The organism is Diaminobutyricimonas aerilata (assembly GCF_002797715.1).
GTDB lineage: Bacteria > Actinomycetota > Actinomycetes > Actinomycetales > Microbacteriaceae > Diaminobutyricimonas > Diaminobutyricimonas aerilata.
Map to the genome: position 1 here is coordinate 1,297,577 of NZ_PGFF01000001.1, position 115,343 is coordinate 1,412,919.

Genomic DNA, 115,343 nt, shown 5'->3' on the forward strand with positions numbered 1-115,343 from the left:
GTATTCAAGCGAAGGCTTAGAAGGCGACATATGTCTTGCCCGCCCTCAGCTCGAGCGGGGTCTGGCCGGTCGCCCAGCGCATCGCCCTGACGAGTTGCGGGTGGTCGTAGTACCCGCCCACGGCGACGGCATCGGAGATCGATCCGCCCCGGATGAGCAACCGAGCCGCGCTCCGTGCGCGCTCGATACTCCCGAGTTTGCGACGTGAGAGCCCGACGGCTCCGCGGAACCGGATCTGCGCGGTCCGTTCCGACATGCCCCGCGGCCGCCCGCCGTGGCGGATGTCATCGATGAGCGGATCGAATACCAGCAGGCCGGCGTCGGCCAGCCGCCGGACGAAGACGTCCACATTCTGGACGGTCGGCATCTCCCACTCCACCTTGTCGAGCGCGATCCGGTTGCCCGGGAGAGTCGGCAGCAGCGCATCCTGCCGGTCGGCCAGGCGCATCGGCGGGAACCGCGGCCAGAAGGTGCCCATCCGCAGATCGACGCCGAAGAAGTCCCACCCCGCATCGCATCCCACCGGCGCGCTCGACTGCTCCGGTCCGCGCAGATGGACTGACGTCTCGCCCTCCGGGCTCCGGGCGAAGGCGATCATCGATGACGTCTTGACCGATGACGAGAACACCATCTCGGCCTCGCACGTCGACCACCACACTCGCTGCACCATCGGCTCGTCGACGACGGCCTCGTTGAAGATCAGCGACACGTCGCGGAGTTTAGGACGATTCGGGAGGAAGGGCGTCGATTCGCGGAACGACGATTGGTGCTCGGACGGCGTCGACCGAGTCACCACCGATTCCCGTGCTGACGACGAGTACGACATCCGACCGACCCGGCCTCTGCGCCCGACGGGCATCCTGGGATGATCCCGAGATCAGGCAGCGGACCCCGGCGACGACCGCCTCGTCGCCGAGTGGCTGGAATAGCTCGAGCACGGGGCAGACGGAGCAGCTGCAGTCCCGGGTCGTCGGGCTGCAGTTCCGCGTCCGTGAAACCCGCACGTTCGGCGACACAACGCGCGGCACGGTTCGCCGGGCGGGTACGTCCGACGCGGCGATGGGCGTTTCATCGGGGTGGTCGAAGGTCGAGGCGTTCATGTCCACAACCCGCTACGGGCGCCGCGGCGCCGCGACGACGACGAACACCGCGACCGCCAGCGCGACCACGGCCGCCGTCAGGTAGCCGCGCCCGAATCCGCCGTCGCCCGCGCCGAGGATGCTCGCCGCGGCGACGCTCGACACGAGCGCGGCCCCGATCGTGGCGCCGAACTCGTGGAACGTGCTGACGATCCCGGATGCGATGCCCGCCTCCTCGGGGGCGACCACACCCAGCGCGGTCGCCGAGGCCACCACGAACGCGACACCCGTCCCGGCGGCCGCAATCGAGACCCCGGCGACGACCACGGCGACGCCGCCGCCGAGGGCGGCGACCAGCATCCCCACCGCCGCGATCAGCATCCCTGCCGTTCCGAGGGCCCGAGCCCCGGCCTTCCCGAGCACGCGGCCCGCGACCTGGGCGCCGACCATCGTCGCGACCGCCACGGGCAGGAACAGCAGTCCGGTCACCAGCGCGCCGAGCCCTTCGTCCTCCTGCAGATAGAAGGTGCCGAGGAAGAGCATCATCACCATGAGCGCGGTCGCCGCCGCGATGAGGGCGGTGCCGGTCGCCACGGGGCGGCGTGCGAGCATCCGGACCTGCATCAGGGGCACGCGGGCGGTCAGTTGGCGCGCGGTGAAGGCGACGTAGAGCACGACCGCGCCGCTCGCGCACCAGAGCACCACGGCGTCCAGCCACCCGGCGTCGCCGGCACGGATCAGCGCGAAGGTCAGCAACCCGGTGCCGGCGGTGACGAGCACGGCGCCGAGCACGTCGATCCGCCCCGCCGCTGCTCCGCGGGGGATGCGGGGCAGAAGGCGCTGGAGTGCGACGACCAGCACGACGCCGACCGGGATGTTCATGAAGAACATCCACGGCCACCCCGGTCCGCCCGCGAGCAGGCCGCCGAGCAGGGCCCCCAACGCGGCGCCAGCGCCGCCGAGCGCCGACCAGATGCCGAGCGCGCGGTTGCGCTCGTCGCCGTCGAAGGTGGTCACGACGACCGAAAGAGCGGCGGGCGACAGGAACGCGGCGGACACGCCCTGCGCCACCCGCGCGGTGAGCAGCACCGTGCCGGAGTCGGCGAACCCAGCAGCCAGCGACGCGAGGACGAACGCGGTGAGGGCCGCAAGCACCACACGACGGGCGCCCATCAGGTCGACGATGCGGCCGCCGACGAGCAGCAGGCCTCCGAAGGCGAGCGTGTATCCGCTCACCACCCAGGTGAGCGCCTGGCGATCGAGACCCAGGTCGTCGCCGATGTGCGGAAGCGCAATGGCGACCACGGTCACGTCGACGATCAGCATCAGCTGGGCCACGCCGACCAGCCAAAGGATGCCCCAGCGATGGCGGAGCGGGTTGGGGGGCTGCGACACGTAGTGAGACATGGGACTACCTCTCGTCGGGGTTCGCTTCGACCATCGCCGCCGGCGAGCCGGGTTGCATCCGACGAAAGTGCTAGACGGCTGTGGTCTACGTCATCTGTCGGATGCGACCTCCGCACGACTCCGGGAGGCTGACGACATGACCGTTCCCGAGACCATTCGCTTCCCGCGGATCGCGTGGTGGCCGAGCCTCCTCGGCCTGGCCTCCGCCGTGGGGATCGCCCGCTACGGCGATGTCCCTTCGGTAGTCCTCGTCTGCGCCGCCATCTACCTCGTCGCGGCGGTCACCGGCCGTCCGGCGACGGCCTGGATCGGTTTCGCCGCGTCGATTCCCGCCATCGGCCTCGGGCTCGCCCTGGGCGCGCCGGCCGTGTCGCTCGCGCTCATCGGAGCCGTCTGCGTCGTGCTCGTCGGCGTCGGCATCGCACGCGGGACCTGGAGTCGCGCCGATGGCCGCCGCCAGCTGATCGGCGTCGTGGTCTTCGCGGCGCTCGCCGTCGGCGCGTGGCTGGCACCGCATCCCGTGCTGTTCGCCGTGGTCGCGGCGGCGGCGCTCGTCGGCCACGGGCTCTGGGACATCTGGCATCACCGCCGCGGGTCGACCGTCACTCCACGGTACGCCGAGTTCTGCGCGGCCCTAGATGTCGCCCTCGCCGCTCTGGTGCTGGCGAGCCTGTGGGATGGCAGGCCGCTATGACCCTCGGCAGCCCCCCGAAGCGCGATGCCGACTTCGCGCTCGAGGTCGAGGTCGAGCGCGCACCGGCTGAGGTCTTTGCGGCGATCCACGACGTGAGCGCGTGGTGGATCACCGCGGTCGGGGGCGCGAACGCTGAAGTGGGTGACGAGTTCTGGGTCGAGAAGTCGGGTGTGCACACCTGTCGGCTCCGGGTGGCTCAGCTCGTCGCGGATCGGCGTATCGTCTGGCGGGTGGTGCGCAGCACGAGGCCGTCTCTCGCCGACTCCGAGGAGTGGGTGGGCACCGACCTCACGTTCGAACTCTTCCCGGCCGCCGACGGCACGCGGCTGCGGTTCACGCACGTCGGGCTGTCGCCGCTGGATGAGGGCTACGACGTGAGCGCGCGCGAATGGGAGCGCCACCTCGGCGGACGTCTCGCGGACCTGCTCGCCCTGCGGGCAGGCACGTCCGAGGGGGAACGCTGACCGCGCGGCGACGCGGGCCGACCATGGTCGGCCGCGAGCGCGAACGGGATGTGCTGCGCGACGCGTGGGCGACGGCGCTCACCGGGGAGCCACGGCTCGTGGTCGTGACCGGTGAGGCCGGCATCGGCAAGTCGCGGCTGCTGCGGGAGTTCCGGCTGGAGCTGGAGGAGGCGGTGGTCGCCGTCGGGCAGTGCGTCGAATTCGGCGCGGTCGGTATCCCCTACGCCCCGCTCGCCGACGCGCTGCGCGACCTGGCGAGGCGCTTCGGCACGGACGCGGTCGCGGCTGCGGCCGGCGCGGGCGAGGCCGCGCTGCGGACCGTCCTGGAGGGAACCCCGTCGCAGCGGTCGTCGGTGGAGCGGATCGATGAGGCGTTCACGACGGCGCTCGAGGGTCTCAGCGCGACTGTGCCCGTGGCCGTTCTCATCGAGGACCTCCACTGGGCGGATCCGGCGACCCTCGACGTGCTGCGCTTCGCGTCGCGGGTCGCACGCTCCGGGCACCTCCTGGTGGTGATGTCGTACCGGGACGACGAGATCGAACGCGGCCATCCTCTGCGGCCGTTCCTCGCCGACCTCGAGCGGAATCCCCGAGCCGCCCGCGCGACCCTCGACCGCCTCACCCCGCGGGAGGTGCGCGCGCAGGCCCACGACCTCACCGGTGCGGTCCCGACGGCGGCCGACGCCCGGCGACTCTCCGAGCGCAGCCAGGGCATCCCGTTCTTCGTCGAGGAGCTTCTCGCTCTCGACGCCGTCGGGGCCGCCGTGCCGGACGCGCTCGCCGACCTGCTGCTCGTCCGCTACGACGCCCTGCCGCCGGAGGCGCGTGCAGCGTGCCGCGTCATCGCGGCCGGGGGCGAACGGATCGCGCTGCCATTGCTCGCCGCTGTCTCCGCGTCCGACGAGGAGCGGCTCGAGGCAGCCCTCTCGCCGGCGATCGACGCGGCGGTACTCGTCGCGGACGAGGCCGGCTACGACTTCCGCCATGCCCTGGTGCGGGAAGCTGTGGCCGCTCAGCAGCTTCCCGGCGAGCGGGTGCGAACGCACCGGCGGTTCGCCGAGGCGCTCGCAGCACTGCCGCCGGAGGCGGGCAAGCGGACTTCGCGGGCGGTCCGCATCGCGCATCACTGGTACGAGGCGCGCGAGCTCGAGCGTGCGTTCGCCGCCGCGCTCGAGGGCATGCGTCTCAGTGAGGACGCGTTCGCGTTCGCGGCAGCGGCGCAGCTCGGCGAGCGGGCGCTCGAGCTCTGGGACCGCGTGCCGCGGGCGAAGCAGATGGCGCAGCGCAGCCTCGCCCGGCTGATGGCGGAGACGGCGTCCGACTGGACGAGGTCGGGGGAGTTCCCACGCGCCATTGCGACGGCCGAGCGCGCGCTCGACGAGCTGGACGACGACGACCTCGTGCTGCGGGCCACGCTGATGCGCGACCGCGCAACCCTCCTGGACAGCACCCGTCGCGCCGAGGCGGTCTCCCAGCTGGAAGAGGCCCTCGACCTGCTCGAGTCCGGCACGGCATCCGCGCTGCGCGCCGAGATCCTCGTCGAACTGGCGGCGCTGTACATGGTCGCCGGGCGCGGACGGGAGTCGCTGGACGCCGCCGCGCGCGCCCGCGACGAAGCACCTCGCGAGGCGGGGCGCACGCGCTCATTTGCCGCCAACATGCGCGGCGCGGTCCTTCTGCACCAGGGCTTCGTCGACGATGCGCTCGCCGAGTACGACGTGGCTCTCGCTGAAGCGGGTGACGACGTGGACGCGCTGCTGCGTTACTACATCAACCTGTCGGACGGGCTGCTGATGCTCGGCCGGCACGAGGCCTCGATCGAGCTCGCCGAGCAGGGGCTCGCAATCGCGGCGGCCGCGGGGGTCGAGCGCACTTCCGGGGCCATCCTCGCGGTCAACACCGTCGATCCGCTCTTCGCGCTCGGGGAGTGGGACCGCGCCGACCTGCTCATCGACCGCTCGCTGGAATTGGACCCGCCCGGTTCGTTTCTCGCCTACCTGCGCCGGGCGAAGATCCGCTCGACGCTCTGGCGCGGCGACGTCGCCGGGGCGCATGCGCTGTGGCGGGACTGGTCGGCCTCCCTGGCCGCCGTCGCGCACTGGGAGGAGCAGGCCCGCGCCAGTCAGGCCCTCGACATCGCCGACCTGCTGCTTGCGGCGGGTGACGTCGACGAGGCGTGGGGGGTCGCGGCACAGCTGCTTGAGGAGCCGCGGCTCGGCTCGCCGCCGCAGGAGCTTCCCCTCGCGCCCACGATGGCCAGGCTGATCGCCCACCGGCGCCGCGAGCTCGGCGACGCCGCCGCGTTCGCCGAGGAGGAGCGCCGGCTGCACGAGGTGGTCGAGCGCGACGCGTGGGTCACCACCGGATTCTGGCGGCCGCTCGTCGCAGCCGAGCTCGGCGGGGACGACGGGGCCGGCTCGGACCCGCAGCTCTGGCAGAAGGCGGTCCGCGCGGCGGCTGCACCGGAGATCCCCGTGGTCGCGGAACTGCTCACCGGCCTTGGGCATGGCCGTTCCCTCGTGCTGGCCCGCGACCGGGTGGCGGCCGCCGCCACGCTCGAAGCGGTGCTGGAGCGCGCGTCGGAGCTCGGCGCCGGGTTGATCGTCACCTGGGCGGACGATCTGATCCAGACCGCGGGGCTGGGCGCACGCCGACGGGGGGACGGCCCCTCCCGGAGTCTCACGGCGCGCGAGGAGCAGGTGCTGGAGTTCGTCGCCGAGGGGCTCACCAACGCCCAAATCGCGGAGCGGCTGTTCGTCAGCCCGCGCACCGTGACCGTGCATGTGTCGGCCATCCTGCGCAAGCTCGGCGCCAGCACCCGCACCGAAGCCGTTCGCCTGGCCGGAGCGCGGCGGTGACCGGGGGCACCGCGCTGCGCGCCGCGCGCGGCTCGGACGTCGACGACATCGCCCGGATTTGGGAGGCCGGATGGCGCGACGCGCACGCGGACTGCGTGCCCGAGGCGCTGTCCGCGTTCCGGGAGGCGTCGATGTACCCGCCGCGGGTGCGGGCGCGCCTCGGCGGAACCTGGGTCGCGCTCCGGCACGGCGTCGTCGCGGGTTTCGTGGTCGTCCACGGCGACGAGCTCGAGCAGCTTTACGTTGCTGCGGCCGCGCGAGGGACAGGAATCGGAGTGGCCCTGTTGCGGCACGGTGCCGCGGTCATCGCCGCCGGCGGCTACGAGCGCGCGTGGCTGGCTGTCGCGACCGGGAACGTCGAGGCGCGGGGCTTCTACGAGTGTGCGGGGTGGGCCGATGCCGGTCCGATCTCCTATGCCGCGGAGGCGGGTGAGGCGTCGGTGGAGGTGCCGTGCCGACGGCTCGAGCTCGCGCTCGGCGACACCGTGCCGTACGTTCCCTGACGCGCGAAGCCTACGTCAGGTTGCTGTCGGCGGTACGGGGTCTCGACACCGCGGGCTCCGCCGCGCCTACCCGACCGGCGGCCCGCTTGCCACCGGATTTGGGGGTGATGGCTCAGCGTCCGCGTGACAGACTGCCGGAATGAACAGTTCCGCGGCGGAGTCGGGTGCGCCCGGCCCTGCACCGGCCCCCATCCGCGCGGATTCCGCGCCCGCGGCCGACCTGATGAGCGCGCAGGAGTTCGCGCAGCACGCCGACGCCGTGCTGCGCGCCGTCGGCACCGTCATCGACGGCAAGCCCGAAGCCGTACAGATCGCCCTGACGGTGCTGCTCGGAGAGGGGCACCTGCTCATCGAGGACGTGCCCGGCGTCGGCAAGACGATGCTCGCGCGGGCGCTCGCCCGCAGCATCGACGCGACCGTGTCGCGCATCCAGTTCACCCCGGACCTGCTGCCCTCCGACATCACCGGCGTCTCGGTCTTCAACCAGGGCTCGCGCGACTTCGAGTTCAAGCCCGGCCCGATCTTCGCCAACGTCGTCATCGGAGACGAGATCAACCGCGCGAGCCCCAAGACCCAGTCGGCGCTGCTCGAGAGCATGGCCGAGGGGCAGGTGAGCGTCGACGGCGTCACGTACCGGCTCGAGACCCCGTTCACGGTCGTCGCGACGCAGAACCCCATCGAGATGGAGGGCACGTACGCCCTCCCCGAGGCCCAGCGCGATCGGTTCATGGCGCGCATCTCGATGGGATACCCCGACCCGGCGAGCGAAGTCGCGATGCTGCGGCAGCGCGAGACGACGAGCCCGCTCGAGTCGCTGCGCCCCGTCATCGACCGCGCCGTGCTCTCCCGCATGATCCACACCGTGCGGCACGTCTACGCGAGCCGCGCGATCGAGCACTACGCGGTCGCGATCGCCCACGCCACCCGCCACGACCGCGAACTGCGCCTCGGTGCGAGCCCCCGCGCGACCCTGCACCTGGTGCGGGCGGCGAAGGCCCGCGCGGCGCTCGACGGTCGCGACTTCGTCGTTCCGGACGACATCGACGCGCTCGCCGTGCCCGTGCTCGCGCACCGGCTCGTGCCCAACGCCCGGGTCATCGGCGCCGCATCCGTCGCCGACACGATCGACCGCATCCTGCGCGAGACGCCCGTTCCCCTCGGCTCGGTGGGGTCGGCCTGATCCGTGGCACGTGAGCTCGAGGCCCGGCGACGCCGCCTGAGTGCCCGCGGCTGGGCGACGCTCGTGCTCGCCGCCGTGCTCTTCGTCGCGGCGTACTCCCTCGGCTACGAGGAGCTGCTGCTGCCCGCGGGCGTCGCACTCCTCCTCGTGGTGAGCGGCGTCGTGACCGCCCTCGTGCGTTCCCCGTGGCTCGAGGTGAAGCGCACCTTCACCCCGGCGAGCGTCGGGGCCGGCGACACCGTGCGCGTCACCGTGACCGTCTCCAACGTGGGCGCCTCTCCGACCGTCGCCGCCCAGTGGACGGACACCGCGCCGTGGGGCGGTTCACCGAGCGGTACGCTCCCCGGGCTCGCCTGGGGCGCCCGCCGCGACGCCCGGGTCGAGTACGAACTGCGGGCCCATCGCCGGGGGATCGTGTCGTTCGGCCCGCTGCTGCTCGATCTGCGCGACCCGTTCGGCATGGTCGACGTCGAGCACCACATCGGCGGTGTCGATCGTCTCGTCGTCACCCCGCAGGTGAGCCGGCTCCCCGCCGACGGCAGCGCGTTCGGCGAGGGCGAGGGCTCGGCGCAGTTCGTGCAGCGCCGCACGACCGGCAACGACGACGACCTCATGACCCGCGAGTACCGCACCGGCGACGCGCTGCGGCGCGTGCACTGGCGCGCCTCCGCCCGGCACGGCGAGCTCATGGTGCGGCAGGAGGAGCAGCGTTCCTTCCCCGACGCACGGCTGATCCTCGACACCCGGCGCGCGAGCTATCCGGATGCGGTGGGCGGCGAGAGCGACGGGTTCGAGTGGGCGGTGCGGATGGCGGCGTCGATGGGGGTTCACCTCGGCGACGCCGGCTACCGCCTCACCGTGCTCGAGACCGCCCCGGCGCAGCTCGTGCAGCCGGGGGCGACGAGCGAGCGGGCCGAACGCGACGGCATCTACCTCGAGTCGCTCGCCGGGGTACGGCTCATCGACGCGGCACCGGATGCCGCCGCGGTGGAGCGGGAGACCCCCGCGACCGGCGGTCCCCTCTTCGCCGTGTTCGCCGATCCCGAGAGCGACGTGCTGCGGTGGGCGAGCGGACTGCGCCGCCCGGGCGACCGCGCCGTGGTGTTCCTGCTCCCCGGGGCACGACCGGCGACCGTCGACGCGCTCGGCCGGGCCGGCTGGACCCTCGTGAGCGTGCGCCCGGACGACGACCCGTCGGTGGGTTGGGCGGATGCGGTGCGCGCGATCGAACCGGCGGACCTCCGTGGCTGATCGTCGTCACGCCGATCCGTCGCGTGCCCGGTGGGGACGCGCGGGACTGATCCTCGCCCTGCTCGCCGCCTCGGCCGCCTCGCTGCACGTGCTGCTCGAGGGTGCGAGCTGGTGGGTCGCGACCATCACCGTGATGTTCCTCGTGCTGCTGGCGGCCTCCGTCACCCGCACCTTCGCGCGGGGCCGAGCCTGGCCGACGGTCGCGGCCGCGCTCACCCTTCCGGCCACGCTCGCCCTGCTGTTCGCTCCCGGCACCGCCCTGCTCGGCATCGTTCCCCTCGGCGGCACGTGGACGGCGTGGGGCGACCTGCTCATCGCGGGCGAGATGTCGATCCTGCGTCAGGGGATCCCGGCGCAGCCGGTGCCCGGGATCGTCTTCATCCTCGCGCTCGCCGGCGGAGCGCTCGCCGTGCTCGCCGACCTGCTCGTGCAGACCCTGCGGGCGCCGGCGCTCGCCGCGATCCCCGCCCTCGTGCTCTTCGCCGTGCCGGTGGTCGTCGCCCCGAGCCGATCCGACGCCTTCTGGTTCCTCGTCGCCGCCGCCGTCTATCTCGTGCTCCTGCGGCCCCGGGGCGACGGCACCGGTCGGCGCACCGCGCTCGGCGCCGGCGCGGTCGTGCTCACCGGCGCGGTCGTCGTGCCGGTGCTGCTGCCCGACGTGACGAGCGCTCCCGACCCGGCGACCGGCAGCGGAGCGCAGATCGGGGTGAACCCCATCCTCGATCTCGGCGACGATCTGCGCCGCGGCACCGAGGTGCGCGCGTTCAGCTACGAGACCGACGCCGCGGAGGGCCTCTACTTCAAGCTGACGACCCTCGACGACTTCACCGGCGACCGCTGGGAGCCGATCGACGCGCGCGAGCGCCCCGAGAACACGCTCGACGACATCGGCGACCCGGCCGGGCTCACCCCCGCGGTCGCACGCGACCCGGTGTCGACGGCGGTCGACATCGGTCCGCTCATCGGGCGCTGGCTGCCCGCCCCCTACCCGCCGACGTCGATCGAGGGGCTGTCGGGTTCGTGGTTCTGGGAACCGGAGGCGCTCTCGGTGCGCACCGACACGGCGAACGTGCGCGGGCAGGACTACACCGTCGAGAGCCTGTCGGTGCGCCCGACGACCGAACAGCTCGAGCAGGCGCCCGACGCGGTGCAGCCGGGGATGCTCGACATGGTGGCCCTGCCGGAGGGGATGCCCGAGGTGATCGCGGCCACCGCCCGCGAGGCCACCGGCGCGGCCACGAACGACTACCAGCGCGCGCTCGCCCTGCAGAGCTACTTCCGTGGCGGCGAGTTCGAGTACTCGGAGGACGCGCCCGTCGAGGAGGGCTACGACGGTACCGGTGCCGAGGTGATCGCGACTTTCCTCGACGAGCGGGCCGGATACTGCGTGCACTTCGCCTCCGCGATGGCCGTCATGGCCCGCACCCTCGACATCCCGTCACGGGTCGCCGTCGGGTTCCAGCCCGGCCTGCCGGAGTTCGACGACGAGGGCGAACTCGAGGAATTCGTCGTGACCACCCACGACCTGCACGCCTGGCCGGAACTGTTCTTCGAGGGCGTGGGGTGGGTGCGTTTCGAGCCGACGCCGGGCCGGGGCGAGCTGCCCGAGTACGAGGCGGCGACCGCCGACGACCCGGCCACTCCCGACATCGACGAGTCGCAGCCGTCCGCGGCTCCGACCCCGAGCCCGTCGCTCTCGGCGCCGCAGCGGCCCGACGAGGCGCCCGTGACCGGAGTGGCCGACTCGGCCGTCGACCTGCGACCGCTCGGCATCGGTGCCGCGATCGCCGCCGGGGTGATCGCCCTGCTGCTCGTGCCGGCCATCCTGCGTCTCGTCGTGCGTCTGCGCCGTCGCCGCAGCGTGCGGGACGGTGCCCCGGATGCGGCGCTCGCCGCGTGGGCCGAGGTCACCGACACGGTGATCGACACGGGCGGTCAGGCCCCGTCGACGGAGACCCCGCGCGTCTTCGCGGCGCGCATCGGTGAGCGCTGGGTCGATCGGGGGTGGACGGATGACGAACCGTCCACGGGCGCGGCCGACCGCACGGCGGCCCGTGCCGCCCTCGACCGGCTCGTCGACGCGGTCGAGCGCGCGAGCTTCGCAGCCGGCGGCACCGCACGGGTGGACTTCGCCGACGTGGAGCGGGTGCGCCGGGGCCTGCGCAGCGCGCTCGATCGGCGAGGACGGCTCGCGGCGACCTTCGCCCCGCGGTCGTTGCTGAGACGATGGAACCCGTGAGCTGGAGTGTCGTCGTGCCCGTGAAGGGACCGCGCGGCGCGAAGACCCGGCTCGCCCTCGGCGAGCGGACGCGGGCCGAGCTCGCCGTGGCGTTCGCGCTCGACACCGTCGCCGCGGCGCTCGCCGCGCGTCATGTGGGACGGGTGCTCGTCATCACGGGCGCGGATATCGGCGAGGCCTTCCGTGCGCTCGGCGCCGAGGTGCTGATCGAGCAGGAGCGACGCGGGCTCACCGCCGCGATCGCCGACGGGCTGGCGCACGTGGGCGACGGCCCCCGCGCCGTGCTGCTCGGCGACGTGCCGGCGCTGAGAGCGGCGGAACTGGACGCCGCGCTCACCGCCGCCGGAGCGCATCCGCTCGCGTTCGTGCCGGACGCCGACGGCGTCGGCACGGTGCTCGCCACCGCGGCATCCGGTGTCCCGCACGACCCGCGCTTCGGTCCGGGATCGCGCGAGGCGCACCGTGCGGCGGGCTACGTCGAACTCGAACTCCCGGTGGACTGGGGGCTCCGCCGCGACGTCGACACGACCGGCGACCTCGACCGGGTGCTCACCCTCGGAATCGGCCCGCACACCCGGCGCGCGGTGGAGCACCGCGCGACGGCGTGAGCGCTCGCCGCACCGGTCAGTCGATCACGCCCGCCAACCGCACCGCGTCGCGCGCGAGGGCCGCGGAGGTGTCGCTGTCGCGCATCCACAACGGCGCCGCTTCCGTCCGCAGACCGAGAGCGCGCACGTCGTCGACGAGGGCGGCATCCTCCTCGGCGAGCAGCCAGCTGTCGAGCACGCCGCCGCGGGAGCGGGCGCCGTAGTGCCCGGCCACCGCGTCGGCCGCGGTCCTCACGCCGATCGCGGTGAGGCACGCGTCCGCCATCCCGCGCACCGCAGCGCCGCCGATGATCGGCGACACCCCGACCACGGGGGCGGCGGTGCCGCGCACGGCATCCCGGATGCCGGGCACCGCGAGCACCGTGCCGATCGACACGACGGGATTCGACGGGGCGACGAGCACGACGTCGGCGTCCCCGATCGCCTCGAGCACCCCCGGGGCGGGCACCGCCTGCTCGACGCCGCGCTGCTCGAAGCGCACGGCGGGAAGAGCCGCCCGGTGCCGCGTCCACCACTCCTGGAAGTGCATCACCCGATCGCCGCCCTCGGGGTCGCGCACGTGCACGTGCGTCTCCGCCTCGGCGTCGGTCGCGGGCAGCAGCCGCACCCCGAGCGGCCACCGCGCCGTGAGGCGCTCGACGGCCGTCGACAGCGGCAGGCCTTCACGCAGCCACGACGTGCGGGCGATGTGCGCCCCGAGGTCGAGATCGCCGAGCGTGAACCACGGCCAGCCGACACCCCATTCGCGGAGTTCCGCGCTCACCCGTTCCGTCTCGCCGACGCGACCCCACCCGCGCTGCTCGTCGTTCACTCCCGCGAGCGTGTACATGATCGAGTCGAGGTCCGGGGTAATGCGCAGTCCGGCGACCCACGCGTCGTCGCCCGTGTTCACTACGACGTCGATCGTCGAGTCCGGGCTCTCGCGACGGGCCCATTCGCGCACTCCCCGCACGAACCGGGCGCCGCCCACTCCGCCCGCGATCACGGTGATCCTCATGCGTCCTCCTGGTCGGTCGAGTGGGGCGCGAACGCCACGACGGGGGCCCCGGTGAGCGGGTTCTCGAGCACGGCGGCGCGCACGCCGTAGACGCGCTCCACGAGATCCGGGGTCAGCACCTCACGCGTCGGTCCCGCGGCGACGACGCGGCCGCCGGCGAGTACCACGAGCTGGGCGCAGTGCGCCGCCGCGAGCGTGAGGTCGTGCAGGGCCGCGAGCACGGCGACGCCGGAGGCGGCCAGCCGGTCGAGCAGGGCGAGGGTGCCCAGCTGACCTGCGATGTCGAGGTGGTTCGTCGGTTCGTCGAGCAGCAGCAGGGGGGTGCGCTGGGCGAGCGCCTTCGCGAGCAGCACCCGCTGCCGCTCCCCGCCGGAGAGCGAGGTCACGTCGCGCTCGGCGAACGACGCCATGCCCACCGCGTCGAGGCTCTCGGCGACGACACGCGCCGACTCCGCGTCGTCGGCTCCGAACACCGACTGGTGGGGGAGCCGACCGAGGGCGACGGTGTCGCGCACCGTGAGCGGCAGATCCGTCGACGCGTCCTGCTCCACGAGCGCGGCGAGCCGCGCGCGGTCCCGGCGTCGCAGCGCCAGCAGATCGTCGTCGCCGAATCGCACGGCACCGGCATCCGGTCGCTCGATCGCCGCGAGTGCCCGCAGCAGGGTCGACTTGCCCGCCCCGTTCGGGCCGATGAGTCCCGTGACCGCCCCGGCGGGCGCGACGACGTCGACGCCGTCCACGAGCAGGTGGCCGTCGGCACGCACGATGATGCGGGCTGCCTCGAGCGCGCTCATGCGGCGACCCGGCGCCGGGCGAGCAGGAGGGCGAACACGGGCCCGCCGATGAGCGCCGTCACGATGCCGACGGGGAGCTCCCGCGGATCGAAGACGGTGCGCGCGAGGGTGTCGGCCCAGATGAGGAACACGGCGCCGACGAGGGCCGACAGCGGCAGCAGTGCGCGGTGCCCCGGTCCGACGGCGAGGCGCACCGCGTGCGGCAGCACGAGCCCGACGAACCCGATCGACCCGCTCACCGACACGAGGGCACCGGTGAGCAGGGCCGTCGCACCGAGGAGCACCCAGCGCGTACGGTGCACGTCGACGCCGAGGGACGCGGCCGAGACGTCGCCGAACGCGAACGCGTCGAGGCGACGGCCGGCGAGGATGAGCGGCACCCCGACCGCGAGCACGGCGACCCCGGCGATGGCGGCGGCGGGCCAGCGCGCCCCGCTCAACGACCCGAGCAGCCAGCCGAGGATCTCGCGGTACGAGTCGCCGGTCGCCGTCCAGAAGATCACGAAGCTCGTGACCGCCCCGGCCAGCGCCGAGACGGCCACCCCGGCGAGCACCGTGCGAGAGGGCGAGAGCCGCCCCGACGTGTTCGCGAGGGCGAGCGTCGCCACGAGGGCCAGTGCCGCCCCCGCGAACGCGGCCACCGGGAGGAGCACCGTGATGCCCAGCAGCAGCACGGCGACGGCACCGAGCGACGCACCGGAGGACAGCCCGAGCAGGTACGGGTCGGCCAGCTGATTGCGGGTGAGCGCCTGCATCACCGCTCCGGCGATCGCGAGCCCGGCGCCGACCGCGGCGGCGGTCAGCACGCGCGGGAGCCGCAGCTCCCACACGATCGCGTCGCGCAACGAGGGCAGCTCGCCGCCGAGACCGAGGTGCCGGCCGACGCTCGACCACACCTCGTCGGGACGGATGTCGGCCGGTCCGATCGTGATCGCGAGCAGCACCGAGGCGACCAGGGCGACCGTGAGGAGCGCGCCGGCCAGGAGCGGGAGCGGGCGCCTCACCCGCGGACGTCGAGCGCCGCGAGCTGGTCGGCGAGGTCCGCGGCCGCCGTCACGGTACGCACGCCCGCCTCGCTCGCGGCGAAGTCGATGGTCAGATACCGCTTCTCGCGGACGGCGTCGAGCTGCGCGGTCGCGGGGTTCGATTCGAGGTTCGAGATCTTGCTCTCGGCGGTGTTCCAGTCGGCGTCGACGAGCACGATCACGTCGGGATCCGCCTCGACGACCGACTCCCAGCCGAGCGTCGTCCAGGTGTCGTCGACCGATGCGGCGACGTTCTCGAGCCCCACGGTGTCGAGCACGAGCTGCGGCGCACCGATCCCGGCCCCGACGTAGGGTGCGTCGGTGCCCGAGGAGTACCACAGGGCGGTGAGACCGGCCGTCGAGGGCTCGATCGCGTCGAGCAGCTCCTGCTGTTCCGCGACGAGGGCCTCGGCGGCGTCCTCGACGCGGAAGACCGACCCGATCTCGCGGATCTCGCCGAACACGTCGTCGAAGCTCAGCCGCTCCGGCTGGTATCCCGGTTCCTTGCAGGCGGCGGGGGCGACGTAGGTGTGAACCCCGAGCGACTCGAGTTCGTCCCGGTCCCCGGCGCCCTCGGCGGAGAGGTTCGACTCCCAGCCCGCGTAGACGAGGTCGGGGTTCAGCTCGAGCACGGCCTCGTTCGAGGGCACCTGCTCCGAGAGCACCGGCACGTCGGCCGCCGCATCCGCCCACTCCTCGGGCACCGGCCCGTCGGAGAAGGCGGAGCCGACGATGCGGTCGGCGAGCCCGAGGGCGAGCAGCATCTCGGTCGAGGTCGATTTGATCGTCACGACGCGTTCGGGTGCGGACTCGAAGGTCACCTCGGTGCCGCAGTTGTCGACGGTCACCGCGTCGGCGGAGTTCGAGGGCGGCACCTGCGCGGTGCTGCCGCTCGCGCAACCGGCGAGGAGCGCCGTCGCAGCGACCGTCGCGCCGACGGCGGAGACGAGGCGCAGGTGGGGGCGGGAGGAGGAGGGACGCACGGATACTCCGGGGAGACGACGACGGGCGGAAGGGGCGCTTCGAGGCGCTCGGGACGGCGCGGGCGACGACGGCCGCGACATCCGGATCCTTCTGCTCCACAGCTCGGAGTCAGCTCTCCGCACCATGACCGGCGCGGGGGTCCTGGCAACGAGTCTACGACCCGCGACGGCTATTTACCTCCCGGTCACAAAGGGAAATACTTGCGAAACAACCACCTCGAACAATGGGGTTCTCACCTGGAGGTTCGTCATATGACCGTTGTCCGCGCCGCCATCACCCAGACCACCTGGACGGGCGACAAGGAGTCCATGATCGCCAAACACGAGGGCTTCGCGCGCGACGCGGCGGCGCAGGGGGCGAAGATCATCTGCTTCCAGGAGCTGTTCTACGGCCCCTACTTCGGCATCACCGAGGATCCGAAGTATTACGACTACGCGGAGCCCGCCGACGGCCCGATCGTGCAGCGCTTCGCCGCGCTCGCAAAGGAGCTCGGCATGGTCATGATCCTCCCCATCTACGAGGAGGACATGCCGGGGGTGTACTACAACACGGCCGTCGTGGTGGATGCGGACGGCAGCATCCTCGGCAAGTACCGCAAGCACCACATCCCGAATCTCGAGAAGTTCTGGGAGAAGTTCTACTTCCGCCCGGGCAACCTCGGGTACCCCGTCTTCGACACCGCGGTCGGCAAGGTCGGCGTGTACATCTGCTACGACCGGCACTTCCCGGAGGGGTGGCGCGAGCTCGGGCTCAACGGCGCGCAGATCGTCTTCAACCCGAACGCGACGAAGCCGGGCCTGTCGAACCGGCTGTGGGAGATCGAGCAGGCCGCGGCGGCCGGCGCCAACGGCTACTTCGTCGCCGCCCCGAACCGGGTCGGCCGCGAGGACAACGAGTACGGCGAACTCGCCGTCACCTTCTACGGGTCGAGCCAGTTCCTCGACCCGCGCGGCAACTGGGTCGGCGAGATGGGCTCGAGCGACCACGAGGAAGTCGTGATCCGCGACCTCGACCTCGACCTCATCCGGCAGACCCGCAACGACTGGCAGTTCTTCCGCGACCGTCGGCCCGAGTCGTACACCTCGATCCCGAAGCCCTGACGACCAGCACGAGGAGCGGAACCATGACCACGACCCTCATCACCGGCGGCACCGTCGTCACCGCGACGGGACGATCCGAGGCCGACGTGCTCGTCGACGGCGAGACGATCGCCGCCGTGCTGGCACCCGGATCGGTGCTGCTCGGCAGCGACCTGCGCTCGAGCGTCGACACGGTCGTCGATGCGACCGGCAAGTACGTCATCCCCGGCGGGATCGACGCGCACACGCACATGGAGCTGCCCTTCGGCGGCACGAACGCGAGCGACACGTTCGAGACCGGCACCCGCGCCGCCGCCTGGGGTGGCACGACCACGATCATCGACTTCGCGGTGCAGCGCTACGGCGAGCGCGTGCAGGACGGTCTCGCCGCGTGGCACGAGAAGGCGGCGGGCAACTGCGCCATCGACTACGGGTTCCACCAGATCATCGGCGGTGTCGACGCGGACTCGCTGACCGCGATGGACTCGCTCGTCGACGAGGGCATCTCGAGCTTCAAGCTCTTCATGGCCTACCCGGGCGTGTTCTATTCGGATGACGCGCAGATCCTCCGCGCGATGCAGAAGGCCGCCGACACCGGGCTGCTCACGATGATGCACGCCGAGAACGGTCCGGCGATCGACGTGCTCGCCGAGCAGCTCGTCGCCCAGGGCAAGACCGACCCGTACTACCACGGCATCGCCCGCGCCTGGCAGATGGAGGAGGAGGCGACCCACCGCGCGATCATGCTCGCCCACCTCACCGGAGCACCGCTGTACGTCGTGCACGTGAGCGCGAAGCAGGCGGTCGCCCAGCTCGCCGCCGCGCGCGACGCGGGACAGAACGTGTTCGGCGAGACGTGTCCGCAGTACCTCTACCTCTCCCTCGAGGAGCAGCTCGGCGCACCCGGGTTCGAAGGCGCGAAGTGGGTGTGCTCCACGCCGCTGCGCTCCCGCGAGGAGGGACACCAGCACTCGATGTGGCAGGCGCTGCGCACCAACGACCTGCAGATGGTCTCCACCGACCACTGCCCGTTCTGCATGAAGGGGCAGAAGGACCTCGGAGTGGGGGACTTCCGCAAGATCCCGAACGGCATCGGCTCGGTCGAGCACCGCATGGACCTCATGTACCAGGGCGTCGTCACCGGCCAGATCACCCTCGAACGCTGGGTCGAGCTCACCTCGACGACACCGGCGCGGATGTTCGGACTGCACGGACGCAAAGGCGTCATCGCCCCCGGCGCCGACGCCGACATCGTCGTCTACGACCCCGCCGGCCACACCTCGATCGGGATCGACAAGACTCACCACATGAACATGGACCACTCCGCGTGGGAGGGCTTCGAGATCGACGGGCACGTCGACACGGTCATCAGCCGCGGCAAGGTCGTCGTCGACGACGGCGCGTACCTCGGCAGCAAGGGCGACGGTCGCTTCCTCAAGCGCGGCCTGTCGCAGTACCTGGTCTGACGCGCATGGAGTTCGGAGCCGTCCTTCAGACCAACCCACCGGCGTCGCGCACGATCGCACTCGCGAAGCTCGCCGAGCAGCACGGATTCAGTCACGTGTGGACGTTCGACTCGCACCTGCTGTGGCAGGAGCCGTACGTCATCTACTCGGCGATCCTCGCGGAGACCCGGCGCATCAAGGTCGGGCCGTTCGTGACCAACCCGGCCACCCGGGACTGGACCGTCACCGCCTCCGTCTTCGCGACGCTCAACGAGATGTACGGCAACCGCACGATCTGCGGCATCGGGCGCGGCGACTCCGCGGTACGGGTGACCAACGGCAAGCCGACGAGTCTCGCGGAGCTGCGCGAGTCGATCCACGTCATCCGCGAACTCGCCAACAGTCGAGCGGTGGAGTACAACGGGGCGACCCTGCGCTTCCCGTGGAGCGTCGGCAGCGAACTCGACGTGTGGGTCGCCGCGTACGGTCCGCTCGCGCTCAAGCTCACCGGCGAGGTGGGCGACGGATTCATCCTGCAGCTGGCCGACCTCGACATCGCCGAGTGGATGATCCGCACCGTGCGCGACGCGGCCGAGAACGCCGGACGCGACCCGATGTCGATCAAGTTCTGCGTCGCCGCCCCGATGTACATCGGCGAGGACCGGCAGCACATGCGCGACCAGTGCCGCTGGTTCGGCGGCATGGTCGGCAATCACGTCGCCGACATCGTGGGCAAATACGGGACCTCCGGAGCGGTGCCGAAAGCGCTCACCGACTACATCGCCGGGCGTGAGTCGTACGACTACAACGAGCACGGTCGGGCCGGGAACACGCACACCGCGTTCGTGCCCGACGAGATCGTCGACCGGTTCTGCGTGCTCGGCACCGCCGAGGAGCACATCGAGAAGCTCGAGGCGCTGCGCGCGCTCGGGGTCGACCAGTTCGCCGGCTACCTCCAGCACGACAATAAGGAGGAGACGCTGCGCGTCTACGGCGAGACCGTGATCCCCGCCTTGCGCGACACGGTGACGGCGAAGTCGTGACCCGGCTGAGGACCCTGCTCTACGGCGCGGCCGGCGTCGTGCTGCTCGGGGTGCTCTGGGAGACGTACAAGGCCCTCGCCCCCGCGGAGGGTGTCGTCATCGGCGGACTCACGGTGCTGCCGCGCACGAGCGACATCGCCATGCCGCACCTGTGGGACATCGCGACGCGACTGACCGAGCCGATCAACGGGGCACGGTTCGCCCTCAACCTCTGGGAGGCGGTGCTGTTCGCGGCCCTGTTCACCCTCGGTGTCGCCGGGGTCGGCTGGCTCGTCGGAGTCGTCGTCGGTCTCGCCATCGCCACCCTCATGCAGCGGTTCCGCACCGCCGAGTCGGCTCTGCTGCCGTGGGTCGTGCTCAGCCAGACCGTGCCGCTCATCGCCCTCGCCCCGCTCGTGCGCCGGTGGGGAGGGCAGCTCGAACTCGGCGCGATCGAATGGCAGGACTGGATGTCGGTCGCCGTCATCGCGTCGTACCTGGCCTTCTTCCCGGTGTCGATCGGCGCGTTGCGCGGCTTCTCGTCACCGGACGCCGCCCACCTCGACCTCATGCGCTCGTACGGCGTCGGCTGGTGGCGCACGTTCCTGCGGCTGCGGGTACCGGCGAGTGTGCCGTATCTGCTGCCGGCCCTGCGGCTCGCCGCGGCGAACGCCGTCGTCGGCACCGTCGTCGCCGAGGTGTCGATCGGTCTGCGCGGCGGAGTCGGCCGGATGATCGTCGAGTTCGCCGCCTCCGCGAGCTCGGACCCCGCGAAACAGTGGGCGCCCATCCTCGGTGCCGTACTCGTCGGCCTCGTCGCCGCGGGTGCTGTGGCGCTGCTGGGTCTCGCCCTCAAGCCCTACCGACGAGCAGAGGTGGATGCGTGAACGCCGTATCGGTGCGATCCGTGACGAAGACATTCGCGACGCGCGGGGGAGCGGTCACGGCGCTCGCCAACATCGACCTCGAGATCGCGGCGGGCGAGTTCGTGTCGCTCATCGGACCCAGCGGGTGCGGCAAGTCGACGCTCCTGCGGCTCATCGCGGACCTCGACGAGCCGAGCTCCGGCGAACTCGCCGTGTTCGGCAAGACCGCACGCCAGGCCCGCCTCGACCAGGACTACGGCATCGCCTTCCAGCAGGCGGGGCTGCTGCCCTGGCGCACCGTGCGCGCGAACATCGAACTGCCGCTCGAATTGCACGGCATGGGCCGCGCCGCCCGCCGGGCGCGCGCCGACGAACTCATCGACCTGGTGGGTCTCGGCGACTTCGCCGACCGTCACCCCGATCAGCTCTCCGGCGGGATGCAGCAACGCGTCGCGATCGCCCGCTCGCTCGCCGAGAGCCCGCGGCTGCTGCTCATGGACGAGCCGTTCGGGGCACTCGACGAGATGACGCGCGAGCGGATGCAGGCGGAGCTCGTGCGGCTCGCCGGCGAGACGGGCGCCGCCGTCGTGTTCGTCACGCACTCGATTCCCGAGGCGGTCTTCCTCTCCGACCGCGTCGTCGTCATGTCGCCGCGGCCCGGCCGCATCCGCGAGATCGTGGAGGTGCGCCTGGGCGGTGCCGAGCGCCGCACCGACGCGCTGCGGGAGGACGCGGCGTTCTTCGACCGGGTGAGCGCCGTGCGGGAGGCCCTGCACGGGGCGCCCGTCGCGGGCGTCCGGGGCGTGGAGACCCGCTGATGACGCGCGTGCGCACGATCGTGGCGCCCGTGCTGTTCGGCGTCGCCGCGCTCGCCGCGTGGCAGCTCGCCGTCGTCGCGCTCGGCATCCGCCCGTTCGTGCTGCCGAGTCCGTTCGCGATCGGGGAGCAGTTCGCCCGCAATGCGGGGGTGGTGACGGATGCGGCCGGCGTGACGGCGGGCAACGCCCTCGTCGGGCTCGTGCTCGGTGTCGCGGTCGCCGTCGTGTTCGCGATGCTCTCCGCCACGCTGCGGGTGGTCGACCAGGTGAGCGCCCCACTCGTGGTCGCCGCCTCGGTCGTGCCGATCGTCGCGCTCGCGCCCGTGCTGTACACGATGTTCGGGGCGAGCGTCGAGACGGCGCGGCAGCTCGTCGCCGCCCTCGCGGTGTTCATCCCCGTGTACGTCAACTCGCTGCGGGGGCTGCGCACGGTGCGACCCATCCACCGCGACCTCATGCGCGCCTACGCGGCGAGCGGATGGCAGGCGACCCGCACCGTCACCCTCCCGGGCGCGCTGCCGTTCTTCTTCACCGGCGTGCGCATCGCGTCGTCGCTCGCCGTCATCTCCGCCCTCATCGCCGAGTACTTCGGCGGCCCGGTCGGCGGACTCGGCAAGTCGATCACCTCCGCGGTCGCGTCGAGCAACTACCCCCTCGCCTGGGCCTTCGTGCTCGGCGCGATCCTCACCGGTCTCGTGTTCTACTGCGTGACCCTCGCCCTCGAGACGGTCGCGACGCGGCACCGCACCTCGGGGTGACTCGTGCGCCCCATCCGGGCGACGGCACCACCCAGAGCACCACGAAGGAGGACAGCACCATGCACCACAGCACACGCACCCGGATCGCCACCGGCGCGCTCGCCCTCACCGGCGCCCTCGTACTCTCGGCCTGCAGCGGCAACGTCGGCGCGGGAGGAGGCGGGGACGACTCCGGCGGGGACTCCGACCTCACCCCGGTCTCGCTTCAACTGCAGTGGGTCGCGCAGGCGCAGTTCGCCGGCTACTACGCCGCCGCCGAACAGGGCTTCTATGAAGACGAGGGCCTCGACGTGACGATCCTCGAGGCCGGCACCGACACCGTGCCGATCGATTCGCTCGCCGCAGGCGACGTGGATTACGCGATCTCCTGGGTGCCGAAGGTGCTCGGATCGATCGAGGGCGGGGCCGAGGTCACCGACGTCGCGCAGATCTTCGAACGCAGCGCCACGACGCAGATCTCCTTCAAGGACAAGAACATCACCTCGCCGGCGGATCTCGCGGGCAAGAAGGTGGGTAGCTGGGGCTTCGGCAACGAGTGGGAGCTCTTCGCCGGCATGCAGCAGGCCGGCGTCGACACGGCCGGCGGCATCGAGCTGGTGCAGCAGGCGTTCGATATGAACGGCTTCCTCGCCGGTGACATCGACGCGGCGCAGGCCATGACCTACAACGAGTACGCGCAGGTGCTCGAGACGGTCAACCCCGCCACGGGGGAGCTGTACCAGCCCGAGGACCTGAACGTCATCGACTGGAACGAGCAGGGCACGGCGATGCTGCAGGACGCGATCTGGGCCGACGCGGCACGGCTCGCCGACGACGAGGCGTACGCCGCGACGACCGTCAAGTTCATCAAGGCGTCGATCAAGGGCTGGCTGTTCGCCCGCGACAACCCGGAGGACGCGGCGCAGATCGTCGCCGACGCCGGCTCGACCCTGCCCGCGGGGCACCAGCTGTGGATGACCAACGAGGTCAACAAACTCATCTGGCCCTCCACGAGCGGCGGGATCGGCATGATCGACGAGGCCGCGTGGGAGCAGACCGTGTCGATCGCGCTCGAGACGAAGAACGAGACCGGGGCGACGATCATCACGCAGGAGCCGCCGGCGAACGCCCACACCAACGAGTACGTCGAGCAGGCGCTCGCCGAACTCGAGGAGGAGGGGGAGGATGTGACGGGAGACGGCTTCGAGCCGCTCACCGTGACGCTCAAGGAGGGCGGCGAGTAGTCCGCCCCGGGGGCGGGGTCGTTCGACCCCGCCCCATCCACCGCAGCACCAGAATCGGAGCACCATGACCGACCTCGATCCCGCCGACGGAGTGCGGGCCCTCGAACTCGACCGCGCGCACGTCTTCCACTCCTGGTCGGCCCAGGGCTCGCTCACCCCCTTCGTCATCGCCGGCGCCCAGGGCACCGAGGTGTGGGACTTCGACGGCACTCGGTATCTCGACTTCTCGAGCCAGCTCGTGAACACGAACATCGGCCATGGGCATCCCGCCGTCGTCGAGGCGATCCAGCGCCAGGCCGCCGTGCTCCCCACCGTCGCCCCGGCGCACGCGAACCTGACCCGGGGTGAGGCGGCCGCCCGCATCCTCGCCCTCGCCGGCAGCGACTTCGGGAAGGTGTTCTTCACCAACGGGGGAGCGGACGCCAACGAGAACGCCATCCGCCTCGCCCGCCTGACCACCGGACGCGACAAGGTGCTCTCCACCTACCGCAGCTACCACGGCAACACGGGGGCCGCGATCGTCTCGACCGGCGACTGGCGTCGCGTGCCGAACGAATACGCGCGCGGCCACGTGCACTTCTTCGGCCCGTTCGCATACCGCAGTGAGTTCTGGTCAGACTCGCCGGAGCAGGAGTCCGAGCGCGCCCTGCACCACCTCGAACGCGTCGTGCAGGCCGAAGGGCCCGCCTCCATCGCGGCCATCCTGCTCGAGACGGTGCCCGGCACCGCCGGCGTGCTCGTGCCGCCGCCGGGCTACCTCGCCGGGGTGCGTGCCATCGCCGACCGCTACGGCATCCTGCTCGTGCTCGACGAGGTCATGGCCGGATTCGGCCGCACCGGCGACTGGTTCGCCTGGAAGAACCGCGACCTCAATCCGGAGGGGATCGTGCCCGACCTGTTCACCTTCGCCAAGGGCGTGAACTCCGGGTACGTGCCCGCCGGCGGCGTGGTCATCTCCGAGTCGATCGCCCACGAGTTCGACGAGCGCGTCTTCCCGGGCGGACTCACCTATTCCGGTCATCCCCTCGCGATGGCGTCGATCGTCGCGACGATCGACGCGATGCGCGACGAGGGGATCATCGAGAACGCCGCGCGGATCGGTCGCGACCTGCTCGCTCCGGGTCTCGCCCGGCTCGCCGAGCGCCACCCGATCATCGGTGACGTACGCGGGCTCGGCGTGTTCTGGGCGCTCGACCTCGTCACCGACCGCGAGTCGCGAGAGCCCGTGTCACCCTCCGTGGTGGGGGCGCTCAAGGCGGGCCTGCTCGAGCGGGGACTGCTGCCGTTCACCGCCGACAACCGGCTGCACGTCGTGCCGCCGTGCACCGTGTCCGACGCCGAGGTGGAGCGCGCGCTCGAGATCTACGACGAGGCCTTCTCGGCGCTGTCCTGATCCCGGACTCGGCGTGTTGCGCTCACAGCGCACATCCGCGACACGCGGGCGACCGCGGCGTAGACTCTCCCCTCGTGCCTGCCCCCAAGTCCCCGTATTCCGTCAACGTGCGCGACCTCACGCGTCGCCCCGGCGACCACCGCGACTCGACGCTCGACTTCGCCGTTCCCGAACGGCTCGGCGAATCCGTCGTCTACGTCGACGCCGGCGCGCAGCTGCACATCGACCTGCGTCTGGAGAGCCTGCACGAGGGTGTTCTCGCCTCCGGAGACGTCGAGACGACGGCCTCCGGACAGTGCGTGCGCTGCCTCGACGACCTCACTCTGCCTGTCGAAGTCGAGTTCCAGGAGCTTTTCGCGTATTCTGTCGACGAAGCTTTCGACTACACGGTTCAAGACGACCACGTGGATCTTGAACCCGTAGTCCGGGATGCGGTGGTGCTGTCGCTGCCGTTCCAGCCGGTCTGTCGCCCGGACTGCCCGGGCCTCGACCCCGAAACGGGCGAGCGCCTGGCGGATCATCCGGAGTGGAAACCCCGCGAGGTCATCGACCCGCGCTGGGCCGCGCTCGAGAGCTTGCGCACCGCACCAGACGATGAAGGAACCGCGGGTTCCTCGAGAGAGAAGAGATAGCCATGGCCGTTCCCAAGCGGAAGCAGTCGCGCGCGAACACCCACGCCCGTCGCTCGCAGTGGAAGGCGTCGCTCCCGACGCTCGTCAAGACCGTCGAGAACGGCAAGGTCACCTACAGCCTTCCGCACCGCGCGAAGGTCGTCGAGGACTCGGCCGGCACGCCCCTGTACCTGGAGTACAAGGGCCGCAAGGTCGCGGACGTCTGATCCATTCGTGGCAGAGCCCGACGGCCTGCCCGCGCAGCTCGGGGTCGACATCGACCCCGAGCTGCTCACTCTTGCGCTGACGCACCGCTCGTACGCGTACGAGAACGGGGGCATCGCGCACAACGAGCGCCTCGAGTTCCTCGGCGACTCGATCCTGGGGCAGGCGGTCACCGTCATGCTGTTCCGCAGCTACCCCGACCTCGACGAGGGGGAGCTCGCCAAGCGCCGAGCGGCGCTCGTGAGCTCGGTCGCGCTCGCGGAGGTGGCCCGCACCATCGGACTCGGGCGCCACTTGCGCCTCGGTCGCGGTGAGGAGCTCACCGGAGGCCGTGACAAGTCGTCGATCCTCGCCGACACCGTCGAGGCGATCATCGGCGCCGTGTATCTCGACGCCGGGGCGGATATCGCCACCGACCTCGTGCTGCGGCTCATCGCCCCACTGCTCGAGGACTCGTCGCGCTTCGGCGCCGCCATGGACCCGAAGACGAGCCTGCAGGAACTCGCCGCCCGCCGTGGCCGGGGGCTGCCGAGCTACCGCGTGACCGACAGCGGCCCCGACCACTCCAAGCGGTTCCACGCGACGGTGCTCATCGGCGGCGAGGACATCGCCGCGGGGGAGGGCACGAGCAAGAAGCAGGCCGAGATGGCCGCCGCGCTCGAGGCCTGGACGATCCTGCAGTCGCGCGGCCGCTGACGCGCCCGAGGAGCACCGTGCCCGAACTGCCCGAGGTCGAGGTCGTCCGCGCCGGCCTGGCTCCCGCCGTCGACGGCGCCACCGTGACCGCCGTCGAGGTGTTCGACGAGCGCTCGCTGCGCCGTCACGTCGGGCCGGCCGAGGACTTCGTGCAGCGGATGACCGGCGCCCGGTTCCGAGCGCCGGAACGGCGGGGCAAATTCCTCTGGATCCCGATCGACGCCGCCGACGGTGCACCGGCCGAGGCGCTCATGGTGCACCTCGGCATGAGCGGGCAGGTCCTCCTGCGCGACCGCACGGCCGAGGACCGGCTGACCCGCATCCGCCTCGACCTCGAGCATCCGCGTCACGGCGCCCTGCGGCTCAACTTCGTCGACCAGCGCATCTTCGGCTCGATGGCCCTCGACGCGCTCGTGCCGACGGACGTGCCGGGGGAGCTGATCCCGACCCAGGCCGCGCACATCGCGCGTGATCCGCTCGACCCGCACTTCGATGACGGTCGGTTCCTCCGCGCGTTGCGCGCACGACGCACCGGCGTCAAGCGAGCGCTGCTCGACCAGACGCTCGTGAGCGGCATCGGCAACATCTACGCCGACGAGGCCCTCTGGGCGGCTCGCATCCACTACGACCAGCCGACGGCGACCTTGAGCCGTCCGCGCGCGGCGACGCTCCTGGCCGAGGTGCGACTCGTGCTCGGCCGCGCTCTCGCCGAGGGCGGGACGAGCTTCGACGCCCAGTACGTCAACGTCAACGGCGCCTCCGGCTACTTCTCCCACTCGCTCAACGCGTACGGACAGCACGGACGCCCGTGTCCACGCTGCGGACGCCCGATCGTGCGCGAGAGCTTCATGAACCGCGGGTCCCACTTCTGCGCCTACTGCCAGCGCGTACGCCGGGCGCGCGTGGACGGGTGAATCCCGCTCTTTACACGGTAGGACGGTGCGTCTAGGGTCGCCTCATCCCATCGACGCTGACGTCCGCCCCCGACGTCAGACGAGACGAAGGAGCGACGACGATGTCACGACGGTTTCCCCGCCTGTCCGGAGCGCTGATCGGCGCCCTCGCCCTCGCCGCGGGGCTGGTCACCGCCCCGAGTGCGCCCGCCGCTGCGGCGCCCACTGCGGCCGCCGCGACAGCCGCCCCGACGTTCACCAATCCGGTCACGGACTCGTTCTCCGACAGCTACGCGGATCCGGCCGTCATCCGCGGCCACGACGGCTGGTTCTACCTCTACGCCACGAGCGACCCGCTCGTCGAAGGCGGCCCGTTCGGCATCATGCACATCGCGCGCTCGCTCGACCTCGTCGAGTGGGAGTACCTCGGCACGGTCTTTGACGAGACGCAGACGCCCGCCTGGGCGGCGGAGGGCGCGCTGTTCTGGGCCCCGGACGTGCGGCGCATCGGCGATCGCTACGTCATGTACTTCACGGTCACCGACACGGCGGACAAGCCGGGAGGCGACCCCGCGATCGGCGTCGCGACCGCTCCGACCCCCGCCGGGCCGTGGACCGCGACGGACGCCCCGGTCGTGGACTCGCGACCCGCACCCGGTTCGACCCCGGAGGATCCGCGCTGGCTCGGCACGATCGACCCGGCGCTGCTCGCCACCGACGATGGTCGGCTGCTGCTCTACTTCGGCGGATTCTCCGGCGGCATCTCCGTCGTCGAGCTCGCCCCCGACGGACTCACCGCGGTGGGGGAGGAGACGCACGTCGCCGCGGCGGAACGGTACGAGGGCAGCTACGTCGTCGAGCGTGACGGCTGGTACTACCTCATGCTCTCGTCGGCCGGGTGCTGCGCGGGCCCGACGACCGGGTACAGCGTCTTCGTCGGCCGTTCCGAGAGCCCGACCGGCCCCTTCGTCGACGCGGCCGGCGTGCCGCTCGACACATCCCGCGCCGGCGGCACCCAGGTGCTCGTGCAGAACGGCAACCGCTGGGTCGGACCGGGCCACCACGCCGTCGTCACCGACCTCGCGGGGCAGGACTGGATGATCTACCACGCGATCGACCGGAACGAGCCGTGGCTCAACGAGCCCGGCGGCATCAACCGCCGCCCGACGCTCATCGACCGGCTGGACTGGATCGACGGCTGGCCCGTCGTCAACGCGGGAGCCGGACCGAGCGACGGACCCCAGCCCGGGCCCGTCACCGGCAGCGACCTCGGGATCCACAGCACGGATCCCGCGCACGGCAAGGCCTTCCGCGCCGTGGTGGGTCGCTGGCGGGCGGCGACCGACCGCACCGCGGACGGCGGCGACATCGCCCGCCTCGACCCCGGTCGATCGAGCCGGGCGCTCGTCGTCTCGACGACCCCGGTGCGCGGGGAGCAGCGACTCGAGCTCGACCTGCGCCTGCCGGAGGGCGACACCACCGCGTGCGTGCGCGCGACCGGCCTCGGGGGCGTGCACGTCTGCGTCGACGGCGAGGCCCGCGAACTCGTGCTCTCGAGCTGGGGGATCGGATCGCGGGAGGTCGTGCGTGCCCCCATCCCCGAGCGCGTCGACCTCACCTCGTGGGTCGCGCTGAGCATCGAGTGGCGCCGCGGCGGCACCCTCGCGCAGCTGAGCGAATCGCGACTCGGCGATCCCGTCGCCTCCGTGCGGGCCGCCGGCCGTGACGTGCGCGGGCTCCTCAGCATCGAGGCGGCCGACGGTGCCGCCGAGATCGACAATCTCAGTGTGAACGACGCCGCCGAGCTCGTCACGGAGCGCGTCCCCGACCCGGTCGCGGGCGAATCGACCTTCGTCGAGGAGTTCGACGGCGCGCTCGACGAAGACTGGCGGCAGGAACGCTGGCGTGACGACATCGTCGTGCGCGACGGAGCGCTGCACTGGCCGCTCGGCAACGACGACCTCGCCGCGCCGGAGGGTGCCGGACCCCTGCTGTTGCGCGACGTGCCCGCCGGAGACTGGATCGCGCAGACGCAGTTGACGCTCGATCTCGGCACCGACAGCATCCGCAACTTCCAGCAGGCCGGGCTCATCGTGCACGTCGGCGACGACGACTACCTGCGCCTCGGGTCGGTCGCGATCGGAACGCTCCGCACCATCGAGTTCCTCAAGGAGCAGAGCGGGGAGGATCGCGTCGACCGGGGCGGCCACCTCGGCGGGCCGCCGGCGGCGACCGTGTGGTTGCGGGTGCTGCGCACGACGAGCGCCACGGGGGAGCAGCTGTATCGCTCCGCGTCGTCGCTCGACGGCGAGTCGTGGCGGTGGGGCGCGACCTGGACCCTCCCCGCCGACGCGGACCCGTCGGTCGGCCTCTACGCCGGAGGCGGCGCCGAACCGCCGATCGAAGCGCGATTCGAGGACTTCCGATTCCTGTCGGTGGGATGACCCGAGAGCGAAGAATCGTCACCCGTCTTGTCCCCCGGACGGGGGACCCTTAGGGTGGGCGGGTGAGCATCGTTCCCCGCAGCATCCTGCGCCGCCTCCCGACGCGCTGGCGGTGGCGGATCGTCTCGCGTCTCGCGGGCGGCGCCGAAGCCGCGCGTTCCCTCGGGGTCACCGTCGGCCGCGGGTCGCGCATCATCTCGTGCAACGTGCGGTCGGAGTACGCGCTGCTCACGATCGGCGACGACGTGACGGTCAGCAGCGAGGTGCTCTTCATCACCCACGACGGCGCGGGTTGGCTCGCCCGCGACACCGAGGGTCGCCGCCGCTACCGCCTCGCCCCGATCACCGTGGGTGACCGGGTGTTCATCGGCGCCCGCGCCATCGTGATGCCGGGTGTCGCGATCGGCGACGACTGCATCGTCGCCGCCGGCGCCGTGGTCACGAAGTCCGTGCCCGCCGGGTCGATCGTCGGCGGCAATCCCGCGCGCGTCATTGGGCGCACCGCCGACTTCGTCGCGCGCGCTCTCGACGAGTGGCCGACGGAGCGCCGGGTCGATCCCCGCATGAAGCCGGAGCTCGCCTCGCAGCCGGCGCGGGAGGCCGTGCAGCGGGCATCCGCCTGAGTCCGCTCACGCGTCGACGAGGCGCACCTCGACGCCCGCGTCGCGCAGCGCCCGCACCTCGTCGGGATCGGCCGACCGGTCGGTGACGAGCAGGTCGATCTGATCGGTCGTCGCCACCTGGGCGAGCGCGAGCCGCCCGACCTTCGAGCCGTCCGCGACGACGATGACGCGCTGGGCGTGCGTCACCATGGCGTTGTTGGTGCGGGCCTCCGTCTCGTCGTGCGTCGTCACTCCGCCGCTCGCGGTGATGCCGTCGGTTCCGAGGATCGCGGTGCCGAGGTTGATCGCGTTGAAGGTGTTCTCGGCGAGCACGCCGACGAGCTCGAGGGACTGCGGGCGCAGGATGCCCCCGGTCATCACGACCTTCAGCTGCGGGTGGCTCGTCACGAGTTGCGCGATGGTCAGCGAGTTGGTGACGATCGTCAGCTCCTCGTGCTGGGCGAGCGCCCGGGCGACGTTCGCGGCGGTCGTGCCGCCGCTGAGGGCGACGGCGTAACGCTGCCGCGGGATGAGGTCGGCCACGGCGGCGCCGATCGCCCGCTTGGCCTCCTGGAAGCGCGTGTCGCGCAGACTGACCGGCAGTTCGCTGCGGGAGTCGATGAGCCGCGCGCCGCCGTGGGTGCGCAACAGGAGACGCTGCTCGGCAAGCTCCGCCAGGTCGCGTCGTGCCGTCGCGGCGGAGATGCCGAGCGTGTCGGCGAGGTCGGCGAGGGAGACCGATCCCCGCTCGGCGAGCAGGTCGAGGATGGCGATCATCCGGCGCGAGCGCTTGCCCGACGCGGCCGGGGAGCCCGGGTGAGCGGTCGGCGTCGTCATGGGTCCTCCTGCGTGGTGCATGCCGTCGGTCGCCGACTCGCGCAGCGAAAATGATCGATTCGACTAGTTGTCGCTCAGTGTATTGCGCGAAACGCGCAGTCTGTCCAGTATCGAGCCATGACCCGCATCCTGTTCATCGGAGCGGGCAGCGTCGTGTTCACACGCCAGCTGCTCACCGACCTGCTCCGTTTCGACGACCTGCCGACCCTCGACATCGTGCTGCACGACGTCGACCCCGAGCGGCTGCGCGTCGCCCGCGGCACCGCCGACCACGTCTCGTCCCGCCTGGGTCGCGCGGTGCGCGTCGAGGCGACCCTCGACCGCCGCGCCGCGCTCGCCGGCGCCGACTTCGTGATCAACATGGTGCAGGTCGGCGGCATCGACGCGACTCGGGTCGATCTCGAGCTGCCGGCGTCGTTCGGGCTGCGGCAGACGATCGGCGACACGACGGGGGTCGGCGGGGCGTTCCGCGCCCTGCGCACCTTCCCGGTGCTGTCGGCGATCGCGCGCGACATGCTCGAGCTCTGCCCCGACGCGTGGTTCCTCAACTACACGAATCCGATGGCGATGAACATCTGGTGGATGTCGGCCGTCGCGCCGCAGCTCAAGGCCGTCGGGCTCTGCCACAGCGTGTACTGGACGGTCAACGACCTGTGCGACCTCGTCGGGGCGCCGCTCGAACGCACCCGCTACCGGGCCGCCGGCGTCAACCACCAGTCCTGGCTCTACGAGTGGAGCCTCGACGGTGAGGACCTTTACCCGCGGCTGCGGGAACGGATCGCCGCGGATCCGGAACTCGAACGCCGCGTGCGGGTCGAGATGTTCCGCCGCATCGGGTTCTACCCGACCGAGACGAGCGAGCACAGCTCGGAGTACCTCTCCTGGTTCCTGCGCTCCGACGAGCAGATCGACCGGTTCCGGTTGCAGCCGCTCGAGTACCTCGGGATCAGCGAGCAGAACGTCGCGGAGTTCACCACCGCGCGGCAGGCCCTCGACTCCGGCGGCGACCTCGAACTGCACGAGGAGGGCGACGCGGCGGAGTACGCGCCGCAGATCATCCACTCGATGATCACCGGCACCGAGCGTGAGATCCACGCCAATGTCGTCAACCGGGGTCTCATCTCGAACCTCCCGGAGGGCGCCGTCGTCGAGGTGCCGGCGCGCGTCTCCGCGGACGGGATCGAGCCCGTGGCCGTCGGCGCGATCCCCGCCCAGGGCGCCGTGCACAACCGCACCTACCTCTCCGTCGCCGAACTGACGGTCGAGGCCGCCCGGACAGGCGATCGCGACCTCGTCAAGCAGGCCCTGCTCGTCGACCCCAACGCCTCGTCGACCCTCACCCCGGAGCGCCTCTGGGAGCTCGCCGACGCCCTGTTCGCGGCGCACGAGGGCGTGCTCCCCGAGAACCTCGGCGGTCGCGTCGAGCTGGTGCTGTCGTGAGCCTCGCGTCGACGGTCGAGCTCATCGCCGACGCGGTGACACGGGATCGCGCGGTCGCTGCGGTCAACGTCATCACCCTCGAGCACGCGGAGGCGATCGTGACCGGCGCGGAACGCGCGCAGCGCGGCGTCATCCTGCAGATCAGCCAGAACGCGGTGCGCTTCCACGGAGGGAACCCGCGTCCCCTCCTCGCCGCGTGCCGCGAGGTCGCGGCGGCCGCCGCCGTGCCGGTGTCGCTCCACCTCGACCACATCGACGACCCCGCGCTCATCGACACGGGCATCGACATCGCGCGCGAGCTCGGCCTCGGCTCGATCATGATCGACTTCGCGACGCTCGACTACAGCGGGAACGTCGCCGCGACCGCCGAGGCGGCCGCCCGCGCGCACGACGCCGGACTGTGGGTCGAAGCCGAGCTCGGCGAGATCGGCGGCAAAGACGGCGCGCACGCGCCGGGCGTGCGCACCGATCCCGAGGAGGCCGCGTCGTTCGTGGCCGCGACCGGCGTCGACGGACTCGCCGTCGCGGTCGGGTCATCGCACGCGATGCGCGACCGCTCCGCCTCGGTCGACCACGACCTCGTGCGCCGCATCGCGGCGATCGTGTCCGTGCCCCTCGTGCTCCACGGCTCGTCGGGCGTCTCGGATGCCGAGCTCGCCCGAGCGGTCGAGGCCGGCATCCGCAAGGTCAATGTGGGCACCGCGCTCAACATCGCGGGCACCGCGGCCACCCGCCGCCTGCTCGAGAGCCGGCCCGACCTCGTGGACCCGCGGCCCGTCGCGAGCGCCTCCCGCGACGCGATGGCCGAGGTCGTCGCGTCGGTGTGCGGGGTCGTCTCGTAACGACGTCCTCCCGCGCTCATCCGACCGCACCACCGGCTCCACCGCTCCACCGCTGCAGCAGACGAATCCGTTCGAAGGAGACACCGATGACCCGACACCCCCGCTCTCGCCGCCGACTCCGGCCGCTCACCGCCCTCGCGGTCGCCGCCACCGGGCTCCTCGGCCTCGCCGCCTGCACCGGCGGCCAGCAGGGCGCGACCGAACTCGACGAGGACGCCGACGTCACGATCGAGTTCTGGACGGGGCAGACCGACGAGGCGCACCAGCTGCTCGCCGATCTCGCCGCCGAGTTCGAGGAGGAGCATCCCAACGTGACGATCGACGTCTCCGAGGGCGCGTCGAGCACGGAGGAGCTGCTCCAGAAGCTCTCCGCCGGCTTCGCGAGCAGCAACTACCCCGACATGTCGTACTCCTTCGGCTCGTGGGCGAGCCAGCTCGAGTCCTCCAAGCGCACGCTCGACATCACCGAGCGCACGGAGGACCCGGACCTCGCCTGGGACGAGTTCAGCGAGGCGGCGCGGGCGACCGTGCGGCCCTCCGGCGAGAAGACGATCGGCTTCCCCGCCCTCGTCGACAACATCTCGCTCATCTACAACAAGACGGTCTTCGACGCCGCCGGGGTCGAGTACCCCACCGAGGACTGGGAGTGGGAGGACTTCCGGGAGGCCGCAGCGGCCCTCACCGACCCCACCACCGACACCTACGGCTACGCCTACTCCGTCTCGGGGTCCGAGGAGACCACCTGGCAGTTCTGGCCGCACCTCTGGCAGCGCGGTGGCGAGATCCTCAGCGAGGACGGTACGAAGGCGGCGTTCGCCTCGGACGCCGGCGTCGAGGCGCTCGAGTTCCTGCGCGGCATGGCGGTCGACGACGGCAGCGTCTACCTCGACCAGACCGACACCCGCTTCGCGCAGCTCTTCGCCGCCGACCGCATCGGCATGATGACGTCGGGGCCCTGGCAGCTGTACGACCTGAACACCGCGGGCACGCAGTACGGCGTCACCGTGCTGCCGGGCACGGACGGGGATCACCAGACCGTCTCCGGCCCCGACATCTGGGCGCTCTTCGACCACCAGGACGCCAACCGCGAGTACTGGGTCACCGAGTTCGCCGCGTGGCTCACCGCGGCTGAGCAGGACGAACGCTGGAACGTCGCCTACGGCAACCTGCCGCTGCGCACGAGCGAACTCGAGTCCGAGGCGTTCCAGGAGCAGGTCGCGGCGTTGCCGGGACTCGACATCATGGCCGCCAACGGCGAGAACGCGGTGAAGGCCCGGCCCACCGTGCCCGGCTACGTCGGACTGTCGGAGTCGATCGCCAACGCGATCGCCGAAGTGCTGCAGGGCCGGGGCGAACCGAAGGACGCCCTCGAGGAGGCGGCGGCCGAGGCCGACGAAGCCCTCGCCGATTGAGCGACCCGACGTGCCGAGGAAGGAGTCGACGACGATGAGCACCATGACGGTCCGCGGGCGGGGCGGTCGCGCCGACCGTCCCGCCGCGAGCGGCCGCCGACGCTCCCGCGTCGCGCGATGGCGTGAAGACCTCGGCGGATGGCTGTTCGTCGCCCCCGCGGCGGTCATCGTGCTCGGGCTGTCGATCTTCCCCGCGGGGTGGGCCTTCCTGCTCTCCCTCCAGGAGTGGGACGGCTTCAGCGAGCCGGAGTTCGTCGGCGGCGACAACTACGCCGAGCTCATCACCGACGCCGACTTCTTCTCCGCCGTGCAGCACACCGGCCTCTACACGGCCATGTTCGTGCCGATGTCGCTGTTCGCCGGGCTCTTCCTCGCCGTCGCGCTCAACCGCCGCATCCGGTTCATCGGGCTCTACCGCACCGCGATCTTCGTTCCGTTCGTGGCGTCGGCGGCGGCCACCGGCATCCTCTCGACCTACCTCTTCAGCCCGCAGTTCGGCCTCGTCAACAACGTGCTGCGTACGATCGGGCTGCCGGCTCAGGGGTGGCTCGAGGACGAGTCGCAGGCGATGTTCGTCATCGCCCTCATGTCGCTGTGGGGGCAGGCCGCGTTCACGACGGTGCTGTACCTCGCCGCCCTGCAGGACGTGCCCGGTGAGCTGCTCGAGGCCGCCCGCCTCGACGGGGCGAACCGCTGGCAGACGTTCTGGCGCGTCGTCTGGCCGCAGCTCGCCCCGGTGACCGTGTTCACTGCGATCTGGCAGACGATCGGGTCGATCCAGCTCTTCGACCTCGTCTACACGACGACCCGCGGTGGGCCCCTCGACGCCACGAAGACGATCGTCTACTACCTGTGGGAGCAGGCGTTCCGACGCCTCGAGTTCGGGTACGGATCCGCGGTCGCCTATGCGCTGTTCGGACTCACCCTGCTCATCACGATCGGCGTCGTCGTGTACTCGCGCCGCCGCGGAACGGAGGCGTTCTGATGGCCACGATCCTGTCGAACGCGGCGACGGCCGGCGCACGCGCCGCGGAGGCGCCCCGCCCGCGGCGGGGGAAGCGCCGCATGTCGGGATGGCACTTCGTGCTCGCTCCCGTCTCGCTGCTGTTCGCCATCCCCTTCGTACAGATGTTCCTCGCCTCGGTGTCGCCGGCGGCGGAGCTCATCGCCTATCCGCCGCCGTTGGTGCCGTCCCGCATCGACTTCGGCGGGTTCATCGCGCTGTTCACGACGACGGATGTGGTGCGCTGGCTGGCGAATTCGGTGATCGTGTCGCTGTCGGCGATCGTGTCGCACCTCGTGCTGTGCTCCCTCGCCGGGTACGGGTTCGCGCGACTGAAGTTCCGCGGTCGCACGACGGGCATCTTCCTCATCATCGCCACGATCATGATCCCCACCCAGCTGCTCATGATCCCGACGTACATCCTGTTCTCGCGCTGGGGGCTCGTCGACGGCCTGGGCGCCGCGATCGTGCCGTGGCTCGCGTCGGCGTTCGGGATCTTCCTGATGCGGCAGTTCTTCCTGTCGCTCCCGCCCGAGCTCGAGGAGGCGGGACGCATCGACGGAGGGAACCGCTGGCAGATCTTCTGGCACGTGATCCTGCCGCTCGCGAAGCCGGCACTGGCGACGCTCGCGATCTTCACCCTCTTGAGCTCGTGGAACGACCTCGTCTGGCCGCTCATCGCGATCAACAACGACGAGGCGTTCACCGTGCAGCTCGGGCTCGCGAACTTCCAGAGCACGCGGCGCACCCAGTGGGAGCTGCTCATGGCCGGCAACGTCGTCGCGACCCTGCCGCTCATCCTGTTCTTCCTGTTCGCCCAGAAGCAGTTCGTGGCGACCATGACGCTCACCGGGATGAAGGGATGACCGTGGGAGCAGTGACCCGGAACGGATCGAGAGGGGATCGGCGATGAGCGCACCGCACCCGGTGCTGGTCGTCGGCGACGCGAACGTCGACCTCGTGCTGCGCGGCGACGTCGTGCCGCGCTTCGGTCAGGCGGAGCAACTGCTCGACGCCGCGGACCTCGTGCTCGGCGGCAGTGCGGCGATCGTCGCCTGCGGGCTCGCCCGACTCGGGGTGCCGACCGCGCTCGCCGCCGTCGTCGGCGACGACGGGTTCGGGCGGTTCACCCTCGACGCGCTCACCGCCGCGGGAGTCGCGACCGACCGCATCCGCGTCGACCCGGTCGTGCCGACGGGCATCTCGGTGATCCTCTCCGGCGCGGACGACCGGGCGATCCTCACCCTGCCGGGCACCATCCCGACCCTGCGCCCCGCCGACGTCGCCCTCGGCGACGCGCGGTGGGTGCACGTCGCCTCGCCGTTCCTCATGCCGGGGTTCACCGAGTCGCTGCCCGACGTGCTGGCGGGACTGCGCGCCGCGGGCGCCGGGGTGAGCCTCGACACGAACTGGGACCCCACGGAACGCTGGAGCGGCGTCTCCGGCGCACTCGAGCACGTCGACGTGCTGCTGCCGAACCGCGCCGAGCTCGAGGCGATCTCGCGCGTGGCCGACCCGCTCGCCGCCGGCGTACGGCTCGTCGTGAAGGACGGCGCCGCGGGCGGCTGGTCGCTCGATCCCGCGGGGGAGCGCCACGCGGCACCCGGCCTCGAGATCGACGTCGTCGACACGACCGGCGCGGGCGACAGCTTCGATGCCGGCTACCTCGCCGCGATCGCGCACGGCGTGCACGATGAGCGCGAGCGGGTGCGCTGGGCGACGGTCGCCGGATCGCTCTCGACCCGGGCCGCCGGCGGAACCGGGGCGCAGGCCACCCTCGACGAGCTGCGGGCGCACCTGTGATCACGACGCTCCTGCTGAGTCCCGCGCTCGATGTCACCTACCTCGTCGACACGGTGGAGCTCGGCGCGATCCACCGGCCGCGCGAGGTGCTGCGCCTGCCGGGCGGCAAGGGACTCAACCTCGCGCGGGCGGCCGCGACACTCGGCGGCCGCGCGCGCGTCGTCGCGCCGCTCGGCGGCGGCATCGGCGACCTCGTCGCCCGGCTCGCCGCCGAGGCCGACGTGGAGATGATCGTCGTGCCGGCACCCGGGGAGACGCGCACGTGCGTGACGGTCGTCGGGGACGACGGAGTGCACACCGAGTTCTACGAACCCGCGACCGGCGTCGACGACGCCGCGCTCGAGGGCGTGCTCGCGGCGACGGCCGCCCTCGACGCCGGAGGCTGGACCGCCCTCTCGGGGAGCGTCCCGCCCGCGCTCGACCCCGCGCTGCTCGTCCGGCTGCTCGCGGACCGCGTCGCCGCGGGAGACCACGTCGCCGTCGACACGCACGGCTCCGCGCTCGCCGCCGTGCTCGAGGCCGTCCCGCCGGCGGTCGTCAAGATCAACCGCGCCGAGGCGAGCGGATACCTGGGCCGAGACGGGGACGCCCTCGCCCTCGCCGGCGCACTCCACGAGCGCACCGGTGGGCTCGCGGTGGTCACCGACGGGGTGCACGGCGCGGCCGCCGTCGACCGCACTCACGCGCGCCGCGCCGCGCCGTACCCGCACCCGGGCCGCTTCGCCGTCGGCAGTGGCGACAGCTTCCTCGCCGGGCTGCTCGTCGCACTGGAGGCGGGTGGCGACCTCGGCGACGCGCTCTCCCTCGCGAGCGCGGGTGCCGCCGCGAACACGGCACGACCGGGCGCCGCGTCGTTCACCGCCGACGATGTCGCGACGGCGCGTACGCTCGTGCGGGTGGAGACCGCCCCTCGACCCGCCTCCGCCGAGTGAGCCGACGCCGGGTGCCGCGCCGCATCGGCGCGGCCGCAGTGGTGCTGATCGGAGTCCTGATGGCCGGATGCACCTCCGCCGCCGATCCGCGGCCCACCCCGCCACCGGTCGACACCAGCGGCCCGCGGGCCGCGTTCGTCGACGCGCCGGCCGGCGCGTCCGTCGTCATCGACGGCGACGACTGGAGCCTGCCCCCGTGGGTGCGGCCCGCGGCGAACTCGGGATTCTTCTCGGAGGAGGCCTCCGAGGAGCACCGCGTGCTCGTGCGCTCGGTCGACCTCACCTGGCGCCAGCTGCAGCCGCGACGCGATGCCGCCATCGACCGCGCGGCGAGCGGCAGCGCTCAACAGCTCGAGTTCGCCTCGCTCCACGACCAACTCGCCGACCCGGGCGCCTTCTGGATGCGATTGTTCGCGAGCGGTGCGGACTGGGCGCCCGAGTGGATCGTCGACGAGTGCGGCGTGTCGACCTACGGACCGGACTACGACGGCATGGAGCACCTGCCCATCTGGGACGAGTGCGTGTGGGGGCACCTGCTCGACACCTACCGCCGCGTCTTCGTCGATGAGGGGCTCGCCGCGGATCCGCGGCTGCGCTTCGTCTACGTGCCCGGCGCCTTCACCTGGGCGGAGTTCGACTACGACATCGTCTCGGCCGCCGTCGAGACCGGTGACCTCGACGAGGAGGCGTACCTCGCCTGGTACTCCCACGCCTGGACCGACCTCGTCGAGCTCTTCGGCGACCAGGCGCACAAGCTCGTCTTCACGGGGGAGGACTACCCGTTCGGACCGTTCGGTGCCGCCGACGATCTGCTCGCCCGCGACGCCGTCGACGCCGGCATGGGCATCCGCACCGGCATCACGGAACTCGCGAACTTCCACCTCAGCGAAGCCCCCGCGTACGGCTCGGCGATCCAGCCCGACGGGCACCTCGTCGTGGACGAGTCGCTTCCCGTGCACAGCGGCCGGTTCGTCGTCGCGACCGAGAACGAGTGCTACACCGATTGCGGCTACGAGACCGACGAGCCGTACTACGCGGTGCGGCAGTCGAACCTCAAGGCGCTGCAATTGCGCACGAACTGGATCTATGTCGTGCCCGGGCCGTCGTACTTCGACGAGTACCCGGAGCACTGGGACTGGGTGCGGTTGTCGCAGGGGCAACGGCCGGAGACCTCGGCCGATGCCTGGGCCGCCTTCCGCGACGCGGAGGACACCTACTGGCGCGACGAGGCGGGCGAACGGTTCGCCGACCCGGCAGCCTGGGTCGATCGGCCGTGGGTACGCAACCTCGAACGGTGGCTCGTGCAGCGGGACGAACCGGGGTCGGTGGCCCACCGCACCGAGGTGGACGCGCACGTCGAGACGCTCGAGCCCGACAACGGCACCGCGTTCGAGGGGCTCTCCACGGCGGTCGCCGAGGGCGATACCGGCTTCGTGCTCGAGGTCGACGAGCGGTTCGCCGCGGCCGCAGGCGACCGACGTCTCGTGGCGAAGGTCACCTTCCTCGACACGGGCCGGGGCGGCTTCTCGCTCGACACCGCCTCCGGAGGCTCACCCGTCATCGAACGCGCGAACACGGGTGGGTGGCGCACCGCCACGGTCACCCTGCCGGGCCTCGGCGGAACCGCACGGTTCCGCATCGCGCTCGAGCAGGGCGCCGACGACCTCGTGATCCGTTTCGTCCGCCTCGTGCGGGCGGAGGGCTGAATCTCAGAGGTCCTTACGCCACGCGCCCTCGAACCCGATCGACACGAAGCCGACCGCCTCGTTGACGTCGAGCATCGGCCGGTTCTCCTCGGCGTTGAAGGTCAGCACCGAGGGGTGGCCGGGGCGCTCCTGCTCGAGGTGCAGCAGGTTCGCGATCTTCAGCACCATACCCAGACGGTGCCCGCGGTGCTCCCGCAGCACGAGCGTGTCGCCCTGCGTCACCGGCCGGTGCGGCTCCCGCGGCACATACAGCTGCGTGTAGCCGGCCAGGCGCCCGCTCGGCACGTGCTCGACCGCGGCGGTGAGCACCGTCGTCGGGCTCGCCTGCTCGCGCAACTCCTCCTCGTGCACGCGCTCGGCCGTCCACGGATCGGCGGGCTCTTCGAGGCCGGCGCTCGGCGCATCCGTCACCATCCGCGTGATGAGGTGCGCCATGTCGCCGAGCCGGTCGCCCGGGGTGGGGCCGGTCCAGCGCTCCACGCGGTAGTCGGTGCCGGCCCTGGCGGTCGCCGCGGCGAGGTGCGCCTCGAGGTCGGCTGCGGGCACCGGCAGCGCGAGCCGGCTGGCGCGGGCCACCTGCTCCAGCCGGTAGCCGCGGGCGAGCAGGAACCGCACCTCCGCGTTACCGGCGGGCACCGACCCGGAGCCGGTCGGCGGCACGAGCCGCTCGCCGGGTGCATCGGCGGACGGCGTGTAGACGATGAGCTTGCGGACGCCGCTTTCCGCCGCGACGCCCTCGACACGGTCCGCGAGCGCGGTTCCGATGCCGCGCCGACGGTACTCCGGCAGCACCTGCACGACCACCCACGCGGTGTCGGCGGCCTCGCCGAGGCGCGTCTCGAACATCGCCCGGGCGACGACCCGCCCGTCGACGCGCACACCGAAGAGCCGGTGCGGCTCGTGCTCGGACTGCCACCCCGGCAGCAGTTCCGCCGCCGTCCACGTTCCCTCGTCGGAGCCCCACACCTCCGCCTCGACGGCGTTGCGCACATCGACGGTCGCGATGAAATCGGCCGCGTCGGCATCCTCGATGCGGGCGGGGATGCGCAGTTCCTCGACGGTGAAGGCGGACATGCGGTGCGGCTCTCCTCGGAGGCGAATGGGATTCGGAAATCGGGCAGCCGACCAGGCTAGCGCCTCCGCGGTGCCGGGTCGAGGGTCGGGTACGCTCGACCCAGCATCCGGGCGGGACAGTCCGGCGAACCGCCGCACACATCGAGGGGAGGCCGCGTGTATCTGAAGAGCCTGACGCTCAAGGGCTTCAAGTCGTTCGCGCAGCCGACCACCTTCGCCTTCGAACCCGGCGTGACGTGCGTGGTCGGACCGAACGGCTCGGGCAAGTCCAACGTCGTGGATGCGCTCGCCTGGGTGATGGGGGAGCAGGGCGCGAAGACGCTCCGCGGCGGCAAGATGGAGGACGTCATCTTCGCCGGCACGGCGACGAAGGGGCCCCTCGGTCGCGCCGAGGTCGTGCTGACCATCGACAACTCCGACGGCGCCCTGCCGATCGACTACAGCGAGGTCACGATCTCGCGCACACTGTTCCGCAACGGCGGCAGCGAATACGCGATCAACGGCGAGACGTGCCGCCTGCTCGACGTGCAGGAGCTGCTGTCCGATTCGGGCCTCGGCCGCGAGATGCACGTCATCGTCGGACAGGGACAGCTCGACGCGGTGCTGCACGCCACGCCCGAGGAACGCCGCGGGTTCATCGAGGAGGCCGCGGGCATCCTCAAGCACCGTCGACGCAAGGAGAAGACCCTCCGCAAGCTCGAGGCGATGCAGACCAACCTCACCCGCCTCAACGACCTCGCCGGTGAGCTGCGCCGCCAGCTCAAGCCGCTCGGACAGCAGGCCGAGATCGCGCGCGAGGCGCAGTCGATCGCGGCGGTCGTCCGCGACGCCCGCGCGCGGCTGCTCGCCGACGAGGTCGTCGCGCTGCGCGCCGCGCTCGCCGACTTCGGGCGCAGCGAACACGAGCGCAAGAGCGAACGCATCGTGCTGCAGGAGCAACTCGACCAGGCGAAACTCCGGCAGGGTCGGCTCGAGCAGTCGATGACCGGCGACGCCGTCGACACGGCCCGGCGCGTCGCGTTCGGACTCGAGCAGGCGCAGGACCGCTTGCGGTCGCTGTTCTCCCTCGCCAACCAGAAGCTCACGATGCTCGCCCAGCAGGCCGAGGCCCCGGGCGCATCCGTCACCGTCACCGAGCAGATGGTGCAGGAGGCCCGCGACGAGGCCGCGCGGCTGCGTGACGACGTCGCGATCGCCGAGCAGGCCGTCGGGCGTGCCGCGGGAGCGACCGCCACCGCGAAGGCATCGCTCGATTCCCTCGACGAGGAGATCAGCGCGCAGAGCGCCCTCGTCTCGCAGCACGACCTCGAGGTCGCCCGACTCGTCAGCGCGGTCGAGGTCGCCCAGTCGCGGCTCGCCGCGACGCGGGGCGAACTGCTCCGGCAGCAGAACGCGCTCGAGCAGGCCGAGGCGCGGCGCGACTCCAACCGCGCGGCGCTCGACGAGCTCGAGGCCGAGGCGACCGAGGTCGAGCAGGGCGACGGCGCCCTCGACGCCGACTACGAGGCCGCCGAGAGCGAGGTCGCGGCTCTGCAGGCCGACATCGAGCGGATGCGCGACGAGCTGCACACCCATGAACGCGAGCGCGACGCCCTCGCCGCCCGTAACTCCGCGCTCTCGATGGCGGTGGACTCGAAGGACGGATCCACCGCGATCGCGTCGGTCACGGGTATCCGCGGCATCGTCGCCGATCACGTGCAGGTGCGCCCCGGGTACGAGGCCGCCATCGCGGCCGCCCTGGGTTCACTCGCCGAGGCCGCGCTCGCCGACTCCCGCGACGCCGCCTTCGACGCGGTGCGGCACGCCGCCGAGACCGACGCGGGCCGCGTCGAGGTCGTCATCGCCGACGCCCCGACGAACTCCGACCCCGTCAGGGCGGTCGACGGGGCCCTCCCCGCCGCCGGACTGGTCACCGCCCCCGACGGAGTGCTCGCCCTGCTCGCCCGTGTCGTCGTCGTCGACGATCTGGAGGCGGCCGCACGGGTCTGGCCGAAGCTCGACGACGGACTCACCCTCGTCACCCGCGAGGGCGACGTCGTCACCGCCGTCGTCGTACGCGGCGGCAGCGACGACGGACGCAGCCGGCTCGAACTCGTCGCCGAACGCGACGCCGCAGCGGAGCGGCTCGCCGAGGTCGCCACGACGATCGAGCGGGTGCGGTTCGACCTCGCGGAACTGCGGGGCGCACTCGACGCGGCCAAGCAGCGCGCCTCCGCCGCGCTCGCGGCCCTCCGGGCCTTCGACGCGGAGCTCTCCGCCCAGAGCGAGCGCCTCTCCCGCGCGCGGGTGCAGTTCGAGGCGGCGCAGGCCGAGTGGGAACGGATCGGCTCGGGTCTCTCCCGATCGACCGAGGCGGTCCGCGAGGCGGAATCCGCCGTGGCACGCGCCGAGGCCGCCCGCGACGAGCACGCCGCGACGCCCCGCCCGATGCTCGACGTCTCCGCACGGGACGGTCTCGTGGCCGAACTCGAGGCCGCACGTGCCTCGGAACTCGAGCAGCGCATCGCCCTCGAGACGATCCGCGAACGGGTGCGCGGCGAGGTCGCGCGCGCCGAACAGCTCGAACGGCGCCGCCAGGCCGAACGTCAGGCCGCCCAGGAACAGGCCCGGCTCACGGTGCTGCGTCAACGGCAGATCGCGAGCGCGACCCGGGTCGTCGAGGCGCTGCCTGCGGTGCTCGATGCGGTCGACCGCTCCGTCGCCGAGGCCCGCGTGCGGCTCGCGGCGGCCGAAGCCGAACGTGCCCAGCAGAACGAGGAGCTGTCGGAGTTGCGGCGCTCCGAGGCGGCCCTGCGCGAGCGTCTCACCGCCGTGAGCGACAGCGTGCACGGACTCGAGATGCAGATCTACGAGAAGAAGCTGCACCTGTCGAGCCTGCTCGAACGGGCCGGCAACGAACTCGGTCTCGTCGAAGACGTGCTCGTCGCCGAGTACGGTCCCGAGGTGCCGGTGCCCGACCCGGCGGGTCGCGCATCCGACGACCCCGACGCCGAGGTGCCGACCGTGCCGTTCGTGCGGGCGGAGCAGGAGGCGCGCCTCGCACGCGCCGAGCGCAAGCTGTCGCAGCTCGGCCGGGTCAACCCGCTCGCGCTCGAGGAGTTCGCCGCGCTCGAGCAGCGGCACAAGTTCCTCACCGAGCAGCTCACCGACCTGACGAACACCCGGCGCGACCTGCTCACGATCATCGAGGAACTCGACGGTCGGATGCGCGACATCTTCGCGGCGGCCTTCGATGACACGCGGGCCGCGTTCGACCGCGTCTTCCCGATCCTGTTCCCCGGCGGAACGGGGAGCCTGCACCTGACCGATCCCGATGACATGCTCACGACGGGCATCGAGGTGTCGGTGAAGCCGGCGGGAAAGAAGATCGAACGGTTGTCGCTGCTCTCCGGCGGGGAACGCTCGCTCGCCGCGGTCGCGCTGCTGATCGCGATCTTCAAGGCCCGGCCGAGCCCGTTCTACATCATGGACGAGGTGGAGGCGGCGCTCGACGACGCGAACCTCGGCCGGCTGCTGACGATCTTCGAAGACCTGCGCGAGTCGTCGCAGCTCATCGTGATCACGCACCAGAAGCGCACGATGGAGATCGCGGACGCGCTCTACGGGGTGTCGATGCGGCAGGACGGCGTGAGCGCCGTGGTGGGGCAGCGCGTCGCGACCCCGGCCGAGAAGGCCAGCTGAGGCGTCAGTCGGCGTCGGTCTCGGCGACCGCGACGAACGGCTCGCCGTTCACGGTGAGCACCTTCCACGCGTCACCGTCGAGCCGGAACGTCGACACGGCGCCGTTGCGGATGCCGTCGACGGGGCTCCCCGCGAGCGAGGCGAGGGTGTAGCGGATGATCGTCCCGTGGCAGACGATCACGACGTCCGCGTCCCCGTAGTCGTCCGCGATGCGGGCGAGGCCCGCCCGGCCGCGCTCGACGACCGACGGGATGGGTTCTGCGCCCGGGTATTCGCGGTCGGGCCAGCGGTCCATCGCCTCGGTCGCGTTGAACCCCTCGAGGGGCCCGTAATCGCGTTCGGTGAGTTCCTCGTACGCGGCGCCGAGCGGGACGCCCAGCCGGTCGGCGATGATCTGCGCCGTCTCGCGCGCCCGCGAGAGCGGAGAACTCACGACGGCGGCCCACTCGGTCCCGCGCACGACGTCGACCGCCTCGGCGGCCTGCTCACGTCCGCGTTCGTTCAGGGGGATGTCGCTCGAGCCCTGGAGTCGGTCTTCGCGGTTCCAGTCGGTCTGTCCGTGGCGGATGAAGGCGTAGGTCACGGGGATCCATTCTCCCGGGTCGTGGGCACCGGTCAGGACAACCGCTTGTCGGCGGCGCCGAGCACGCGCAACCAGTGGAAGCCGTACGCACCGAGCTCCACCTCGACGACCCCGGCGGCGTCGGGGTTGCGGGAACCCTCCGCGAGCAGATCCACGAGGCGTGTCGACTCGTCGACGTCGTCGAGGCGCAGACGGATGGTGCGCGGTTCCGCAGAGAAGTTGTGCACCGCGATCATGCGGCCCTCGGCTCCGTGCACGGAGTGGGCGAGTACCGCGGGATCGCCCGAGTCGAGCATCCGCAGTTCCCCCCAGCCGATCTCGGCCGAGGCGCGGTACCGCTCGATGAGCCGGCGGATGAAGTTGAGCATCGAGTCCGGATCGTGGCGCTGCTGCGACGCATTCACGTGCTCGGGCCCGAAACCGCCCTGGGTGACGTGCGGCGCGAGCCGGCGTCGGCGGGCGTTCGAGAAGCCGCCGTGCTCCGTCGGATTCCACTGCATCGCGTTGCGCACGGACGCGCGGCCTCCGGCGCTGAGCTCCTCGCCCATCCCGAGTTCCTCGCCGTAGTAGAGCACCGGCGTGCCGGGCAGGGAGAACAGCAGGCTGTAGACCAGGCGCAGGCGACGGGGGTCCCCGCCGAGCATGGGGGCGAGGCGGCGCACGATGCCGCGCCCGTAGACGCGCATGCGCTCCTCGGGGGCGAAGGCGTCGAACACCTCCTCGCGCTCCTCCTCGGAGAGCTTGTCGAGGGTCAGCTCGTCGTGGTTGCGCACGAAGTTCGCCCACTGGTTCTCCGGCGCGAGCGGCGGGCGGGCCGCGAGAGCCTCGGCGAGCGGGGTGGCGTCCTCCCGGGCGAGCGAGAGGAACATCCGCTGCATGCCGACGAAGTCGAACTGCATGCTCAACTGGTCGCCGTCGGGACCGCCGAAGTAGTCGAGCTGCTGCTCGTACGGCAGGTTCACCTCGCCGAGCAGGATCGCGTCGCCGCGTCGACGGGAGATGTACCGGGCGAGCTCGCGCAGGAACGAGTGCGGGCCGTCGACCTCGTCCGGGGCGACGAAGTAGGGCACCGCGTCGACCCGGAACCCGTCCAGCCCGAGCTCCAGCCAGAACCCGATGACCTTCGCGATCTCGTCGCGCACCTTCGGGTTGGCCATGTTGAGGTCGGGCTGGTGCTTGTAGAAGTTGTGCAGGTAGTACTGACCCGACTTCTCGTCGAGCTCCCACACGCCGTCCTGCTCGCCCGGGAAGACCGGTGCGGGCTGCTCCTTCGGCGGCTCGTCGCGCCACACGTAGAAGTCCCGGTACGGCGACTTGCGGCTCGACTTCGCGGCGAGGAACCACGGATGCCGGTCGCTCGTGTGGTTGACGACGAGATCGGCGATGACGCGCATGCCGCGGTCACGTGCCGTGCGGACCACCTCGACGAAGTCGCCGAGGTGCCCGTAGCGGCGGTCGATCGAGTAGAAGTCCGACACGTCGTAGCCGTCGTCCTGCTGCGGCGACGGGTGGAACGGCATGAGCCACAGGCACGTGACGCCGAGCTCCGCGAGGTAGTCGAGCCGGTGCGCGAGCCCCTCGAAGTCGCCGACGCCGTCGTCGTTCCAGTCCATGAACGTCTCGACGTCGAGGCAGTAGACGACGGCGGTCTTCCACCACAGGTCGCTCGTGTCGGTCAGTCTCACGCGTGCTCACCTCGCAGCAGCGGCAGGATGCGCGACCCGGCCGCGTCGATGAAGTCGGCGTTGTCCCGTCCGACGTTGTGCAGGTACACCTCGTCGGCGCCGAGGGCGACGTACTCGCGGATGCGGTCGGCGAGGGCGGCGGCGTCCGAGGCGATGATCACCGAGTCGGGCATCCGTTCGAGGGGTACGTCGCGCGCCGCCGCGTCGAAGTGCTCGGGGGTGTCGAGGTCCCAGCTGAGGGGAGGCGGGAAGACGTTCGTGCGCCACTGGTCGTGGGCGATCCGCAGCGCGGTGTCGTCGTCCGCGGCCCAGGACACGTGCAACTGCAGCACGATGGGTCCGCGTCCGCCCGCGTCGCGGTACGCGTCGACGACCTCGCGGGTCTTCTCGATCGGCTGATTGATGGTCGCGAGACCGTCGGCCCACGACGCGGCCCACGCGGCCGTCTGCGGGGTGACCGCGGGGCCGATGAGCGGAGGCGGCGTCTCGGGGCGGGTCCACAACCGGGCGCGGTCGACCGTCACGAGGCCGCGATGGGTGACCTCCTCCCCGGCGAAGAGCGCGCGCATGATGTCGACGCACTCGCGGAGCCGGGCGTTGCGTTCCGCCTTCGCGGGCCAGCGTTCGCCGGTGATGTGCTCGTTCATCGCCTCGCCGCTGCCGACAGCGACCCAGAAGCGGCCCGGGTACATCGACTCGAGCGTCGCCGCCGCCTGGGCGATGATCGCCGGGTGGTAGCGCTGTCCGGGGGCGTTCACGACACCGAACCGCCACGAGGTCGCCTGCAGGGCCGCACCGAGCCAGGCCCAGGCGAATCCGGACTCGCCCTGTCTCTCGCTCCAGGGGGCGAAGTGGTCGGAGCACATGCCGGCGTCGAAGCCGGCAGATTCGGCGCTGCGTACGTCGTCGAGCAGGCGCGCGGGCGGGATCTGCTCATGGGAGGCGTGGAATCCGTAGACCGTCATCGCAGAGAACCCTATTGCCGGTCGTCTAACCTGAGGGGATGGCCGAGCGTACCCCCTGGTCTCTCTCAGGAGCCCTTCGGGGCATGTTCACGAAACGTACGATCGACGAGACGACGTGGGAGGACCTCGAAGCCGCCCTCATCGGCGCGGACTTCGGTCCCGACGTGACCGATGCCGTCGTCGAGGATCTGCGGGCGAAGGTCGACCGCTACCGCACGACGGATCCGGCGGACCTCAAGCGGATGCTGCGCGAATCGCTCGAGGAGCGCTTCTCGAAGTACGATCCGACGCTGACCCTCTCGGCACGTCCCGCGGTCGTGCTCGTGGTCGGGGTGAACGGCGTAGGCAAGACGACGACGATCGGCAAGTTCGCCCGCTTCCTGCGCACCTTCGACCGCAGCGTCGTCGTCGGCGCGGCCGACACCTTCCGCGCCGCCGCCGTCGAGCAGCTCGCGACGTGGGCCGAGCGCGCCGGAGCCGCCGTCGTGCGCCCGCAGCACCAGGGCCAGGACCCGGCGTCGGTCGCGTACCAGACGGTCGAACGCGCGCAGCGCGAGGGCATCGAGATCGTGCTCATCGACACGGCCGGCCGGCTGCAGACGAAGGCGGGGCTCATGGACGAGCTCGGCAAGGTGCGCCGCGTGGTCGAGAAGCTCTCCCCGGTGGCCGAGGTGCTGCTCGTGCTCGACGCGACCACCGGGCAGAACGGGCTCGCGCAGGCGCAGGCGTTCATCGAGCACGCCGGGGTGACGGGCCTCGTGCTCACGAAGCTCGACGGCTCCGCTAAGGGCGGCTTCGTGCTCGCGGTGCAGGAGAAGACGGGCATCCCGATCAAGCTCGTCGGTCAGGGCGAGGGCATCAACGACCTCACGGGCTTCACCCCGCACGTGTTCGTGCAGAACCTGGTGGGATGACCGACCCCGCCGGCAGCCCCGGCCGCCGTCGCCTCGCGGCGCTCGCGGTCGTGTCGGCCGTGCTCGCCGCGACGGTGTTCACCGTGATCGTCACCTTCGACATCGGCGACGACCCGCTCCTCGCACGCTGGTTCTCCCCGCTGGGCATCGCCGCGACCGCCGCCGGGCTCGTCGCGGCGGCCCTCTCGGTGGGTGACCGGACGGCCCGCCCGGTCGCGGTCGTCGCGTTCGTGATCCTCGTGCCGTGCACCGTCGTCGCGGCGCTCGCCGTGGTCGCCCGCTTCAGCTGATCCTCGCGGCGGCAGCGAGCGCGGATCCGTCGTGCGACACGCCGCGGGCAGGGTCCGCCGCGCCGCTCGGGGTGGCGGATGTCCGCTCTCGCTGCCGTGAGGGGTGACCGGGCCGGAGCGTGGGCGCGGGCTCAGCCGCGGTTCGCTCCGGCGGTCGCGGCCCGGTGCTGCGCGGCGAGTTCCACGTAGTGCGTCGCGTTCGCGCGGACGCCCGCCACCTCCTCGTCGGTCAGCTCGCGTCGCACCTTGCCCGGCACGCCCGCGACGAGGCTCCGCGGCGGCACGACGGTGCCCTCCAGCACGACCGCGCCCGCGGCGACGAGCGAACCGGAGCCGATGACCGCGCCGTTGAGCACCGTGGCCCCCATGCCGATGAGGCAGTCGTCCTCGACGGTGCAGCCGTGCACGACGGCGCCGTGCCCGATGCTCACGCCGCTCCCGATCGTGAGCGGTCGCCCGGCGTCGACGTGCATGGCCACGTTGTCCTGCACGTTCGAGCCGTCGCCGAGGCGGATGCGGTCGGAATCGCCGCGGAGCACGGCGCCGTAGAACACGCTCGAATCGGCGCCGACGACGACGTCGCCGATGAGCGTCGCGGTGGGCGCCGCCCAGGCGGAGTCGGCGAGGGAGGGGGTGTGACCGGCGAACTCGACGATGAGACTCATGCCCTCAGCGTAGGCGCGGCGTCGCTGCCGTTAAACTGGCCGGATCATGGCTGCCTTTGGAACGCTCTCCGACCGGCTCACCGAGACCTTCCGCAATCTGCGGGGCAAGGGCCGGTTGACCCCGGCGGACGTCGACGGCACGGTGCGCGAGATCCGTCGCGCCCTGCTCGAGGCGGACGTCAACCTGGATGTGGTGAAGGACTTCACCGGCAAGGTGCGGGAGCGCGCGCTCGGCGACGAGGTGAACAAGGCGCTCAACCCCGCGCAGCAGGTCGTGCAGATCGTCAACGAGGAGCTCGTGCAGATCCTCGGCGGGCAGCAGCGCCGGCTCGAGTTCGCGAAGACCCCGCCGACGGTCATCATGCTCGCCGGTCTTCAGGGTGCCGGCAAGACGACGCTCGCGGGCAAGCTCGCCAAGTGGATGGTGGGCGAGGGCCACAGCCCGATGCTCGTCGCCGCCGACCTCCAGCGACCGAACGCGGTCACCCAGCTGCAGGTCGTGGGGGAGCAGGCCGGCGTCACGGTCTACGCCCCGCAGCCCGGCAACGGCGTGGGCGACCCGGTGCGCGTCGCGAAGGACGCGATGAAGGTCGCGCGCGACCGTCAGCACGACGTCGTCATCGTCGACACCGCCGGCCGCCTCGGCGTCGACGCCGAGCTCATGAAGCAGGCGTCGAACATCCGCAAGGCCGTCGACCCCGACGAGGTGCTCTTCGTGCTCGACGCGATGATCGGTCAAGACGCGGTCGGCACGGCGAAGGCCTTCCAGGAGGGCGTCGACTTCACCGGCGTCGTGCTCACCAAGCTCGACGGCGACGCGCGCGGCGGTGCCGCGCTCTCGGTCGCGAGCGTCACCGGCCGGCCGATCATCTTCGCCTCCACCGGCGAGGGACTCGACGACTTCGAACCGTTCCACCCCGACCGCATGGCGAGCCGCATCCTCGACCTCGGCGACATCCTCACCCTCATCGAGCAGGCGCAGAAGGCCTTCGACGAGGAGGAGGCGCTCAAGGTCGCCGAGAAGCTCGCGACCGAGACGTTCACGCTCGAGGATTTCCTCGCCCAGATGCAGCAGCTCAAGAACATGGGCTCCATCAAGGGCATGCTCGGCATGCTCCCGGGCGCGAAGGGGATGCGCGAGCAGCTCGACAACTTCGACGAGCGCGAGATCGTACGCACCGAGGCGATCATCCAGTCGATGACGCCGGCCGAACGCCGCAACCCGAAGCTGCTCAACGGCAGCCGTCGTCTGCGCATCGCGCGGGGTTCGGGAATGACGGTCACGGATGTGAACGCCCTCGTCACCCGCTTCGAGCAGGCCGCCAAGATGATGAAGACGGTCGCCCGCGGCGGCATGCCGCAGATCCCCGGCATGGGTCCGGTTCCCGGCGCGAAGTTCGCCGGCGGCAAGGGCAAGACCCAGAAGAAGAAGGCGGGCTCCCGCTCGGGCAACCCCGCCAAGCGCGCCGCCGAGAACGCCGCCCGCGCCCAGGGCGTCAAGCCCGCGACGAACTCGGGCGGCTCCGGGTTCGGTCTCGGCGGGGGCGCGTCGACCCCGCAGCAGCCCACCGAGGAAGAGCTCTCCGCGCTGCAGAAGTTCCTCGGCCGCTGAGGCGCGACGACGTCCGCGTGTTCCCCCTAATGCGGGAGCGCGTAGTACACCTGTGTCCTCCAAACCACTTACTGACAAGTAGGTAACGTTCCGGGTAGCCTTCACGCACGGCCGCGGCACGCGGTCGACCGCCTCTCGTTCAAAGGAGAACCGATGAGTACGCGCATGCCGGCACCGAGGCCGCGGGTAGACCTTCCGAGACGGATCGGCGCGGGGGTGATCGCCGGCGCGCTGCTCGCCGGGGCGATCAACCTCGGCACCGGCGACGTCGCCTACGCCGCGGAGCCCGACCTCGGCCCGAATGTGATCGTCTTCGACCCGTCCATGCCGGTCGAGGAGATCAACTCCACCCTCGCCGGCATCTCCGGCGAGGCGGAGTTCAGCCAGAACCGCCACGCCGTGTTCTTCAAGCCCGGCACCTACGGTGACGCCTCCGGCGAGGACGACCCGGCGACCGCGACCGGCATCGTGAACGCCGAGCTCGGCTACTACACCGCGATCTCCGGGCTCGGGGCCTCGCCCGAGGACGTCCGGATCAACGGAGCCCTGCACGTGGAGCCCGTGCGCGCCTGCGAAGCCAACCCGTGGGACTGCCCGCAGCCGGGCTCGCTGACACGCTTTTGGCGTTCGCTCAGCAACATGACGATCAACCCCATCCAGCGCCCGGTCGGTGTCGACGCGGACCGTCCGTTCCCGAGCGGCATCACCGACCCGCACACGATGCGCTACGCCGTGTCGCAGGCCGCCCCGCTGCGCCGCATGAACATCGAGGGGAACCTCACCCTGTTCGGCCGCGTCGGCGAGTACGCCTCGGGCGGCTACCTCGCGAACTCGAACGTCGACGGCACCCTCATCAGCGGCTCCCAGCAGCAGTGGTTCACGCGGGACTCCACCGTCGGCACGTGGGACGGCGGCGTGTGGAACACGGTCTTCTCCGGCGTGGAGGGCGCTCCCGCGACCGACTTCGGCCAGCCCGTCGGCAGCGGCACCGGGAACAAGACCACGCTCGAGACCACCCCGATCACGCGGGAGGCGCCGTACCTCTACATCGACGACGCCGGGCACTACCGCGTGTTCGTCCCCGCCGCACGCACGGAGACGCGCGGCCACGACTGGTCCACCGACGCCGACGCGGGCGACTCGCTCCCGCTCGAGGACTTCTTCATCGTGAAGGAGGGAGCAACCGCGGCGCAGATCAACGCGCAGCTCGCCGCCGGCAAGCACCTGCTCATCACGCCGGGCGTCTACCACCTGGATGCCGCTTTGCACGTCGATCGTGCGGAGACCGTCGTGCTCGGCCTCGGATACGCGTCGCTCGTGCCGACCGCGGGCGATGCGGCGATCGAGGTGGGCGACGTCCCCGGCGTCACCATCGCCGGCATCACCGTCGACGCCGGCGAGCAGCGCTCCGACGTGCTCGTGCAGGTGGGACCGCGCGGCGCGACCGCCGCGGACCCGGCCGACCCGACCACGCTCAGCGACGTGTTCATCCGCGTCGGTGGGGCGTGGGCGGGCACGGCCACGACCTCCATCGAGGTGAACAGTCCGCACACCCTGCTCGACCACATCTGGGCCTGGCGCGCGGACCACGGCGCCGGGGTGGCGTGGGACTCGAACGTCGGCGACCACGGCCTGGTGGTCAACGGTGACGACGTCACGGCGCTCGGGCTGTTCGTGGAGCACTACCAGAAGACCCAGGTGCAGTGGAACGGCGAGCGGGGCCGCACCGTGTTCTACCAGAGCGAGCTGCCCTACGACCCGCCGAGCCAGGCCGCCTGGATGGACGGCGACCGGCTCGGTTACGCCTCCTACCGCGTGGCCGACGACGTGCGGCACCACCTCGCCGAAGGGCTCGGCGTGTACGCGTACTTCGAACGCGGGATCGACATCCGGCTCGAGAGCGGCATCCAGGCTCCGCGTTCGCCCGACGTGCGCTTCCGGTCGATGACGAGCGTGTTCCTCAACGGCTCGGGTGGGATCGACCACATCATCAACGACGCCGGCGCCACCGCGGAGGCGCCGTCCGGCACCTCCAGGCAGCTGGTGAGCTACCCGCCGGCCGACACGGCCGCACCCACGGTGCGCATCGACGCGGACCCGGCCGCGCCGGGCGCGGACGGCGTGTACACGCGAGCGGTGACCCTCACCGTGAGCGGCACCGACGACTTCACCCCGCCGCCGACGCTCGAGGTCGCCGTCGACGGCGCCGCGTGGGCGCCCGTCGGTGAGCCCCTCGTGCTCGGCGACGGTGCCCACACCGTCGAGGCCCGAGCGACCGATTCGTCGGGCAACCGCTCGACCGTCGCGCGCTGGAGCGGCACGATCCGGATCGCTCCGGTGCACGACGTGCCGCTCGAGGTGAGCGCCCACACGCAGTGCCTCGACGGCAAGGCGTACATCGTCGCTTCGGCGGTGAACCGCTCCGGTCTCGCCGCCGACATCCGCCTCACGAGCGAGGAGGGCACGGTGAAGTTCACCCGGGTGGCACCGGATGACACGGTCACCTACATCTGGAAGGCGTCGAAGCGCGTGCCCGCCGGGTCTGCCACGATCGCGGGCTACACCTGGAAGGACGGGCAGGGGAAGTACTCCAGCTACCAGGTGGACTACCGCGCGACCGACTGCGGCAAGAAGTAGGAAGGAGGTCGCGGATACCGGGTCGGCCCGGTATCCGCGACGACCTGCTCAGCGCAGCAACGCCCGCCACCCCGGCGCGATGGTGCCGAGGTCGGGCAGGAACTGCAGGAAGCCGGGCAGGAGCATCCGGCCCTCATGATCGAACATCGCCTGGTTCTCCCACGCGTTACCGGAGGCGGGGTCCGCCGGATCCCAGCCGGCACCCGGCACCGCCGTCCACGCGGGTTCCCAGTACACGGCGCCGAGCCCGCGCCCGCCGGGCGCCGATCGCACGACATCCTGCACCGCTCGGAAGTTCGCCGCCTGCCCCTCGGGCGTCGCGGGGTAGCCCGGCGTCAGCTCGGACTCGAGGTCGATGACGTTCTCCCACGGGTCGACGGGATCGTCGGCGAGCGTCCACGGGTAGGCCGTCTCGACGACGAGCACGTCGCGGTCGTACCGGTCGGAGAGCACGGTCACCGCCTCCTGCAGGTCGGCGAAGCTGCCGTGCCAGTAGGAGTAGTACGACAGGCCGATGACGTCGAACGGGACGCCGCGCGCCGTGACCTCGTCGAACCACCACGTGAGCGAGCCGACGCCGTTGTTGATGTTGGTGAGGTGCAGGATCACCCGCGCCTCGGGGAACACCTCCGACGTCGCCGTCGAGCCGGCCGTGAGGAAGCCCGCGAGCGCGTCCCACTGCGGGGTGTCGACCCCGTCGCCGGGGACCACGTCCCAGGTCTGACCGTGCGGCCACAGCATGCCCGGGTTGATCTCGTTGCCGACCTGCACGAAGCGCACGTCGACCCGCGCCTCTTTGAGCGCGGTGAGCACGTCGAGCGTGTGCTGCCGCAGCTGCGCGGTCATGGTCGGCACGTCGGAGTGCGCCCACGCTGCGGGCACACCCTGCGCGCCCGGGTCGGTCCACCGATCCGAGTAGTGGAAGTCCACGAGCACGCCCATCCCCGCGGCGGTGATCCGCTTGCCCGTCGCGACCACGTCGTCGAGTGCGTTGTAGCCGTCGGCCGGATCGACCCACACCCGCAGACGCCCGAGGTCGGCACCGGCAGCGGCGAACGCCTGCACGGGGTCGACCCGGTGGCCGTTCGGAGCCGCGTAGGTCGCGCCGAAGTCCTCGTTCTTGCGCACGCCCGAGAGGTCCGCTCCGCGGATGAGCCGCTCGCTGCGGCCCGCGGTCACCTCGACGTCGTCCAAGCTCGCCCACGACCCGGCCGGGCCGTCCGTCTTCAGTCCGATGGTGCAGCCGCCGCGGAACGAACGGAAGCTCACCGAGAGCCGCACCCACGCGTCGTCGACCTCCGTCGACGGGACCGTGGTCACCGCCGGCACACCGCATCCGGTGGCGACGAGGCTGCTCGAGGCGAGCCCGCCGCCGGACTTCACGCTCGCGCTGAAGGTGTACCAGCCGTCGGCCGCGGGGCGGAATCGCTGCGTCGTCGTGACCGCACCCCCGTCATCCAGCCAGTGCGTCAGCCGCGTCGCGGAGTCCACCCCACCGGCCTCGGTGCGGGCGGCGCCGCCCACGCCGGTGCTCCTCCAGCCGGTGAGCCCCTCTTCGAATCCCGGGTTGGCGATCGGATGCGCGGGCGGGGCCGCGGTCGCGCTGAGCGACGGCACGGCCGCGAGCACGAGGGCGATCACCCCCGTCGAGATCGCTCTCTTGACGTGGTGCTGCATCATGTCCTCCTCGACATCTGCTCCCGGCGCGCGCTGGCGGATCAGCCGGTCGTCGTCCTCATCACCCTGACCAGGTGAGGCGGCACGGTGAGTGTGCCGCCGAGCTTCTCGCCGGTGAGCATCTCGACGGCTCCGGCCGGTGCCGTGAGGTGCGCGGGAGCGGCGGTGTGGTTGATCGCGAACGTGTAGGCCGCATCGTCGGCGTGACGCACGACGACCTCGACCTCATCGGGTGCGCCGAAGGGGACCCCCGTCTCGCCCAGCACGCGGACGAGCAGGGCGTCGAGGTCGCCGCCCTCCAGGTCGGTGGAGACGTACCAGGCGGTCCCGGCACCGAACGCGTGGCGGGTGAGGGCGGGCCCTCCCTCCGCGGGGCCGTCGAGGTACCGCGAGACGACCTCGGCGCCCTCGGTGCGGACGGCGTCGGTCCAGATGCGCCCGCGCTCGCCGGTGTCGAGCTGCACCGTCTCGTCGGAGCGCAGGGGCAGGAACTCCTCGACGACGAGTCCGAGCACGTCGCGCAGACCGCCCGGGTGCGGGCCCGCCGGCACGGCGTCGTGTTCGTCCACGACACCCGAGAAGTACGAGACGACGAGGGTACCGCCGGCCTCCACATAGGAGCGCAGGTTGCGTTGGGCGAGCTCGTCGACGAGATAGAGCGCCGGGGCGAGCACGACCCGGTAGCCGGAGAGATCGGCCGCCGGATGCGCGAAGTCGACGGTCACATCCCGGTGCCAGAGGGCGCTGTAGAAGGCCTCGATGCGGCGGCGGTGGTCGAGGTCGACGCTCGGCCGCCATTCGAGATCTTGGGCCCAGAAGGACTGCCAGTCCCACAGCACGGCGACCTCGGCTCGCGTGGTCGCCCCGCGCACACCGGCGAGGCGGGTGAGGTCGTCGCCGAGGGCGACGACCTCGCGCCAGATACGCGATCCGGTGCCGGCGTGCGGCAGCATCGCCGAGTGGAACTTCTCCGCCCCGGATCGCGACGCGCGGAACTGGAAGAACATGATCGCGTCGGCGCCGCGGGCGAGGTGGCTGATGCTGTTGCGCGCGAGCTCGCCCGCGCGCTTGGCGATGTTCCGCGGCTGCCAGTTGACGGCCGAGGTGGAATGCTCCATGAGCATCCAGGGGCGCCCGTCCGCGAGTGAGCGGGTGAGGTCGGCGTCCATCGCGAGCAGCACGTGGTTGTCGCGTCGTTCGGCGGTGAGGTAGTGGTCGTTCGCGACGACGTCGACCTCGCGCGACCAGGCCCAGAGGTCCATCGACGGGCAGCTCGTCGCCATGAAGTTGGTCGTGACGGGCAGGTGCGGCGTGTGCTGCCGGATGATGTCGCGCTCCATCACGAAGCACGCGAGCAGCGCGTCCGAGGTGAATCGGGCGAAATCGAGTCGCTGCGCCGGGTTGACGACCGAGGGGGCCAGTCGGGGTGCGTCGATCTCGTGCCACTCGGTGTAGCGCTGCCCCCAGAAGGTGGTTCCCCACGCCGAGTTGAGGGCGTCGAGGGTGTCGTAACGGCGGCGCAGCCACTCGCGGAAGGCGAGCACCGAGGCCTCGTCGTAGCTCTCGCTGACGGGGGCGCCGTACTCGTTGTGCACGTGCCACATGACGACGGCCGGGTGTTGCGCGTATCGGCGGGCGAGCTGCTCGGTGATGGCGGCCGCGGCGCGTCGGTAGTGCGGCGAGCTCGGGCTCGCCATCCCGCGGGATCCGTGCCCGAGCGCGATGCCGTCGCGCGTCACCACGCGCGCTTCCGGATACGTCGTGAAGAACCAGGCCGGGGGAGCGGCCGTCGGCGTGCCGAGGTCGACGTCGATGCCCGCACCGGCGAGCAGATCGAGGATGTCGTCGAGCTGGTCGAAACGGAACTCGCCTTCGCGCGGTTCGAGCAGCGCCCACGAGAAGATGTTGACGCTCACGAGGTCGATGCCGGCCTCGCGCATGAGCGCGATGTCGTCGACCCAGGTCTCCCGCGGCCACTGCTCCGGGTTGTAGTCGCCGCCGTAGCGCAGGCCGCGCGCGCCCGACCACGGGGTCCGACGCGGGCGCGCGTCGGGCTGGGTGTCGCTCGCATCGGCGCGGCGCTGCTGTTCGAGGGTCATGTCATCCCGTCTGACTGTGTACGGTCACAGTTGTAACACGGCCACACGTCGGCACGGTAGCCCGGTTGACATGCGCCAAATCGTATGAGCTACTGTTACCGGTCACAGCCGGTTGGCACATGAAGCGGCATCCCCGCCCGGCAAACCGGACCACAGCATTCGACAAGGAGGACGAAATGCGCGCATCCACTCGCCTCGCCGCCGCCGCGACGATCGCGGTCGCGGCGCTCACGGCCGGGGGGTGCTCGGCGGGAGGCTCGGGCGACCAGCCGGTCGAGCTCACCTACTGGGCCTGGGCTCCCAACCTGGACAAGGTGGTCGAGATCTGGAACGACCAGAACCCCGACATCCAGGTGACCGTCAACAAGCAGGACGGCGGCGACCCCGCCATCACCAAGCTCCTCACGGCGATCAAGGCCGGCAGCGGAGCACCCGACCTCATCCAGGCCGAGTACCAGAAGATCCCGACCCTCGTCTCGAGCGACGCCCTCGCCGACATCTCGGGCGAACTCGACGGCTCCGTCGCCGACGAGTTCTCCGACGGCACGTGGGACTCGGTCACGCTCGGCGGCGACGCCGTCTACGCGGTGCCGCAGGACTCCGGCCCGATGATGTTCTACTACCGCGCCGACATCTTCGAGGAACTCGGACTCGCGGTGCCGACGACGTGGGACGAGTACGCGGAGGCGGCCCGTGCCGTCACCGCCGCACGTCCGGGCAGCTTCCTCGGAACCTTCTCCGCGAACGACGCCGGCTGGTTCAGCGGACTCGCGCAGCAGGCGGGCGCCTCGTGGTGGGGCATCGACGGCGACGCGTGGAGCGTCGACATCGACGCCGAGCCCACGCAGAAGGTCGCCCAGTACTGGGGCGGACTCGTCGAGGAGGGCGTGATCGACAACAAGCCGATGTACACCCCCGAGTGGAACGCCGGATTGAACGACGGCACCCAGCTCGGCTGGATCAGCTCCGTCTGGGGACCGGGCGTGCTCGCGGGCAACGCGCCGGACACCGAGGGACTGTGGAAGGCCGCGCTGCTGCCGCAGTGGAACGCCGGGGACGAGGCCAACGGCAACTGGGGCGGATCGAGCACGGCCGTCACGACCCAGTCCGATCACACCGCCGAGGCTGTCGAGTTCGCCACGTGGCTCAACACCGACCCGGAGGCCGTCGCGGCGCTCGCCGACATCTCGGGCGTCTACCCGGCGGCGGTCGACGCCGCCGCGGACGCGCTGAGCGACCCTCCCGCCTTCATCGCCAACCAGCCGGAGTTCTACGAGCTCGCCGCTCAGGCGTCGGAGCAGGTGCAGAACTTCACCTACGGACCGAACGTCAACGTCGCCTTCAGCGCCTACAACGACGAGTTCGCCACGGCCGCCGAGGCCCGCACCGCCGCCGCGTTCACCGAAGCGGTGAGGCGGATGCAGAAGATCACCGTCGACGACCTCGAATCCGCCGGATTCACCGTCGAGTAGCCGACCACCCGCGGGGGCGGACGACCGTCCCCGCGGGTGCCGACGAGGACCCTCATGACCTCTCCACGCGGCGGCCGCACGGGCCGCATCCTCATCCCGTACGCGATGCTCGCCCCCGGCATCGTGCTGTTCGTGCTGTTCATGGCGGCACCCATCCTCTACACGCTCGTCTTGAGCTTCCAGAAGACGCAGGTGGAGGGTCTGGGCCTCGGCTCCGGGGCCCGCAAGACCGTCTTCGCCGGCCTCGAGAACTACGCCGCCGCGCTCGACCCCGAGTTCCTCGCGAGCGTCGGGCGGGTGCTGCTCTACGGCCTCATCCTCGTGCCCGCGATGCTGCTGCTCGCGCTGCTGTTCGCGTTGCTGCTCGACTCGAGGCGCAGCCGGGCCACGACCTTCTCGCGCGTGACGATCTTCCTGCCCTACGCCGTTCCCGCGGTCATCAGTTCGCTGCTCTGGGGCTTCCTGTACCTCCCGGCCGTGAGCCCCGCCTACTGGATCTTCGAGCGACTCGGCTGGGACGCCCCGCGCATCCTCTCCAACGACCTCGTCATCTTCGCGATCGCCAACATCGCGCTGTGGGGCGGAGTCGGGTTCAACATGATCGTGATGTACACCTCCCTGCGGGCGGTGCCCACCGAGATCTACGAGGCCGCGCGGCTCGACGGGGCGACCGAGACGCAGATCGCCCTGCGGATCAAGGTGCCGATCATCGCGCCCGCGGTCGTCATGACCGCGCTGTTCTCGATGGTCGCGACCCTGCAGGTCTTCGCCGAGCCGACGACCCTGCGCCCGCTGAGCAACTCGCTCTCGACCACGTGGACCCCGCTCATGAAGGTCTACCGCGACGCGTTCACCCGCGACGACCTCGGCTCCGCCGCGGCGAGCTCCGTCGTGATCGCCCTCGCCACGTTCCTGCTGTCGTTCCTGTTCCTGCGGATCGTGCAGCGCCGCGCCTTCGGTCAGGAGGACTGATGACCGCCGCCACCGCCGTCCGCACCCGCGCCGCCCGGCGCGCTTCGTCGCGCGCCGACCGCGACCGGCCGAGCATCGTCGCGACCGCCGTGCTCCTGCTCGGAGCCGTGTACTGCCTCATCCCCGTGCTGTGGGTGCTCACCGCGTCGACGAAGGACGGCGGGGAGCTGTTCTCGACGTTCACCTTCGCGCCGAGCACCCACCTCGGCGACAACATCGCCGAACTGACCGCCTATCGCGACGGGCTCTTCTGGCGCTGGATGCTCAACACCGCCCTCTACGCGGGCGTCGGGGCCGCGCTGTCGACCTACGTCTCGGCGTTGAGCGGGTACGTGCTGGCGAAGTTCTCGTTCCCGGGCAAGTCGGTCGTGTTCCGCGTGCTGCTCATGGGCGTACTGGTGCCGGGGGTCATCCTCGCGATCCCGCAGTACCTGCTGTTCGCGCAGTTCGGCCTGACCAACACCTACTGGTCGGTGCTGCTGCCGCAGATCATCAGCCCGTACGGCATCTACCTCGCGCGCATCTACGCCGCCGCATCCGTGCCGACCGACGTGGTCGAGGCGGCACGCACGGAGGGCGCCGGCGAGCTGTTCGCCTTCCATCGGGTGGCCCTGCCGATGATGGCGCCCGGCCTCGTGACGATCTTCCTGTTCCAGTTCGTCGCGATCTGGAACAACTTCATGCTCCCGTACATCATGCTCGGCGACGACAACCTGTTCCCGCTCACCGTCGGGCTGCACGGACTGCTCAACCAGGGCGCGACGGTGCCGGCGCTGTACACGCTCGTCATCACCGGGGCGCTCCTGTCGATCCTGCCGCTCATCGCCGTGTTCCTGCTGCTGCAGCGGTACTGGCGGGTCGACCTCGCGGCGGGAGCCGTGAAGGCGTGACCCGGCCGTAGGATTCGGGTCGTGAACAGCGCTCGGCCGCGACGGCCCACCATCCGCGACGTCGCCGAGGCCGCCGGGGTCTCGCGCGGCACGGTGTCGCGGGTGCTCCAGGGCGGTCACTGGGTGAGTCCGGAGGCCTCGCGCGCCGTCAACGCGGCGATCAAGAAGACCGGATACCGGGTCAACCCGCACGCGCGCAGTCTCGCGACCAAGCGCACCAACTCGGTCGGCTTCCTGCTCACGGAACGGCTCGAGCTGCTGTTCGAGGACCCGAACTTCGCGGAGCTCATGGGCGGCGTGGCCCGCGCGCTGGCCGAGATCGACGTCTCGCTCGTCGTGCTCATGGCCGGCACCGCCGCCGAGCAGCGCCGCGCGAGCGACTACATCCAGCAGGGGCACGTCGACGGGGTGCTGCTCGTCTCGTGGCACAACTCCGGCATGGACCTCGTCGGTCAGCTGCACACGGCGGGGGTGCCGCTCATCTCGTGCGGTGTGCCCCTCGGCTATGAGCGGAAGATCGGCTGGGTCGCCGCCGATGACCGCGAGGGTGGGCGGATCGCCACCGCGCATCTGGTCGCCCTGGGCCGTCGCCGGATCGCGACGATCACCGGCCCGCAGGACACCGCGGGCGCCCGGCAGCGGCTCGAGGGGTACCGGGAGGAACTCGGCGACACCGTCGACGAGGCGCTCATCGAGCGCGGGGACTACTCGGAGGCGAGCGGCGCGCGGGCGATGCGGGCCCTGCTCGACCGCGCCCCCGATCTCGACGCCGTCTTCGCCGCCAATGACCGGATGGCCGCCGGCGCTCTCACCGAGCTGCGCGCGGCCGGACGCCGGGTGCCGGAGCACGTCGCCGTCGTCGGCTTCGACGACGCCCCGGTCGCGCGGCGCACCGACCCCGAGCTCACGACGCTGCGCCAGCCGTTCGACCGGATCACCTCGGAGATGGTGCGCCTGCTCATGCAGGTGATCGACGGGGCTCCGCCGGCCACGATCACCCTGCCGACCGAACTCGTGGTGCGCGGATCCGCGTGACCGGGCCGGACGAATGAGCGCCGACGAACGAACGCCGCCGAACGTTGGCTGGCGATGCGGCGCGGTGATTCCTAGCGTGGGAGCGTGAAGAGACTCCTGCCGTCCGCCGCCCTCGTCCTCGCGCTCGCCGGGTGCGCCGCATCGCCCGGCGGCGCGGACGACTCGACCGAGCCCGGTGCCGTCGCGCCGTCGGGAGCGGCGGCGATCGACCTCGTCGGCATGTGGCAGGTCGCCGGCGTCGACGCGGCGACCTGGCTGCGCATCGACGAGACGGAGTTCCTGCTCGGCGCCGAGTGCGGCGTGATCGCGGGATCCTGGCGCGCCGCGCACGGCCTGCTGGTGCTCGGGAACTGGGGGTCGTTCGGCGAGGGCTGCGGCACGGAGCCGGTCGGATGGCTCGAGCGCGTCGCCGGCTTCGACTCGCGCGACGACGGCACGCGGGTGCTCACGGACGCGGCCGGAGCTGAGGTGGCGACCCTCACCCCGTCCGAGGCGCCGGAGCCGCCCGCCGACATCGACCCTTCGCTCGTCGCCGTGCCGCAGGTGACGGATGCGATGCGTGAGGCGCTCGCCGCGCCGGCGCCGCTCGCGGAGGACCGGACACCCGGACCCGGCGCTCCCGCGAGATGGGTCGCCGCGGACACCGCCGGCGCCGCCTTCGTCGAGTTCGCGGACGACGGCTCGTGGACGGGGTCCGACGGATGCAACGGCAACGGCGGCCGGTGGGTCGCGGACGACACGGGCACCCTGCTCGCGACCTCCGGTCCGTCGACGCTCATGGCGTGCGACGGGGCTCCCGTGCCGACGTGGATGGCGACGGCGACGACCGCGTGGCTCGACGGCGACGACCTCGTGCTGCTCGATCGACACGGTGACGAACTCGGCCGGCTGACGCGGGCCTGAGAGGCACGGCGGACGTGCGCGGGGGCGTGCCGCGCGGCGTTTAGGCTGCCGGGATGACCGAAAACCGTCCCGTCCGCATCGGCGTGCAGGTGCAGCCGCAGCACGCCGAGTACCCCGCCATCCGCGACACCGTCCGCACGCTCGAGGACCTCGGCGTCGACATCCTCTTCAACTGGGATCACTTCTTCCCGCTCAGCGGGGACCCGGAGGGTCTGCACTACGAGTCGTGGACCATGCTCGCCGCGTGGGCCGAGCAGACCGAGCGTGTCGAGTTCGGTGCGCTCGTGAACTGCAACAGCTACCGCAACGCCGACCTGCAGGCCGACATGGCCCGCACCATCGACCACATCTCGGGCGGACGGTTCATCTTCGGCACCGGCTCCGGCTGGTTCGAGCGCGACTACGACGAGTACGGCTACGAGTTCGGAACCCCGGGCACGCGCCTGAACGCCCTCGCCGACGCGATGCCCCGCATCGAGGAGCGCTGGGCGAAGCTCAACCCGGCGCCGCTGCGCGACATCCCTGTGCTCATCGGGGGCGCGGGCGAGAAGAAGACCCTGCGCATCGTCGCCCAGCACGCCGACATCTGGCACAGCTTCGGCGACCCGGAGACGCTCCAGCGCAAGACCGAGGTGCTGCGCGGGCACGCCGACGCCGTCGGCCGCGACCTGGCCGAGATCGAGTTCTCGAACGAGCTCGGCGGCCGCGACGAGCAGACCGCCGATCGGTTGCACGAACTCGGCGTCACCCTCTTCACGATCGGAATCTCGGGCCCGGACTACCCGCTCGACGACGTCAAGCGCTGGCTCGCGTGGCGCGACGCCAAGAACGCCTGACCCGCATCCCGCGGACGAGCGCTCCGGATCCTGCGGGTCCGGGGCGCTCCGTCGTTCCCGCCCCTAGAAGGCGCCGTCGCGGAGCTCCGCGACGAGCGCGTCGACGACCGGCACGAGTTCGCCGTCGTGACGGGCCGCGGTGCTGAGCTGCCGCTGGTAGCCCGAACCCGCATCCAGGATCGCCTCGATGTCGCGCAGTTCCGCATCGCAGCCGAGACGCCGGGCGATGGGCTCCACCTCGTCGACGAGCGCGAGGACGTCATCGACGAGCGGACGCTCCGTGCCGTCCGGGTCGACGATGGCCTCGCAGTCCAGGCCGTACCGCGCCGCCCGCCACTTGTTCTCCCGTGAGAACCACGGGGGCAGCACGACCGGCTCCTCGCCCGCGTCGAGCTTCTCGCCGAGACGCTCGACGGTGCACTGGATGAGCGCCGCGAGGGCCGCCACCTCCCGCGCGCTCGACGGCGCGTCGCAGATGCGCACCTCGACCGTGCCCCACTTCGGCGAGGGGCGCACGTCCCAGCGCAGCTCGCTGGGCTCGGCGATGATGCCCACCTTCGTGACGTCCTCGACGTACTGCTCGAAGTTCGCCCACGCGCCCAGGTGCGGGGGGAGCCCCGCCGTCGAGGCCTGCTGGAAGATCATCGCCCGGTTGGAGGCGTACCCGGTGTCCTCGCCGATGAAGAACGGGCTCGAGGCGCTCAGCGCCTGCAGGTGCGGGAAGTAGCGGATGAGGCCGTTGGTGATGTGCACCGCGCGCTCCGCGTCCTCCACGCCGACGTGCACGTGCAGCCCCCAGATGAGCAGGTGATCGGCCCACCACCGCATCCGGTCGGCGAGGATGCGGTACCGCTCGCTGCCGGGGGTGACCTGCTGGTCCTGCATCCGCGCGAACGGATGCGTGCCGGCGCTGATGAGGTCGACGCCGAGCGGATCCGCGGCCGCGCGCGCCGCGGCGAGCAGCTCGTGCAGGTCACCCATGGCGTCACCCACCCGGTGATGCGCGCCGCTCACGATCTCGACGGTGTTGGTGAGGAATTCGCTCGTGGCCTGCGGATAGGTGCCGGGGTCGCCGGCGATGCGGTCGAGGATGGCCGGTCCGGCCGGGGCGAGGGCCCGGGTGCCGCGGTCCACGCACGCGAGTTCCCACTCGATGCCGATGGTCGACCGTTCCGACGCCGCGAACTCGAGCCGCATGCGAACCTCCTCCGTCGACGGGTGCCGTGCTCGACATCCTGGCAGAGCCGGCTCTTCGTCGACCGAACGCCACTCCTCGGCCGGGAACTGCCAGCGTCAGCGGGAACGGCTCGCGCTGTCGGTGGCCGTGGCTAGCGTGGGGGAATGGCCGAACCCTCTTCACGACCCGGACTCTCGCCGGCGGTGCTCGTCGCGATCGTCGTCACCGTGCTGTCGTGGGCGAGTTCCTTCGTCGTGATCCGCGGCGTGGGGGAGCACTTCGGTGGCGGATCGCTCGCGCTCGGCCGTCTCGTCGTCGGAGCGGTACTGCTCGGCGTGGTCGTGCTGATCGGCCGGCGCTGGGTGGCGCCCACGGTGCGCGAGTGGCTGCTCATCGCCGGCTTCGGGGCGTTCTGGTTCGCGGTCTACAACTTCGCGCTCAACACGGCGGAGCAGACGATCGACGCCGGCACCACGTCGATGATCGTGAACATCGGGCCCATCCTCATCGCGGTCGGCGCCGGGGTCATCCTGCGCGAGGGCTTCCCGCGCTGGCTCGGCATCGGGGCCGCGATCGCCTTCGTCGGGGTCGTGCTCATCGGCATCGCCACGAGCAGCGGCTTCGGCGACGGGATCGGACTGATCTGGGCGCTCGTCGCCGCGGTGACCTACGCCGCGGGCGTCCTGCTGCAGAAGCCGGCCATCGCGCGTCTCCCCGCGGCCCAGGTGACCTTCCTGGGCGCCGCGATCGGCGCGGTGCTGTGCCTTCCGTTCTCCGGTGAGCTCGTGGCCGATCTCGCCGATGCTCCCCCCGGTGCGGTGTGGGGCATGGTGTACCTCGGTGTGGTGCCGACGGCGCTCGCCTTCAGCACGTGGGCGTACGCGCTCGGCCGCATGCCGGCCGGTCAGCTCGGTGTCACGACCTACATCGTCCCGCCGCTCGTGATCGTGATGGGACTGCTGTTCTTCGGCGAGATCCCCGCGCTGCTGGCCATCGTGGGCGGTGTCGTCTGCCTCGTCGGGGTGTCCGTGAGCCGTCGCCGGAGCGTCCCGCGGGAGCGCGACGACGTGGCGGTTCCCGCACGGGCCGAAAATCTGCCAGAATAGTCCGTCGGGTCCAGGCCGTTCGACCCTCTATCCAACGGCCCACGACCACCCCAGAGCTTTCCTGCCGAGTGTGCCCCCACGCTCACGGCGTGCAGTTCGCCCCACCTACACACCCCACAGGAGAAACGTGGCTGTCAAGATCCGTCTCAAGCGTCTCGGAAAGATCCGCGCGCCCTACTACCGTGTCGTCGTCGCCGACTCGCGCACCAAGCGCGATGGTCGAGTGATCGAGGAGATCGGCAAGTACCACCCCACCGAGGACCCCTCGATCATCGAGATCGACTCCGAGCGTGCCCAGTACTGGCTCAGTGTCGGCGCGCAGCCGACCGAGCAGGTCACCGCGCTGCTCAAGCTCACGGGCGACTGGGGCACCTTCAAGGGCGAGAAGGGCGCGAAGAACACGGTCCGCGTGGCCGAGGGCAAGACCGCCTTCGTCGCCGACGAGAAGAAGACCCCCGTGCTCAAGCCGAAGTCGGCTCCGGCCGACGCCGAGGCGTCCGCCGCGACCGGTGACGACGTCGCCGCCGCCGAGGCCACGGCCGACGCCGAGGTCGACACCGAGGTCGCCGAGCAGGCCGACAGCTCCTCCGCCACCACGGAGGAGACCCCCGCGCAGGCCGAGAACTCCTGATCATGCTCGCCGCCGCACTCGAGCACCTCGTCAAGGGGATCGTCGATCGCCCTGACGAGGTCCGGGTCGTCGCGAAGAGCTCCGCTCGCGGCGAGGTCCTCGAGGTTCATGTGAACCCCGAGGACCTCGGCCGGGTCATCGGGCGGTCCGGTCGCACGGCGAAGGCGCTGCGCACGCTCGTGACGGCGATCGCCGACGGCAAGCGCGTGCGCGTCGACGTCGTCGACACCGACGAATAGCGGTGGCCCGCTCCCACGCGCCGCGACCCGGCAAGACCCAGCTCCGCGTCGGTCGCCTGCTCAAGGCCCACGGCCTCAAAGGCGCGATCAAACTCGAGCTCTACACCGACGACCCGGAACGGCGTTTCGTACCGGGCGCGGTCTTCTCGCTCCAGGTGCCGACGTCATCGAAGTGGCACGGCAAGACGCTCGAACTCATCGAACTGCGCTGGTACAACACCCACCCGGTGGCGTTCTTCGTCGGGGTCGACGACCGCTCCGAAGCGGAGACGCTCGTCAAGGCCATCCTCTGGGTCGATCAGTCGACCGCGGAGCTGCCCGACGAGCCCGACGCCTGGTACGACCATCAGCTCGTCGGACTGCGCGCCCTGCGTGACGGCCACCAGGTCGGCACGGTCGCGCGCGTCGACCACCTGCCCGCGCAGGATCTGCTGGCGATCACGACCGCCGACGGCGAGGTGCTCGTCCCCTTCGTCTCCGCCTTCGTCCCGACCGTCGACATCGCGGCAGGCACGATCGTGCTCACCCCGCCGCCCGGTCTCTTCGAGGAGCTCCCGGACGACGATCCTGAGCCCGCCGGCACGCCGACGGAGGCAACCGAATCGGACGCCGACGACGCGTCGGCGGAGCCGGAGCAGCAGCCCGGGAGTTGAGTCTCACCGCGGGTGCCGCCCGCGGTGAGTCCGATTAAACGCACCCGATACGGCGGCGCAACAGCGCGAACACCCGCCACTCGTACGTTCTCACGTGAGAACCCATCGAGGAGGCCGCGTGTCGTACGTCAAACCGGATCAGCTGATCGAGTCCGCCGTCGAAGTGGGGGCGGCGAAGGCCACGCTCACCGTGACCCAGCTGCTGTGCCGCAGCACGCTCGCCGGCGCGATCCTCGCATGCGCCACGACGGTCGCCTACACGGCGAGCGCACAGACCGGGCTGCCGCTCGTCGGCGCCCTCGTCTTCCCGGTCGGCTTCGTCATGATCGTGCTGCTCGGCCTCGAACTCGTCACCGGGAGCTTCGCGCTCATCCCCCTCGCCGTGCTCGAGCGCCGGGCCACCGCGCCGGCCGCGCTGCGCAACTTCGCCTGGGCGATCGCCGGCCACCTGCTCGGCGCCGCGATCTACCTGCTGCTCTACGCCGCGGTCATCACCCGCATGGGCACCGACCACTCCGACCCGATGATCACCGCGATCGTCGCCGCGGCGGAGTCGAAGACCCTCGGCTACGAAGCCCTCGGCGGTGCGGGCATCGCCCTCGTCGTCATCAAGGCCGTGCTGTGCAACTGGATGGTCTCGATCGGCGCGCTCATGGCGCTCACCTCGACATCGACGAGCGGCAAGATCCTCGCGATGTGGCTGCCGGTGACCACCTTCTTCTCCCTCGGATTCGAGCACGCCGTCGTGAACATGTTCGTCATCCCCGCCGGCATGCTGCTCGGTGCCGACGTCTCGCTCGGGCAGTGGTGGCTCTGGAACCAGGCGCCCGTGCTGCTCGGCAACCTCGTCGGCGCCCTGCTGCTCACCGCCGGGCTGCTCTACTTCTCCCACCGGCGCGCGCCGTCCCGCGCCGGTGCGGTCGTCGCCGTGCCGCGCACCGCGGACACCGTCGACGCCGCCTGAGCGCCGTCAGACGTCGAGGCGGTAGCCGCGCTTGACGACGGTGGCGACCACGCCGGGGGTCCCGAGCGACTGACGCAGTCGACTGAGGGCCATCTCCATGGCGTGGTCGTCGCCGTTGCCCGGCAGGGCGGCCGTGAGCCGGGCGCGGGGCACGACGCCGCCCTCCGCGGCGACGAGCTCCCGCAGCAGGGCGAGCGGGGCGGGCGCGAGGGCGACGCGGTGGTCGCCGAGGCTCGCGAGCTGACCCCGCAGTCGCAGCTCGCCGTGCCGGGTGGGCACTCGGTGCACCCGCGTGCGCTCGAGGTGCTCGCAGACGAGCCGGATCAACGCGCCCATGCGGTGGCGCTCCGGTTGGATCGGGTCGACACCGACCGCGATGAGCGGCGCCGCGGTCACCGGGCCGACGGCGGCGGCGAGCACGTCGTGCCGGAGCGCCGCGACGACCTCGCCGAGCGCACCGAGTGCCTCCGCCGCCTGGAAGAGGGCCTCGACCCCGGGCGCGCTCGTGAAGGTCACGGCGTCGAGCTGGCGGGCGCAGATCGCCTCGACGAGCCGCCCGACGCGCTCGTCGTCGCCGTCGGGGTTCTCCCACCGGTACGGGGCGACCACGAGCACCCGTTCGTGCACCGCGCGCAACCGGTCGAGCTGCTCCTCGTTGGTGTACCCGTGCAGCTGAACCGCGACGGTGAGCCCGGTGCCGTATTCGGCGAGGGTCTTGTCGACGAGGGAGCGGGTGGTCTCGACCTCGCTCATCCCCGCGTCGTCGAGACCCGCGGCGCGCACACCTCCGCGCGCCTTGGGTCCGCGCACGAGGATGCGGCCGGCGGCGAGTGCGCCGGTGAGGGCGTCGCCGAGGCCGGCGGCATCCGCGACCTCGAACCAGCGGCGGATGCCGTACCCGGTCGTCGCGAGCAGCAGATCCGGGGCGGCGTCGATGATCGCCCGCGTCTCGGCGATCACGCTCGCGTCGTCGCGCGCGTTGGCCATGCGGATCGTCGGGGCATGGAGCACCTGGGCGCCACGTCGTTCGAACGCGTCGATGAGGTCTTCGCTGCGGCGGTCGGAGGTGACGCCGATGCGGAATCCGGCGAGCTGATCGGGTCGGAAGCCGGGCACCGGCTCGGCCGCGGTCACCGGGTCATCCTCGTGCGGTCAGTTCGGCCGATCGCGCGAGCAGCTCCTCGATCGATGCGTCGCGGTCGTGGGCGAGACGCACCACCTCGCCGATCACCAGCACGGCGGGGGAGGACACACCGACGCGGAAGCACTCCTCCATGATGCCCCCGAGTGTCGACACGGTCGTGCGCTGCCGATCCGTCCAGCCGCGTTCGACCGCGGCGACAGGGGTGTCGGGGTCGCACCCGGCACGCCGCAGCCCCGCGGTGAGGGAGGGCAGGGTGCCGACGCCCATGAGCACGACGATCGTGCCGCCCAGTCCCGCGAGGTGCTCGAGCTCGTGCTCCTCGAGCGGGGCGTGACCCGAGACGACGGTGAACAGACGGCTCGTGCCGCGATGCGTGAGCGGGATGCCCGCGGCGGCCGGCACGGACACGGCGCTCGTGACCCCGGGCACGACGCGGACGGGGATGCCCGCGGCATGGCACGCGAGCACCTCCTCGCTCCCGCGGCCGAAGACGTAGGGGTCGCCGCCCTTGAGGCGCACGACGTGTGCACCGCGGCGGGCGTGCTCGACGATGAGCTGCTCGATGCCCGACTGCCCGATGGGATGGTGTCCGGGTCGCTTACCGACGTCGATGTGCTCCGCCTGCGGCGCGAGCTCGGGCAGCACCCGGTACGGCGCCAGACGGTCGTAGAGCACGACATCGGCCTCTCCGAGCGCCCGCACCGCCGCGAGCGTGAGCAGGTCCGGATCGCCGGGTCCGCCGCCGACGAGGGTCACCCGCCCGACCGCGGCGGTCACCGGGTCCTCCCCACCGGGATCGACCCGCCGGCGATCATGACGCGGCGTTCCTCGTCCGTCGCGGGCCGGCGTTGCCCGCGTTCGGTCACCCGCACGAGGTCGGGGTCGGGCTCGCCCGGCGCGTTCACGAAGGAGCGGAACCGGCGGAGACGTTCGGGATCGGCGAGGGTGGCCGCCCACTCGTCCTCGTAGGTGTCGACGTGCCGGGCCATCGCCGCCTCGAGTTCGGGGGCGAGACCGAGCGAATCGTCGACGACGACCTCGCGCACGTGGTCGACACCCCCGTCGAGGTCCTCCATCCACCGCGCCGTGCGCTGCAGACGGTCCGCGGTGCGGATGTAGTACATGAGGTAGCGGTCGATGTAGCGGATGAGGGTTTCGTCGTCCAGGTCGCTCGCGAGCAGTTGCGCGTGCGTCGGCTGGAAGCCGCCGTTGCCGCCGACGTAGAGGTTCCAGCCGGTCTCGGTCGCGATCACCCCGACGTCCTTGCCGCGCGCCTCCGCGCACTCGCGCGCGCATCCGGAGACCCCGAACTTGAACTTGTGCGGTGCCCGCAGCCCCCGGTACCGCAGTTCGAGCCGCACCGCCATGCCGACCGAGTCCTGCACGCCGAAGCGGCACCACGTCGATCCGACGCAGCTCTTCACGTTGCGCAGCGCCTTGCCGTACGCCTGGCCGGACTCGAAGCCCGCGTCGACGAGCCGCTTCCAGATGTCCGGCAGCTGGTCCAGCCGGGCACCGAACATGTCGATGCGCTGCCCGCCGGTGATCTTCGTGTACAACCCGAAGTCCATCGCCACCGAGGCGATGACCGCGAGCTTCTCCGGGGTGATCTCGCCCCCGGGGATGCGCGGCACGACCGAGTAGCTGCCGTCGCGCTGCATGTTGGCCAGTGCGCGGTCGTTGGTGTCCTGGAGGGCGCCGCGGCCGGCGTCGAGGATGTACGACCCGTGCTGGCTCGCGAGGATCGACGCGACGGCGGGCTTGCACACATCGCACCCGGCGCCGGATCCGAAGCGCTCGACGACCGCCTCCCACGAGGTGAGACCGACGACGCGCACGCCGTCGAAGAGCTCCTGACGGCTCATCGCGAAGTGCTCGCACAGCGCGCGCGAGACGGTCAGCCCGGCCTTGGTGAGCTCGGATTCGAGCAGCTTCTTCATGAGCGGCACGCACGAGCCGCACTGGGTGCCGGCCCGGCTGCACGACTTGAGGGAGGCCAGGTCCGTGCAGGCCGGCCCGTGCTCGCCGCGCACGGCGCCGCGCACGGTCCCGGCGTCGACGTTGTTGCACGAGCACACGAGGGCGTCGTCGGGCAGTTCGAGGGATCCGCCCTCGATGCCCGCGACGGAGAGGAACGAGGCCGGCTCGCCGCCGAGTTCGCGGCCGAGCATGGGGCGCAGAGACGCGTACGGTCCGGCGTCGCCGACGAACACCCCGCCGAGCAGCACGCGTGCATCGCTCGAGAGCACGAGCTTCTGGTAGAGGCCGCGCGCGGGGTCGGCGTACACGACTTCGAGCGCGTCGTCCGAGCTGCCGAGGGTGTCGCCGAAGCTCGCCACGTCGATGCCCGCGAGCTTGAGTTTGGTGGCGTCGTCGATCGTGTCGAAGACGGCGTCCCCACCGCACAGGCGGTCGGCGACGACCTCGGCCATCGCGTTGGCCGGTGCGACGAGCCCGACGCAGCGACCCAGGGCGCACGCGACCTCGCCGATCGCCCAGATGTGCTCGTCCGAGGTGCGGCAGCCCGCGTCGACGACGACACCGCCGCGCGGTCCCGTCGCGAGCCCGGCCTCCCGCGCGAGCTCGTCGCGCGGGGTGATGCCGATCGCGAAGACGGCGAGGTCGGCCTCGAGGTGCGACCCGTCGGTCAGCGCGACCCGGGCGAGCGTGCCGCCCGGCGCGAGCAGCGCCGCAGGACGCACGCCGAGGCGCAGTCCGACCCCGCGCGCGCCGATGAGGCGGGCGAGGGCGACTCCGGCGCCTTCGTCGAGTTGCGCGGACATGAGCCAGGCACCGGAGTGCACCACGGTGACCTCCGCGCCGAGCGCGGCGAGTCCGCCCGCCGCTTCGAGTCCGAGCAGTCCGCCTCCGGCGACGACGACCCGCGCCGGTCGCCCTTCGGCGGCACGGATGCGCGCGGCGGCCGCGACGAGCGCGTCGACGTCGTCGATGGTCCGGTAGACGCGGGCATGCTTGCGGCCGGGGATCCCGGGCACCGGCGCGCTCGACCCGGTCGCGAGCACGAGGTCGTCGTACGGGGTGCGCGATCCGTCGTCGGCGACGACGACCCGCCGCTTCTTGTCGATCGACACGACGCGCCGGCCCGTGCGGAGCGTCACCCCGTCGCTCGTCCACTGGCTGCGCGGCTGCAGCGTGAGATCGGCCTCCCCCTGCAGTCGTCGGCTGAGGGCGACGCGGTCGTACGGCTCGTGCAGTTCCTCGCCGAAGACGGTGACGTGCACATCGTCGCGTCCGCGGGCGAGGAGGGCGTCCGTCAGCCGATGGGCGGCCGGCCCGCCGCCGACGACGACGACGTGACGGATGCGGGGGGCGTCGCTGGTGGTCATGACGGGAGCCTAGGAACCGGCCGTTTCGCCGCCGTTAACCCGATGTAACCTCCTGTGACCAACGCCCCACATCCTTCTCCGATGGCTGTGAGACGGGTTTCACGTGGGCGAAACAGGGCGACACGGTGCGGAAACATGGCGCGCCTACCGTCGGCATGACTGACGAAGGAGGAGCCATGTCGAGCACCGCGATCACCCTGCCCGCCCCATCCGCCCCGTCCGCGGTGTGGGAACGCGGCTGCCCCGTCGACGAGCTCGAGCCCGGATGGGGTGAGGCGCTGCTGGTGCGCATGAAGCAGATCGCGGTGTTCCTGCTCGGCACCGGGGAGGTGTACGCGGTCGCCCACCGGGATCCGGCGACGGGCTCGAACGTCATGGCGCGGGGCATCGTGGGGTCCAAGGGCGACCGACCGACCATCGCGTCGCCGCTGCACAAGCAGGTGTACGACCTCGGCACGGGGGAGTGCTTCACCGATCCGCGGCTCATGCTCGGCACCTACCGCACCCGCGTGGTCGGCGGCTTCCTCGAGGTGGAACTGCAGCCGTGACCCTCGTGGCCACGCCGACGCCGTCCCACGTGCCCGCGGCGCCGCAGGCCCGAGCGGACCTGCTCGCGATCTCCCACGGCACCTCGTCCGAGGCGGGGCAGGCCGCGATCGCCGCTCTCGTCGACGCCGTCGCGGAGCGCGCCCGCGGGGTGCGGGTTCGTCCGGGCTTCGTGGACGTGCAGCGCCCCGACGTGCCCGATGTGCTCGCCGAGGTCGATCAGGGGGCGACGGCGGTCATCGTGCCCCTGCTGCTCTCGGCCGGCTACCACGTGCACGTCGACCTCGCGCGGGCGGCACGGCGTTCTCCGGTGCCGACTCTCGTCGCGGCGGCGCTCGGTCCCGATCGCCGTCTCGTCGACGTGCTCGAACAGCGGCTCGCGCAGTCCGGTCGGGACGAGGGCGACGGTGTCGTGCTCGCGGCCGCCGGTTCCAGCGACGAGCGATCGGTGCGCGATTGCGAGCGGATGGCGGTGTCGCTGGCCGCGCGGCTCGGGTGCCGCGTCGACGTCGGCTTCGTGTCCGCGGCCGTACCGCCGCTCGCCGAGGCGATCGACGCCGCGCGCGCGGCGAGCCGGTCGGGACGTGTCGTGGTCGCCACCTACCTGCTCGCCCCCGGCTACTTCGCCGGTCTGGTCGAGGCCGGGGATGCCGACGTCGTCACGGCGCCGCTGCTCGACGGGGGTCCGCCGCCTCCCGCCCTCGTCGACCTCGTGATCGATCGCTTCGCGGCCGCGGCGGGCGGGCGCTGACGGGCCGATAGGGTCGACGACGTGCGCATCGACGTCATCACGATCTTCCCGGAGTTCTTCTCCGTGCTCGACGTCTCGCTGCTCGGCAAGGCACGACGCGGGGGCGTCATCGACGTCGGGGTGCACGACCTGCGCGACTTCACCCACGACCGCCACCGCACCGTCGACGACACCCCTTACGGCGGTGGCGCCGGCATGGTCATGCGCCCGGAGCCGTGGGGCGAGGCGCTCGACAGCGTGCTCGCCGACGACGACGACGCGACCCTCATCGTGCCCACCCCCGCCGGCACCCCGTTCACGCAAGCGATCGCGCGCGAGCTCGCGGCCGAGAAGCACCTCGTCTTCGCCTGTGGACGCTACGAGGGCATCGACCACCGCGTCGTCGACCACGCCTCCGGCCGCGTGCGGGTGCGCGAACTGAGCCTCGGCGACTACGTGCTCAACGGGGGAGAGGTCGCCGCGATGGCGGTCATCGAGGCGGTCGCCCGACTGGTGCCGGGTGTCATCGGGAACCCGGCGAGTCTCGACGAGGAGAGTCACGAAGACGGTCTGCTCGAATACCCGAGCTACACCAAGCCCGCCAGCTGGCGCGGGCTCGACGTGCCGCCCGTGCTGCTGAGCGGCAACCACGCGGCCATCGCGGCCTGGCGGCGCGAGCAGCAGCTCGAGCGCACACGACGGGTGCGGCCCGAGCTGCTCGGTCCCGAGGGCCCGGTCGACTGAGTCGGTCGCTCGACCGATCCGTAGCTCAGGCGCCGTCGCGCGCGGTGAGCACGAGGGGCCCGTCCGCCGTGATCGCCACCGTGTGCTCGACGTGCGCGGCACGCGACCCGTCGACGCTGCGCAGCGTCCATCCGTCGTCGTCGGTGTAGATCTCGTCGGTCGTGTGCATGAGCCACGGCTCGATCGCGAAGACGAGCCCCGGCTTGAGCGGATAGCCGCGCCGCGCGCGGCCGTCGTTGGGCACGTGCGGGTCGCCGTGCATCGTGCGTCCGACACCGTGGCCGCCGAAGTCGAGGTTCACGCCGAACCCGGCGGACCGCGCGACGTCGCCGATCGCCGAGGAGACGTCGCCCATCTTGCCGCCCGGCTGCGCCGCGGCGATGCCCGCGGCGAGGGCGAGCTCGCACACCTCGATGAGGCGCAGGTCCTCGTCACGCGGCGTGCCCACGACGAACGAGACGGCCGAGTCGGCGACCCAGCCGTCCACGTTCGCCGCGAAGTCGAGCGAGAGCAGGTCGCCGTCTTTCAACCGGTAGTCGTGCGGCAGTCCGTGCAGGGCCGCGTCGTTGACGGAGGTGCAGATGACCTTGCCGAACGGCGACCCGCCGAACGACGGGTGGTAGTCGATGTAGCAGCTCTCGGCCCCGGCCTGCCGGATCATGTCGTGCGCGAGCGCATCCAGTTCCAACAGGTTGACGCCGACATCCGAGGCCGCCCGCGTCGCCTCCAGCACGCTCGCGACGAAGCGGCCCGCGGCGCGCATCTCGTCGATCTCGGCGGGGGTGCGCAGCTCGATCATGTCCCTCCCAGGGCGGTCGTCTTGGCGGCCTGCTCGTGCACGATGCGGCGAGTGGCCTCGATGAAGCGGGGATCGCCGTCCTTGTTCACGAGGAAGGCGCGGTGCAGCAGCGCATCGGCGATGGCGACGAGCACCTCGAGCTCGAACACGAGATCGTCGCTGAACTCCAACCCGTACCGTTCGACGAGGATTCCCGCGAACGCCCGCGCGAGCACCCCGTTGTTGTCGAACTCGGGCTGCAGCACCCGCTCGTCGATGACGTCGCCGAACCGCACGGCGCGGAAACCGGGCTCGGTGTGGTTGAGCTCGATGTAGACGTCGATCGCGAGGTCGAATGCCGCCCGCCAGTCGTCGACGGCGTCGACGCGCTCGAACAGCCGCTCGGTGTAGCGCTGCAGGTTGCGGCCGGCGAGGGCACGCAGCAGCGACTGGATATTGGGGAAGTAGCGGTAGACGACGCCGACCGAGGATTCGGACTTCGCTGCGACGTCGCTCGTCGTGAGGCCGTCGATGCCGCTCTCGGCGATGAGTGCGGCGGCGGCGTCCAGGAGCAAGGTGATACGTTCGGCGCTGCGCTGTTGCACCGGCTCGGTGCGGATCTGCGCGGGGGAGTTCTGGTCGAACATGGCGCCCTCCGATCTGTCTGTGACCCGACGACGATACCCTGGCCCCATGTGGTACCGCCGTGCCCTTGCTGTGGCTCTCATCCCGGCCGCGTTCGTGCTGCCGACCGTGGTGCTGCTCGGCCGCGGACTGCTCTTCCGCGACTCCGGGTGGGATTTCGTCGTCTACCTCGTCGTGGCGCCGATCCTCGCGGTCGCCCTCGGCATCATCGCGGCCCTCGTCCGCTGGCGCGGGTCGGTGCGCCGCACCCGTGCCGTCTCGATGCTCGACGCCCTCGTGCTCAGCATCTGGTACGCCGCGATCGTGCTCCACGCCGCCATGCCCGACCCCGTGCTCGCGAACGTGTTCGCGGCGGTGGGCCTCGTGGCGGGCGTCGTCGCGTTCTGGACGTCGATCACCCAGCTCGTGACCGAGACCCGGCGCCGGATGCGCGAGGTGATCGACACCTTCGAGGCCCAGACCTACCAACGCGACGGGTACGACCCGCGGCGCGGTCCCGGCCCGGTCATCCGCCTCGACCCGCCGGAGCAGCGGCGGCCCGAATAGGCGGCGAACGTCGCGCTGTGGCAGAATAGGCGTTTGTGCCTCGGCACCGCTCTGCCACAGGGGAGTCGGTGATCGCCTGAGGCGCGTCCCGATCTGATCAATTCATCGCGGTCGACCTGTGGCGGTCGCAGAGAGCGAAGAGCCATGCACATCCTCGACTCCGTCGACGCAGCGTCACTGCGCACCGACGTCCCCGACTTCCGCGCCGGCGACACCGTGAAGGTGCACGTCAACATCGTCGAAGGAAACCGCTCGCGAATCCAGGTCTTCCAGGGTGTCGTCATCGGCCGTTCCGGCGAAGGCGTGCGCGAGACCTTCACCGTGCGCAAGGTCAGCTTCCAGGTCGGTGTCGAGCGCACCTTCCCGGTGCACTCGCCGGTCATCGACCACATCGAACTGGTCACCCGCGGCGACGTGCGCCGCGCGAAGCTGTACTACCTCCGCGCTCTCCGCGGCAAGAAGGCCAAGATCAAGGAGAAGCGCGACGCGTAAGTCCGCACCGCGATCGAACCGCTGAGCTCCCGCCCTACACTGGGTCGGGAGCTCAGGGGTTTAAGTGGACGAAACAGGCACGGCGCGGGCGAATCCGGCCGAATCGGTCGGGCAGGAAGCCCGCGACGCGCAGCGCGGCAGGTCGCGCGGATTCAAGGTCTTCCTCCGCGACATCCTGCTCATCTTCCTCGCCGCGCTGCTGATCTCGTTCCTCATCAAGACATTCCTCATCCGCTCCTTCTACATCCCGTCGGAGTCGATGGAGGACACGCTCATCCGCAACGACCGGATCATCGTCAACCAGCTCGTGCCCGAGGTCGTCGGGCTCGAGCACGGCGATGTCGTGGTCTTCCGGGATCCGGGCGGGTGGCTCACCGATGAGCCCGAGCCACAGCAGAACTGGTTCGTCACGGGCGTCGACTCGGTGCTCGCCTTCGTCGGACTCTCCGCCCCCGACAGCAACGACCACCTCATCAAGCGTGTCATCGGCCTGCCGGGCGACACCGTCGCGTGCTGCAACGAGTTCGGTCAGTTGACGGTCAACGGCGTGCCGCTCGACGAGCCGTACCTGCGCCTCGGTGAGCAGACCAAGGCGACCCCGAACGACTTCGAGGTGACGGTGCCCGAGGGGAAGCTCTGGGTGATGGGCGACAACCGCTACAACTCCGCCGACTCCGCCTTCCGCCACGCGAACAACGCCCCCGGGGAGGGGTTCGTGCCGATCGAGGACGTCGTCGGCCGGGCCGTGCTCGTGAGCTGGCCGATCGACCGGTGGGCGTGGCTCGACAACTACCCGCTCGTGTTCAAGGGAGTGGACGAGCAGTGACCGTCGCCGATCCCACGCTGCGTGTCGAGAAGAAGATCCTGCGCGAGGGCGCCCGCTACGTCATCGGCATGGACGAGGTCGGTCGCGGCGCGATCGCCGGTCCGCTCGCGATCGGCGTCTGCGTGTTCGACGCGTCGGTGAAGCGGATGCCGCGGGGCCTGCGCGACTCGAAGATGCTGAGCGAGAAGCGGCGCGAGGAGCTCGCCCCGCAGGCGCGGAAGTGGGCCCTGCACTCCGCGGTCGGAGTGGTCGGCAACGACGAGATCGACCGGCTCGGGCTCACCGCGTGCCTCGGCCTCGCCGCCGCACGGGCCATCCGGGCCCTCGCCGACGGCGGGGTGCCGCTGCAGGAGAGCGTCGTCATCCTCGACGGCTCCTGGGACTACCTCAACCCCGCCCTCGAGGAGCGCGTCAACGTGCACCTGCGGGTCAAGGCGGACCGGGACTGCGCGTCGGTGGCCGCCGCATCCGTCGTCGCCAAGGTGCACCGCGACCGTTTCATGATCGAGGCCCACGACGACGCCCCCGCCTACGGCTGGTCGGGCAACAAGGGCTATGCGAGCACCGCGCACTACGCCGCGATCGACACGCACGGGCCGCACGGACTGCACCGGGTCACCTGGTTGCGGCAGCCGTCGCTCTTCGACGAGCTGGGTGAGAGCATCGGCGAGCCGCTCGTGGTCTGAGTTCGAGTTCGTCCGCCGTCGGCTCCGCGAGTGCTTAGGATGGTCGAGCCATGGATGACGACGACTTCGACGACTACGACCGCGAGGTCGAACTCGCGCTCTACCGCGAGTACCGCGACATCGTCGGCCAGTTCAAATACGTGGTCGAGACCGAGCGGCGCTTCTACCTCGCCAACGAGGTCTCCCTCGTGCGGCAGGACACCGAGCACGACTTCTACTTCGAGCTCACCATGAACGACGTGTGGGTGTGGGACGTCTACCGGTCCGACCGCTTCGTCAAGAGCGTGCGCGTGCTCACCTTCAAGGACGTCAACGTCGAGGAGCTGTCGAGCCGCGAGCTCGAGCTGCCCAAGGAGCTCGCACTCGACGAGTGACCCGCCGCCGGTCCTCCCCAGGGGAGCCGACGTCGCCGCGGTGAACGGATGCCGCGCAGCGGCCTCCGCGCGGACGATGCGCCGTGCAGGCTCGACGCATGGCAGCGAAAGACGAGCTCGGGCGACGGGGTGAGGAGCTCGCGACGCGCTACCTCGCGGGCGCGGGACTGGAGATCCTCGACCGCAACTGGCGGTGTGCCCAGGGCGAGGTCGACATCGTCGCGCGCGACGGCGACGAGCTCGTCTTCGTCGAGGTCAAGACCCGCGCGGGACTCGCGTTCGGGCATCCGCTCGAGGCCATCACCGCGCTGAAACTCGCGCGGCTGCGCCGCCTCGCCGCGGCCTGGTGCGACGCGCACGGCGTGCGTGCACCGCGGCGACGCATCGACGCCGTCGGCGTCGTGGCGCCCGCGCGCGGCGAGGCCACGATCGACCACCTGCCGGGCGTCTACTGATGACCGTTGCCCGCACCCGCGCCGTCGCCCTGCTAGGCCTCGACGGTGCCGTCGTCGAGGTCGAGGCGGATCTGTCGAACACGCTCCCCGGCTTCGTGCTCATCGGGCTCCCCGACAGCTCCCTCTCCGAGGCGCAGCACCGTGTGCGGGCCGCGGCCGCTAACTCGGGGTGTCCGCTCGCGCCGCGCAAGCTCACCGTCAACCTCTCGCCGGCGTCGCTGCCGAAGCACGGCTCCGTGTTCGACCTCGCGATCGCGCTCGCGGCCCTCGCCGCCGCCGGGGACGTGCGGGCGGAATCCGTCGACCGGGTCGTGCATCTCGGGGAGCTGGGTCTCGACGGGCGCCTCCGACCCGTCGTCGGGGTGCTCCCCGCCGTCCTCGGAGCCGTGCGCGCGGGCCACTCGACGATCATGGTGCCCGCCGGAAACGTCGCCGAGGCGGAGCTCGTGCCCGGGGCCCGCGTCGTCGGAGTCGCCTCACTCCGCGACGCGGCCATCTGGCACGGGGGAGAGTTCGACCCCGAACCGGTCGACGCCATCCCCGCGCCCGCCCTCGCCGACGAGGCGCCCGACGAACTCGATCTGGCGGACGTCGTAGGCAACGACGACGCCGTCGAGGCGCTCGTGGCCGCCGCCGCGGGAGGACACCACGTCTTCCTGCTCGGCCCGCCGGGCGCCGGCAAGACCATGCTCGCCGCGCGGCTCCCGGGATTGCTGCCCGACCTGGACGCCGACGCGGCGCTCGAGGTGAGCTCCCTGCGCTCACTGAGCGGACTGCCTGTCGCCGCGCGGCTCTCCCGGCGACCCCCGTGGGAGAGCCCCCACCACACCGCGACCGCGGCCGCGCTCATCGGCGGCGGCAGCGGGTGGATCCGCCCGGGCGCCGCCGCCCGTGCCTCGCACGGGGTGCTCTTCCTCGACGAGGCGCCGGAGTTCCCCGCCGCGGTGCTCGACGCGTTGCGGCAGCCCCTCGAATCCGGTTCCATCACGATCCACCGGGCTCGGGCGGTCGCCCGCTTCCCCGGCCGGTTCCAGCTCGTGCTCGCGGCCAACCCGTGCCCGTGCGGGCAGTACGGCGCCCGCGACGCGGAATGCACGTGTCCGCCCGCCGCCCGGCGCCGGTACCTCGCCCGGATCTCCGGTCCCCTGCTCGACAGGATCGACATCCAGTTGCGGGTCAACCGCATCACCGCGGCCATGCTCCGGATGGGCGCCGAGACCCCCACCCGCACGACCGCACGGGCGCGGGAGGCGGTGCAGGCGGCCCGCGAACGCGCCCGCGAGCGCTGGGCCGGCACGCCGTGGCGGCTCAACGCCGACGTGCCCGGCGCCACGCTCCGCTCGCCCGAACGACGCCTGCCGCCCGCGACGACCGCCGGTCTCGACCGCGCGCTCGAGCGCGGCGGCATCACCATGCGCGGCTACGACCGGGTGCTGCGACTCGCCTGGACCCTCGCGGACCTCGACGACCGCATCCGACCCGACGCCGACCACCTCGGCCGGGCGCTCTATCTCAGAAAGGCCATGTCGACATGACGTTCTTCGGACTCACCGAGGCGACCGTCGCGCCGCTCGTGCGCGAACTCACGCGAGGCGACCTCGACCGCGACGAGACCCGGCAGCGGTTCGCCCGCGCCGCGTGGACGGGGATCAGCGAGCCCGGCGACCGGGTCGCCGGCGCGCTCGTCGCGGCACTCGGCGCGGCCGGCGCCCTCGAGGCCCTCATCGCCCGCGCGCAACCGGTCGAATTCGCCGCATCCGTCGCGGACGCCGGCGGCGAGCTCGGGAGTGAGGAGCTCGCGGAGGGGATGGCGCGCTGGGCCCCGCGCCTCGCGTCCGGCCTCGCGGTGATCGCGTTGCAGCAGGCGCGGCGCTTCGGTGTGCGACTCGTCGTGCCCGGCGACCCCGAGTGGCCGATTGGGGTCGACGATCTCGGCGCGCACGCCCCGATCGCCCTGTGGGTGCGGGGCGATCCCGCACTGCTCACGCAGGCGACCGGCGGCGTCGCCCTCGTCGGCGCGCGGGCCGCGACCGGGTACGGCGAGCATGTCACCATGGAGGCCTCGAGCGGACTGGTCGACCGCGGGTACGCGATCGTCTCCGGCGCGGCGTACGGCATCGACGGCATGGCCCACCGCGCGGCGCTCGCGAGCGACGGCGTCACGATCGCCGTGCTGGCCGGCGGGCTCGACCGGTTCTACCCGTCCGGGCACGAGGCCCTGCTGACCCGCATCGTGGAGCACGGTGCGGTCGTCTCCGAGGTGCCGTGCGGCACGCCGCCCACCAAATGGAGATTCCTGCAGCGCAACCGCGTCATCGCCGCGATGAGCGCCGCGACCGTCGTACTCGAGGCCGGCTGGCGCTCCGGGTCGCTCAACACGGCCGCCCACGCCTCGGCGCTCGGGCGACCGCTCGGCGCCGTGCCCGGCCCCGTCACCTCCTCCGCCTCCGCCGGGTGCCACCGGCTCGTGCGCGAATTCGGCGCCACCCTCGTGACGACACCGGACGAGATGGCCGAACTCGCGCCCCGCGACGACCGCGAGCACCGGCGAGGTGACGGTCTCGGGGAGCCCGTCGGCGCGGACGGTCGGCATCCCGCGGCACGCGGGCTCCCGCCCGACGCGATCCGCGTGCTCGACGCGCTCTCGACCCGCGCCCCGCGCGACAGTGGCGACGTGGCGGCGCGGGCGGGGCTGTCGCCGGCCGCCGCCCGCGCGACCCTCGGGATGCTCGAGCTCGACGGCGCGGTCACCGCGTCCGCCGCGGGGTGGGTCAAGCGGCGCACCCCGGCCGCCGCGCGGTGACGTCCGCCGAGCGATCAGGCGCGTCGACCGGTCGGCGTGGCGTTCAGCGGCGTGCCATGGAGCGGCGTCCCCTGCAGCGGCGTGACGTTCAGCGGTCTGCGCCTGCGCGGACGCGGTCGATGATCGCGTCGATCCGCGCGCGTACCTCCGAGCGGTCCGGCACGAGCGCGATGGGAGCATCGCCCTCCGTGACACCCCACGGCACGAGCACGTCGAACTCGAGGTCGCGGACGAGCGCGAGGCTGTCGAGGTAGTCCCGCCGCAGCCTTGGGTCGAGCACGACGGCCTTCCACTCGCCGTCCTCGATCCAGATGAAGTCGCCGGTGAACAGGAAGCGGTGCGTGCCGTCGTCCCACAGATACGAGGTGGTCCCGGCGGTGTGGCCCGGGGTGGGGATGACCTCGAGGTCGTCGTCGATCCTCGTCCGGCGGTCGAAGACCCCCGCCACCTCGAGCGATCGGCCCACCGCCGAACGGTCCTCGGCGTGCACCCACACGGCCACGTCGAGCGCCGGCGGCCCGTACATCGCCTCGTGCTCGTGATTGATGAGCAGCCGGGCGGGCGCGCCGAGGGCCCGGATCGCGGCGGCCGACTCGGTCACGCCAGGCGAGTTGTACACGACCACGTTCCCGTGGGGACGCTCGAGCAGGTACGAGCGCAGCAGCACATCGTGCTGGTACGGCAGTCGCGATGCAGGGGTCGCGAGCAACCCCGGGAACGGCTCGTGGAGCGGGGCGTGCACGGGGGACTCATCGGCGATCGTCATGTGCTCCTCCGAGCGTTCGGGATCGCCGAGGACGGGCGTCCTCCGCGTGCCGACTGACGTGCGGCATCCCGATCCGACCGTAGAACCTCACCTCGACTTGAGGTCAAGGGGGAGATCAAACTGCAAACCAATGGTTGCAGTCATTCTCGCGCCGTGCCATGGTGGATATGCAGCTAAGGGGTTGCAGTTTGGGGAGTCGCGATGTCCGTCCGTACCGAGAGCGCCAGGGCCCGTCTCGTCCTCGCCGTGCTGTTCACCGGCGCGTTCGTGATGGGGTGCGCGGAGATGCTCGTCGTGGGGCTGCTCGATCTGATCTCGGTGGATCTGCGGGTCTCCGTACCGGAGGCCGGGGCGCTCGTCACCGCGAACGCGCTCGGCCTCGCGATCGGCGGTCCGGTGCTCGCCTTCGTCACCACCCGGTTCGACCGGCGCACCGTACTGCTGGCGGCCACGATCGTGTTCGTCCTCGGCAACGCGCTCCCCGCGCTGGCGGCGGACTATCCGGTCTTCATCGCGGCGCGGGTCGTCGTCGGCGCGGCGCAGGGTCTCTTCATCGCCGCGGCCATGGTGACCGCGACCTCCGTCGTGCCGCCCGAGCGGGCGGGGCGCGCGATGTCCCTCGTGATCGGCGGATTCGCCACCGCGAGCGCCCTCGGAGTGCCCGTCGGCACCCTGCTCGGGCACGCGGTCGGCTGGCGCGGATCCTTCGTGGCCGTGGTCGCGGTGTCCGCCGTGCTGCTCGCGGTCGCGTTCGCCGTGCTGCCCTCGGTGCCGACCCCGCCGGGGAGTGCCGCGCTCGGGCAGGCTCGACACGCCTTCGCTCCGCGCGTCCTCGCCCTGCTCGCTCTGTGCTGCCTCATCTTCGTGGCGATCCAGTCCGTGCTCACCTACGTCGTGCCCTTCCTCGGCGAGGTGACCGGCGTCAGCGGTGCCGCGGTCACCGTGTTCCTGCTCGCCTACGGTGTCGCGACGACGACCGGCTCGCTCGGCGGAGGCCGGTTCGCCGACACGGATGCGCGGCGCACCCTCGTCGTCGGCACGATCGGGCTCACCGGATCCCTGCTCGCGTTGGCGGTCTTCGGTGCCGATCCCGTGGCCGCCGCGCTGGCGATCATCGGCATCGGGGTGTTCGGGATGGGCATGGCGCCCGCGATGCAGCACCGCGTGACCGCCCTCGCAGGGCCCGGCGCGCCGCTCGCCGCCTCCCTCCCCGCATCGGCGGTCAACGCGGGGATCGCGCTGGGCTCGTTCGCCGGCGGAGTCGCGATCGAGGCCGGGGGAGTGCCCGCGACCGCCGTCACCGGCATCGTCGCCGCCGCGATCGCGGTCGCTGTCGCATGGGCGACCGGGCGCTTGCGCCCCGCCCCGCTCGCATCCGCGCCGCAACCTGCCGCAACCCTCTAGTTGCTATCTCGAGTGGAAGGAACCATCATCATGACCATGACCAGCAACGAGCCGTCGATCGTCGACGAGCAGGCGTTCACCGTGCGCCGCACCATCCGGATCGCCGCTCCCGTCGAGAAGGTGTGGTCGGCGGTCACCGAACCGGAGCACATCTCCCGGTGGTTCGGGCGCGCCGAGTTCGACGGCACCGGCGTCGGGACGCGCGGCACCCTCACCTGGGACCGCGGCTCCGTACCGCTGCGCATCGAGGCGATGGAGGCACCGCGGATGGTGTCGTACCGCTGGAGCAACGACGATGCGCTCGGAGTCACCCCCGACGAGGTCGACGACGCCACCTCGACCGTCTTCACCTTCACCCTCGAGCCGGAGGCCGACGGCACGCGCCTGACGGTCGTCGAGACCGGGTTCGAGCGCACCTCCGACCCGGCCGCGAACCTCGAGAGTCACCGCGGCGGCTGGGACGGCGAACTCGACAAGCTCGTCGCCCTGATGGAGACCGGATCATGACCGTCGACACCCTCGTCCCCGTGTTCGCCGCCCTCGGCGACGAGACGCGCTGGAGCATCCTCGAGGCGCTCGGCGAGGGCGAGGCGTCCGCGTCCGCCCTCGCCGGCCGTCTGCCGGTCACCCGCCAGGCCATCGCGAAGCATCTCGCCGTGCTGCACGACGTCGGTCTCGTCGAACCGGTGCGCGTCGGTCGCGAGGTGCGCTACCGGGTTCTCGGATCGCAGCTGAACGCGACGGCACGTCGACTCGAGGTCATCGGCGCCGAATGGGATCGCCGGCTCACCGCGATCAAGGGCATCGCGGAGAGCCTCTGAGCTCCACCGGTCGACCGGGTCGACGGGGTGGCGCCGAGTGCCCGTCGATCCCCGGCGGGGTCGGAGGTCCGACCTATGCTGGGGCACATCGGGGGATCCGGGGAGGGCGACATGGCGACGAAGGCACGATGGGGACAACACCCGGCGGCGGACCTGGTCATCGCCCACATCAGCGACACGCACCTGCTGACCGGCGGCGTTCCGCTCAACGGATCCATCGACACGGTGGCGAACCTGCATCTCGCGATGGAGCGGCTCGCCGGCTCGGGGATCGACTTCGACGCCCTCGTCTTCACGGGCGACCTGACCGACCTGGGCGAACCGGGCGCCTACGACATCCTGCGAGACGCGGTCGAACCGGTCGCCGCGCGACTCGGGGCCGAGGTCATCTGGGTCATGGGCAACCACGACGAGCGGGCGCCGTTCGCGGCGGCCCTCTACGGCGAGTCCGTCGAGAATGCCGGCGAGAACGCCGCCCGGCCGCAGGACCGGGTCCACGACGTCCACGGACTGCGGATCATCGCGCTCGACTCCACCGTGCCGGGCTACCACCACGGCGAGCTGACCGACGCCCAGCTCGACTGGCTCCGCCGCGAACTCGCCGCACCGGCACCGCGCGGCACGCTCCTGGCCCTGCACCACCCGCCCGTCCCGAGCCCCATCGACTTCCACGACGCGCTCGAACTGCGCGATCAGCACAAGCTGGCCGAGGTGGTCGAAGGCACGGACGTGCGCGGCATCCTCGGCGGGCATCTGCACTACTCCACGCACAGCACGTTCGCCGGGGTGCCGGTCTCCGTGGCGGCCGCCACGTGTTACACGATGACGTTCCTGGAGCCGGACCGCCTGCTCTCGGGCGTCGACGGCGGGCAGTCGATCGACCTCGTGCACGTCTACGACGACCGCATCGTGCACACCGTCGCGCCGCTCGCGCGCTTCCCCGAGGTCGCGTCGCGCCCGGCGGACCTCATCGACCGCATCTCGAAGCTCGACCCGGAACTGCGGCTCGAGCTGCTGTCGAGCAAGGAGTCGACCTTCGACCGGCTGCTGCGCGCCCTCGACGACGCGGGGGCCTGAGTGTCGGGGGGCGGACTGGACGAGACCGTCGCGACCTACCTCGCCCACCTCGACGACGAGCGCGGCCTCAGCGAGCACACCGCACGCGCGTACGGCAACGACCTCGCCGATCTCGTCGCATTCGCCCGGACGCGCGGGGTCGACTCGCCCGGCGATCTCGATCTCGAGCTGCTGCGCGACTGGCTGTGGGAGACGGCGCAAGCCGGACGGGCCAAGGCGACCCTCGCCCGGCGGGCCACGGCCGCGCGATCGTTCACCGCGTGGAGTGCGCGCACCGGCCGCATCCCGCACGACGTCGGCGCGCGCCTGAAGTCGCCGACACCCGACCGGCACCTGCCCCGGGTGCTCACCCGGCACGACATGGACGGCCTGCTCGAGAGCCTCGCGGCCCGCGCCGCCGGCGACGATCCGGTCGCCCTGCGCGACCTCGCGATCGTCGAGCTGCTCTACGCCTCGGCCCTCCGTGTCAGCGAACTCGTCGGGGTCGACCTGCAGAACCTGGATCGCGGACGCCTCACCGTGCGCGTGCTCGGCAAGGGCTCGAAGGAACGTGTCGTGCCGTACGGCGTGCCCGCGGCGCGCGCCCTCGACGCCTACCTCGAGCGCGGCCGGCCCGTGCTGCTGGCCCGCGCTCGGGCCACCGCGGCCGCCGCGGCGCGCGAGACGGCGGCGCTGTTCCTCGGTGCCCGCGGCGCACGCGTCGGCAGTCGCACCGTCTACGGCGTCATCGCGGGACTGCTCGCCGACGTGCCCGGCTCGGGTCCGGCCGGTCCGCACGCACTGCGGCACACCGCGGCCACGCACCTCCTCGACGGGGGAGCGGACCTGCGGGTCGTGCAGGAGATGCTCGGCCACTCCGACCTCGGCACGACCCAGATCTACACGCACGTCTCGTCGGAACGGCTCGTCGCCGCCTACCGCACCGCGCACCCACGGGCCTGACCCGGCCGGAACCGCAGCGCCTCGAACCGCGGGCTCGATCATCGTGTTCACCCCCGACGCGTCGGGAGCAGCACGGCGCGCGGGATCCCGCCGAGGAACAGCATCGGTGACACGTACTCGCCGCCGACCCGCGCGCCGAGATGCACGCAGCCGCCGTCGCAGTGCCCTCCGGAGGCGACGATGCCGATCACGTCGCCCGCCGCCACCGGATCACCCCGCGCGAGCGGCGACTCGACCGCCTCGACGCTGCTGAGCACGTCGCCGGCGTGCCGGACCGAGACCACGGGACGGTCGACGACCACGCCGGCGAAGTGCACGACGCCGTCTGCGACCGCTCGCACCTCGTCGCCGGGGGATGCCGCCAGGTCGATGCCCCGGTGGCCGGCGGCGTACGGCGTCGGGGGAGCGAGATACGGCCGCACGAGCCGCGGCGCCACGGGCCACCGCCACGCCGTGGCACCCGGCGGGGGACCGACGTCGTCCGCCGGGTCCGTCGTGCCGGGAGCACCCGCGCCGCCCGTCGCGACCGCGGTGGCCGACCCATGCCACCGCTGCACCGCATCCGCCACCGCGGACGCAGGGTCGAAGGCGCCCGCCCCGAGCACCAGCACGGTTGCGGCCACCACCATCGCGGCTGACGCCCGCCGCCGAGCCGGGGGACCCTGCCCGAGTCTCCGCTCCCACGTTCGGATCCGCATGCCGTGAGCCTCGTCGCGTCCCGTCACCCGCGGGGGCCGGGCCCCGGGATCAGCGCAATGGCGCGGGTGGGGCGCCGGTGGGGAGGAGCGGCGGGTGCGGCGGCGTCAGCGACGCGCGAACCGGGCGAGGTGGACCCCCGGTTCGACCTCCACGTCGCCGAGGTGGCGGAACCCGAGCGAGTCGTAGAGGGCACGCGCGGGCGCGTTGTCGCGCCCGGTCATCACGGTCACGGGCCCGTCGCCCGCCCGCTCGAGCACCGCTGAGACGAGGGCCCGCCCCACCCCGCGCCGGAAGAAGGCGGGGTCCACGACGAGGCGGTCGATGTCCCACCCGTCGTCCCCGACCGACCACGCGACGGCACCCGCCACCTCACCGGGTACGTCACCCGCCATCGCACCGGCCGCGGCGCCGACAGCGGGCTCGACGGCCACGAGCCAGGAGAGGGGCGCCGACTGCAGCGCCCGCACGTCCTCGTGCAGCGCGGGGATCGCGTTCGAACCGATGAGCTCCGCCTCCACCCGGTACGCCGCATGCTGAACCGCCAGCAGGCGCTCCGCGAGCGCGTCGTCATTCCGGGGCACGGCGGGTCGAACGAGCATGCCGCCATCGTGGCAGAACGGGGCCGTCGGCCGGGGCCCGTCCGCGGTCGGGTACGCCGCGACACCCGCGCCACACCCCTCCGGCGGACGGGCCGTCGGTGATACACTCGTTCCCGCATCCCGTGTGAGCGGGGTGACTACGCGTGCCCATCGCACGGCCTCCACATCCTTCGGTCCCACCAGCAGGTGGGCGGATGCGCGCCCGGGCACCAGGGATCGCGCCGAACCCGGCGCGGCAGTCAACTGAGAACACAGGCGGGCCATGCCCGCCGGAAGAAGGAGAACGGCCATGGCCGTCGTCACCATCCGCGAGCTGCTCGACAGCGGCGTGCATTTCGGACACCAGACCCGTCGCTGGAACCCGAAGATGCGCCGCTTCATCCTGACCGAGCGCAGCGGCAGCCACATCATCGACCTGCAGCAGTCGCTGGCCTACATCGACCGCGCCTACGAGTTCGTGCGCGAGACGGTCGCCCACGGCGGCACCGTGCTCTTCGTCGGCACGAAGAAGCAGGCCCAGCAGGCCATCGCCGAGCAGGCGACCCGCGTCGGCCAGCCGTTCGTGAACCAGCGCTGGCTCGGCGGTCTGCTCACCAACTTCTCCACCGTCTCCAAGCGCCTCGCGCGCATGAAGGAGCTCGAGGAGATCGACTTCGACGACACCACCAAGGGCTTCACCAAGAAGGAGCTCCTCATCAAGCGCCGCGAGCTCGACAAGCTCCACAAGACGCTCGGTGGTATCCGCAACCTCACCAAGACCCCGAGCGCGCTCTGGATCGTCGACCCCAAGCGCGAGCACCTCGCCGTCGACGAGGCCACGAAGCTGGGCATCCCGATCATCGGGATCCTCGACACGAACGCCGACCCGGATGAGCTGCAGTACGCGATCCCGGGCAACGACGACGCGATCCGCTCCGTCACGCTGCTGACGCGCATCATCGCCGACGCCGCCGCCGAGGGCCTCATCCAGCGTCACCAGAAGCCCGAGGCCGAGGGCAACGTCTCCGCCGTCGAGCCCCTCGCCGAGTGGGAGCGCGAGCTCCTCGAGCAGGGTGCCCCCGCGACCGAGGCTCCCGCCGCCGAGACCGAGGCCCCCGCGGCCGAGGTGCCGGCCGGTCAGACCGAGGGCGTGGGCGCGACCGTCGAGGAGAACGACGCCGACGCGGCCGTCGCCGAGACCGAGCCGACCACGGACGCCGAGCCGGAGCACGCACCGGAGACGCAGGCCGAGGTCGAGGAGAAGATCGAGGCCGCCGCGAGCGACGACGAGAAGACCCCCGTCGCCACCGACGACACCAAGTAAGGACAACGGAATATGGCCAACTTCAGCCTGGCAGACGTCAAGGCGCTCCGTGAGCGTCTCGGCACCGGAATGGTCGACACCAAGAACGCCCTGGTCGAGGCCGACGGCGACATCGAGAAGGCCGTCGAGATCCTCCGTCTCAAGGGAGCCAAGGGCAACGCCAAGCGTGCCGACCGCTCCACGAGCGAGGGCCTCGTCGCCGCCAAGGAGGGCTCGGGCAGCACCACGCTCATCGAGCTCGCCTGCGAGACCGACTTCGTCGCGAAGAACGACAAGTTCGTGAGCCTCGGCGACAAGGTGCTCGACGCGGTCGTCGCCGCGGGCGCCACGACCGTCGAGGAGGCGCTCGCCGCCTCCGTCGACGGCCAGACCGTCGCCCAGCTCATCGAGGACCAGGCCGCCACCATCGGCGAGAAGATCGAACTGCGTCGCGTCGCGGTCGTGACCGGCGAGAAGTTCGCCGTGTACCTGCACCGCACGAGCAAGGACCTGCCCCCGCAGGTCGGCGTCGTCGTCGCCTACACGGGTGACGACGCCGACACCGCGCGCGGCATCGCGCAGCACATCTCGTTCGCCGACCCGCAGTACCTGTCGCGCGAAGACGTGCCCACCGAGGCCGTCGAGAACGAGCGTCGCATCGTCGAGGAGATCAGCCGCGGCGAGGGCAAGCCCGAGGCCGCCCTCCCGAAGATCGTCGAGGGTCGCCTCGGCGCCTTCTTCAAGCAGGTCGCCCTCCTCGAGCAGGAGTACGCTCGCGACAACAAGCTGTCGATCAACAAGGTGCTCTCCGACGCCGGCCTGACCGTGACGGGCTTCGCCCGCTTCAAGGTCGGCGCGTAAGACCGCGGATGACGGGGTTCGGGACCACTGGTTCCGGGCCCCGTTTTCCATGCCCGCACCACACCGGATAATGAACACGACCGAACGGGAGACGCGATGACCGAGAACCGCAGACGACGGGTGCTGCTCAAGCTGTCGGGTGAGGCGTTCGGCGCCGGCCAGCTGGGTGTGAACCCGGATGTCGTCGCCGGCATCGCGCGTGAGATCGCCGCGGCCAGCCAGGAGGTCGAGATCGCGATCGTCGTCGGCGGGGGCAACTTCTTCCGCGGCGCCGAGCTCAGCCAGCGCGGCATGGACCGCGGGCGCGCGGACTACATGGGCATGCTCGGCACGGTCATGAACTCGCTCGCCCTGCAGGACTTCCTCGAGCAGGCGGGCGCCGCGACGCGCGTGCAGTCGGCCATCGCCATGACCCAGGTCGCGGAGCCCTACATCCCGCGCCGGGCGGAACGCCACCTCGAGAAGGGCCGCGTCGTCATCTTCGGCGCCGGTGCGGGCCTGCCGTACTTCTCGACCGACACGGTCGCCGCCCAGCGCGCCCTCGAGATCGGTGCCGACGAGGTGCTGCTCGCGAAGAACGGCGTCGACGGCGTGTACTCGGCCGATCCGCGCCTCGACCCGGACGCGCAGAAACTCGACGAGGTCACCTACCAGGAGGCGCTCGTGCAGGGCCTCAAGGTGGTCGACTCGACCGCATTCAGCCTCTGCATGGACAACGGCATGCCGATGGTCGTCTTCGGCATGGAACCCGCCGGCAACGTCGAGAAGGCGATCCGGGGCGACCGCATCGGCACCCTCGTCAAGGCCTGACCGCAGCCCGGCTAAGCTCGATCCGACACGAAGGAGTCACGCGTGATTAGCGATGTACTGGCCGAGGCCAAGGACAAGATGAACAAGGCCGTGGATGTCGCGAAGGACGACTTCTCGACCGTGCGCACGGGCCGCGCGAACCCCCAGCTGTTCCAGCGCATCCTCGTCGACTACTACGGCACGCCCACGCCGCTCGCGCAGCTCGCGAGCCTGCAGAACCCGGAAGCGCGCACCCTCGTGGTCACCCCCTACGACAAGACGGCGCTCAAGGAGATCGAGCGCGCGATCGTCAACTTCCCGAACCTCGGCGCGAGCCCGACCAACGACGGCAACATCATCCGCGTGACGATGCCGGAGCTCACCGAGGACCGCCGCAAGGAGTACGTGAAGATCGTGCGCGGCAAGGCCGAGGACTCCAAGGTGTCGGTGCGCAACATCCGCCGCAAGGCGATGGCCGATCTCGACGCGCTGAAGAGCGAGGTGGGCGACGATGAGGTGGCTCGCGCCGAGAAGGAGCTCGAGTCCATCACCAAGACCCACATCGACGCGATCGACGACGCGCTCAAGCGCAAAGAGACCGAGCTGCTCGAGGTCTGATGACCCTTCCGCCGGATGACGCGCCTCGCGCTCGGGGCAGGCGCGGCCGGTCCCGAGCCGAGTTCGAGGCGCGCGCGCAGGCCACCGTGGCCGAGTTCGAGGCGCAGGTGCGCGCACGCAAGGCGCAGCTCGACGCGATCGAGGAGCGGATCGAGGCCCGCACGGGCCGGAACCTCCCGCTCGCGATCCTGATCGGGCTCGTGCTCGGTTTCGCGCTGCTGTTCAGCCTCATCGTCGAGAAGGCGTTCTACATGCCCTTCGCGGCGGCTCTCGTCGCCTTCACGTCGTTCGAGCTCGCGAGCGCGCTCCGCTTCGCCGGCCGGGACGTGCCGCGGTTGCCGACGGTGCTCGCGGGCGTCGCCGTCGTGCCCGCGGCGTTCTACGGACACGCAGAGGGTCACTGGCTCGCGAGCCTCGGCGGCATGGCGTTCGTCACCCTCTGGCGCGTGGCGGAACTCGCCCGGCCGAGCCACCGTGCGAGCGCCCGCGAGCTGTGGGCAGACATCGCGAGCGGTGTGTTCATCCAGGCCTACGTGACCTTCCTCGGCACCATCACCGTGCTGCTGACCGCCGAAGAGGGCGGCCAGTGGTGGACGCTCGCATTCCTCATCGTGGTGATCGGGTCCGACACGGCCGCATACGCGAGCGGGCTGCTGTGGGGCCGTCATCCGCTCGCCCCCCGCATCAGCCCCAAGAAGACCTGGGAGGGGTTCCTCGGGTCGATCGCGGTGGCCGTGGTCATCGGCATCTTCCTCGCCGAGTTCATGATCCGGGTGCCGTGGTGGGCGGGGATCGTCTTCGGTCTCGTGCTCGTCGTGACCGCCACCCTCGGCGATCTGGTCGAGTCGCTCATCAAGCGGGACCTCGGCATCAAGGACATCTCGACCTGGCTGCCCGGGCACGGCGGATTCCTCGACCGCGTCGACTCGGTGCTGCCCTCGGCGGCCGCGGCGTACGCGCTCTACCTCGTCTTCGGCACGTGATCGCCGGGCACGGAGCGGCCCTCGCGGTGGGCGGCGGCGTCTCATCGGGCAGAATGGCCTCGTGAGTACGACGTTCCCGCGCACCCGTCAGCTCGGCTACGACGTCGAGCAGGTCGAGGAGTTCCTCGAGGACGCACGCCGCGCCTACACCGCCCCCGCCGGCAGCGAGGTCACGCTCACGGCCGAGAGCATCCGCCACACCGCCTTCACGATGCGCAAGGGCGGCTACTCGCCGAGCCACGTCGACGCGGCGCTCGAGCGGCTCGAGGACGCGTTCGCGGCGCGTGAGCGCGAACGGGTGCTGCAGGAGGCGGGCGACCAGCAGTGGTTCACGCAGGCACGTGCCACCGCGCAGACGATCCTCGACCGACTCGACCGGCCCGCGCGGCACCGCTTCCGCCGGGTCAGCGTCTTCACCACCGGCTACCACCCGGCGGACGTCGACCGCTTCACCGACCGGCTCGTGCAGTACTTCCAGCACGGCAAACCGGTGAGCGTGGACGAGGTCCGCACGATCGCATTCCGCCCCCGGAAAGGCGGATACCACGAGACCCAGGTCGATCTGCTGCTCGACCGCGTGACCGAGGTCATGCTCGCCGTCCGCTGAACGCGCGGCCGCATCGACTCGGCTTTCGCCGCAGCGACCGTTACACTGACGTTATATGGGTAGGCACGCGACCGTTCTGGCGCCCGACTCCCGCGATCTGCGGAGCCGGGGCGCGTCCGACCGACGGCACTCCCGGGCGGCGTGGTCGCTGCCCGTCTTCGCCTTCGGAGCCAGTCTCGCCTTCGTGCTCGTGAGCATCGTCGAGCCGTACTCCGGCGCGTACGCGAGCACCGAGACCACGATGGCCCCGGTCGTCGACCACGAGCCGCAGACCGTCACGGTCGCCGCCGGCGCCGCGCTCACGGTGGCGCGCGACGGTTTCACGGCCACCACTCCCGAGGAGCTCGCCGCGAAGAAGGCCGCCGAGGCTGCAGCCAAGGCGGCCGCGGAGGCGGCGAAGGCCGCCCCGGGCAAGGGCGGCGGCTCCGCTCCGCCCGCCGGCACCCCCGACCCCGGTACCGCCCAGGCGATCGCGCACGAGATGGTCCTCGCCCGCGGCTGGGGCGAGGACGAGTACTCGTGCCTCGTCGCGCTGTGGAAGAAGGAATCCGGCTGGAACGTGTACGCCCAGAACCGTTCGAGCGGTGCGTACGGCATCCCGCAGGCCCTTCCCGGCAGCAAGATGGCCTCCGCGGGCGCCGACTGGCAGACCAACCCGGCCACCCAGATCACGTGGGGCCTCGGCTACATCCAGGGACGCTACGGCACCCCCTGCGGCGCCTGGAGTCACTCTCAGGCTCGCGGTTGGTACTGAGCCGACGCGGCTGACTCGACGCGGCTAGCACCCCGGCATGGAGATCGGCTTCGTCGCCGTCCTGGGACTGCTGGCGATCGTCGCCGTGTCGGCGTTCGCGCCCAAGGTCGGGGTCGCCGCCCCGCTCATCCTGACCGTCGTCGGCATCGCCTTCGGCCTGCTGCCCGGAGTGCCCGACGTCGAGGTGCCGCCCGAGTGGATCCTCGCCGGGGTGTTGCCGCCCCTGCTGTACTCCTCGGCGATCACCTTGCCCGTCGTCGACTTCCGGCGTGACTTCGGCACCATCTCGGCCCTGTCGGTCGTGCTCGTCGTCGTGAGCGCGGTTCTCACCGGGCTCGTGCTCGCGGCGCTGCTGCCCGGAGTCGGGCTCGCCTCGGCCATCGCGCTCGGCGCCGTCATCAGCCCCACCGACGTCGTCGCTGCGACCTCGATCGGCAAGCGACTGGGGCTGCCCTCCCGCCTCACGACGATCCTCGAGGGGGAGGGCCTCGTCAACGACGCGACGGCGCTCGTGCTGCTGCGCTCGGCGGTCGCCGTCGGAGCCCTCTCGACCGACGTCGAGATGGACGCGCTCGACGTCGTGGGCGACTTCGGCTACGCGGTCGCGGTGGCCGTCGCGATCGGGTTCGTCGTCGGCTTCGCGACCGTGTGGGTGCGGCGCCGGCTCGCCGACCCGGTGCTCGACACCGCGATCTCGTTCGCGGTGCCGTTCCTCGCCTATCTCCCGGCCGAGCACCTCGACGCCTCCGGTGTGCTCGCCGTCGTCGTCGCGGGCCTCTACACGGGCCACAACGGGGCCAGGCACTTCTCGGCGCAGGCCCGCATCGCGCAACGGCTCAACTGGCGCACTGTGCAATTCGTGCTCGAGAACGCCGTGTTCCTCGTGATGGGCGTGCAGATCACCTCGATCGTGTCCGAGGTCGTCGAGTCGCGGGCCTCGGTCGTGCTCGCAGTCGTCATCGGGCTCGTGCTGTCGCTCGTGCTCGCGGTCGTGCGCTTCCTCTTCGTCGCCCCGCTGCTGCTCGCGGTGCGGCGCTCGATGCGGCGCGCGGAACGCGGACATCGGCGCTTCGAGCGCGTGCTCGAATACTGGCGATCGCTGCGGATGCTCGATCCCCGCCAGGAGCGCCGGCGCGAGCGGGCGGAGACGGCGTTCGAACGCCGAGGGAACGACCTCGCCCAATTGCGCACGGAGGGGCTCGGCTGGCGCGGCGGTCTCGTGCTCGGATGGTCGGGCATGCGCGGGGTGGTCACGCTCGCGGCCGCGCAATCGCTGCCCGTCGACACGCCCGACCGTGCCCAGCTCGTGCTCATCGCCTTCACGGTCGCCATCACGACCCTGCTCGTGCAGGGGTCGACGCTGCCGTGGGTGATCCGGCGTAGCGGAGTGCGGGGGAGCGATGAGACCGCGGACAACCGCGAGCTCGCGACCCTGCTCGACGAGATCAACGAGGCGGGGCTGACGACCCTCGACGACGAGGATCCCGACGACGAGGTCGTGCAGCGCGTGCGCCACGACACGCTGCTCGGCGCCCAGTCGGCGTGGGAACGGGCGCGCGTCGATGACGGCGACGTCGAGGCGCCGCACTCGCGCTACCGCGCTCTGCGTCGCGACGTGCTCGCTGCGGAGCGCGAGGCGCTCCTCGACGCGCGCTCTCGTCGCGCCTATCCCTCCCGCATCCTCCGGCGGGCGCAGGCGCTGCTGGATCTCGAGGAGACACGCCTCGCCCAGGCCGACGGCTCGGCGGATCATTAGGCTGGGGGCATGCCCCGCTCGAACCGTCCTCGCGGTCGACGGCGGGAGCCCGACGACGACGGCCTCGACCTCGCCCGCGCGCTCACGGGGCGCCTGCACACGGTCACCAAACGCGACGGCGTCTGGAACGTGCAGCCGGTCGGACCGGCGTCGGCGGTGAAGATCTACGTCTGCCCGGGATGCGGCGGCGACGTGCCGCCCGCGACCGCCCACGTCGTGACCTGGCGGGCCGATGGGCTGTTCGGCGAAGCCGACGACCTCGCCGCCCGCCGGCACTGGCACATCCACTGTTGGAGGATCCGCCCATGACCGAGATCCGTGGTGGCATCGAGCTGCCCGCCCGTCGCGAGGACATCGTGCTGCGCACCGACGACGGGCTCACCCTCGTCGGGGAGCTCGCCCTCCCGCAGACCGCGGAACCGGTGGCGACCCTCGTGTGCCTGCATCCCTTGCCCACCGCCGGCGGATTCATGGACTCCCACATCATCCGAAAGGCCGCCGCGCGACTCCCGGCCCTCGCGGACCTCGCCGTGCTGCGCTTCAACTTCCGGGGCGTCACCTCGCCACGGGGCACCTCCGAGGGCGAGTTCGGGCACGGCATCGCCGAGCGGGCGGACCTCGCCGCCGCGATGCGGTTCGTCACCGATCGCGGGCTCCCGCACCCCTGGCTGCTCGGGTGGTCGTTCGGCACGGAGGTCGCCCTCAAGTGGGGCGGCGACCACGACGTCGACGGCATCATCCTGCTGTCGCCGCCGCTGCACCGGGCCACCGACGAGGAGGTCGCCGCGTGGGCGGCCCGCGACGCGCGCGTCGTGCTCGTGATCCCCGAGCTCGACGACTACCTGCGTCCGGCCGAGGCGGAACAGCGGTTCGCGGGCATCCCGCAACGCGAGTTCGTCGCGGTCGAGGGCGGCAAGCACCTGTGGGTGGGGGAGGCCCAGACCTCCCGCGTGCTCACCGAGATCGTGGCGCGCGTCAACCCGGGCGTGCTGCCGCTGCCCACCGAGTGGGCCGACGGAGCGGCCGACACGACGGGTGCCGCCTAGAGCGCGTTCTGCCTCGGCACGACGACCTGCTCGACGATGAGCAGCACGGCCGCGGCGACCGGGATCGCGACGAGCGCGCCCAGGATGCCGAGCAGCGTGCCGCCGGCGAGCGCCGCGATGACGACGACCACGCCGGGCACGCGCACCGCGCGCTTCATGATGTTGGGGCTCAGCACGTACGCCTCGACCTGCATGTACACGACGTAGTAGATCGCCATCGTGATGACGGTCGCGAGCGACTCGGGGTTCACGATGAGCTGCACGAGCACGATGAGGATCGAGCCGGAGATCGTGCCGACGAGCGGGATGAGCGATCCGAGGAACGCGATGAAGGCGAACAGGGCGGGATACTCCGCGCCGATGATCGACAGGAAGATGAAGCTCAAGACGCCGTTGCAGAGCGCGAGCGCGACCTGGCCCATGACGTAGCGGCCGACGGCTTGGCTGATCTGCTCGGCGAGGTCGATGAAGCGCACCCGCTTGGAGGCCGGCACCATCTTGTACAGCCCGCGCTTGAGCGTGTTGAGCGACGAGACGAAGTAGAGCATCAGGATCACGACGATGACGACGCCGAACGCGCCGGTCGCGATGCCCGCCGCGGTCGCGAGCACGCCGCCGAAGATCCCGGTGATGTTGTCGGCGTTCTGAGCCCACTTGACGACCTCGTCGCGGGCGCCTTCGATGTCGGCCCACGGGAAGGTCTGCTCGGCCCAGGTGAGCGCCGTGCCGTCGGAGAAGACCCGGATGAGTTCGGGCACCTGTGAGATGAGCCGGTTCACCTGCTCGGTGATGACGGGCACGATCGCGAAGACGAGCCCCGTGACGAGGCCCACCACGCCGATGAGCACGAGCACGACGGCGACCCAGCGGGGGAGACCGCGCTTCTCGAACCAGGTGACCACCGGATCGAGACCGAGCGCGAGGAACAGGGCGGCGCCCACGTAGGTGAGGATCGTCGCGAGGTTGACGAGCGCCCCGCCGATCGCCAGGGCGACCAGGACTCCCAGTCCCGCGACGAGACCGAGGCGGAACGGATTCTGGATCTTCACGCGCGCCCCCTCGACGTCACCGGTCGGCCGTCATTCTCTCCGCTTGCGACAATACCCCGCGCAGACCCTCGAGATATCCCGCGACGGAATCGCGCTCGATCCGCAGCTTCGCGAGGCGCTCCTCCGCGTCGGCGACGAGCTGGGCGGTGCGTTCCTCGGCGTCGGCGATCATGGCCGCCGCGCGCGCCTCCGCGTTCTCGAGCACCTCGCGGGCGGTCGCGTCGGCCTCCTCGCGCGAGTCCTGCAGGATCGTGCGGGCGCGCTCCTCGAGGGCGTCCGCCTCCTCGCGCAGGGCCGTCGCGCGCGCGGTCACGTCGGTGAGCTGCGCTTGCGCGTCGTCGAGGAACTTCTGGGTCTGCGCGACGGTCTCGCGGTGCCGGGTCAGCGCCTCCTGCTCGGCCTCGTCGCGACGCGACGCGAGCTCCACGTCGAGGTCGACGCGGGCCTGTTCGGCCTCCCGCTCGAGCCGCGCCCGCAGTTCGTCCGTCTCGTGGGCGAGCGCCGCCCGCGCGGTCTCCGCCTCGGCGGCCAGGCGTGCGCGCTGGGCGGCGGTGTCGCGCTCCAGATCCGCGCGTGCCTTCGCCGAGTCGCGGTCGAAGCTCGCGCGCACCTCCGCCATCTCGGCCTCCTGCGAGGCGCGCGTGGAGGCGAGCTCCTCCTCGAGCTCCTCGCGGCGCCGGGCGACGAGCGCGTCGGTGTCGGCGCGCAACCGGTCGGTGTCCTTCGTCGCATCCGCCCGCAGCTTGCGGACCGCCTGCTCCGTCGCGGTGCGCAGGTGCTCCGTCTCGGCGCGGACGTCGTCGCGCACCCGGGCGGTCTCCGCTTCGACCTCCGCGGTCCGCGATTCGAGTTCGGCGATCGTGGCGGCGCGGAGCGCCGCGCTCTCGTCCGCCGCGGACGCGACCATGGCGTCGGCCTCCGCCTGTGCGGTCGAACGCAGACCCTCGGCCTCGGCACGCGCCGAGGCGAGGAGTCCCTCGGCCTGAGCGGTCGCCGCCTCGCGGATGCCCTCGACCTCGGTCACGGCGGCAGTCCGGATGCCGGCGGCCTCGGCACGGGCCGCCTCGATGATGCTCGAGCTCTCGAGCTGAGCCGCCTCGCGCAGCTCCTCGACTTCGGCGCGCGTGCTCGCGCGGAGGGTCTCGACCTCGACCCGGGTGGTCTCGCGCAGCGACTCCGTCTCGGTGCGGGTCGACTCGCGCAGGGTGTCGGTCTCGAGCCGGGTGGTCGCCCGCAGGGCGTCCGTCTCGCGCTCGGTGGACTCGCGGAGCGCGGTGGTCTCGCGTTCGGTCGTCTCGCGGAGCGCGGTGGTCTCGCGTTCGGTGGCCTCGCGCAGCGCATCCGTGTCGCGGCGCGCCGTCTCACGCAGCTCCTCCGCCTCGGCGCGCGCGTCGGCGAGCAGGTTCTCCGCCTCCGTCCGGGCCGCCAGTCGCAGCGCGGTCGTCTCGGCCTCGGCGGTCGACCTCAGCGCGTCGACCTCCGCCTGCGCCGTCGCGAGCAGCGCATCGACCTCGGCGCGGGCGCCGTCGCGCAACGCCGCCGTCTCCGCCTGCGCGGTCGCCCGGAGGGCGTCCACCTCCGCGTGCGCGGTGTCGCGCAGCGCAGCCACCTCGGCGTGCGTCGTCGTGGTGAGGGCCTCGGCCTCGGCGCGAGCGGCGTCGCGCACCGCCGTGGCCTCCTCGTGGGCGCTGCGTCGCAGGGTCTCGGATTCCTCGGCGGCCGCCGCGCGCAGTCGCTCGGACTCCGCCGTGGCAGCGGACCGCAACTCGGCGCTCTCGCGAGCCGCAGCGACGCGGAGCGCCTCGGCCTCCGCGCCGGCCGCCGCGCGCAGGGCCGCCGACTCCTCGGCCGCGGTGCGGCGCACCGCCTCCGACTCCTCGTCGGCGGACGTGCGCAGGTGTTCCGCTTCCGTCGCCGCCGAGGCGCGCAGCGCCTCGGTCTCGGCCACGGCGTCGGCGCGGGCCCGCTCCGCCTCGGACCGGGCGTCCGCGAGCACCGCCCGTGCCTCCGCGGTCGCGTCGGCGCGCACCTGCTCCGCCTCGCGCTCCGCTTCGGTGCGCAGCCGGCTGGACTCTTCGAGCGCCTCCGCCTTCACCCGCGCGGCGTACTCGTCCGCCCCGGTGCGCGTCGCGATGACGTGGGTCTCGAGCGCGACGGTGCGGGACTCGACCTCGTGGGCGAGGTCGCTGCGCGCCTGGTCGATGTGGCGCTCGAGCTCGGCTCGCCGGAGGGCGTCCTCGTTCTCGAAGTCCGCGCGCCCCTTCTCGACGTCGCGCGTGAGTCGGGCGGCCTCTTCGCGTGCGATCGCCGCCTCGCGATCGGCGACGACGCGGATCTCGGCCGCTTCGCGCTCGGCCTCGGCGCGCAGCGCGGCGGCCTCCCGCTTCGCGGTCGATCGGGCCTCGGCGGCCTCCGTCGCGACGGCCCCGCGGATCGCGGCGGCCTCGCGTACGGCCTCCTGGTGCAGCGTCTCGGCTTCGGCGCGGGAGGTGTCCCGCAGCTCCTCGGCGTCGCGGCCGGCGTCGTCGAGCAGGCGGTTCGCCTGCTCGCGCGCCTCGAGGAGCACGCGCTCCGCCTCGGCGGCCGCCTCGGAGCGCAGTCGCTGCACCTCCTCGCGGGTGCCGCGGCGCAGGTTCTCGGCGTCGATGTCGGCCTGGCTGATGAGCCGCGTCGCCTGCTCCTCGGCGACCCGCAGGGTGCTCTCGAGCTTCGTGCCGAGGCCCGCGTAGGTGGGGCTCCCCGCTTCGTCGAGCTCGGCCTGGAGGTCTTCGGCGACGGCGCTGAGGCGCTTGATCTCCTTCTGCGCCTCCGCGCGGTCGGCGTTCGCCTTGATGAGGTCGCGACGCAGGCTCTGGATCGCCTGGTCGACCTCCTCCTTGCGGTACCCCCGGAGCTCGGTGCCGAAACCGGCGTCTTCTGCAGCCACGTCGTCTCCCATTGCCGTGCTCGGACTCTCCGAGTGTATCGACGGGCGCTGCCAGCACTTTCCCAGGGCCCGAACTGGCCGCGGCGTGAAGCGTCCGCTATTCTGGAATGTCTTTGTCGCTGCCTTCGCCGGTGCTCCCTCGCATCCGGTCGGCACCCGGTTCGTGCCCTTGCCGAATCGGGGGCGCGTGTTCGCACCGCCAGCCGGGCAGCACGGAAGGAGAACACACCCGTGCGTTTCGTCGTGGCCATCGTGCTGTTCGTCGGCGCCCTCGTCTCGATCGGTATCGGACTGGCGCAGCGAACGGTCTGGGCCCCACCCGACCAGATCACCCTCACCGCCGAGAGCGACTCGCTCGCTCCGGTCACCGTCATCGACTCCGACGTGCTGCGCAGCTTCGACAGCCGCCAGACGATCGACGTCATCGGTGACGGCCCGGTCGCGGCGGCCTACGGTCGCACCTCGGATGTGATGGCGTGGATCGGCGATGCACGGTACAACAGGATCGGGATCGATGAGGAGAACCAGCGGCTCACCTCGGAACTCGAACCCGGTGACGACCTGCAGGTCCCCCCGCTCGCGGGGAGCGACCTCTGGCTCAACGACTACGAAGCGGAGGACGCTCTGAAGTTCATCGTCAACGTCCCGGACGACGTGTCCGTGATCATCGCATCCGATGGCGTCGCCCCGGCGCCCGCCGAGGTCAGCATCACCTGGCCGCTCGACGCGAGCACCCCGTTCTCGACGCCCCTCATCATCGGCGGCAGCGCTCTGCTCGTGCTCGGTCTGCTCGCCCTGCTGTGGGCCCTGCTGCACCTGCGCCGTTCGCGCGGACCGCGCCGCAAGCAGCCGCGCCTGCCCCGCCCGCCGCGCCAGGGCCGGTTCCGCCCGCGCACCCGCGCCGTCGCCCCGGAGACCCGCGGTCGCCGCGCGGTGCGGTCGTTCGTCGCCGTGCCCGCCGCGCTCGCCGTCGGTCTCGGTGCCCTCCTCGTCGCACCGGCCACCGCCATGGCCGATTCCGTCTCGGCTCCCCGCGCCGATTCGGAGCAGCGGCCCGTGGCCGTGAGCGAGCCGCAGCTGCGTCGCATCGTCGCCCGCGTCGGCGAGACGATCGCCCAGGCCGACGAGGCCCGCGACGCCGATCTCGCCGCCACCCGCCTGGACGGGCCGGCCCTCGAGTTCCGCAAGGCCAGCTACGCGATCCGCGGCGGTGACGCCAACCTCGGTGCGCTGCCGAAGATCCCGAGCGGCAAGGTCGAGCTCACGCTGCCGCAGCAGACCGACTCGTGGCCGCGCACCGTCTTCACGATCGTGCAGGACGACGAGGACACGACCGTCGCGCCCACCGCGCTCGTGCTCATCCAGCAGGACGCGCGCAGCGCCTACAAGGTGCACTACGCCATCGCCCTCGAGCCCGAGACGCAGATCCCGGATGTCGCACCGCCGAGCGTCGGCGCCGCACGACTGCCCGCCGACTCGAAGCTGCAGGTCGTCGCCCCGGCCGACCTCGCCGCGGCGTACGGCGACGTGCTCGCCCAGGGCGAGGCCAGCGCGTCCTACGGCCTGTTCGACATCGAGAGCGACACCCTGCTGCCGCAGATCGGCGTCGCGAAGAAGAACGAGCGCAAGGCCGCGATCCCGACGACCGCGACGCTCGAGTTCGCGAACGCGCCGGGCAGCGGCGAGACCGTCGCCCTCGCGACGAACGACGCGGGTGCGCTCGTGGCCGTCAACGTCACCGAGAGCGAGACCGTCAAGCCCTCCGAGGCGGGTGCCGCCGTCAACACCGAGAACTCGGTGAAGGTGCTCTCGGGCAAGACCCAGACGATCAAGGGCATCACGGCGACCTACGGCATGCAGCTGCTCTTCTTCGTCCCGCCGGTGAGCGAGGGCGGAAAGGTGCAGCTGCTCGGCTACAGCAACGCCCTCGTCTCCGCGACGGAGCTCCCGTGAGCGACGCCGGACTGAGCGGACTGCGCGGCGCGGTCGACCTGTCGTCGCTCGTGCGCCCGTCCTCGCCGTCACCCTCGGCGCCTCGCGCCGGCGGGAACGGCGCCTCGGCGGACGCCGGTTCGGCCGTGGTCTTCGAGACCGGGGACGCCGGATTCCAGGAGGTGCTCGAGCTCTCGGCGCGGGTGCCCGTCATCGTCGAGTTCTACGCCGCCGGCATCGAGCCCGCGCTCGGATCGCTCGTGTCCTCGTACGGCGGGCGCCTCGCACTCGCGACCGTCGACGGCAACGCGAACCCGCAGCTCGCGCAGGCGTTCCAGGTGCAGCAGGTGCCGGCCGTCGCCGCCGTCATCGGCGGACGCCCGTTGCAGTTGTTCGTCGGCATGCCCGCCGACGACGAGGTGCGTCAGGTGCTCGACCAGGTGCTCGAGCTCGCCGCGCAGAACGGCGTGACCGGCACGCTGACGCCCGACGCCGAGGCGACGGACGCCGACGTCGTCGAGGAACCGCCGCTGCCGCCGCTGCATCAGGAGGCGTTCGACGCGATCTCGCGCGGCGACTACGCCGCTGCGGTCGCCGCGTACACGACGGCGATCACCCAGGATCCGCGGGACACGCTCGCGGTCGCCGGCCGTGCCCAGGCGGCGCTGCTGCTGCGGCTCGACGGAGCCGACGCGGCCGTCATCCGTGAAGCCGCCGCGGCCGCCCCGCAAGACGCCGACGCCCAGCTCGCCGTCGCCGACCTGGATCTCAGCGGCGGTCACGTCGACGACGCGTTCGGCCGGCTCCTCGACGTGTTCCCCGCGCTCACCGGCGGTGACCGCGACCGGGTGCGGGAGCGACTGCTCGAGTTCTTCGAGATCGTCGGAGCGGACGACCCGCGGGTGCCCGCGGCGCGTCGCCGACTCGCGATGCTGCTCTACTGATCCGCACGCACGCACGACGCCCCGCCGCTCCTCGAGCGGCGGGGCGTCGTCGTTCCGCGGTCAGCGCCGCGGGGTGAGGTACAACCCGCCGAGCGGGGGCAGGGTCAGCTCGACCGAGGCGGGGCGTCCGTTCCACGGCACGTCTTCCGCGACGACCTCGCCGAAGTTGCCGACGCCCGATCCGCCGAACTCCTCGGCGTCGGTGTTGAGCAGCTCCGTCCAGGCGCCCGCGAACGGCAGGCCCACGCGGTAGTTGCCGATCGGCGCCCCGCTGAAGTTGAACAGTCCGACAACGGGCACGCCGTCGCGCGACCAGCGCACGAATCCGACGACGTTCTGCGTCGCGTTGCCGCCGTCGAGCCACTCGAAGCCGCGGTCGCTGTGATCCTGCTCCCACAGCGCGGGCTGGTCGCGGTACACGTGGTTGAGCTGCGCGACGAGGCGCTGCAGCCCCTGATGCACGGGCTGGTCGAGAATCCACCAGTCGAGGCCGCGTTCCTCGCTCCACTCGCTCGGCTGGCCGAACTCGCTGCCCATGAACAGCAGCTGCTTGCCCGGGTGCGCCCACATGAACGACAGGTAGGCGCGCACGTTCGCGAGCTTCTGCCACTGGTCGCCGGGCATCTTGTGCAGCAGCGACCCCTTGCCGTGCACGACCTCGTCGTGGCTGATCGGCAGGAGGTAGTTCTCGCTGAAGGCGTACATGAAGCTGAAGGTGATCTTGCCGTGGTGGTACGAGCGGTACATGGGGTCCTCCGCCATGTACTGCAGGCTGTCGTGCATCCAGCCCATGTTCCACTTGAGCCCGAAACCGAGGCCGGATGCGGCGGTCGGCTTGGTCACGCCGGGCCACGCGGTCGACTCCTCGGCGATCATGATGATGCCCGGGTTGCGCTTGTACGCGGTCGCGTTGACCTCCTGCAGGAAGCTGATCGCCTCGAGGTTCTCGCGCCCGCCGTACTTGTTCGGCAGCCAGTCCTCACGCGAGTAGTCGAGGTACAGCATGCTCGCGACCGCGTCGACGCGCAGTCCGTCGATGTGGAACTCCTCGAGCCAGTACAGGGCGTTCGCGACGAGGAAGTTGCGCACCTGCGAGTCGCCGAAGTTGAAGATGTAGGTGCCCCAGTCGAGCTGCTCGCCGCGGCGGGGGTCGGCGTGCTCGTAGAGCGGCTCCCCGTCGAAGCGGGCGAGCGCCCATTCGTCCTTCGGGAAGTGCCCGGGCACCCAGTCCATGATGACGCCGATGCCGGCGTTGTGCAGGCGGTCGATGAGGTACTTGAGGTCGTCGGCGGAGCCGAAGCGCGAGGTCGGGGCGTAGTAGCCGGTGACCTGGTAGCCCCACGAGCCGCCGAAGGGATGCTCGGCGAGCGGCAGGAATTCGACGTGGGTGAAGCCGAGGTCGGTGACGTAGTCGATGAGCTGGTCGGCCGCCTCGCGGTAGCTCAGTCCCGGGCGCCACGAGCCGAGGTGCACCTCGTAGACGCTCATCGGTCCGTTGTGCGGGTCGGCCGCCGCGCGCTTGTCGAGCCACGCCGCATCCGACCACTCGTACACCGAGTGGCCGACGCGCGACGCCGTCGCGGGCGGCACCTCGGTGGAGCGCGCCATCGGGTCGGCGCGCTGCACCCAGCGGTCGTCCCGGGTGAGCAGCTCGAACTTGTACGCGGCGCCCGGCTCGACGCCGGGCACGAACAGCTCCCAGACGCCGTTGTCGTCGAGGCGCCGCATGGCGTGCGACACCCCGTTCCAGCCGTTGAAGTCGCCGATGACGCGTGCGGCGCGGGCGTGCGGGGCCCACACGGCGAACGAGGTGCCCTGCACGCCCTCGTGCGGGCGGTAGTGAGCGCCGAGCACATGCCACAGCTGCTCGTGCCGCCCCTCGCCCCACAGGTAGAGGTCGATCTCGCCGACGGAGGAGACGAAGCGGTACGGGTCGTCGGCGGTCCACGTGCCGGTCTCCTCGTAGTCGGCCTCGAGGAGGTACGCCTGGCCGGCCCCGCGGTACGAGCCCTCCCAGAGTCCGTCGGCCTGGTGCTCGAGCGGCACACGGGTGCCGTCGGCGAGCACGGCGGTGACCGCCGTCGCGAGGGGACGGACGGCGCGGATGGTGTAGCCGTCCTCGGTGTGGTGCTGCCCGAGGGCGTCGTGGGGGCGCGGGTGGCGCCCTTCGACGAGGGCTCGGATGTGGTCGGGGTGGAGCGCGGTCACGAGCGTCCTTCCGGATAGTCGATGCGCAGGATGTGCGCCGGGTTGCGGAACGCGTCGAGGCGCACGTAGTCGTCGACGTTCCAGGTGTAGCTCTCACCGGTGAGCAGGTCGGTCACGCCGAACTCCTGTCCGGGCGTGATGCCGAAGCGGCTCGGGTCGAGGTGCACCGTCGTCTCCCGCACCGAGTGCGGGTCGAGGTTCACCACGACGATGATCCCGTCGGCCCGGCCGGTGCCGGTGAACGGTGCGGCGAGGTACTTGGAGTAGACGAGGATCGCGTCGTCGTCGCTCCAGTGCACGTCGAGGTTGCGCAGCTGGCGCAGCGCGGGGTGCTCGGCGCGGATGCGGTTGAGCCGCGTGAGGAACGGGGCGAGCGACCGGCCCGCGGCCTCCGCCGCGGCGAAATCGCGCGGCTTGTACTCGTACTTCTCGTTGTCGATGTTCTCTTCCGACCCGGGCCGGGCGACGTCCTCGAACAGCTCGTATCCGGAGTAGACGCCCCAGCTGGGGGAGCCGGTCGCCGCGAGCAGGGCGCGGATCTCGTACGCGGGGCGCCCGCCGAACTGCAGGTATTCGGTGAGGATGTCCGGCGTGTTGACGAAGAAGTTCGGCCGGAACCAGCCGCTGGTCTCCTTCGAGATCTCGTGGAGGTACTCCGCGAGCTCCTGCTTCGTGTTCCGCCAGGTGAAGTAGCTGTACGACTGGTGGTAGCCCACCTGCGCGAGCGACTGCATCATCGCGGGGCGGGTGAACGCCTCGGCGAGGAAGACCACCTCGGGGTTCGTCGCCCGCACCTCGGCGAGCAGCCACTCCCAGAACCGCAGGGGCTTGGTGTGCGGGTTGTCGACACGGAAGATCTTGACGCCGAGGTCGATCCAGTGCCGCACGACGCGCAGCAGCTCCTGCGTGAGCCCGTCCCAGTCGTTGTCGAAGTTGAGTGGGTAGATGTCCTGGTACTTCTTCGGCGGGTTCTCCGCGTAGGCGATCGACCCGTCGGGCAGCGTCGTGAACCACTCCGGGTGCTCGGCGACCCAGGGGTGGTCGGGCGAGCACTGGAAGGCGAGGTCGAGGGCGACCTCGAGTCCGTTGCGCTTCGCCTGGGCGAGGAAGTAGGCGAAGTCCGCCTCGGTGCCGAGGTCGGGGTGGATGGCGTCGTGTCCACCCTCCGCCGCACCGATCGCCCACGGCGATCCGGGATCGTTCGGTCCGGCGAGGAGGGTGTTGTTCGGGCCCTTGCGGAAGCTGCGGCCGATCGGGTGGATCGGGGGGAGGTAGAGCACGTCGAAGCCCATTGCGGCCACTTCGGGCAGCCGCTTCGCCGCGGTGCGGAAGGTGCCGCTCTTCCACGAGCCGTCCTTGCGCTGCTTCGCGCCGATCGAGCGCGGGAAGAACTCGTACCAGCTGCCGACCGCGGCGCGGGTGCGGTCGACCCGCAGCTCCAGCTCCTCCGACTCGGTCACGAGGCTCGCGAGCGGATTCGCCGCGATGAGCGCCAGCAGCTTCGGTTCGTGCACCCGCTCGAGCCGCGCCATCGGATCGCCCGCGGTGTCCTCGAGGGCGGCGAGCGCCTCTCTGGCGACCTTCGAGCGTCCGAGGCGGCGGACGAGCCCGGCGCCGATGCGGAACATGAGTTCGACGTCGATGCCCGCCTGGATCTTGATCTCGGCGTTGTGCAGCCAGGTCGCCCAGTCGTCGCTGTAGGCCCGGATGCGCCAGCGCCAGGTGCCGGGACGGTCTACCTGGGCCTCGACGCTCCACCGGTCGAGACCGGCGGGCTCGAGCTGGTGCATGCGATGCACGGTCGTGCGGCCGTCCGGGTCGGTGAGCAGCAGGCTCGCGCCGAGCGCATCGTGCCCCTCACGGAACACGGTCGCCTCGAACGGGATGACGTCGCCGGCGAAGGCCGCGGCGGGCCAGCGGTCTTCGGGCTGACGGGGGCTGAGGTGGCGGATGGGGATCCGCCCGATGCGTGTCTGGTCGGTTAGCGCCACCCTTCGACCGTAGCGGTGCGGCCGACTGCGTCGAGCGGGCTCCCACGGGATGTTCAGCGGGTGTTCGGGAAGGGGACCTACTACCCGCGGGACCGGTCGAGTGCGTGTCTTAGGCTGTGCCGAGTGAAGGCCATCAGAAGGTTCACCGTCCGTACTGTCCTCCCGGAGTCGCTCGGCGCCCTCGGCGAGCTGGCCACCAATCTGCGGTGGTCGTGGCACGAGCCCACGCTCCAGCTGTTCACCTCGATCGATCCGGCGCTGTGGGAGCGGACGGGGCACGATCCGGTCGCCCTGCTCGGCGAGGTGAGCCCGGCCCGGCTCGAGGAGCTCGCGAACGACCATGCGTTCGTGGGGCGAGCCGACGCGCTGCTCGACGACCTGCACAACTACCTCTCCGAGCCGCGCTGGTACCAGTCGCTCGAGAACGCCCCGACCTCCATCGCCTACTTCTCCCCGGAGTTCGGGATCGCGGCGGCACTGCCGCAGTACTCCGGCGGTCTCGGCATCCTCGCCGGCGACCACCTCAAGAGCGCCTCCGACCTCGGCGTGCCGATCATCGGCGTCGGGTTGTTCTACCGCGCCGGCTACTTCCGTCAGGGCATCTCGCGGGAGGGCTGGCAGCAGGAGAGCTACCCCGTGCTCGACCCGGACGGGCTGCCGCTCAGCGTGCTGCGCAACCCGGACGGCAGTGCGGCGCAGGTCGCGCTCGCCCTGCCGGACGATCGCGTGCTCCACGCCCGGATCTGGCAGGCGAAGGTCGGGCGCGTGCCGTTGCTGCTGCTCGACACCGACATCACGGCGAACCCCGAGGAACTGCGCGGGGTCACCGACCGCCTCTACGGCGGCGGGGGAGAGCACCGGCTGCTGCAGGAGCTCCTGCTCGGCATCGGCGGCGTGCGTGCGGTGAAGATCTTCACCGAGCTGACCGGATCGCCCGCCCCCGAGGTGTTCCACACCAACGAGGGACACGCCGGTTTCCAGGGCCTCGAGCGCATCAGCGACCTCATCGGCACCGGCCTGAGCTTCGCCGAAGCCCTCCAGGTGGTGCGCGCCGGCACCGTGTTCACGACCCACACGCCCGTTCCGGCCGGCATCGACCGGTTCGACCGCTCGCTCGTCGAGCGGTACTTCTCGACCGACCTCCTCCCCGGGGTGCAGGTCGCCGACGTGCTCGCGCTCGGCGCCGAGTCGTACGACGGCGGCAGCCCCTCGACCTTCAACATGGCCGTCATGGGATTGCGCCTCGGACAGCGCGCCAACGGCGTCTCCCAGCTGCACGGCGAGGTCAGCCGTGGCATGTTCGGCGGACTGTGGCCGCAGTTCGACGCCGAGGACGTGCCGATCACCTCGGTCACCAACGGCGTGCACGCCCCCACCTGGACCGACCCCGCGGTGCTCGACCTCGTCTCCGACCGGCTCGGCGCGTGGGACACCACCTCGTGCGACTGGCGCAACGAGGCCATCACCGACCGTGACCTGTGGGAGATGAAGGGCCGGATGCGCGCCCAGCTCGTCACCGACGCCCGCCGCCGTCTCACCGCATCCTGGAACGAGCAGAACCCCGGCGCCGGCGTGCCCGCGTGGTTCTCCGACCTGCTCGACCCCGAGGTGCTCACGATCGGCTTCGCGCGACGCGTGCCGACCTACAAGCGCCTCACGCTCATGCTCCACGACCGCGAGCGACTGCGGAAGCTGCTCACGCATCCGGAGCGGCCCGTGCAGCTCGTGATCGCCGGCAAGTCGCACCCCGCCGACGACGAGGGCAAGCGGCTCATCCAGGAGCTCGTGCAGTTCGCGTCCGAGCCCGACGTGCGCACGCGCATCGTGTTCCTGCCCAACTACGACATCGGCATGGCGCAGCTGCTCTACCCCGGAACGGACGTGTGGCTGAACAACCCGCTGCGTCCGCTCGAGGCGTGCGGCACCTCCGGCATGAAGGCGGCCCTCAACGGCTCGCTCAACCTGTCGATCCTCGACGGCTGGTGGGCGGAGTTTTACGACGGCGAGAACGGCTGGGCCATCCCGAGCGCCGACAGCGCGGGCGACGCCGCCGAGCGTGACGCCCTCGAGGCGGAGTCGCTCTACGACCTCATCGAGAACCAGGTCGCCCCGCGCTTCTACGACCGCGGTGCCGACGGCGTGCCGACGCGCTGGGTCGCCTCGATGCGCCACACGCTCGCGACCCTGTCCCCGGCCCTGTCGGCGGACCGGATGGTCAAGGAGTACGTCGAGCGGCTCTACGTGCCCGCCGCGCAGTCCGAGCGCGCCGTGTCGGACGCCGGGTTCGCCGGCGGCCGCGACCTCGCCGCGTGGGTGACCCGCGTGCGGGCCGCGTGGCCGGCCGTGCACGTCGCCCACGTCGAATCCGGGGGAGTGGACACCGTTCCGCAGGTCGGCGACCAGTTGCACGTGCGCGCCCACGTCACCCTCGGCGACCTGTCGCCGTCGGACGTCAAGGTCGAGGTCGTCTACGGCCGCGCCCGCGACGAGGACCGCCTCGCCGAGGTCGAACGTGCGCGACTCGAGGTCGAAGGCACCGAGGGCGACGCGACGGCGTTCGCCGGCACGGTGCGGCTCGCGCGCGCCGGCAGCTTCGGCTACACGGTGCGCGTCACGCCCCGCCACGAGCTGCTTGCCACCCCGGCGGAGTTGGGACTCGTCGCGATCGCCTGACCGGGGCTCGCGGCGCGGCCGCCTCAGGCGGCGTGGTGCTGCGTCGAGAGCGGAATTCCGCGCGCCACGCCGCTCCCTCCGGCGGCGACACGCGGTCGCGCGGGAGGAGTTCCGCTGTGGCTGCCGTCGTGGTCGCCGCCGGTGCTCAGTCGCGGGCGATGGCGGCGACTCGACCACCCGTGATCCGCAGCAGATCGGCCGGGGCGAGCTCGAGATCTAGTCCGCGCCGGCCGCCGCTCACGAACACGGTGTCGAACAGCTCCGCCGTCTCGTCGAGCACGGTCGGCAGGGTGGTCCTCTGCCCGATGGGGGAGATGCCGCCCACGACGTAGCCCGTGCGGCGTTCCGCGACCGCCGGGTCGGCCATGACCGCGCGTTTCGCACCGACGGCCGTGGCGAGGGCCTTGAGGTCGAGCCGGCCCGCCACCGGCACGATGCCGACCACGAGTCCGGCGTCGGTGTCGGCGAGCAGCGTCTTGAAGACGCGCTCGGGTTCGACGCCGAGCGCCTCCGCCGCCTCGAGCCCGAAGCTCGCCGCGGCGGGATCGTGCCGGTACGGATGCGCCGTGAATGCGATGCCCGCCGCCGTCAACGCGACCGTGGCGGGGGTGCCGCCCGCCGCATCCGCCCGTCTCGCCATCCCGTGTGCTCCGGTGCTGATCCGTCGGTGCCGTCGGTCAGTGCGCCGCGAAGAGCTGGATGGAGGTGCCCGCGACGACGAGTTCGCTTCCCGGACCGTGTTCCAGCTCCACCTCGTCGAGCTCCGGCATCGCCGAGTCCCACAGCAGCGTGTACCCGCTGACGCCCTCGTGTTCGGGGAGGGTGACCGTGACGTCCTCCTCGAGCCCGTGCACCACCAGCAGGATGCGGCTGAAGTGCTCGAGCTCCGGCGTCGACGCGGCGAGGTACTGCAGCGTGCGCTCGGCGGGCGAGTCCCAGTCCTCGCCCGTCATGGCGAGACCCTCCTTGTTGTACCAGTCCATCTGGTTCGAGCTCGGCACGGTCTCGCCGAACCGGCCGAACCGCACCGGCCGCAGCGCCGGATGCTCGCGACGCAGCCGCAGCAGCAGTTGCGTCGTGACGCGCAGCTCCTCCTGCCAGTCCTCGCGGTCCCAGGCGAGCCAGGTCAGTTCGTCGTCGTGGCAGTACGCGTTGTTGTTGCCGTTCTGGGTGCGGCCGTACTCGTCGCCGGCGGTGAGCATCGGCACGCCGGCACTGAGCAGCAGCGTGCCGAGCAGGTTCCGCATCGCCTTCAGACGGGTGTCGGCGATCGTCTCGTCGTCGGTCGGGCCCTCGACGCCGTGGTTGAAGGAGCGGTTCGCGTCGGTGCCGTCGCGGTTGTCCTCCCCGTTGCCCTCGTTGTGCTTGCGGTCGTACGCGGTCAGGTCGGCGAGGGTGAACCCGTCGTGTGCCGTGACGAAGTTGACCGAGGCGAGCGGTCCGCGCTCCCACGTGAACACGTGGGCGGAGCCGGCGAGGCGGCGGGCGAGCGGACCGATCCCGTTCGGGGCGACGCCGTGGCGCCGCGCGGAGGCGACGTCGCCGAGCCAGAAGTCGCGCACGCGGTCACGGTAGCCGTCGTTCCACTCCAGCCAGCGGCGCGGGAACTCGCCCACGCGCCAGCCCCCCATGCCGACGTCCCAGGGCTCGGCGATGAGCTTCGACCGCTGCAGCACCGGGTCGTCGAGGATCGCGGTGAGCAGCGGATGAGCGGGGTCGAACTCGGCGCGCGCGTCGCGACCGAGCGTCGCGGCGAGGTCGAAGCGGAATCCGTCGATCTGCACCTCTTCGCTCCAGTAGCGCAGGGAGTCGAGGATGAGCCGCTGCACCGCCGGGTGCGATGCGTCGACGGTGTTGCCGCATCCGGTGGTGTCGAGGTAGGAGCCGTCGGGCAGATGGCGGTAGTAGTGCGCGTCGTCGAGCCCGCGCAGGCTCGTCGTGGGCCCGTCGCGACCGAGTTCGGCGGTGTGGTTGTAGACGACGTCGAGCAGCACCTCGAGGCCGGCCTCGTGCAGCAGGCGCACCATGCCGCGGAACTCCCGCAGCACCGCCCCCGGGCCCCCGGTCTGTGCCGCGCGCGTGGCGTATCCGGTGTGCGGGGCGAAGAAGTTGAGGGTGTTGTACCCCCAGTAGTTGACGAGGCCCTGTTTCACGAGGCGCGGCTCGCTCACCGACTGGTGCACGGGGAGCAGCTCGACGGCGGTGACCCCGAGGTCGAGCAGGTACTCGATCGTCGACGGGTGCGCGAGGCCGGCGTAGGTGCCGCGCAGCTCCTCGGGAAGCGCCGGATTGAGCTTGGTGAGCCCCTTCACGTGGGCCTCGTAGACGACGGTGTGATCCAGCGGAGTGGCGGGCTTGGCGACCCCGCCCCAGTCGAAGCCGTCGTCGGCCTGAACGTAGCCGCGCCACCCGCCGTCGGGGGTGCGTTCGAGGCCGCGGGCGTAGGGATCGAGGAGGTCGATCCGGGGATCGAAGGCGTGCAGCGGACCGGTCGGGCCGTCGGCGCTCAGCGAATAGCGGCGGCCGGGTGTCAGCAGGGCGGACCGGCCGCTCCACACGCCGTGCGCGTCGCGTTCGAGCGCGATCCGCTCGACGCACCAGCCCGGATCGCGGTCGTCCCACAGCCGGAGTTCGATCGACTCCGCCGAGCCGCTCCAGACGCGCAGCTCCCCGCCGTCGGCGTCGGATCGGACTCCCAGTTCGCGGAGCGGATCGGGCGCGGGCACGGATCTAGAGTAGGGGGTGCGGAAGCCGCGCCCGTCGCGGTGAGGAGGTGCCGTGCCCGTCTATCTCGACCACGCCGCGACGACGCCGCTGCTGCCCGAGGCGGCGGAGGCCTACGTCGCCGCCCTCGGTCTCGTCGGCAACCCGTCGTCGATCCACAGCCACGGGCAGCGCGCGAAGCAGCTGCTCGAGGAGGCGCGGGAACGCGTCGCCGCATCGCTCGGCTGCGAACCGATCGAGGTCGTGTTCACCTCGGGCGGCACCGAAGCGGTCAACTCGGCGATCAAGGGCATCTACTGGGCGCGCAACACCCCGCCCGGCTCGCGACCCCGCATCCTCGCCCCGCTCGGCGAGCACCACGCCACGATCGACGCCCTCGAATGGCTCGAGCGACACGACGGCGCCCTCGTCGAGTGGATCCCGGTCGACCCGACCGGCCGCGTGGACCTCGCGGCGCTCGAGGCGGCGCTCGCCGAGGACGTCGCGCTCGTCACGCTGCTGTGGGCCAACAACGAGATCGGCACGATCCAGCCCGTCGCCGAGGTCGTGCGGCTCGCGACGGCGCACGGCGTGCCGGTGCACGCCGATGCGATCGCCGCGTACGGCCAGCTGCCGATCGACTTCGCGGCGAGTGGCCTCGCCGCGCTCAGCGTGTCGGCGCACAAGGCGGGCGGTCCGCAGGGCATCGGTGCGCTCGTGCTCGGCCGGGGTACGCGGATCGAGGCGCTCATCCACGGCGGCGGCCAGCAGCGCGACGTGCGCTCGGGCACCCAGGACGTTCCGGCCGCCGTCGCCTTCGGCGCCGTCGCGGGACACTCCCACGACCGGCGCGATCTTCGCGACCGCCTCATCGCCGGGGTGCAGCGGCTCGTGCCCGACGCCG

General features: G+C 71.7%; 104 protein-coding genes and 1 pseudogene (1 of these 105 cut by a window edge). 76 read left to right on the forward strand and 29 right to left on the reverse strand.

The genetic code is table 11. The features are described 5' to 3' along the window. Window positions 1–16: 16 nt before the first annotated feature. Both CLV46_RS06225 and CLV46_RS06235 read right to left on the reverse strand, forming a co-directional pair. A complete protein-coding gene (locus tag CLV46_RS06225; RefSeq protein WP_100363971.1) occupies window positions 17–709 on the reverse strand; it encodes a helix-turn-helix domain-containing protein in 693 nt (230 codons plus the stop codon). Window positions 710–1,112: 403 nt separating this feature from the next. Further along, window positions 1,113–2,486 (reverse strand): MFS transporter, encoded by a 1,374-nt coding sequence (locus tag CLV46_RS06235; RefSeq protein ID WP_100363973.1) that lies wholly within the window; start codon window positions 2,484–2,486, stop codon window positions 1,113–1,115. A gap of 136 nt (window positions 2,487–2,622) precedes the next feature. Here CLV46_RS06235 and CLV46_RS06240 point away from each other — a divergent pair, with 136 nt between their 5' ends. The 8 genes from CLV46_RS06240 to cofC all read left to right on the forward strand — a co-directional run bounded on the left by CLV46_RS06240 (window position 2,623) and on the right by cofC (window position 12,283). After that, window positions 2,623–3,180, forward strand: a complete 558-nt coding sequence (locus CLV46_RS06240; RefSeq protein WP_100363974.1) for a hypothetical protein — start codon at window positions 2,623–2,625, stop codon at window positions 3,178–3,180. Further along, complete coding sequence (locus CLV46_RS06245; protein WP_100363975.1) at window positions 3,177–3,644, forward strand: SRPBCC domain-containing protein; 468 nt, start codon at window positions 3,177–3,179, stop codon at window positions 3,642–3,644. Before CLV46_RS06240 ends, CLV46_RS06245 begins: the two co-directional genes overlap by 4 nt. A 23-nt stretch (window positions 3,645–3,667) precedes the next feature. After that, window positions 3,668–6,502: a helix-turn-helix transcriptional regulator gene (locus CLV46_RS06250; RefSeq protein ID WP_170028534.1), complete on the forward strand. Its 2,835-nt coding sequence runs from the start codon at window positions 3,668–3,670 to the stop codon at window positions 6,500–6,502. After that, window positions 6,499–7,005, forward strand: coding sequence for a GNAT family N-acetyltransferase (locus CLV46_RS06255; protein ID WP_211282159.1), 507 nt, complete (start codon window positions 6,499–6,501; stop codon window positions 7,003–7,005). Before CLV46_RS06250 ends, CLV46_RS06255 begins: the two co-directional genes overlap by 4 nt. 223 nt (window positions 7,006–7,228) lie before the next feature. Beyond that, window positions 7,229–8,185, forward strand: a complete 957-nt coding sequence (locus CLV46_RS06260; protein WP_100363977.1) for an AAA family ATPase — start codon at window positions 7,229–7,231, stop codon at window positions 8,183–8,185. A 3-nt stretch (window positions 8,186–8,188) separates the two neighbouring features. Next, a complete protein-coding gene (locus CLV46_RS06265; protein WP_100363978.1) occupies window positions 8,189–9,436 on the forward strand; it encodes a DUF58 domain-containing protein in 1,248 nt (415 codons plus the stop codon). Then, on the forward strand, window positions 9,429–11,675 hold the full coding sequence (locus CLV46_RS06270) for a transglutaminase TgpA family protein (protein WP_100363979.1): 2,247 nt from the start codon (window positions 9,429–9,431) through the stop codon (window positions 11,673–11,675). The genes CLV46_RS06265 and CLV46_RS06270 overlap by 8 nt, the downstream gene beginning before the upstream one ends. Continuing rightward, window positions 11,672–12,283, forward strand: a complete 612-nt coding sequence (cofC, locus tag CLV46_RS06275) for a 2-phospho-L-lactate guanylyltransferase (protein WP_170028536.1) — start codon at window positions 11,672–11,674, stop codon at window positions 12,281–12,283. Before CLV46_RS06270 ends, cofC begins: the two co-directional genes overlap by 4 nt. A 16-nt stretch (window positions 12,284–12,299) precedes the next feature. Here the strand turns inward: cofC and cofD are convergent, their stop codons facing one another. The 4 genes from cofD to CLV46_RS06295 are packed head-to-tail and all read right to left on the reverse strand — an operon-like array spanning window position 12,300 to window position 16,082. Next, a complete protein-coding gene (gene cofD, locus CLV46_RS06280; protein ID WP_100363981.1) occupies window positions 12,300–13,280 on the reverse strand; it encodes a 2-phospho-L-lactate transferase in 981 nt (326 codons plus the stop codon). After that, complete coding sequence (locus CLV46_RS06285; RefSeq protein WP_100363982.1) at window positions 13,277–14,074, reverse strand: ABC transporter ATP-binding protein; 798 nt, start codon at window positions 14,072–14,074, stop codon at window positions 13,277–13,279. Before CLV46_RS06285 ends, cofD begins: the two co-directional genes overlap by 4 nt. After that, window positions 14,071–15,078 (reverse strand): putative F420-0 ABC transporter permease subunit, encoded by a 1,008-nt coding sequence (locus CLV46_RS06290; RefSeq protein ID WP_100363983.1) that lies wholly within the window; start codon window positions 15,076–15,078, stop codon window positions 14,071–14,073. The genes CLV46_RS06285 and CLV46_RS06290 overlap by 4 nt, the downstream gene beginning before the upstream one ends. Continuing rightward, window positions 15,075–16,082, reverse strand: coding sequence for a putative F420-0 ABC transporter substrate-binding protein (locus tag CLV46_RS06295; protein ID WP_245866584.1), 1,008 nt, complete (start codon window positions 16,080–16,082; stop codon window positions 15,075–15,077). The genes CLV46_RS06290 and CLV46_RS06295 overlap by 4 nt, the downstream gene beginning before the upstream one ends. Before the next feature lie 252 nt (window positions 16,083–16,334). On the opposite strand from CLV46_RS06295, the gene CLV46_RS06300 reads away from it, so the two are divergent. The 14 genes from CLV46_RS06300 to CLV46_RS06365 all read left to right on the forward strand — a co-directional run bounded on the left by CLV46_RS06300 (window position 16,335) and on the right by CLV46_RS06365 (window position 30,179). Continuing rightward, entirely contained in the window at window positions 16,335–17,183 is an 849-nt protein-coding gene (locus CLV46_RS06300; RefSeq protein WP_100363985.1) for a nitrilase-related carbon-nitrogen hydrolase, read from the forward strand. A gap of 23 nt (window positions 17,184–17,206) precedes the next feature. After that, on the forward strand, window positions 17,207–18,628 hold the full coding sequence (hydA, locus tag CLV46_RS06305; protein ID WP_100363986.1) for a dihydropyrimidinase: 1,422 nt from the start codon (window positions 17,207–17,209) through the stop codon (window positions 18,626–18,628). Between the two features lie 5 nt (window positions 18,629–18,633). Further along, complete coding sequence (locus CLV46_RS06310; RefSeq protein ID WP_100363987.1) at window positions 18,634–19,650, forward strand: TIGR03842 family LLM class F420-dependent oxidoreductase; 1,017 nt, start codon at window positions 18,634–18,636, stop codon at window positions 19,648–19,650. Further along, entirely contained in the window at window positions 19,647–20,516 is an 870-nt protein-coding gene (locus CLV46_RS06315) for an ABC transporter permease (protein ID WP_100363988.1), read from the forward strand. Before CLV46_RS06310 ends, CLV46_RS06315 begins: the two co-directional genes overlap by 4 nt. Then, window positions 20,513–21,313, forward strand: a complete 801-nt coding sequence (locus CLV46_RS06320; RefSeq protein WP_100363989.1) for an ABC transporter ATP-binding protein — start codon at window positions 20,513–20,515, stop codon at window positions 21,311–21,313. Before CLV46_RS06315 ends, CLV46_RS06320 begins: the two co-directional genes overlap by 4 nt. After that, on the forward strand, window positions 21,313–22,071 hold the full coding sequence (locus CLV46_RS06325; RefSeq protein WP_100363990.1) for an ABC transporter permease: 759 nt from the start codon (window positions 21,313–21,315) through the stop codon (window positions 22,069–22,071). Before CLV46_RS06320 ends, CLV46_RS06325 begins: the two co-directional genes overlap by 1 nt. Before the next feature lie 59 nt (window positions 22,072–22,130). Continuing rightward, window positions 22,131–23,294, forward strand: coding sequence for an ABC transporter substrate-binding protein (locus CLV46_RS06330; RefSeq protein WP_100365929.1), 1,164 nt, complete (start codon window positions 22,131–22,133; stop codon window positions 23,292–23,294). A gap of 64 nt (window positions 23,295–23,358) precedes the next feature. After that, window positions 23,359–24,687, forward strand: a complete 1,329-nt coding sequence (locus CLV46_RS06335; protein ID WP_100363991.1) for an aspartate aminotransferase family protein — start codon at window positions 23,359–23,361, stop codon at window positions 24,685–24,687. 107 nt (window positions 24,688–24,794) lie between these two features. Continuing rightward, on the forward strand, window positions 24,795–25,319 hold the full coding sequence (locus CLV46_RS06340; RefSeq protein ID WP_245866587.1) for a YceD family protein: 525 nt from the start codon (window positions 24,795–24,797) through the stop codon (window positions 25,317–25,319). 2 nt (window positions 25,320–25,321) lie between these two features. After that, entirely contained in the window at window positions 25,322–25,525 is a 204-nt protein-coding gene (rpmF, locus tag CLV46_RS06345; RefSeq protein ID WP_100363993.1) for a 50S ribosomal protein L32, read from the forward strand. A gap of 7 nt (window positions 25,526–25,532) precedes the next feature. Then, window positions 25,533–26,219, forward strand: coding sequence for a ribonuclease III (gene rnc, locus CLV46_RS06350; RefSeq protein WP_100363994.1), 687 nt, complete (start codon window positions 25,533–25,535; stop codon window positions 26,217–26,219). A 17-nt stretch (window positions 26,220–26,236) separates the two neighbouring features. Beyond that, the gene (gene mutM, locus CLV46_RS06355; RefSeq protein ID WP_100363995.1) at window positions 26,237–27,133 is read left to right on the forward strand and encodes a bifunctional DNA-formamidopyrimidine glycosylase/DNA-(apurinic or apyrimidinic site) lyase; all 897 of its coding nucleotides are present in this window, start codon (window positions 26,237–26,239) and stop codon (window positions 27,131–27,133) included. A gap of 101 nt (window positions 27,134–27,234) precedes the next feature. Next, on the forward strand, window positions 27,235–29,556 hold the full coding sequence (locus CLV46_RS06360; RefSeq protein ID WP_100363996.1) for a family 43 glycosylhydrolase: 2,322 nt from the start codon (window positions 27,235–27,237) through the stop codon (window positions 29,554–29,556). Window positions 29,557–29,618: 62 nt separating this feature from the next. Next, window positions 29,619–30,179: an acyltransferase gene (locus CLV46_RS06365; protein WP_100363997.1), complete on the forward strand. Its 561-nt coding sequence runs from the start codon at window positions 29,619–29,621 to the stop codon at window positions 30,177–30,179. A gap of 6 nt (window positions 30,180–30,185) precedes the next feature. Here CLV46_RS06365 and CLV46_RS06370 read toward each other — a convergent pair whose 3' ends face one another. After that, a complete protein-coding gene (locus CLV46_RS06370; RefSeq protein WP_100363998.1) occupies window positions 30,186–30,995 on the reverse strand; it encodes a DeoR/GlpR family DNA-binding transcription regulator in 810 nt (269 codons plus the stop codon). A 117-nt stretch (window positions 30,996–31,112) separates the two neighbouring features. Between CLV46_RS06370 and melA the strand changes: the two genes are divergently transcribed. The 8 genes from melA (at window position 31,113) to CLV46_RS06410 (ending at window position 40,133) form a co-directional block, all read left to right on the forward strand. Further along, window positions 31,113–32,435: an alpha-galactosidase gene (gene melA, locus CLV46_RS06375; RefSeq protein ID WP_100363999.1), complete on the forward strand. Its 1,323-nt coding sequence runs from the start codon at window positions 31,113–31,115 to the stop codon at window positions 32,433–32,435. After that, window positions 32,432–33,277: a class II fructose-bisphosphate aldolase gene (locus CLV46_RS06380; protein WP_100364000.1), complete on the forward strand. Its 846-nt coding sequence runs from the start codon at window positions 32,432–32,434 to the stop codon at window positions 33,275–33,277. Before melA ends, CLV46_RS06380 begins: the two co-directional genes overlap by 4 nt. A gap of 86 nt (window positions 33,278–33,363) precedes the next feature. Then, a complete protein-coding gene (locus CLV46_RS06385) occupies window positions 33,364–34,689 on the forward strand; it encodes an extracellular solute-binding protein (protein WP_100364001.1) in 1,326 nt (441 codons plus the stop codon). 34 nt (window positions 34,690–34,723) lie between these two features. Further along, window positions 34,724–35,674, forward strand: a complete 951-nt coding sequence (locus CLV46_RS06390; RefSeq protein WP_245866590.1) for a carbohydrate ABC transporter permease — start codon at window positions 34,724–34,726, stop codon at window positions 35,672–35,674. Beyond that, complete coding sequence (locus CLV46_RS06395) at window positions 35,674–36,558, forward strand: carbohydrate ABC transporter permease (RefSeq protein WP_100364002.1); 885 nt, start codon at window positions 35,674–35,676, stop codon at window positions 36,556–36,558. Before CLV46_RS06390 ends, CLV46_RS06395 begins: the two co-directional genes overlap by 1 nt. Before the next feature lie 43 nt (window positions 36,559–36,601). Beyond that, window positions 36,602–37,495, forward strand: a complete 894-nt coding sequence (locus CLV46_RS06400; RefSeq protein WP_100364003.1) for a carbohydrate kinase family protein — start codon at window positions 36,602–36,604, stop codon at window positions 37,493–37,495. Next, window positions 37,492–38,427, forward strand: coding sequence for a 1-phosphofructokinase family hexose kinase (locus CLV46_RS06405; RefSeq protein ID WP_157802249.1), 936 nt, complete (start codon window positions 37,492–37,494; stop codon window positions 38,425–38,427). Before CLV46_RS06400 ends, CLV46_RS06405 begins: the two co-directional genes overlap by 4 nt. Then, a complete protein-coding gene (locus CLV46_RS06410; RefSeq protein ID WP_100364005.1) occupies window positions 38,424–40,133 on the forward strand; it encodes a hypothetical protein in 1,710 nt (569 codons plus the stop codon). Before CLV46_RS06405 ends, CLV46_RS06410 begins: the two co-directional genes overlap by 4 nt. 3 nt (window positions 40,134–40,136) lie before the next feature. On the opposite strand, the gene CLV46_RS06415 is transcribed toward CLV46_RS06410, so the two are convergent. Next, complete coding sequence (locus tag CLV46_RS06415; protein WP_100364006.1) at window positions 40,137–41,207, reverse strand: GNAT family N-acetyltransferase; 1,071 nt, start codon at window positions 41,205–41,207, stop codon at window positions 40,137–40,139. Window positions 41,208–41,363: 156 nt separating this feature from the next. Between CLV46_RS06415 and smc the strand changes: the two genes are divergently transcribed. Next, a complete protein-coding gene (smc, locus tag CLV46_RS06420; protein ID WP_100364007.1) occupies window positions 41,364–44,888 on the forward strand; it encodes a chromosome segregation protein SMC in 3,525 nt (1,174 codons plus the stop codon). Between the two features lie 4 nt (window positions 44,889–44,892). On the opposite strand, the gene CLV46_RS06425 is transcribed toward smc, so the two are convergent. The 3 genes from CLV46_RS06425 to CLV46_RS06435 are packed head-to-tail and all read right to left on the reverse strand — an operon-like array spanning window position 44,893 to window position 48,121. Next, window positions 44,893–45,471 carry a histidine phosphatase family protein gene (locus CLV46_RS06425; protein ID WP_100364008.1) on the reverse strand — a complete coding sequence of 193 codons (579 nt, stop codon included), beginning with the start codon at window positions 45,469–45,471 and terminating at the stop codon, window positions 44,893–44,895. A gap of 32 nt (window positions 45,472–45,503) precedes the next feature. Next, a complete protein-coding gene (locus tag CLV46_RS06430) occupies window positions 45,504–47,156 on the reverse strand; it encodes an alpha-amylase family protein (RefSeq protein WP_100364009.1) in 1,653 nt (550 codons plus the stop codon). Further along, complete coding sequence (locus CLV46_RS06435) at window positions 47,153–48,121, reverse strand: TIGR03885 family FMN-dependent LLM class oxidoreductase (protein WP_100364010.1); 969 nt, start codon at window positions 48,119–48,121, stop codon at window positions 47,153–47,155. The genes CLV46_RS06430 and CLV46_RS06435 overlap by 4 nt, the downstream gene beginning before the upstream one ends. Window positions 48,122–48,159: 38 nt before the next feature. On the opposite strand from CLV46_RS06435, the gene ftsY reads away from it, so the two are divergent. Further along, the gene (gene ftsY, locus CLV46_RS06440; protein ID WP_100364011.1) at window positions 48,160–49,035 is read left to right on the forward strand and encodes a signal recognition particle-docking protein FtsY; all 876 of its coding nucleotides are present in this window, start codon (window positions 48,160–48,162) and stop codon (window positions 49,033–49,035) included. After that, window positions 49,032–49,325 (forward strand): hypothetical protein, encoded by a 294-nt coding sequence (locus CLV46_RS06445; RefSeq protein ID WP_100364012.1) that lies wholly within the window; start codon window positions 49,032–49,034, stop codon window positions 49,323–49,325. Before ftsY ends, CLV46_RS06445 begins: the two co-directional genes overlap by 4 nt. Window positions 49,326–49,456: 131 nt before the next feature. On the opposite strand, the gene CLV46_RS06450 is transcribed toward CLV46_RS06445, so the two are convergent. Next, a complete protein-coding gene (locus CLV46_RS06450; RefSeq protein WP_100364013.1) occupies window positions 49,457–49,990 on the reverse strand; it encodes a gamma carbonic anhydrase family protein in 534 nt (177 codons plus the stop codon). Window positions 49,991–50,036: 46 nt separating this feature from the next. On the opposite strand from CLV46_RS06450, the gene ffh reads away from it, so the two are divergent. Next, window positions 50,037–51,602, forward strand: a complete 1,566-nt coding sequence (ffh, locus tag CLV46_RS06455; protein ID WP_100364014.1) for a signal recognition particle protein — start codon at window positions 50,037–50,039, stop codon at window positions 51,600–51,602. Between the two features lie 216 nt (window positions 51,603–51,818). After that, window positions 51,819–54,239, forward strand: a complete 2,421-nt coding sequence (locus CLV46_RS06460) for an adenylyl cyclase (RefSeq protein WP_100364015.1) — start codon at window positions 51,819–51,821, stop codon at window positions 54,237–54,239. A 48-nt stretch (window positions 54,240–54,287) separates the two neighbouring features. On the opposite strand, the gene CLV46_RS06465 is transcribed toward CLV46_RS06460, so the two are convergent. Both CLV46_RS06465 and CLV46_RS06470 read right to left on the reverse strand, forming a co-directional pair. Beyond that, entirely contained in the window at window positions 54,288–55,916 is a 1,629-nt protein-coding gene (locus CLV46_RS06465; protein ID WP_100365931.1) for a glycoside hydrolase family 53 protein, read from the reverse strand. Between the two features lie 41 nt (window positions 55,917–55,957). Further along, window positions 55,958–58,015 carry a beta-galactosidase gene (locus CLV46_RS06470; RefSeq protein ID WP_100364016.1) on the reverse strand — a complete coding sequence of 686 codons (2,058 nt, stop codon included), beginning with the start codon at window positions 58,013–58,015 and terminating at the stop codon, window positions 55,958–55,960. 176 nt (window positions 58,016–58,191) lie between these two features. On the opposite strand from CLV46_RS06470, the gene CLV46_RS06475 reads away from it, so the two are divergent. The 6 genes from CLV46_RS06475 to CLV46_RS06500 all read left to right on the forward strand — a co-directional run bounded on the left by CLV46_RS06475 (window position 58,192) and on the right by CLV46_RS06500 (window position 64,123). After that, window positions 58,192–59,487: an ABC transporter substrate-binding protein gene (locus CLV46_RS06475; RefSeq protein WP_100364017.1), complete on the forward strand. Its 1,296-nt coding sequence runs from the start codon at window positions 58,192–58,194 to the stop codon at window positions 59,485–59,487. A gap of 54 nt (window positions 59,488–59,541) precedes the next feature. Then, entirely contained in the window at window positions 59,542–60,459 is a 918-nt protein-coding gene (locus CLV46_RS06480; protein ID WP_100364018.1) for a carbohydrate ABC transporter permease, read from the forward strand. After that, the gene (locus CLV46_RS06485; RefSeq protein ID WP_100364019.1) at window positions 60,459–61,349 is read left to right on the forward strand and encodes a carbohydrate ABC transporter permease; all 891 of its coding nucleotides are present in this window, start codon (window positions 60,459–60,461) and stop codon (window positions 61,347–61,349) included. The genes CLV46_RS06480 and CLV46_RS06485 overlap by 1 nt, the downstream gene beginning before the upstream one ends. Window positions 61,350–61,370: 21 nt before the next feature. After that, the gene (locus tag CLV46_RS06490; protein WP_211282160.1) at window positions 61,371–62,384 is read left to right on the forward strand and encodes a LacI family DNA-binding transcriptional regulator; all 1,014 of its coding nucleotides are present in this window, start codon (window positions 61,371–61,373) and stop codon (window positions 62,382–62,384) included. An 84-nt stretch (window positions 62,385–62,468) separates the two neighbouring features. Beyond that, window positions 62,469–63,287 carry an META domain-containing protein gene (locus CLV46_RS06495; RefSeq protein WP_100364021.1) on the forward strand — a complete coding sequence of 273 codons (819 nt, stop codon included), beginning with the start codon at window positions 62,469–62,471 and terminating at the stop codon, window positions 63,285–63,287. Window positions 63,288–63,340: 53 nt separating this feature from the next. Beyond that, window positions 63,341–64,123: an LLM class F420-dependent oxidoreductase gene (locus tag CLV46_RS06500; protein ID WP_100364022.1), complete on the forward strand. Its 783-nt coding sequence runs from the start codon at window positions 63,341–63,343 to the stop codon at window positions 64,121–64,123. Between the two features lie 63 nt (window positions 64,124–64,186). Here CLV46_RS06500 and CLV46_RS06505 read toward each other — a convergent pair whose 3' ends face one another. Next, the gene (locus CLV46_RS06505; RefSeq protein ID WP_100364023.1) at window positions 64,187–65,320 is read right to left on the reverse strand and encodes a glutamate--cysteine ligase; all 1,134 of its coding nucleotides are present in this window, start codon (window positions 65,318–65,320) and stop codon (window positions 64,187–64,189) included. Between the two features lie 144 nt (window positions 65,321–65,464). On the opposite strand from CLV46_RS06505, the gene CLV46_RS06510 reads away from it, so the two are divergent. The 5 genes from CLV46_RS06510 (at window position 65,465) to CLV46_RS06530 (ending at window position 68,893) form a co-directional block, all read left to right on the forward strand. After that, window positions 65,465–66,406 (forward strand): DMT family transporter, encoded by a 942-nt coding sequence (locus CLV46_RS06510; protein WP_100364024.1) that lies wholly within the window; start codon window positions 65,465–65,467, stop codon window positions 66,404–66,406. Between the two features lie 127 nt (window positions 66,407–66,533). Beyond that, window positions 66,534–67,037, forward strand: coding sequence for a 30S ribosomal protein S16 (gene rpsP / locus CLV46_RS06515; RefSeq protein ID WP_100364025.1), 504 nt, complete (start codon window positions 66,534–66,536; stop codon window positions 67,035–67,037). Between the two features lie 2 nt (window positions 67,038–67,039). Next, a complete protein-coding gene (locus CLV46_RS06520) occupies window positions 67,040–67,276 on the forward strand; it encodes an RNA-binding protein (protein WP_100364026.1) in 237 nt (78 codons plus the stop codon). 2 nt (window positions 67,277–67,278) lie between these two features. Beyond that, on the forward strand, window positions 67,279–67,929 hold the full coding sequence (rimM, locus tag CLV46_RS06525; protein ID WP_100364027.1) for a ribosome maturation factor RimM: 651 nt from the start codon (window positions 67,279–67,281) through the stop codon (window positions 67,927–67,929). A gap of 118 nt (window positions 67,930–68,047) precedes the next feature. Then, entirely contained in the window at window positions 68,048–68,893 is an 846-nt protein-coding gene (locus tag CLV46_RS06530; protein ID WP_100364028.1) for a formate/nitrite transporter family protein, read from the forward strand. A 6-nt stretch (window positions 68,894–68,899) separates the two neighbouring features. On the opposite strand, the gene CLV46_RS06535 is transcribed toward CLV46_RS06530, so the two are convergent. The 3 genes and pseudogenes from CLV46_RS06535 to nirB form a co-directional block, all read right to left on the reverse strand. Continuing rightward, window positions 68,900–70,027 (reverse strand): uroporphyrinogen-III synthase, encoded by a 1,128-nt coding sequence (locus tag CLV46_RS06535; protein ID WP_100364029.1) that lies wholly within the window; start codon window positions 70,025–70,027, stop codon window positions 68,900–68,902. 4 nt (window positions 70,028–70,031) lie between these two features. Then, a pseudogene (gene cobA / locus CLV46_RS06540) lies at window positions 70,032–70,820 on the reverse strand (uroporphyrinogen-III C-methyltransferase); the annotation flags it as partial. Beyond that, on the reverse strand, window positions 70,811–73,384 hold the full coding sequence (nirB, locus tag CLV46_RS06545; protein WP_100364031.1) for a nitrite reductase large subunit NirB: 2,574 nt from the start codon (window positions 73,382–73,384) through the stop codon (window positions 70,811–70,813). The pseudogene cobA and the gene nirB, both read right to left, overlap by 10 nt. A 176-nt stretch (window positions 73,385–73,560) precedes the next feature. Between nirB and nirD the strand changes: the two genes are divergently transcribed. Genes nirD through trmD form a run of 3 tightly spaced genes read left to right on the forward strand, consistent with a single transcriptional unit; the run spans window position 73,561 to window position 75,404 of the window. Continuing rightward, a complete protein-coding gene (nirD, locus tag CLV46_RS06550) occupies window positions 73,561–73,932 on the forward strand; it encodes a nitrite reductase small subunit NirD (protein ID WP_100364032.1) in 372 nt (123 codons plus the stop codon). Next, window positions 73,929–74,681, forward strand: a complete 753-nt coding sequence (locus tag CLV46_RS06555; protein WP_342746104.1) for a sirohydrochlorin chelatase — start codon at window positions 73,929–73,931, stop codon at window positions 74,679–74,681. The genes nirD and CLV46_RS06555 overlap by 4 nt, the downstream gene beginning before the upstream one ends. 21 nt (window positions 74,682–74,702) lie before the next feature. Beyond that, entirely contained in the window at window positions 74,703–75,404 is a 702-nt protein-coding gene (gene trmD / locus CLV46_RS06560) for a tRNA (guanosine(37)-N1)-methyltransferase TrmD (RefSeq protein WP_100364033.1), read from the forward strand. Between the two features lie 25 nt (window positions 75,405–75,429). Here the strand turns inward: trmD and map are convergent, their stop codons facing one another. Together map and CLV46_RS06570 are read right to left on the reverse strand one after the other, a co-directional pair. Then, on the reverse strand, window positions 75,430–76,203 hold the full coding sequence (gene map, locus CLV46_RS06565) for a type I methionyl aminopeptidase (RefSeq protein WP_100364034.1): 774 nt from the start codon (window positions 76,201–76,203) through the stop codon (window positions 75,430–75,432). Continuing rightward, the gene (locus CLV46_RS06570) at window positions 76,200–76,829 is read right to left on the reverse strand and encodes a TetR/AcrR family transcriptional regulator (protein ID WP_157802250.1); all 630 of its coding nucleotides are present in this window, start codon (window positions 76,827–76,829) and stop codon (window positions 76,200–76,202) included. Before CLV46_RS06570 ends, map begins: the two co-directional genes overlap by 4 nt. 46 nt (window positions 76,830–76,875) lie before the next feature. On the opposite strand from CLV46_RS06570, the gene CLV46_RS06575 reads away from it, so the two are divergent. The 8 genes from CLV46_RS06575 (at window position 76,876) to dprA (ending at window position 83,009) form a co-directional block, all read left to right on the forward strand. Further along, window positions 76,876–77,373 (forward strand): MFS transporter, encoded by a 498-nt coding sequence (locus CLV46_RS06575; protein WP_157802251.1) that lies wholly within the window; start codon window positions 76,876–76,878, stop codon window positions 77,371–77,373. 144 nt (window positions 77,374–77,517) lie between these two features. After that, on the forward strand, window positions 77,518–77,865 hold the full coding sequence (gene rplS / locus CLV46_RS06580; protein ID WP_100364037.1) for a 50S ribosomal protein L19: 348 nt from the start codon (window positions 77,518–77,520) through the stop codon (window positions 77,863–77,865). A 64-nt stretch (window positions 77,866–77,929) separates the two neighbouring features. Then, window positions 77,930–78,691: a signal peptidase I gene (gene lepB / locus CLV46_RS06585; protein WP_342746105.1), complete on the forward strand. Its 762-nt coding sequence runs from the start codon at window positions 77,930–77,932 to the stop codon at window positions 78,689–78,691. Continuing rightward, window positions 78,688–79,377, forward strand: coding sequence for a ribonuclease HII (locus CLV46_RS06590; protein ID WP_100364038.1), 690 nt, complete (start codon window positions 78,688–78,690; stop codon window positions 79,375–79,377). The genes lepB and CLV46_RS06590 overlap by 4 nt, the downstream gene beginning before the upstream one ends. A gap of 50 nt (window positions 79,378–79,427) precedes the next feature. Next, the gene (locus CLV46_RS06595) at window positions 79,428–79,751 is read left to right on the forward strand and encodes a DUF2469 family protein (protein WP_100364039.1); all 324 of its coding nucleotides are present in this window, start codon (window positions 79,428–79,430) and stop codon (window positions 79,749–79,751) included. A gap of 98 nt (window positions 79,752–79,849) precedes the next feature. Continuing rightward, window positions 79,850–80,206 carry a YraN family protein gene (locus CLV46_RS06600; RefSeq protein ID WP_100364040.1) on the forward strand — a complete coding sequence of 119 codons (357 nt, stop codon included), beginning with the start codon at window positions 79,850–79,852 and terminating at the stop codon, window positions 80,204–80,206. Beyond that, window positions 80,206–81,741 carry a YifB family Mg chelatase-like AAA ATPase gene (locus CLV46_RS06605; protein ID WP_100364041.1) on the forward strand — a complete coding sequence of 512 codons (1,536 nt, stop codon included), beginning with the start codon at window positions 80,206–80,208 and terminating at the stop codon, window positions 81,739–81,741. Before CLV46_RS06600 ends, CLV46_RS06605 begins: the two co-directional genes overlap by 1 nt. Then, complete coding sequence (gene dprA / locus CLV46_RS06610) at window positions 81,738–83,009, forward strand: DNA-processing protein DprA (RefSeq protein ID WP_100364042.1); 1,272 nt, start codon at window positions 81,738–81,740, stop codon at window positions 83,007–83,009. The genes CLV46_RS06605 and dprA overlap by 4 nt, the downstream gene beginning before the upstream one ends. Window positions 83,010–83,097: 88 nt before the next feature. Here the strand turns inward: dprA and CLV46_RS06615 are convergent, their stop codons facing one another. Then, window positions 83,098–83,775: an MBL fold metallo-hydrolase gene (locus tag CLV46_RS06615; RefSeq protein ID WP_170028540.1), complete on the reverse strand. Its 678-nt coding sequence runs from the start codon at window positions 83,773–83,775 to the stop codon at window positions 83,098–83,100. Between the two features lie 201 nt (window positions 83,776–83,976). Here CLV46_RS06615 and CLV46_RS06620 point away from each other — a divergent pair, with 201 nt between their 5' ends. The 5 genes from CLV46_RS06620 (at window position 83,977) to CLV46_RS06640 (ending at window position 88,019) form a co-directional block, all read left to right on the forward strand. After that, complete coding sequence (locus CLV46_RS06620; protein ID WP_100364043.1) at window positions 83,977–85,179, forward strand: MFS transporter; 1,203 nt, start codon at window positions 83,977–83,979, stop codon at window positions 85,177–85,179. A 30-nt stretch (window positions 85,180–85,209) separates the two neighbouring features. Further along, window positions 85,210–85,686, forward strand: a complete 477-nt coding sequence (locus CLV46_RS06625; protein ID WP_100364044.1) for an SRPBCC domain-containing protein — start codon at window positions 85,210–85,212, stop codon at window positions 85,684–85,686. Beyond that, the gene (locus CLV46_RS06630; RefSeq protein WP_100364045.1) at window positions 85,683–86,000 is read left to right on the forward strand and encodes an ArsR/SmtB family transcription factor; all 318 of its coding nucleotides are present in this window, start codon (window positions 85,683–85,685) and stop codon (window positions 85,998–86,000) included. Before CLV46_RS06625 ends, CLV46_RS06630 begins: the two co-directional genes overlap by 4 nt. A gap of 111 nt (window positions 86,001–86,111) precedes the next feature. Beyond that, a complete protein-coding gene (locus CLV46_RS06635; RefSeq protein ID WP_100365935.1) occupies window positions 86,112–87,077 on the forward strand; it encodes a phosphodiesterase in 966 nt (321 codons plus the stop codon). After that, window positions 87,078–88,019, forward strand: coding sequence for a tyrosine-type recombinase/integrase (locus CLV46_RS06640; protein ID WP_245866594.1), 942 nt, complete (start codon window positions 87,078–87,080; stop codon window positions 88,017–88,019). A 47-nt stretch (window positions 88,020–88,066) separates the two neighbouring features. Here the strand turns inward: CLV46_RS06640 and CLV46_RS06645 are convergent, their stop codons facing one another. Next, complete coding sequence (locus CLV46_RS06645) at window positions 88,067–88,717, reverse strand: M23 family metallopeptidase (RefSeq protein WP_245866596.1); 651 nt, start codon at window positions 88,715–88,717, stop codon at window positions 88,067–88,069. 105 nt (window positions 88,718–88,822) lie between these two features. Then, the gene (locus tag CLV46_RS06650) at window positions 88,823–89,317 is read right to left on the reverse strand and encodes a GNAT family N-acetyltransferase (protein ID WP_100364047.1); all 495 of its coding nucleotides are present in this window, start codon (window positions 89,315–89,317) and stop codon (window positions 88,823–88,825) included. A gap of 289 nt (window positions 89,318–89,606) precedes the next feature. Here CLV46_RS06650 and rpsB point away from each other — a divergent pair, with 289 nt between their 5' ends. The 10 genes from rpsB to CLV46_RS06700 all read left to right on the forward strand — a co-directional run bounded on the left by rpsB (window position 89,607) and on the right by CLV46_RS06700 (window position 98,013). After that, window positions 89,607–90,620 carry a 30S ribosomal protein S2 gene (rpsB, locus tag CLV46_RS06655; protein WP_100364048.1) on the forward strand — a complete coding sequence of 338 codons (1,014 nt, stop codon included), beginning with the start codon at window positions 89,607–89,609 and terminating at the stop codon, window positions 90,618–90,620. A gap of 12 nt (window positions 90,621–90,632) precedes the next feature. Further along, window positions 90,633–91,460 (forward strand): translation elongation factor Ts, encoded by an 828-nt coding sequence (gene tsf, locus CLV46_RS06660; RefSeq protein WP_100364049.1) that lies wholly within the window; start codon window positions 90,633–90,635, stop codon window positions 91,458–91,460. 96 nt (window positions 91,461–91,556) lie between these two features. Beyond that, the gene (gene pyrH / locus CLV46_RS06665; protein WP_100364050.1) at window positions 91,557–92,270 is read left to right on the forward strand and encodes a UMP kinase; all 714 of its coding nucleotides are present in this window, start codon (window positions 91,557–91,559) and stop codon (window positions 92,268–92,270) included. Between the two features lie 42 nt (window positions 92,271–92,312). Continuing rightward, window positions 92,313–92,867, forward strand: coding sequence for a ribosome recycling factor (gene frr / locus CLV46_RS06670; RefSeq protein ID WP_100364051.1), 555 nt, complete (start codon window positions 92,313–92,315; stop codon window positions 92,865–92,867). A gap of 86 nt (window positions 92,868–92,953) precedes the next feature. Beyond that, window positions 92,954–93,850, forward strand: a complete 897-nt coding sequence (locus tag CLV46_RS06675) for a phosphatidate cytidylyltransferase (RefSeq protein ID WP_245866598.1) — start codon at window positions 92,954–92,956, stop codon at window positions 93,848–93,850. A 61-nt stretch (window positions 93,851–93,911) separates the two neighbouring features. Beyond that, complete coding sequence (locus CLV46_RS06680; RefSeq protein WP_100364053.1) at window positions 93,912–94,457, forward strand: DivIVA domain-containing protein; 546 nt, start codon at window positions 93,912–93,914, stop codon at window positions 94,455–94,457. A gap of 55 nt (window positions 94,458–94,512) precedes the next feature. Beyond that, window positions 94,513–95,211 carry an aggregation-promoting factor C-terminal-like domain-containing protein gene (locus CLV46_RS06685; protein WP_100364054.1) on the forward strand — a complete coding sequence of 233 codons (699 nt, stop codon included), beginning with the start codon at window positions 94,513–94,515 and terminating at the stop codon, window positions 95,209–95,211. Between the two features lie 37 nt (window positions 95,212–95,248). Further along, window positions 95,249–96,967, forward strand: coding sequence for a cation:proton antiporter (locus CLV46_RS06690; protein ID WP_100364055.1), 1,719 nt, complete (start codon window positions 95,249–95,251; stop codon window positions 96,965–96,967). A gap of 9 nt (window positions 96,968–96,976) precedes the next feature. Continuing rightward, on the forward strand, window positions 96,977–97,276 hold the full coding sequence (locus tag CLV46_RS06695) for a hypothetical protein (protein WP_100364056.1): 300 nt from the start codon (window positions 96,977–96,979) through the stop codon (window positions 97,274–97,276). Continuing rightward, window positions 97,273–98,013 (forward strand): alpha/beta hydrolase, encoded by a 741-nt coding sequence (locus CLV46_RS06700; RefSeq protein WP_100364057.1) that lies wholly within the window; start codon window positions 97,273–97,275, stop codon window positions 98,011–98,013. The genes CLV46_RS06695 and CLV46_RS06700 overlap by 4 nt, the downstream gene beginning before the upstream one ends. On the opposite strand, the gene CLV46_RS06705 is transcribed toward CLV46_RS06700, so the two are convergent. Together CLV46_RS06705 and CLV46_RS06710 are read right to left on the reverse strand one after the other, a co-directional pair. Continuing rightward, window positions 98,010–99,062, reverse strand: a complete 1,053-nt coding sequence (locus CLV46_RS06705; protein WP_100364058.1) for an AI-2E family transporter — start codon at window positions 99,060–99,062, stop codon at window positions 98,010–98,012. The genes CLV46_RS06700 and CLV46_RS06705 overlap by 4 nt on opposite strands. A gap of 16 nt (window positions 99,063–99,078) precedes the next feature. Further along, window positions 99,079–101,988: an apolipoprotein A-IV repeat region-like domain-containing protein gene (locus CLV46_RS06710; protein WP_157802252.1), complete on the reverse strand. Its 2,910-nt coding sequence runs from the start codon at window positions 101,986–101,988 to the stop codon at window positions 99,079–99,081. 231 nt (window positions 101,989–102,219) lie between these two features. On the opposite strand from CLV46_RS06710, the gene CLV46_RS06715 reads away from it, so the two are divergent. Next, window positions 102,220–103,941, forward strand: coding sequence for a DUF8094 domain-containing protein (locus CLV46_RS06715; protein WP_100364060.1), 1,722 nt, complete (start codon window positions 102,220–102,222; stop codon window positions 103,939–103,941). Next, entirely contained in the window at window positions 103,938–104,864 is a 927-nt protein-coding gene (locus CLV46_RS06720; protein WP_100364061.1) for a co-chaperone YbbN, read from the forward strand. Before CLV46_RS06715 ends, CLV46_RS06720 begins: the two co-directional genes overlap by 4 nt. A 60-nt stretch (window positions 104,865–104,924) precedes the next feature. Here CLV46_RS06720 and glgB read toward each other — a convergent pair whose 3' ends face one another. Together glgB and CLV46_RS06730 are read right to left on the reverse strand one after the other, a co-directional pair. Beyond that, window positions 104,925–107,072 (reverse strand): 1,4-alpha-glucan branching protein GlgB, encoded by a 2,148-nt coding sequence (gene glgB / locus CLV46_RS06725; protein WP_100364062.1) that lies wholly within the window; start codon window positions 107,070–107,072, stop codon window positions 104,925–104,927. Continuing rightward, the gene (locus CLV46_RS06730) at window positions 107,069–109,063 is read right to left on the reverse strand and encodes an alpha-1,4-glucan--maltose-1-phosphate maltosyltransferase (RefSeq protein WP_425430403.1); all 1,995 of its coding nucleotides are present in this window, start codon (window positions 109,061–109,063) and stop codon (window positions 107,069–107,071) included. Before CLV46_RS06730 ends, glgB begins: the two co-directional genes overlap by 4 nt. A gap of 123 nt (window positions 109,064–109,186) precedes the next feature. Here CLV46_RS06730 and glgP point away from each other — a divergent pair, with 123 nt between their 5' ends. Next, window positions 109,187–111,736: an alpha-glucan family phosphorylase gene (glgP, locus tag CLV46_RS06735; protein WP_100364063.1), complete on the forward strand. Its 2,550-nt coding sequence runs from the start codon at window positions 109,187–109,189 to the stop codon at window positions 111,734–111,736. 145 nt (window positions 111,737–111,881) lie between these two features. Here glgP and ybaK read toward each other — a convergent pair whose 3' ends face one another. Continuing rightward, window positions 111,882–112,376: a Cys-tRNA(Pro) deacylase gene (ybaK, locus tag CLV46_RS06740; protein ID WP_100364064.1), complete on the reverse strand. Its 495-nt coding sequence runs from the start codon at window positions 112,374–112,376 to the stop codon at window positions 111,882–111,884. 37 nt (window positions 112,377–112,413) lie between these two features. Continuing rightward, the gene (gene glgX / locus CLV46_RS06745) at window positions 112,414–114,462 is read right to left on the reverse strand and encodes a glycogen debranching protein GlgX (RefSeq protein WP_100364065.1); all 2,049 of its coding nucleotides are present in this window, start codon (window positions 114,460–114,462) and stop codon (window positions 112,414–112,416) included. A 52-nt stretch (window positions 114,463–114,514) separates the two neighbouring features. Here glgX and CLV46_RS06750 point away from each other — a divergent pair, with 52 nt between their 5' ends. Then, window positions 114,515–115,343: the 5' portion of a cysteine desulfurase family protein gene (locus tag CLV46_RS06750; RefSeq protein WP_100364066.1), read on the forward strand. 341 nt of this gene lie beyond the right edge of the window; only the first 829 of its 1,170 coding nucleotides appear in the window; its start codon is at window positions 114,515–114,517; its stop codon lies off the right edge, out of view.

Excerpts from the sequence above, each read along its gene's own strand:
- CLV46_RS06510 (WP_100364024.1), top strand. The coding sequence starts at position 65,465 with ATGGCCGAACCCTCTTCACGACCCGGACTCTCGCCGGCGGTGCTCGTC.
- CLV46_RS06370 (WP_100363998.1), bottom strand. The coding sequence starts at position 30,995 with ATGACGACGCCGACCGCTCACCCGGGCTCCCCGGCCGCGTCGGGCAAG.
- CLV46_RS06450 (WP_100364013.1), bottom strand. The coding sequence starts at position 49,990 with ATGAGTCTCATCGTCGAGTTCGCCGGTCACACCCCCTCCCTCGCCGAC.
- ybaK (WP_100364064.1), bottom strand. The coding sequence starts at position 112,376 with ATGGCGAGACGGGCGGATGCGGCGGGCGGCACCCCCGCCACGGTCGCG.
- CLV46_RS06630 (WP_100364045.1), top strand. The coding sequence starts at position 85,683 with ATGACCGTCGACACCCTCGTCCCCGTGTTCGCCGCCCTCGGCGACGAG.
- CLV46_RS06615 (WP_170028540.1), bottom strand. The coding sequence starts at position 83,775 with ATGACGATCGCCGATGAGTCCCCCGTGCACGCCCCGCTCCACGAGCCG.
- CLV46_RS06335 (WP_100363991.1), top strand. The coding sequence starts at position 23,359 with ATGACCGACCTCGATCCCGCCGACGGAGTGCGGGCCCTCGAACTCGAC.
- CLV46_RS06395 (WP_100364002.1), top strand. The coding sequence starts at position 35,674 with ATGGCCACGATCCTGTCGAACGCGGCGACGGCCGGCGCACGCGCCGCG.
- CLV46_RS06575 (WP_157802251.1), top strand. The coding sequence starts at position 76,876 with ATGTGGTACCGCCGTGCCCTTGCTGTGGCTCTCATCCCGGCCGCGTTC.
- CLV46_RS06385 (WP_100364001.1), top strand. The coding sequence starts at position 33,364 with ATGACCCGACACCCCCGCTCTCGCCGCCGACTCCGGCCGCTCACCGCC.
- CLV46_RS06695 (WP_100364056.1), top strand. The coding sequence starts at position 96,977 with ATGCCCCGCTCGAACCGTCCTCGCGGTCGACGGCGGGAGCCCGACGAC.
- tsf (WP_100364049.1), top strand. The coding sequence starts at position 90,633 with ATGGCCAACTTCAGCCTGGCAGACGTCAAGGCGCTCCGTGAGCGTCTC.
- CLV46_RS06570 (WP_157802250.1), bottom strand. The coding sequence starts at position 76,829 with ATGTTCGACCAGAACTCCCCCGCGCAGATCCGCACCGAGCCGGTGCAA.
- CLV46_RS06700 (WP_100364057.1), top strand. The coding sequence starts at position 97,273 with ATGACCGAGATCCGTGGTGGCATCGAGCTGCCCGCCCGTCGCGAGGAC.
- hydA (WP_100363986.1), top strand. The coding sequence starts at position 17,207 with ATGACCACGACCCTCATCACCGGCGGCACCGTCGTCACCGCGACGGGA.
- rpsB (WP_100364048.1), top strand. The coding sequence starts at position 89,607 with ATGGCCGTCGTCACCATCCGCGAGCTGCTCGACAGCGGCGTGCATTTC.
- CLV46_RS06645 (WP_245866596.1), bottom strand. The coding sequence starts at position 88,717 with ATGCGGATCCGAACGTGGGAGCGGAGACTCGGGCAGGGTCCCCCGGCT.
- ffh (WP_100364014.1), top strand. The coding sequence starts at position 50,037 with ATGGCTGCCTTTGGAACGCTCTCCGACCGGCTCACCGAGACCTTCCGC.
- rplS (WP_100364037.1), top strand. The coding sequence starts at position 77,518 with ATGCACATCCTCGACTCCGTCGACGCAGCGTCACTGCGCACCGACGTC.
- CLV46_RS06690 (WP_100364055.1), top strand. The coding sequence starts at position 95,249 with ATGGAGATCGGCTTCGTCGCCGTCCTGGGACTGCTGGCGATCGTCGCC.
- CLV46_RS06435 (WP_100364010.1), bottom strand. The coding sequence starts at position 48,121 with ATGACGGTCTACGGATTCCACGCCTCCCATGAGCAGATCCCGCCCGCG.
- CLV46_RS06325 (WP_100363990.1), top strand. The coding sequence starts at position 21,313 with ATGACGCGCGTGCGCACGATCGTGGCGCCCGTGCTGTTCGGCGTCGCC.
- CLV46_RS06635 (WP_100365935.1), top strand. The coding sequence starts at position 86,112 with ATGGCGACGAAGGCACGATGGGGACAACACCCGGCGGCGGACCTGGTC.
- CLV46_RS06625 (WP_100364044.1), top strand. The coding sequence starts at position 85,210 with ATGACCATGACCAGCAACGAGCCGTCGATCGTCGACGAGCAGGCGTTC.
- CLV46_RS06240 (WP_100363974.1), top strand. The coding sequence starts at position 2,623 with ATGACCGTTCCCGAGACCATTCGCTTCCCGCGGATCGCGTGGTGGCCG.
- CLV46_RS06500 (WP_100364022.1), top strand. The coding sequence starts at position 63,341 with ATGACCGAAAACCGTCCCGTCCGCATCGGCGTGCAGGTGCAGCCGCAG.
- CLV46_RS06235 (WP_100363973.1), bottom strand. The coding sequence starts at position 2,486 with ATGTCTCACTACGTGTCGCAGCCCCCCAACCCGCTCCGCCATCGCTGG.
- CLV46_RS06330 (WP_100365929.1), top strand. The coding sequence starts at position 22,131 with ATGCACCACAGCACACGCACCCGGATCGCCACCGGCGCGCTCGCCCTC.
- melA (WP_100363999.1), top strand. The coding sequence starts at position 31,113 with ATGACCCGCATCCTGTTCATCGGAGCGGGCAGCGTCGTGTTCACACGC.
- nirD (WP_100364032.1), top strand. The coding sequence starts at position 73,561 with ATGTCGAGCACCGCGATCACCCTGCCCGCCCCATCCGCCCCGTCCGCG.
- CLV46_RS06605 (WP_100364041.1), top strand. The coding sequence starts at position 80,206 with ATGACCGTTGCCCGCACCCGCGCCGTCGCCCTGCTAGGCCTCGACGGT.
- CLV46_RS06520 (WP_100364026.1), top strand. The coding sequence starts at position 67,040 with ATGCTCGCCGCCGCACTCGAGCACCTCGTCAAGGGGATCGTCGATCGC.
- CLV46_RS06245 (WP_100363975.1), top strand. The coding sequence starts at position 3,177 with ATGACCCTCGGCAGCCCCCCGAAGCGCGATGCCGACTTCGCGCTCGAG.
- ftsY (WP_100364011.1), top strand. The coding sequence starts at position 48,160 with ATGGCCGAGCGTACCCCCTGGTCTCTCTCAGGAGCCCTTCGGGGCATG.
- CLV46_RS06475 (WP_100364017.1), top strand. The coding sequence starts at position 58,192 with ATGCGCGCATCCACTCGCCTCGCCGCCGCCGCGACGATCGCGGTCGCG.
- CLV46_RS06685 (WP_100364054.1), top strand. The coding sequence starts at position 94,513 with ATGGGTAGGCACGCGACCGTTCTGGCGCCCGACTCCCGCGATCTGCGG.
- pyrH (WP_100364050.1), top strand. The coding sequence starts at position 91,557 with ATGACCGAGAACCGCAGACGACGGGTGCTGCTCAAGCTGTCGGGTGAG.
- rpmF (WP_100363993.1), top strand. The coding sequence starts at position 25,322 with ATGGCCGTTCCCAAGCGGAAGCAGTCGCGCGCGAACACCCACGCCCGT.
- CLV46_RS06505 (WP_100364023.1), bottom strand. The coding sequence starts at position 65,320 with ATGCGGCTCGAGTTCGCGGCGTCGGAACGGTCGACCATCGGCATCGAG.
- nirB (WP_100364031.1), bottom strand. The coding sequence starts at position 73,384 with ATGACCACCAGCGACGCCCCCCGCATCCGTCACGTCGTCGTCGTCGGC.
- CLV46_RS06360 (WP_100363996.1), top strand. The coding sequence starts at position 27,235 with ATGTCACGACGGTTTCCCCGCCTGTCCGGAGCGCTGATCGGCGCCCTC.
- CLV46_RS06285 (WP_100363982.1), bottom strand. The coding sequence starts at position 14,074 with ATGAGCGCGCTCGAGGCAGCCCGCATCATCGTGCGTGCCGACGGCCAC.
- CLV46_RS06250 (WP_170028534.1), top strand. The coding sequence starts at position 3,668 with ATGGTCGGCCGCGAGCGCGAACGGGATGTGCTGCGCGACGCGTGGGCG.
- CLV46_RS06300 (WP_100363985.1), top strand. The coding sequence starts at position 16,335 with ATGACCGTTGTCCGCGCCGCCATCACCCAGACCACCTGGACGGGCGAC.
- CLV46_RS06600 (WP_100364040.1), top strand. The coding sequence starts at position 79,850 with ATGGCAGCGAAAGACGAGCTCGGGCGACGGGGTGAGGAGCTCGCGACG.
- CLV46_RS06415 (WP_100364006.1), bottom strand. The coding sequence starts at position 41,207 with ATGTCCGCCTTCACCGTCGAGGAACTGCGCATCCCCGCCCGCATCGAG.
- CLV46_RS06470 (WP_100364016.1), bottom strand. The coding sequence starts at position 58,015 with ATGACCCTCGAACAGCAGCGCCGCGCCGATGCGAGCGACACCCAGCCC.
- CLV46_RS06310 (WP_100363987.1), top strand. The coding sequence starts at position 18,634 with ATGGAGTTCGGAGCCGTCCTTCAGACCAACCCACCGGCGTCGCGCACG.
- cofD (WP_100363981.1), bottom strand. The coding sequence starts at position 13,280 with ATGAGGATCACCGTGATCGCGGGCGGAGTGGGCGGCGCCCGGTTCGTG.
- CLV46_RS06260 (WP_100363977.1), top strand. The coding sequence starts at position 7,229 with ATGAGCGCGCAGGAGTTCGCGCAGCACGCCGACGCCGTGCTGCGCGCC.
- map (WP_100364034.1), bottom strand. The coding sequence starts at position 76,203 with ATGATCGAGCTGCGCACCCCCGCCGAGATCGACGAGATGCGCGCCGCG.
- CLV46_RS06650 (WP_100364047.1), bottom strand. The coding sequence starts at position 89,317 with ATGCTCGTTCGACCCGCCGTGCCCCGGAATGACGACGCGCTCGCGGAG.
- CLV46_RS06595 (WP_100364039.1), top strand. The coding sequence starts at position 79,428 with ATGGATGACGACGACTTCGACGACTACGACCGCGAGGTCGAACTCGCG.
- CLV46_RS06465 (WP_100365931.1), bottom strand. The coding sequence starts at position 55,916 with ATGCAGCACCACGTCAAGAGAGCGATCTCGACGGGGGTGATCGCCCTC.
- CLV46_RS06480 (WP_100364018.1), top strand. The coding sequence starts at position 59,542 with ATGACCTCTCCACGCGGCGGCCGCACGGGCCGCATCCTCATCCCGTAC.
- CLV46_RS06400 (WP_100364003.1), top strand. The coding sequence starts at position 36,602 with ATGAGCGCACCGCACCCGGTGCTGGTCGTCGGCGACGCGAACGTCGAC.
- CLV46_RS06485 (WP_100364019.1), top strand. The coding sequence starts at position 60,459 with ATGACCGCCGCCACCGCCGTCCGCACCCGCGCCGCCCGGCGCGCTTCG.
- CLV46_RS06390 (WP_245866590.1), top strand. The coding sequence starts at position 34,724 with ATGAGCACCATGACGGTCCGCGGGCGGGGCGGTCGCGCCGACCGTCCC.
- CLV46_RS06445 (WP_100364012.1), top strand. The coding sequence starts at position 49,032 with ATGACCGACCCCGCCGGCAGCCCCGGCCGCCGTCGCCTCGCGGCGCTC.
- CLV46_RS06620 (WP_100364043.1), top strand. The coding sequence starts at position 83,977 with ATGTCCGTCCGTACCGAGAGCGCCAGGGCCCGTCTCGTCCTCGCCGTG.
- dprA (WP_100364042.1), top strand. The coding sequence starts at position 81,738 with ATGACGTTCTTCGGACTCACCGAGGCGACCGTCGCGCCGCTCGTGCGC.